This window comes from Streptomyces sp. CLCI03, from assembly GCF_053615355.1.
The window spans coordinates 2,044,980-2,160,322 of sequence record NZ_CM132132.1; the positions used below are offsets into that span (position 1 = coordinate 2,044,980).

Genomic DNA, 115,343 nt, shown 5'->3' on the forward strand with positions numbered 1-115,343 from the left:
GGTCGCGGCGGAGCGGGACGGGGCGACGCCGTACCCGGGAGCGCTGGAACTGCAGCGGCGGCTCGGCGCCGGGGCTTCACTGGTGACGGAGACGGGGGCCGGCTCCCACGGAGTGGTCGGCGGCCGCAACGGCTGCGTCGACCGTCACGTGGAGCGGTATCTGCTGACGGGCGCCACCCCCGGGTGGCGTGTCACGTGTGCGCCGCATCCGGAGCCCGCACCGGTGTCGCTGGACGACCGGGCAGCGAGCGCCCACAGGGCGCTGCTGCCGCCTGTCGTCTGAACTTCCGGGCGGGATCTCCGGCTGCGTCGTTTCGGGGGCAGGGGCCGTCTTCCGGACCAGCCTCCCGATCCACCGGAGGAACTCACCTGACGGTGTGGTCGTCCTCCGGTCCTTCCCCCCAGGGGAGGTCTCAGGCGAGCCCGGCCACCAGGTCGGCGACGGACTTGCGGCGCCCGGTGTAGAAGGGCACCTCTTCACGGACGTGCATGCGGGCCTCGGAGGCGCGCAGGTGACGCATGAGGTCGACGATGCGGTACAGCTCGTCCGCCTCGAAGGCCAGCAGCCACTCGTAGTCGCCCAGGGAGAAGGAGGCGACGGTGTTGGCGCGCACGTCCGGGTAGCCGCGGGCCATCTTGCCGTGGTCGGCGAGCATGCGGCGGCGGTCCTCGTCGGGCAGCAGGTACCAGTCGTAACTGCGCACGAAGGGGTACACGCTGACGTACTCGCGCGCGACCTCGTCGGCCAGGAAGGCCGGGATGTGCGACTTGTTGAACTCGGCCGGGCGGTGCAGGGCCATGTTCGACCACACCGGTTCCAGGGCGCGGCCCAGCTTGGTGCGGCGGAACAGGTTGTAGGCGGTCTGCAGCTCGTCCGCCGTCTCGGCGTGCCACCAGATCATGACGTCGGCGTCGGCGCGCAGGCCGGAGACGTCGTAGCTGCCGCGGACGGTGATGTCCTTGGCGGCAAGCTGGTCGAACAGCTCCTGGACCTCGTCGGCGTAGCCGGTGCGGTCCTCGGGAAGAACGTCCTTCAGCTTGAAGACGGACCACAGGGTGTAGCGGATGACCTCGTTGAGGTCCTTCGCCTTCTTCCCCGCGTTGGGAATCTTCTCTGGTGCAGTCATGTGCCTATTGTCCCGTGCGCTGATCAGTGGTCTGTGCCAGGGGTGCCGTACGCGGGCCGAGCGCGGCGATCACCGCGTCCACGGCCTTGCCGGCGCTCGCGACGCAGGCCGGGATGCCCACACCGTCGTAGACCGCGCCGCACACCGCGAGGCCCGGCAGGGCCGCGACGGCGGTGCGGATCCGGGCGACCCGGTCGAGGTGGCCGACCGGGTACTGGGGCAGTCCGCCCTCCCAGCGGGTGACGGTGGAGGCGATCGGCCGGGCCGCGAGGCCCACGGCCCCGCCGAGGTCGTCGAGGGACACGTCGACGAGCTCGCCGTCCTCGCGCGACAGGTCCTTCTCGTCGGCGTACCGGCCGACCGAGGTGCGCAGCAGGAAGAGGTCGGGATCCGTCCCGGCCCAGGCCCACTTGTTGCTGGAGAAGGTGGAGGCCTTGATGGTCCGGCCGTCGACGGGCGGTACGAGGAATCCGCTGGCGCCGCCGTCGGAGACGGCCTCCGGCAGGTCGGAGCGGCGGAACGCCATGGTGATGAGGGCCATCGAGGCGTACTCGACCCCCCGCAGTTCGGCGGCGGCGGCCGGGGCGAGCCCGTCCAGCAGCCGTGCGGCGGCCCCGGCCGGCGTGGCCAGGATCACGGCGTCGGCGTCGACGACCTCGGCGCCGGCCACCACCCGCCAGCCCTCGGTCGTACGGACGACCTCGCTGACGGGGGTGTCGGTGACGAGCCGGGCCCCCGCGGCGCGGCAGGCCTCGGCAACGGCGATCGGGAGCCGTCCGACACCGCCGTCGATGCCGGCGAAGACCGGGCCGGCCGCCTGGGGCGAGGCCTGCGCCCGGCGTTGCAACGCGCGGACGCCGTCGCCCAGGAGGGCGTGCGTACGGGCGACCTCGAAGAGCTGGGGCACGGCGGCCCGCATGGAGATGCGGTAGGCGTCGCCCGCGTAGACCCCGCCGAGCAGCGGTTCCACCAGCCGGTCGACGACCTCGCGGCCGAGGCGGGCCGCGACGTACTCGCCGACGGCGACGTCGTCGCCGATCTCGGTGGGCGGCAGCGTCCGCTCGGCCTCGATACGGGCCAGTCCCTCGGCGGAGAGCACCCCGGAGGCGGCGAGCGGTCCCAGGTCGCCGGGGACGCCCATCACATGGCCGCGCGGCATCGGCCGTAGCGCGCCGCGGGTCCACAGGTGGGCGGTGGCGGTGGCGGGCGGCTGCACGGCGTCGGCCAGGCCCACGGCCTCGGCGAGGGCCACGGCCTCGGGGCGGCGGGCGAGCATGGATTCGGCGCCGAGGTCCACGGGGGCGCCGGCGAGCTCACCGGAGTACAGCTTGCCGCCGAGCCGCGGTCCGGCTTCCAGCAGGGTGACGCGGACGCCTTCGGCGAGCAGCCGGTGGGCTGCCGCGAGGCCCGCGATACCGCCGCCGATGACGACGGCGTGGCCCGGGGAGCCGGCGGACCGGGGTGAGCCTCCCGGCCGATCCGTACGCATGTCCGCTTCGTGCATGGACACATCGTCTCAGACCGATCTCCGAGGCCGGACCGTGACCTCATCGGGATCACCCCGGGACCGTGGATTCGAAACCCGCGACGGGACTCTGGACGTCGAACCGGCAACACCAGCCGATCCTCGGGGGTTCACAGCGATGCGTAGCTTCGACAGACACCGTTCCGCGGCGGCCCTGGCCGCCCTCTCGCTGGTCGGGGCGCTCGCCCTCACCGGCTGCGGGGCGAGCGGCCAGGGCTCCGCGAACGACAAGGCCGCGGTGGCGCCCGCCGCCGACGGCAAGGCTCCGGAGGGCGCCGCGGCGGCCCCGGCGCCGGCGGGGTCCGCGGGCGCCGCGGGCTCCTCCAGCAACACCGGTAAGAACGACCGGCCGCCGGTCGCGGTCCGCCCGAACGTCATCCGGACGGCGACGCTCGGCATCGAGACGGCGGACGTCCAGAAGACGCTCGCCGCGGCCCGCACGGCCGCCGACGACGCGGGCGGCTACGTCGGCAACGAGTCCACCAAGCGCGGCGAGAACGGCCGGATGACCTCGACGCTGACCCTGCGGGTGCCGGGCGAGCGCTACGACGCCGTGCTCGGCGCCATGGAGGGCAGCGGGAAGCTCCTGCACCGCAAGGTCGACGCGCAGGACGTCACGGAGAAGGTCGCCGACATCGGCAGTCGCGTCGCCTCGCAGCAGGCCAGCGTGGCACGGGTGCGGGAGATGATGGGCAAGGCCTCGGCGCTGAGCGAGGTGGTGATGCTGGAGAGCGAGCTGTCGCGCCGCCAGTCCGACCTGGAGTCGCTGCTCGCGCAGCAGACGGCGTTGAAGGACCAAACCTCGCTGGGCACGATCACGCTGGAGGTCTCGGAGCCGGCCGCGAAGCCGGAGCCGGAGAAGAAGGAGAAGAAGAAGGAGCCCACCTTCCTGGGGGCTCTGGGCGGGGGCTGGGACGTCTTCACGAAGGTCGTGCGCTATCTGACGGTGGCGGTGGGCGCGGTGCTGCCGTTCGCGCTGACGGCCGCGGTGGTGCTGGTGCTGTTCCGGGTCTACCGGCGGTGGCGTCCGGCGGCTCCGAAGTCGGCCCCGGCGCCGTGGCGGCCGACGGTACCGGCGGCCCGGAAGGCTCCGGACGCGGAGGCGGACGTACAGGACTGAACGCGCGTTCGGCCGTAGCGTGTTCACCATCCGACGGTGGTGAAGGGGCGGTACGGACGATGGCGACGGAACGACTGGTGGTGGTGGGCGGTGACGCGGCGGGGATGTCCGCCGCGTCGCAGGCCCGCAGGCTGAAGGGCCCGGCGGAGCTGGAGATCGTGGCCTTCGAGCGCGGGCACTTCACCTCCTACTCGGCGTGCGGGATCCCGTACTGGGTCGGCGGTCAGGTCGCCGAACGCGACGACCTGATCGCCCGTACCCCCGAGGAGCACCGGGCCCGGGACATCGATCTGCGCATGCGCACGGAGGTCGTGGAGCTCGATCTTTCCGGGTCCCGGGTCCGCGCCCGCGATCTGGACACCGGGTCCGAATCCTGGACGGAGTACGACAAGCTGGTCCTGGCGACGGGCGCCCGCCCGGTCCGCCCCCGGCTCCCCGGCATCGGCGCGCACGGGGTCCACGGCATCCAGAGCCTGGACGACGGCCAACGACTGATGGAGACCCTGCGGCGCACGGAGGGCCGCCGGGCGGTCGTGGTCGGCGCGGGGTACATCGGCGTGGAGATGGCCGAGGCCCTGGTGGCGCGGGGGTACGAGGTCACCGTCCTGCACCGGGGCGAGCAGCCGATGGCCACGCTGGACCCGGACATGGGCGGCCTGGTGCACAGCGCGATGAACCGGATGGGGATCCGTACGGTCTCCCGCGCCGAGGTGACGAAGATCCTCACCGACGAGGAGGGTCGGGCCCGCGCGGTGGCCACGTCGGGGGGCGAGGAGTACGAGGCCGACGTGGTCGTGCTCGGCATCGGCGTGGAGCCCCGTACGGCGCTCGCCCGCGCGGCCGGACTTCCCCTCGGCCCTTCGGGGGGCCTGCTCACGGACCTCTCGATGCGGGTCCGCGGCCACGAGAACATCTGGGCGGGCGGCGACTGCGTGGAGGTCCTGGACCTGGTCGCGGGCCGCACCCGGCACATCCCGCTGGGCACGCACGCCAACAAGCACGGTCAGGTCATCGGCTCGGGCGTGGGCGGTGGCTACGCGACCTTCCCCGGGGTGGTCGGGACGGCGGTCAGCAAGGTCTGCGACCTGGAGATCGCCCGTACGGGGCTGCGCGAGCGGGACGCGCTGGAGGCGGGCCTGCGCTTCGTGACGGCCACCATCACCTCCACCAACACCGCGGGCTACTACCCGGGCGCGGCGGAGATGACGGTGAAGATGCTGGCGGAACGCCGCACGGGCCGCCTGCTCGGGGTCCAGATCGTCGGTGGCGCGGGATCCGCGAAGCGGGTGGACATCGCGGCGGTCGCCCTCACGGCGGGCATGACGGTCGACGCGATGGTGTCCCTGGACCTGGGCTACGCGCCGCCGTTCTCCCCGGTCTGGGACCCGATCCTGGTGGCGGCCCGCAAGGCCGTCGCAGCGGTCCGCGCCGCCGTCTAGACACTCCTAGAGGACGGCCGGCGGCGCGAACGGGCCGTCCGGGGCGAAGGCGAGGGCCGCGAAGCGTTCACCCATCCGGCGGTGTGTGGCCGCGTCCGGGTGGAGGGCGTCCGGCAGCGGGAGCTCGGCCGTGTCCCCCTCGCCGTAGAGGGCGCGGCCGTCGAGGAGGTGCAGGTTCGGGTCGTCGGCGGCGCGCAGGCGCACGATCCGGGCCAGCTCCTCGCGGATGACGCCCAGGGTCAGCTTGCCGAAGGCCCGTTCGGCGGGGTCACCGGCGGCCTCGAACCGCAGCCGCCCCTCGGCGAGCTCACCGAGGTCGGGCGCGCTGGGGCCGGGGGTGTCCTCGTGGATGGGGCACAGGATCGGCGAGAGGACCAGGAGCGGGGTGGTGGGGTGGCCCTCGCGCACGGTGTCGAGGAACCCGTGCACGGCGGGGCCGAAGGCCCGCAGCCGCATCAGGTCGCGGTTGACGAGGTTGATGCCGATCTTGACGCTGATCAGGTCCGCCGGGGTGTCGCGCAGGACCCGGGCGGTGAAGGGGTCGAGCAGCGCGTTGCCGCTCAGGCCCAGGTTGGTCAGTTCCACCCCGCCGAGGCCGGCGGCCAGCGCGGGCCAGGTGGTGCTGGGGCTCGCGGCGTCGGAGCCGTGGCTGATCGAACTTCCGTGGTGCAGCCACCGGCGGCGGCCCGTCTCCGGCGGCGTCTCCACGGGGGCGTCGGTGCGCAGGGCGACCAGCTGGGTGATCTCGTTGTGGGGCAGCCAGATCTCGACGTCCTTGGCACGGTCCGGGAGGCCGGAGAACCGTACGGTCCCGGGCGGGCCGGGCCGGGTCTCGGTGGCGCCGGTGGCCATGTCCACCTGGAGGACGTTGCCGCCGCCGACATGGCCCTGACCGGCCGGCAGGCCGTCGATCAGCAGGTCGTACAGGCCGTCGGGACGGGGCGGCGCTCAGTCGTAGGCCATCTTCGTGCGGAGCGTGTCCAGCTCGATGACGGTGGCCCGGGTGCGGAACGCCAGCCGCACCCCGGAGGGCTGGGCCTCGACCGTGGCCAGATCGCCGTCGGCGCATTGGGCGCGGGCCCGGGCGGGCAGCCGGTGCGGCAGCAGCCCGTGCTCGGTGCGCTCCAGGTCCAAGGCGCCGCGCAGCAGGTCCGGGATGATGGGCGTGGTGATCCGGGCGGATTCGTGACTCATGCACACACCCTGCCGACCGGCCCCCCGCGTCCGCCACATCATTACCGGACGGCGCGGTGCGCCCGGTCATGATGCGGCGGGGTGCGGGTCAGCGCGCGGTGCGGGTGTGGACGTAGTCCACCAGGCGGGTCAGCGCGTCGGGGTCGGTCGTCGGGAGGACGCCGTGGCCCAGGTTGAAGACGTGACCCTCCAGGCCGGCGGCGGCCGCGAGGACCTCGTCCGTCTTGGCCTCGACGGCCTCGGGGGTGGAGAAGAGCACGGCCGGGTCCAGGTTGCCCTGGAGCGCCTTGCCGGGGCCGACCCGGCGCACGGCCTCGTCGAGCGGGACGCGGTAGTCGACGCCCATGACGTCGGCGCCGGCCTCGCCCATGAGGCCGAGGAGCTCGCCCGTGCCCACGCCGAAGTGGATCCGCGGCACTCCGTAGGAGGCGACGGACTCCAGGACCTTGGTGGAGGCGGGCATCACCGAGCGGCGGTAGTCCGCCGGGGCGAGGGCGCCGACCCAGGAGTCGAAGAGCTGGATCGCGGAGGCGCCGGCCTCGATCTGGACCTTGAGGAAGGCGGAGGTGATCTCCGCGAGGCGGTCCAGGAGGTCGGCCCACAGCTGCGGGTCCCCGTACATGAGGGCCTTGGTGTGCTCGTGGTTCTTGGAGGGGCCGCCCTCGACCAGGTAGCTCGCGAGGGTGAAAGGCGCGCCCGCGAATCCGATCAACGGCGTGGCGCCCAGTTCACCCGTGAGCATGCCGATCGCCTCGGTGACGTACGAGACGTCCTCCGGGGTGAGGTCGCGCAGCTGTGCGAGGTCCTCGCGGCGGCGGATCGGCTGGGCGACGACCGGGCCGATGCCCGGCTTGATGTCCAGGTCGACGCCGATGGCCTTCAGCGGGACGACGATGTCGGAGAAGAAGATCGCCGCGTCCACGTTGTGGCGGCGCACCGGCTGCAGGGTGATCTCGGTGACCAGGTCGGGCCGCATGCAGGACTCCAGCATCTGCGTGCCCTCGCGCAGCTTGCGGTACTCCGGGAGTGAGCGTCCCGCCTGTCGCATGAACCACACCGGGGTGTGCGGCACCGGCTCCCGCCGGCACGCCTTCAGGAAGGCGGAATCGTACGTCTGACTCGGCTGGCCCGTGGGGCGGGTGTTGGCGCTCACGACCCAAATCTTCGCACGTATGAAGAAGTGTCCGACCCGGCGAGGGTGTCCCTGCGGCGCGCGGGCGCTCGTTCCGCCTAGTCTTCCCCGCATGGCTGCGGCTCAGGGACGATTTTCAGATGGCGCCGAGGGTATGGACAGCGCGAAGGAGAGCTCCGTCCCGCTCCCGTTCCGGCGGGCGGTCGACGGCTTGAAGAAGGCCCGGCTGCGTCCGGGGATCGAGATCGACCCCACGAAACCGCCCCAGAGACTGGCGCCGCACGCCTACGCCCTGGAGGCCGCGGTGGTGGACGGCGAGGAGGACCTGGCCGACGGTCGGCTCATCCTGCTGCACGATCCGTCCGGGCACGACGCCTGGCAGGGGACCTTCCGGCTGGTGACGCTGGTGCGCGCGGAGCTGGAGCCGGAGATGGCTGCGGACCCGCTGCTGCCCGAGGTGTGCTGGTCCTGGCTGACGGGGGCGCTGCAGGCGCGCGGGCTGGCGTACGGGGAGGCGAGCGGCACCGTGACGATGGCGGGCTCGCACTACTTCGGCGGGCTCGCGGAGCGGCGGCCGGCCACGCAGATCGAGATCCGGGCCTCGTGGACGCCGCGCGAGGGTGTGGGCGGGGTGCCGGACACCTCGGCGCACCTGTCGGCGTGGTGCGAACTGCTGTGCCAGGTCGCGGGGCTGCCGCCGGTGGGTCCCACGGACACGGCGACGGGTGTGGTCTCCCTGCCACAGCGTCGCGGTCCGCACCACCCGTAGCCACGGGGCCGGACGGCCGCCGGATGCGGCGCGCGACCCGGAACGACTGAGCGAAGAACAGGTCGGTCGGTCGAAAGACGGCGTCCCTTGCGGGCTTCTGATCAACCGATGATCGATCGTGCGTCCGAATTGCCCGAATTGTTACTCACCAAATCGTGATCATTCCCTAAAGCCGGGCGGGTGACGTGCCGAAGGAGTGGGTGACCATCCGCACGGTTCGCACCGGCTTCCTTCCCCGAGCCGGCCGTCCCGCCACTCCCCCAGGAGGCCTAGGTGTCCGTTCTTCTCGAGCAGCCCGCAAGCCTGGTCGCCTACCGCCCGAACAAGCCGACGGCCATGGTCGTCGTGGCCGACCCGCGCGTCCGCTCCACCGTGACCCGCCATCTGTGGGCCCTCGGAGTACGTGACGTGATCGAGGCGTCGTCCATCGCGGAGGCCCGCCCCCGCGTCGGCAGCCCGCGCGACATCTGCGTGGCCGACGTACACCTGCCCGACGGCTCCGGTCTCACCCTGCTCTCCGAGACCCGGGCCGCCGGCTGGCCCAACGGCCTGGCCCTGTCCGCCGCCGACGACATCGGCGCCGTGCGCAACGCCCTCGCGGGCGGCGTCAAGGGCTACGTCGTCACCGGTACGCGGACCAACATCGGGCTCCCCACCCGGCCCGGCGCCGCCCCCATCGGCGCTGCCGCCGCCCGTATGCACCGCCGCCCCCCGGGTGCCCCGAGCCACCCGGGCGGCTACCGAGAGCTCTCCGGCCGCGAGGTCGAGGTCCTGCGCCTCGTCGCGGAGGGCCAGTCCAACAAGGCCATCGGCGTCTCGATGGGCCTGTCCGCCCTGACCGTCAAGTCCCACCTCGCCCGCATCGCCCGCAAGCTGGGCACCGGTGACCGCGCCGGCATGGTCGCCGTGGCGCTGCGTACCGGGATCATCCACTGACCGCCGGCCGGAGCCCCCGGATATCCACCCCGGGAGCCGCCGCTCGGGAACCTGCCGGGAGACCCCCGGAATACCCCGGGAGAACGCCCCGCATACCGCCCGCGCCCGTCGACGGAACGTTCCGGCGACGGGCGCGTCGTATACACGGATACCCTTGACCGGTGACCGACGCCCAAGATCCCGCAGCAGACCTGCGCACCACCACCGGGGGCGGCCCCTCGGACGACGTCGTTGTTCCGCCCGGTGGGCTGCCGACTCCCTTGTTGGAGCCCCGTGAGGGGATTCCCCCGGTGGTCGCCGACGCGGACGCCCTCGCCGAAGTGGTCGCGGCGTTCGCCGCGGGCACCGGCCCCGTCGCCGTCGACGCCGAACGGGCCTCCGGGTACCGCTACGGCCAGCGCGCCTACCTGGTGCAGCTGCGCCGTGAGGGTGCGGGGTCCGCGTTGATCGACCCGGTGGGCTGCCCCGACCTGTCCGCACTGGGCGAAGCCCTGTCCGGCACCGAATGGATCCTGCACGCCGCCACCCAGGACCTGCCCTGCCTGCGCGAAATAGGCATGGTGCCCACCTCGCTGTTCGACACCGAGCTGGCCGGTCGCCTCGCCGGCTTCCCCCGGGTCGGACTCGGCGCGATGGTCGAGAGCGTGCTCGGCTACGCGCTGGAGAAGGGCCACTCCGCCGTCGACTGGTCCACCCGCCCGCTCCCCGAGCCGTGGCTGCGCTACGCCGCCCTGGACGTGGAGCTGCTCGTGGACCTGCGGGACGCGTTGGAGAAGGAGCTGGACCGCCAGGGCAAGCTGGAATGGGCCCGCCAGGAGTTCGACGCCATCGCCTCCGCCCCGCCCGCCCCGCCGCGCAAGGACCCGTGGCGCCGGACGTCCGGCATGCACAAGGTGCGCCGACGCCGGCAGATGGCGGTCGTACGGGAGCTGTGGGAGTCCCGCGACCGGATCGCCCAGCGGCGTGACGTCTCGCCGGGCAAGGTGCTGGGCGACGCCGCGATCGTCGAGGCCGCGCTCGCCCTGCCGACCAACGTGCACACCCTGTCCGCCCTGCCCGGCTACGGGCAGCGGATGGGCCGGCGGCAGCTGGACCAGTGGATGGCCGCCGTGGACCGGGCGAAGGCCCTGCCCGAGAACGAGCTGCCGCAGCCGGGGGCGACCCCGGCCGGTCCCCCGCCGCCGCGCTCCTGGGTGGACAAGGACCCGGCGGCCGCGGCCCGGCTCTCGGCGGCCCGTGCGGCCGTCTCGGCGCTGGCGGAGGGGCTGAACCTGCCGCAGGAGAACCTGATCACCCCGGACACCGTCCGCCGTTTGTGCTGGGAGCCGCCGCAGCGGCTGCACGCGGACGCGGTGGCGGAGGTCCTGGCCGGCTACGGTGCCCGACCCTGGCAGATCGAACTGGTGACCCCCGCCCTGGTCACGGCCCTGGCCGCGACCGCCTGAACCGGCGGACCGCGATCCGGTCCCACCCGTAGGAGCCCCCGGCCCGGTGCCGGGGGCTCTGGTTGTCGATCGAGGGAAGAGAGATGGGGCCTGTGCATTTAGGAGCCTTTCGTAACGGTGCCGTGGCAGCGCTCACGCTGCTCCTGGTCGCGGGAGCGGGGAGCGCGTCGGCCGCGGATCCGCCCCTGCAGGTGCCGAGCGATGCGGAGCTGTCGGTCAGGCCTGGGGAGCGGGTCGGTGTGACGACCGAGGCGCTGCGGTCCGGGGATGCGTTCAGCGGTGTCCGGATCACCTCCCCGGCTTTTGCCGCCGACGGCACGTTCCGGACGGACGACAGCCTCCTCAAGGCGGTGGCGACGATCTCCTGTACGACCGAACCCGGTTCCTACGAGGTGCGGTTCGGCTCGCCCACCGGGGACGAGAACACCTCGAAGATCGACCGGCTGTGGGGCGGCGTCCGTGTGGCGCCGGCCGATGCCGCCGAGCGTGCGGAGTGCGCGCGGCAGGTGGCCGCGCGGCCGCCGGAGTCCATGGAGGAGCGGTACCCCGTGGGCTGGGAGTGGCCGTCGGGGCCCTGGGACGTACGCTCCGTGGAGCCCGGTGGGGAGCTCGAGGCCAGGGACGGGCTGGCGATGGGCAACGACGGCAAGGTCGAGCTGACGTCCCCCGGGTTCGTGCAGCCGGTCGTGATGCACGGCGGCAAGCTGGTGAGCGCCACCGTCCGCATCCGGTGCGCCGCCGAGCCCGGCCTCTACGTCGTGCACTGGAACGAGAAGGGCAAGCCCGCCAGGGAGTGGGCCCGCTACCGGGTGACCCCGGCGGTGGGGGACCACTGCCAGGACCCGGAGGTCGCGCCGCAGGCGAGCGCGGTCCGGCAGGCGGCTCCCTGGCTGCTGGGCGCGGCCGGGGTGGCGGCCGCGGCGGGTGCCGTCGGCTACGTCGTCTTCCGTCGTATGCGCGCGGCCTGAGCGAGCACGCGTCGGGAGGCCCCCGCCCGCCGTCCGCAGCGGGGGCCTCCCGGGACGGCGTGGCTAGACGGTGTCCGAGTAGGCGCCGTCCTCGTCCACGTAGAAGCTGCCCTTCTCCAGGTCGTCGACCTTGCCGTGCTTCAGCCACTGCTTGGACAGCCGGTGCAGGACCTTGGACTGGCGTTCCCAGACCATGGAGTGACCGGCGCAGGACACCCGGAACATCAGCTTGCGCACGCCCGGGACCGCGTCGTAGAAGGCCGGGACCGAGAAGGTGGGCGAGTTCGCCGTCGCGTCGTGCTCGCCGTAGACGATCATCACCGGCACCTTGTCGCCGAGGACGCCGCCGATCGGGACGGTGTCCTGGTTCCAGCCCCACCAGTAGGAGTTGCGGAACCGCAGTACGCCCTCGGGCGCGCCCGCCGTCGGGCCTCCCCAGGCCTTTCCGACGGGATCGACGGCCATGAGCTCCTTCCACACGGCCTCCACCACGCCCGCCGCCCGCTGCTTCGGCGACCGCACCTCCTTGTCCCAGGCGCTCTCCAGCCCCGTCCGGCTCGACAGGTTCATCGGGAAGCCGAACAGGGAGGCCGGGGTGGACACGGGGAAGGACGGGACCGGTGCGCCGAAGCTCTTCGGCGGTACGCTCGCGCGGCCGGCCGGCGGGTAGATCGGCGCGAGGAGCAGCATCCTCTCGACCTTGCCCGGGTGCTGGATCGCGTACGGCCCGAACACGAAGGCGGCGGCGGACTGCCCGACGAGCGACACCTTGGCGACGCCCCGCTTCGCCTTGATGTACTCGACCACCGCGTCGACCTCGCCCCATTCGCTCGCGGAGTTGCCGAGCTCGTGCGGGTAGGGCGGGGTGCAGGTGTAGGTCAGCGGGTTCGGGTTCAGGATCTCCTGGTGCTGCGGGTTGGCGTTGCAGGCCTTGTCCATCTCGGGTCGCGGCGACAGGCCGGAGCCGGTGAGCTCCATGAGGAACACGTCGAAGCCGGCCTTGGCCAGGTACTGCGCCCAGCTGTACCTGCCGCCGTCGTGCTGGAGGTCGAAGGCCACGACCGAGGGAACGCTGCGGCCGTGCAGCATCAGGACGACCTTGCGCTGCGCGTTGGGGCCGGGTGGCGTGCCGTCGTACTCGCGCACGTACAGCTGGACGGTCTGACCTGCGTTGGCGGGCACCGCAGAGACGTGCGCGACCTGGTGGTTGATGGGTGGGGTGGTGGCCATTGCTCGCATCCTCCGTCGACCGGGCCGGAGGGGACGCTCCGGCCCGGTCAGGATCGGGACTGCCGGGGGGCGGCGCCACGATCACGGCCGGGAGGCGGGTGCACGTGACCTGAACGGGTCGGCCGGACGGGTCCGATCGGTCGGGGCGCGAGCGACCGGCACCCGGGAGGGAGTGTGACCTTCGCCGCTCCTCCGGGAGGGGGTGTGCACATTGGTTACCCGCAAGTAGCATGGTCGGGTGAGCGGGCGCTCAGCAACGTATGCCGAACGCGCCCCCGCGCAGCAGTGCCACCCCGCACCTGGAGGAGAGCCAACGTGCCTCGTACCGTCAGGGACGTCGTCTTCGTCGACGGCGTCCGCACCCCGTTCGGCAAGGCGGGCCCGAAGGGCATCTACCACGAGACCCGCGCCGACGACCTCGTCGTGAAGGCGATCCGGGAGCTGCTGCGCCGCAACCCGGACCTGGACCCCAAGAAGATCGACGAGGTCGCCATCGCCGCGACCACGCAGATCGGTGACCAGGGCCTGACGCTGGGCCGTACCGCCGGCATTCTCGCGGGCCTCCCGCAGTCCGTCCCGGGCTACTCCATCGACCGCATGTGCGCCGGCGCGCTGACCGCCGTGACCGCCGTCGCGGGCGGTGTGGCCTTCGGTGCCTACGACGTCGCCCTCGCCGGCGGTGTCGAGCACATGGGCCGTCACCCCATGGGTGAGGGCGTGGACCCGAACCCGCGCTTCGTCTCCGAGAAGCTGGTCGACGAGTCCGCCCTGTTCATGGGCATGACCGCCGAGAACCTGCACGACCGGTACCCGACGATCACCAAGCTCCGCGCCGACGAGTACGCCGTGCGCTCGCAGGAGAAGGCCGCCAAGGCGTACGCCGACGGCAAGATCCAGCAGGACCTGGTCCCGATCTCGGTGCGCAACACCAACGAGGCGGCCGGTGAGACGGGCTGGGGCCTGGTCACCACCGACGAGCCGATGCGCCCGGGCACCACGCTGGAGAACCTGGCCGGCCTGAAGACCCCGTTCCGTGTGCACGGCAACGTGACCGCGGGCAACGCCGCCGGTCTCAACGACGGCGCCACCGCCGCGATCATCGCGTCCGAGGACTTCGCCCGGGAGAACAACCTCCCGGTCAAGATGCGCCTGGTCTCGTACTCCTTCGCTGGTGTCGAGCCCGAGGTCATGGGCTACGGCCCGATCCCGGCCACCGAGAAGGCCCTGGCCCAGGCCGGCCTGACGATCGACGACATCGGTCTCTTCGAGGTCAACGAGGCCTTCGCGGTCCAGGTCCTCGCGTTCCTGGAGCACTACGGCATCGCCGATGACGACGCCCGCGTGAACCAGTACGGCGGCGCCATCGCCTTCGGTCACCCGCTCGCCTCCTCCGGCGTGCGCCTGATGACGCAGCTGGCCCGTCAGTTCGAGGAGCAGCCGCACGTCCGCTACGGCCTGACCACCATGTGCGTCGGCTTCGGCATGGGCGCGACCGTCATCTGGGAGAACCCGAACTTCAACGCCGAGGGAGACTCCAAGTGAGCACCACCGCTGAGCTCCTGAAGGGCGCGGCCGAGCTGTTCCCGGACGAGGTCGTCACGTCCGCGCACGTCCGCCACCTGGACCTGCCGTTCGGCGCCGGGCGCTTCGCGCTCATCACGCTGGACAACGGCTTCGACCACACCAAGCCGACCACCTTCGGCCCGCAGTCCCTCGCCAACCTGAACGCGGCGATCGACCAGGTCGAGCAGGAGGCCCTCGCGGGCTCCATCGTCGGCGCGGGCATCACCGGCAAGCCGTTCATCTTCGCGGTCGGCGCCGACCTCAAGGGCGTCGAGCTGCTGAAGAAGCACGACGAGGCGCTCGCCATCGGCAAGGGCGGCCACGACGTCTTCAAGCGCCTCTCGGCGCTGGCCGTCCCGACCTTCGCCTACTACAACGGCGCGGCCATGGGCGGCGGTGTCGAGGTCGGTCTGCACTGCACCTACCGCACCGTCTCGAAGGCCATCCCGGCCTTCTCGCTCCCCGAGGTCTTCCTCGGTCTGGTTCCCGGCTGGGGCGGCTGCGCCATCCTGCCGAACCTGATCGGCGCCGAGCGCGCGGTCTCGGTCATCATCGAGAACTCGCTCAACCAGAACAAGCAGCTGCGCGGCAAGCAGGTCTTCGACCTGGGCATCGCGGACGCGCTGTTCGAGGGCGCGGACTTCCTGGAGCAGTCGCTCCTGTGGACCGCGAACGTCCTGAACGGGACCACCGAGGTCGTCCGCGACGAGATCGACCGCGGCGAGGCCTGGGACGCGGCCGTCGCCAAGGGCCGCTTCATCGCGGACTCCAAGGTGCACGGCGCCGCTCCCGCCGCCTACCGCGCGCTGGACATCATCGCCGCCGCCAAGTCGGGCGACCTGCAGGCCGGCTTCGACGCCGAGGACACGGCCCTGGCCGACCTCATCATGGGCGGCGAGCTGCGCTCGGGCATCTACGCCTTCAACCTGGTGCAGAAGCGCGCCAAGCGCCCGGCCGGTGCCCCGGACAAGTCCCTGGCCCGTCCGGTCACCAAGGTCGGCGTCGTCGGCGCGGGCCTGATGGCCTCGCAGCTGGCGCTGCTGTTCCTGCGCCGCCTGGAGGTGCCGGTGGTCCTCACCGACATCGACCAGGAGCGCGTGGACAAGGGTGTGGGCTACGTCCACGCCGAGATCCAGAAGCTGCTCGGCAAGGGCCGCATCAACCAGGACAAGGCCAACCGCCTGACCGCCCTGGTGACCGGTGTCCTGGACAAGGCCGAGGGCTTCGCGGACGCGGACTTCATCATCGAGGCCGTGTTCGAGGAGATGTCCGTCAAGCAGAAGGTGTTCGCGGAGGTCGAGGCGGTCGCCCCGGCGCACGCGATCCTCGCCACCAACACCTCGTCGCTGTCGGTGTCGGAGATGGCCTCGAAGCTCCAGCACCCGGAGCGCGTGGTCGGCTTCCACTTCTTCAACCCGGTCGCGATCCTCCCCCTGCTGGAGATCGTCCGCGGTGAGCAGACCGACGACGCCTCGCTGGCCACGGCCTTCGGTGTCGCCAAGAAGCTGAAGAAGACCGCGGTCCTCACCAAGGACGCCCCGGCGTTCGTCGTGAACCGCATCCTGACCCGCTTCATGGGCGAGATCCAGAACGTCATCGACGAGGGCACCCCGGTCGTCACGGCGGAGAAGGCCATCGAGCCGCTCGGCCTGCCGATGTCCCCGCTGGTGCTCCTGGAGCTCGTGGGCCCGGCGATCGGTCTGCACGTCTCCGAGACCCTCAACCGCGCCTTCCCGGAGCGGTTCACCGTCTCCCCGAACCTCGCGGCGGTCGTCAAGGCCGGCAAGCGCGGCTTCTACGTCTACGATTCCGGCAAGCCGGAGCTGGACCCCGAGGTCGCCGCGCTCCTGGTCCAGGGCGACTCCGTCCTGACCGAGGAGCAGGTCCGCGACCGCGTCCTGGACGCGGTGGCGCAGGAGATCGGCCTGATGCTGGAGGAGGGTGTCGTGGCCGAGGCCCAGGACATCGACCTCTGCCTCATCACGGGCGCCGGCTGGCCCTTCCACCTGGGCGGCATCACGCCGTACCTGGACCGTGAAGGCGTCTCGGAGCGCGTGAACGGCAAGAAGTTCCTCGCCCCCGGCCTCGCGAGCATCCCGGCCTAGTCCGGGTCTCGGAGGGCTGTTCCACGGCTCGGCCCGCCCCTTCCGGGGGGCGGGCCACAGCCGTTCGAATACCTGTCTAAGATTCACCCCCATGACGGAAAAGCACGCGCGGCCCAAGCGCCGCCGCCGCGTTCTGCGGATCACCCTGCTGCTGGTCGCCGTGCTGATCCTGGGCACGGCCGGGGCAGGCTGGTGGGCCTACAGCCACCTGAACTCCAACATCGACAGCGTCGACCTCGACCAGGCGATCGGTGACAACCGGCCCAAGAAGGTCGTCGCGAACGCCCAGAACATCCTGGTGCTCGGCTCCGACTCGCGGGCCGGGGCCAACGCCGATCTCGACCACGGCGATGTCAGCGGTGCCCGCTCGGACACCGCGATGCTGGTCCACATACCCGAGGGCCGGGCCAAGGCGACCGCGGTGAGCATCCCCCGCGACACCCTGATCACCCGGCCCGAGTGCAAGGACGGCAAGGGCAAGACGCTGCCGTCCGCCAAGCGGGTCATGTTCAACTCGGTCTACTCGCTCGCCGGTCCGGCCTGTGTGGTCAACACCGTGGAGCAGATGTCCGGCGTCCGCGTGGACCACTTCGTCGAGGTCGACTTCGCCGGCTTCAAGGGTCTGGTGGACGCGCTGGGCGGGGTCACCGTCACCCTGGACAAGCCGATGAGCGGCGCCAAGGGCGGCCTGAAGCTGGACGCCGGCCCGCACCGACTCAACGGCACCGACTCGCTGAAGTTCGTCCGTACCCGCTACGGCTACGGCGACGGCAGCGACCTCGGCCGGATCGGCCTGCAGCAGCAGTTCATGATGGCCATGCTGTCCGAGATCAAGAAGCAGGACGCCCTCGGCAACCCGGCGCGGCTCTACAAGCTCGCCGACGCCGGGACCAGGTCGCTGACCACCGACTCCGACCTCGCCTCGCTCACCGCGCTGTCCGACTTCGCGCAGAGCATGAAGGGCGTCGACCCGGACACCATGGAGACGATCATGCTCCCGGTCGCCTACGACAAGGTGGACCCGAACCGCGTGATCGTGGCGGAGCCGCAGGCGACCCAGCTGTGGGAGGCCCTGCGCACCGACCAGAAGGTCCCCGCCTCGGCGAAGAACTCCCCCGCCAAGGGCTGAGCCCCCGGCGGACGTACGACGCGGCGGGCCCGCACGGGAATCACTCCCGTACGGGCCCGCCGCGTCATGTGCGGGGTACCCCCGCGCTCAGAACTCCGCGTTCTGGCCGACCTTGTGCAGCCGGCTGTTGCGGTAGCCGTAGGCGAAGTAGACGATGACGCCGATGACCATCCAGATGCCGAAGCGCAGCCAGGTCTCGGCCGGCAGGTTGAGCATCAGCCAGAGCGAGGCCGCGATCGACACGATCGGGACGAACGGCACCCACGGGGTGCGGAAGGACCGGTGCAGGTCGGGGCGGGTCTTGCGCAGGACGATCACGCCCAGCGCGACCACCACGAAGGCGAACAGCGTGCCGATGTTCACCAGTTCCGCGAGGGTCTCCAGGCTGGTGAAGCCCGCGACGATCGCGATGATGCCGCCGAGCAGCAGGGTCGCCCGGTAGGGGGTCCGGTACTTCGGGTGCGTCACGGAGAAGACCCGCGGCAGCAGTCCGTCGCGGCTCATCGCGAAGAACACACGGGTCTGGCCGAGCAGCAGGATCATGCACACGGTGATCAGGCCGACGGCCGCGCCGAGGCTGATGGCGCCCGAGAAGAACGGCTGGTTCACCGATTTGAACGCTTCGGCGAGTGGCGCGGTCGGGGACATCTCCGAGTACTTCTGCATGCCGGTGACCACCAGGGTCACGGCGACGTAGAGCACGGTGCAGATCAGCAGCGAGCCGAGGATGCCGCGCGGCATGTCCCGCTGGGGGTTCTTGGTCTCCTCGGCCGCCGTCGCCACCACGTCGAAACCGATGAAGGCGAAGAAGATGAGCGAGGCCGCCGTGAAGATGCCCATGACGCCGAAGTTCGTGGGCTCGTAGCCGAACATCAACTGGACCAGGGGCGAGTGCCAGCCGCTGACGCCCTCGGCCTGTGGCTGGGCCGGCGGGATGAACGGCGAGTAGTTGTCGGCCTTGATGAAGAACAGGCCCGCGACGATGACCAGCAGCACGACCGTCACCTTGATGGCGACGACGACCGCGGTGATGCGGGCCGAGAGCTTCGTCCCGACGACCAGGATCCACGTCAGCACCAGGACCAGCAGGAACGCGAGCAGGTCGAAGTGGCCGCCCGCATCGGGGCCGGACAGGGAGGTCGGCAGGGTCCAGCCGAGGTTGGTGTCCATGAGGTGGCGTACGTACCCGGACCAGCCGACCGCGACCACCGCCGTGCCGAGTGCGAATTCCAGCACCAGGTCCCAGCCGATGATCCAGGCGGGCAGCTCACCGATCGAGGCGTACGAGAACGTGTACGCCGATCCGGCCACCGGGACGGTGGACGCGAACTCGGCGTAGCAGAGCGCCGCGAGGGCGCAGACGATGCCCGCGGCCACGAAGGCCAGGGCGGTGGCGGGACCGGCGTTGTTCCGGGCGGCGATGCCCGTGAGGACGAAGATGCCGGTGCCGATGATGACGCCCACACCGAAGACCGTGAGGTCCCAGGCGGAAAGCGACTTCCGGAGCGCGTGTTCCGGCTCCTCCGTGTCGCGGATGGACTGCTCCACCGTCTTCGTACGGAATGGGCTGTTCAGATCCTTGCTCACCGACGCCTCCGAGAGGTGACGACGCACGAACGGGCCGGGAGGCCCACTCCTCAAGAGTGATCTCCCGGCCCGTGACGTGCAACCGCGCCTCGATCTACGAACGGCGCGCGTGGCGAGTTCCGGACTAGTCGACGGCGGCGGCCGGCTCGCTGTCGTAGCGGCCGTCCAGCTTGGCGACCAGGCCCGTGACCTGCCGGGCGATGTCCGGCGCGGTCAGGCCGATCTCGGCCATGATCTCCTTACGGAGGGCGTGGTCGAGGAAGCGCTGCGGGATACCGAAGTCTCGCAGCGGTACGTCGACACCCGCGTCCCGCAGGGCCTGCGAGACGGCGGCGCCCACACCGCCGGTACGGCCGTTGTCCTCGACGGTGACGACCACCCGGTGCCGGTCCGCGAGCGGGGCCAGGGCCTCGTCCACGGGCTTGACCCAGCGGGGGTCGACCACGGTCGTGGAGATGCCCTGCTTGTCCAGCAGGTCGGCGATCTCCAGGCACATCGGGGCGAGCGCACCGACCGAGACGAGCAGTACGTCCGGACGGGTGACCTCGGCGCCCGGGGCGCGCAGGACGTCCATGCCGCCGATCCTGCCGACGGCCGGGACGGCCGGGCCGACGACGCCCTTGGAGTAGCGCACGACGGTCGGGGCGTCCTTGACCTCGACGGCCTCGCGGAGCTGGGCGCGCAGCTGCTCGGCGTCGCGCGGCGCGGCGAGCCGCAGGCCGGGGACGACCTGGAGGATGGACATGTCCCACATGCCGTTGTGGGAGGCGCCGTCGTCGCCGGTGACACCGGCCCGGTCCAGGACGAAGGTGACCCCGCACTTGTGCAGGGCGACGTCCATCAGGACCTGGTCGAAGGCGCGGTTGAGGAAGGTCGCGTACACCGCGAAGACCGGGTGGACGCCACCGGTGGCCAGGCCCGCCGCGGAGGTGGCGCCGTGCTGCTCGGCGATGCCCACGTCGTAGATCCGGTCCGGGAAGGCCTCGGCGAACTTGTTGAGGCCGACCGGGTGGAGCATGGCGGCGGTGATGCCCACGATGTCGGAGCGCTCGTGGCCGATCTTGACCATCTCGTCGGCGAAGACGGAGGTCCAGCTGGCGGCGGCGGTCTTCACCGGCAGGCCGGTGTCCGGGTGGATCACGCCGACCGCGTGGAAGCGGTCCGCCTCGTGCTCCAGGGCCGGGGTGTAGCCGCGGCCCTTCTGGGTGAGGCAGTGCACGATGACCGGGCCGCTGAAGCGCTTGGCGCGCTGCAGGGCGGACTCCAGGGCCTCGATGTCGTGGCCGTCGATGGGCCCGATGTACTTGAGCCCGAGGTCCTCGAACATGCCCTGCGGGGCGATGAAGTCCTTGAGGCCCTTCTTGGCGCCGTGCAGGGTCTCGAAGAGCGGCTTGCCGACGACCGGGGTGCGCTCCAGGATCTCCTTGCCGCGGGCCAGGAAGCGCTCGTAACCGTCCGTGGTGCGCAGGGTCGCCAGGTGGTTGGCGAGGCCACCGATGGTGGGGCCGTAGGAGCGCTCGTTGTCGTTGACCACGATGACCAGCGGGCGGTCCTTGGCGGCGGCGATGTTGTTCAGCGCCTCCCAGGCCATGCCACCGGTCAGCGCGCCGTCGCCGATGACGGCGGCGACGTGGTGGTCCTCGCGGCCCAGCACCTCGTTGGCCTTGGCCAGGCCGTCGGCCCAGCCGAGCACGGTGGAGGCGTGCGAGTTCTCGATCACGTCGTGGTCGGACTCGGCGCGCGAGGGGTAGCCGGACAGACCGTTCTTGGTGCGCAGGCCGGCGAAGTCCTGGCGGCCCGTGAGCAGCTTGTGGACGTAGGCCTGGTGGCCGGTGTCGAAGAGGACCTTGTCCTTGGGCGAGTCGAAGACCCGGTGCAGGGCGATCGTCAGTTCGACCACCCCGAGGTTGGGGCCGAGGTGCCCGCCGGTCTTGGAGACGGCGTCGACGAGGAAGGACCTGATCTCGGCCGCGAGCTGGTCGAGCTCCTCCTGGCTGAGCCGGTCCAGATCGCGCGGTCCCTTGATGCGGGTCAGCAGCACCCGTGCCTCCTTGCAGTTGCTTGCTGGTCTGTCGAGTCTAATGTTCCGCCCCCGGCCGCGGTCATCGGGCCGTCCCGAGGGAGTCACACCTTTGTCATACATGTACGTACGGCCTGACGGCCACACATCACATACGGGCGTATACCCGTACATGAGTACCCCGTTCGTGCACGCACGGATGCCCGGCGCCACGAGAAGTGGCGCCGGGCACTGTGACCGGTCTTACCGCCGGACATCACTCCGGCGGGGAGTCGGACGCGCGATCAGGCGCGTCCGGCCGTCTTCTGGGTCTTGCGCGTCACCGAGTCGATCACCACGGTCGCCAGCAGCACCGCGCCGGTGATCATGTACTGGATCGGCGTGGCGATGCCTTCCAGGGCCAGACCGTACTGGATCGAGACGATGACCATGACGCCGAGGAGGGCGTTCCAGGTCCGGCCCCGGCCGCCGAAGAGGCTGGTGCCGCCGATGACGGCCGCCGCGATCACGTTCATCAGCAGGTCGCCGGCGCCGGCGCTCTGGTTGGCCGCCGCGATCTTGGAGGCCCAGAACAGGCCGCCGATGGCGGCGAAGGTGCTGGAGATCGCGAAGACCGTGATCCGGATGCGGGTGACGTTGATACCCGCACGACGGGAGGCCTCGACGCTGCCACCCAGTGCGAAAACGTTTCGCCCGAAGGTCGTGCGGCGCAGCAGGAAGTCCGTGACGACCAGGGCCAGCAGGAAGAGCACCACCGCGAGCGGCAGGCCCTTGTACTGGTTGAACAGCACGGCGGGGCCGAAGGTGCACAGCGCGAGCAGGCCGGTGCGCAGCAGGATCTCGGCGAGCGGTCGGGAGGGCATCCCGGCCGCCTCGCGGCGCCTCGCGTCCAGGAAGGCCGCGAGGAAGTAGCCAGCCACCGCGAGCGCGGCCAGCCCGTAGGCGACGGCCACGTCCGAGAAGAAGTACGTGGTCAGCTGTCCGACCACGCCGTCGGAGTCGATGTTGATCGTGCCGTTGCTGCCGAGGATCTGCAGCATCGCGCCGAGCCAGAAGAGCAGGCCCGACAGGGTGACGGCGAAGGCCGGGGCGCCGATCTTGGCGAAGAAGAAGCCGTGGATGGAGCCGATCAGGGCACCTCCCACGATGGCCGCCAGGATGGCCAGCCATTCGTTCACGCCGTGGGTGACGGCGAGGACGGCGACGATCGCGCCCGAGACACCGCTGACCGAGCCGACCGAGAGGTCGATCTCACCGAGCAGCAGCACGAAGATGATGCCGATGGCGATCATGCCGGTGCCGGTCATCGTGATCGCGATGTTGGTCAGGTTCTCCGGGGAGAGGAAGTTCGAGTTCAACCCCTGGAAGATCGACCAGATGACGATCAGGCCGATGACGACCGGGAGGGAACCCAGGTCGCCCGCCTTCAGCTTCCGCTTGAACTCGCCGACGTACCCGGAGAGGCCCTCCTCCCGGACGAGCAGGCGGGGGTCCACGGCCGGGATCGCGTCGTGCGCGGCCGCGGGGTTGACCGGGTCGATGTGCTCCTGCTGATCGACGGGGCCCTTGTCCAGTGGCCCGGTGGCAGGGTTCTGGGTGCTCACTTGCCGGCCTCCGAGGTGCGGGCCGCCCGGCGGGTCACGGCGTTGTCCGTGGCACCGGTGATGGCGGAGATGATCTCTTCCTGCGAGGTGTCGGCGACGTTGAAGACACCGTTGTTGCGGCCCAGCCGCAGGACCGCCACCTTGTCGGCGACGGCCTTCACATCGGCCATGTTGTGGCTGATGAGGATGACGGCGTGGCCGCGCTCGCGCAGCCGCTCCACCAGGTCGAGGACCTGTGCGGTCTGCTCGACACCGAGGGCGGCGGTGGGCTCGTCGAGGATGACGAGCTTGGGCTCGCCCAGCATGGAACGGGCGATCGCCACGGTCTGGCGCTGACCGCCGGAGAGCGAGGCGATCGGGATCCGGACACTGGGGATCCGGATGGACAGGGTGGTCAGGAGCTCGCGGGCGCGCCGCTCCATCTCCACCTCGTCGAGGATGCCGAAGCTCTTGAGCTCGCGGCCGAGGAAGAGGTTGCCGACGACATCGATGTTGTCGCACAGCGCCAGGTCCTGGTAGACCGTCGCGATGCCCAGGTTCTGGGCGTCGTGCGGCTTGCCGATGGCGACCGGGCGCCCCTCCCACTCGATGACACCTTCATCGATGGGGTGCACGCCGGCGATCGTCTTGACCAGCGTGGACTTTCCGGCACCGTTGTCGCCTACGAGGGCGACCACTTCACCGGAGTGGATCTCGAGTTCTACGTCGGTGAGGGCCTGAACGGCGCCGAACCGCTTCGAGACCCCTCGCAACGCCAGCACGGGCGCAGCGGACACATGAACCATCTCCTTCGCCGCCTGACCGGCGGGGATGTCGTGCAAAAGAGCAGGAGCGGGGACGAATGGGGGAGGAACGTTTCTGCCCGGCGCCCCGCCCGGTGGCGGGGATGGAGGGGAGGGGCGCCGGTCAGGCACGTGGGGTCGCCTCACGAGGAGGCGACGGGGGCCGCTACTTCAGGCCCGCGGCGGCGCAGGCGGCCGCGTACTTGTCGGTGCAGATCTCGTCGACCGAGTAGACGCCGTCCTTGACGACGGTGTCCTTGATGTTGGCCTTGGTCAGCGAGACGACCGGGATCAGCACGGACGGGACGCCCTTGGTGGTGGGGCTGTCGACCGTGGAGGTGGTGCCTTCGGGCTTCCCGCCCTTGGCGAGGGCGACGGCCATCTTCGCGGCGGCCTCGGCCTCGGGGGCGTACGGCTTGTAGACGCTCATGAACTGCTCACCCGCGACGATGCGCTGCACACCGGCGAGCTCGGCGTCCTGGCCGGTGACCGGCGGCAGGGGGGAGACGCCGGCGGCCTTGAGGGCGGTGATGATGCCGCCGGCCATGCCGTCGTTGGCGGAGTAGACGCCGATGACCTTGTCCTTGCCGAGCGCGGAGAGCGCGGCCGCCATGTTGGTGTTGGCGTTCTCCGGCTTCCACTCGACCGTGTCGTACTCCTTGCCGACGTTCACCTTGCCGTCGAGCTCGGAGTGGGCACCGGCCTTGAAGAGCTTGGCGTTCGGGTCGGTGACCGAACCGTTCATCATGACGATCTGGCCGTCCTTGGCCTTGTCGCCCAGCGCCTCCAGGAGCGCCTTGCCCTGGACCTTGCCGACCTCTTCGTTGTCGAAGGAGGTGTACGCGTCGATCGGGCCCTCGGCCAGGCGGTCGTAGGAGACGACCGGGATACCGGCCTCCTTGGCCTTCTTGACCGAGCCGGCGATGGCCTTGGAGTCCACCGCGTCGATGATCAGGACGTCCACCTTGTTGGTGATCATCGTGTCGACCTGGGAGTTCTGCGTGGTCGCGTCCTGCTTGGCGTTGGCGTAGACGACCTCGCCCTTGCCGCCGGTGAGCTCGGCGACCTTCTTCTCGATCAGCGGCTTGTCGAACTTCTCGTAGCGCGCGGTCTGGTTCTCCGGCAGGAGCAGACCGACCTTGATCGCATCGCCCTTGGCAGCGCCGGAGGACTCCTTCGTCGTGTCGCCGGCCTCCTTGGCACTGCCACAGGCAGCGAGCGAAACGGCCATGGCACCAGCGGCGACAGCTACGGCGGCTCTGCGCATACGCGTGTTCATTACTTGAACCTCCCTGACGAGGCCGCAGCGGCGCGGCCGAGGTGGATGTGAGTCAACCCCGGCCGCGTTTTGCCGTCAAGGAGTGAATTCTTAACGAGATGACAACGGTGCCATTCGTTATCTACCTGAAGACAAGACGGCTGGAGCTCGCACTCCACTTCCATGATCTGACAAAAGTGTCGAATCGCCCATCTCGCTGAGGACCAGGGCCAGTGCGCCCAGCACCTCGGCCCGCCCTCCCAGGTTCCCCGTCAGCACCGACAACTGCCGGGCCGCGCTGGGGATCGCGTACCTCCCCACCGATTCACGGATGGGGGCGAGGACGAGTTCACCGGCCTCCGCCAACGAGCCGCCCAGCACCACGCGGCTGGGGTTCAGGAGGTTGCACAGACTGGCCACGCCGCTGCCGATGTGCCGACCCACGTCCGTGATCACCCGGCGGCAGCCCGGGTCCCCCTCGCGGGCCAGTTCGACCACGCGCTCCATCGTCAACTCCGGGCCGTGCGTGCCCTGGAGCAGCGGGAGTACGTACCGGGCCGCCGTGAATGTCTCCAGGCAGCCCCGGTTGCCGCAGCGGCAGACCGGCCCCGATTCGTCCAGGGTGATGTGCCCGATCTCGCCCGCCGTGCCACCGGGTCCGCGGTAGATCTGGCCGTTGATCACCAGGCCCGCGCCGACGCCGCTGGCCACCTTGATGTAGGCCAGGTCCTTCACTCCCCGCCCACTCCCCCAAACGAGTTCACCGAGGGCGCCGAGGTTCGCGTCGTTGTCCACGTACACGGGCACCCCGAGGCGCTGCGAGAGCTCCTGGCGGGGATTGATGCCCGCCCAGCCCGGCAGGATCGCGGTGGAGCCCAGGGTCCCGGACTCCACGTCGATCGGGCCGGGCACGCCGAGCCCGACGCCGATGACCTTCTCCAGCCCCACGTCGATGTCCGCGATCAGGCGTCCGACCAGGGCTTCCGCCCGATCGAAGCCGTCCGCCCAGGACGCGTCGACGTCCAGCGGCTCGGACTCCTCCGCCAGCACCTGGTGGGCCAGGTTCCCCACCGCCACCCGCAGGTGGGTGTGGCCGAAGTCGACCCCGATGACGATGCCCGCGTCACCGCTGAGCGAGACGCTGCGCGCCCGGCGGCCGCCGGCCGAGGTGTCGGTGACCTCGACGGTCCCGCCGTCCTTCAGCTCCCGGACGATGTTGGAGACCGTGGCCGCCGACAGTCCGGTGGCGCGGGCGATCTCCGCCTGGGTCAGCGATCCCGCGAGCCGCACCGCCCGCACGACCCGTTCGAGATTCGCGCGATGCAGTGACGACTGCGATCCGGGAGTCTGCACGACTCATCCACTCCTGCCCATTAGCGACGGCCAGCCGTCGCCCCCCGGCCGGGGCACGTCACGGCTTCATGCTCCGAGACCCCGGCATCTCTCCAACTTGTGAACCTTAAGTCGAGCCTTTACCCCTCCACACGTCAAGAGGCTGACACGGCATGAAAGGGCCGGTACCGGACCAAAGAGGGAGAGAAGCGGCTGTTGGATCGTGCTACGGTCGCTGGGACGCCGGTCCTCTGCGGCCCTTTCGGCCGGACCTGGCGTCGTGCAATGACCGCGCTACGCAAGGAGGTGTTCGGGATGAGTCCCGATCGAAGTCCTCGCAGCGCTCTCGTTGCTCTCGTCGGCTGACCTTGTGACCGGCTGACCTCTCTCCGGGTACGCACGGCAGCGGTGGACCGCCTGCCCCGTGCGCGCTCGCGTTCCGTTCGCATCGCGTCGCGTTCCTTCGCGTTCCTTCGCGTTCACTCCTTCCACACTCCCTTCCTTCCGCATGCCCTGCCAACTCCGCCTGGCGTGCGTCATCCATGCCCACCGGCGTGCCGCGGGCCCATCGGGCCGTCGTGCGCCGACCCATGATCACTCCACGTGACCGCGCGGCTCCGCGCTGCCCGGACACCGTGGAGGGAGGTATTCGTCATGACCATGCTCACCCCCCGTACCCCGACCACCCTCGCACCGCCGGGCCGCTCCCGCCGCGAGCGCAAGGCCGCCGAGCTCCAGGCCCGTACCCGCCTCGTCGGCGAGCGGCTCGCCGGGATCAGCGCCCGCTCGGGCGTCGAGGTCCTTCAGGAGGTGGACACCTCCTCGGCCGGCCTCACCCACGCCGAGGCCGCGCTGCGCCTGGAGCGGCACGGCTCCAACACCGTCGCCCACGAGCGCGCCCCCCGCTGGTACCTCCAGCTGGCCAAGGCCTACGGGAACCCCTTCATCGCCGTACTGGTCCTCCTCGCGGCGGTCATGTACTGGCAGGACCCCGGTGACCCGGGCGTCGTCATCCTCTCCGTGATGGTGGGGATCAGCGGACTGCTGCGCTTCTGGCAGGAATTCCGCTCGGGCCGCGCCGCCGACGCGCTGAAGAAGCTCGTCACCACCACGTGCGCGGTGCAGCGCCGAGCCGGCAGCGGCTCCGCGCCCACCACGTTCGAGGTGCCCATGGACCAGGTGGTCCCGGGCGACGTGGTCAAGCTGGCGGCCGGCGACCTGATCCCGGCCGACCTGCGGATCGTCACCGCCAAGGACCTCAATGTCGGCCAGGCCGCGCTGTCCGGCGAGTCCCTGCCGGTGGCCAAGGCCGACACCCGCACTCCGGACCTCGGCGGGCAGGGGACCACGGACCCGGTGGAGGCCGACAACCTGGCCCTGATGGGTACCTCGGTCACCTCCGGCACCGCCACCGGGGTGGTCGTCGCCACCGGCGCCGACACCTACTTCGGTTCGATGGCCGGCTCGCTCGTCGGCGAGCGCCCGCAGACCAACTTCGACACCGGCGTGCGCAAGGTCAGCTTCCTGCTGATCCGCTTCATGCTGGTGATGGTCCCGGTCGTCTTCATGATCAACGGCTTCACCAAGGGCGACCGGGACGAGGCCCTCCTCTTCGGCATCGCCGTCGCCGTCGGACTGACCCCCGAGATGCTGCCGATGGTCGTCTCCGCCAACCTGGCGCGCGGCGCGGTGGCCATGTCCAGGCGGAAGGTGGTCGTCAAGCGACTGAACGCGATCCAGAACCTGGGCGCGATGGACGTGCTCTGCACGGACAAGACCGGCACCCTCACCGAGGACCGGATCGCCTTGGACCGCTACCTGGACGTGCACGGCCACGAGGACGGCGAGGTGCTGGAGTACGGCTACCTCAACTCGCGCTTCCAGACCGGCCTGAAGAACCTGATGGACCAAGCGGTCATCGACCGCGTCGACGAGGCCGAGGAGGTTGTCGTCGACGCACGGTTCTCGATGGTCGACGAGATCCCCTTCGACTTCGCCCGACGCCGGATGTCCGTGGTCCTCTCCCGCAACTCCCTGGTCGGCGACTTCGGACGGCGCGAGCACATCATGATCACCAAGGGTGCCGTCGAAGAGGTCCTGGACCTCTGCACGCACATGACGGACCGCGGGGAGACGGTCGAGCTGACCGAGCAGCTGCGGTGGCACGTCGCCCGGATCGCCGAGGACAACAACCGTCAGGGCCTGCGCGTCCTCGCCGTCGCCACCCGCACGATCGACAGCCCGCGCGAGACCTACACGGTCGCCGACGAGGAGGGGCTGACGCTGGTCGGCTTCCTCGCCTTCCTCGACCCGCCGAAGGCCGACGCGGCCCGAGCCCTCCAGGGCCTGGCCGACAAGGGCATCGCGGTGAAGGTGGTCACCGGCGACAACGACCTCGTCGCCGCCCGGGTCTGCGCCGATGTCGGCATCGACGTCGGCCAGGTGGTGCTCGGCCCCGAGACCGACGACCTGGACGACACCGAACTGCGCGCGCTGGCCGCCCGTACGACGGTCTTCGCCAAGGTCAACCCGGTCCAGAAGGCCCGGATCGTCCGGGCCCTGCAGGCCGGCGGCCACACCGTCGGATTCCTCGGCGACGGCATCAACGACGCGGCCGCGCTGCGCGACGCCGACGTCGGCATCTCGGTGGACACCGCCGTGGACATCGCCAAGGAGTCGGCCGACATCATCCTGCTGGAGAAGGACCTCACCGTCCTGGAGCAGGGCGTCCTCCAGGGCCGCACCACCTTCGGCAACACGATCAAGTACATCAAGATGACGGCGTCGTCGAACTTCGGCAACGTCTTCTCCGTCCTGGTCGCGAGCGCCTTCATCCCCTTCCAGCCGATGCTCGCGATCATGCTGCTGGTCCAGAACCTGGTCTACGACATCGCCCAGCTGGCCACCCCGTGGGACCGGATGGACGAGGAGTACGTGCGCAGGCCCCGCAACTGGGACGCCAAGGGCATCGGCCGCTTCATGGTCACGATCGGCCCGATCAGCTCGATCTTCGACATCGCGATGTTCCTGATCATGTGGCACGTGTTCGCGGCGAACAGCGAGGCGAGCCAGTCCCTCTTCCAGTCCGGCTGGTTCGTCGAGGGCCTGCTCTCGCAGACCCTGATCGTCCACATGATCCGCACCCGGAAGATCCCCTTCATCCAGTCCCGCGCCTCCTGGCCGGTGATGGTCATGACCGTCCTCGCGGTGCTGACCGGGCTCTGGCTGCCCTTCTCGCCGCTGGCGTCCTCGCTGGGCTTCGTGGCCCTGCCGGCGAGCTACTTCCCGTGGCTGATCGGCGTGCTGCTCGCGTACTGCACGCTCACCCAGCTCGTGAAGACCTGGTACATCCGCCGCTTCGGCACCTGGCTGTAGGAGAATGAATTGAACACGTTCAGTCCGGCCGGCACTATGACTGCAGGACGTCGCCGGCCGGGCGGACCGTGGGTTCGCCGTGCCACGAGGGGGGTTGATCGTGCATCAGAAACGGTCGTACGCAGTCGTGCTGGTGGTCTCGACGCTGGTGGGACTCCTGGAGGTCGCGCTCACGGTCGTGGTGGTCGTGCTGTACGTACACACGCAGCCGCCGCCGGACAGGGGCCCGGACTGGGTCGAGATCGGGGCGGACCTGGTCGCCACCGTGCCCCTCATCGGCTTCATCTCCTTCCTGCTGTCGCTGGTCTTCGTCCTGCCGGCGGTCGCGCTGGCCGACCTCCTCGGCCGATGGCTCGGCAGGCACGCGGCCTGGTGGTCGGCGCCGCTGATCGTGGCGGCCCTGCTGACGCCGCCCGTCTTCGGCTACGCGACGTACAACGACACGCAGGCGCGGGCCACGCTGCTCTTCTGGGTCTCGGCCACGGCCTCGCTCTCGGCGGGCGCGCTGATCGCCCTGCCCCGGGACGACCGGCTGCTGGGGCGGGTGGCGCGGTGGGGCACGGGTGTGGTGGTGGGGACGGGGCTGTTCGGCGCGCTCGGGCTGGCCGTCGGCCTGTTGCCCGCGTACGAGCCGCCGAGGATCGGGCCGCAGACCATGGTCGGCCTCTGGAACGACGGCATGGGCCACGACCTGGTCTTCACCTCGGACGGCCGGGTCACCGCCACCGGCGTCGGCAGGCGCTTCGCCTTCGACTACCCCTACGACCCGTACCCGGGCTGCTGGGGCTCCGGGACCTGGGTCTACGAGGGCGGCCCGGACGTCCGGGCGCAGAAGGTGCGCATCGACATCCCCGGGTGCACCTTGCCCGTGTGGGACGTCGGCGGCACCGCCGAGAACCCCCGGATCGTCCGGCAGATCGGCGATCCGGGTCCCGGATACCTCTACAGGCTGAACAAGGCTCCTGACGGGACCCGGCCCTGAGGCTCTACTTCAGGGTCGCCGAGGTGAGGCCCGACTGGATCTGGCGCTGGAAGGAGAGGTAGACCACCAGCATCGGAACCATGGCGATGGTGGCGCCGGCGAACAGCACCGGCAGGTCCGTCTCGTAGCCCATCTGGTACTGGAGCTGGATGAGCCCCTGGGTGAGCATGTACCGCTCGGGGTCGGCGCTGGTCTGCGGCTGCATCAGCACGGCGGGCAGGATGTACTGGTTCCACTGGCCCAGGATGTTGAAGATCCCGACGCTGATCAGACCGGGCTTGGCCATCGGCAGCATCACCTGGAAGAAGATCCGGGTGTCGGAGGCCCCGTCGATGACCGCCGCCTCGTGGATCGCCGTCGGCAGCGTCCGGAAGAAGGAGTGCATGAAGAAGACGGTGAAGGGCATCGAGTAGGCGACGTACACCAGGATCAGGCCCTGGTAGGTGTTCAGCATGTCGAAGCGCTTGACCATGAAGAAGAGCGGTACGAGCGCCAGGAAGACGGGGAACATCGCCCCGCTGACGAAGAAGTAGTAGATGAGCCGGTTACCCGTGAAGGGGTAGCGGGCCAGCACGTACGCGGCCATGGAGCCGAACAGCATGGTCAGCGGGACCGAGAACACCAGCACGATGAGGGTGTTGGCGAAATAGCCTCCGATGCCCTTCGTCCAGGCCCGCCCGAAGGCGTCGAAGTGCCAGTTGGAGGGCCAGCTCAGGGCCGAGCCGCCGATCTGCGCGTCGGTCTTGAAGGCACCGAGCGCCAGCCAGAGCAGGGGCAGCACGATCATGATCGCCCAGACGACCAGGAAGCCGTGCGAGAAGACGTTGAGGGCCATGCCCTCGGATCGGCGCCCCGCCCGCTTCCCCGGCCGTCCGGCGCCGCCGGCCCGCTCCGCGGCCTTCTCGCCGGGAGCCTTGATCACTGTGGACTGTGCAGTCATCGTGGAAACTCCGCTCAGAACTCGATGCGCTCGCGGCGGGTGGCGCGCAGCGTGATGACGGAGAGGATCATGGTCAGGGCGAGCATGACCACGCCCATGGCGCAGGCGTACCCACTCTTGCCGAAGTAGAGGAAGTTGCGCATCAGCACCGTCGACATGACCTCGCTGTGGTGGTCGGGTCCGCCACCGAACTGGCCCGAGGTCATGGTCGACACCAGCACGAACATGTCCATGGCGGCGATGCCCAGGTAGACCGCCGAGGTCTGCACCGAGTCCCACAGCAGGGGCAGCGTGACCTTGAAGAAGGTCTGGGCGCGCCCGGCGCCGTCGAGCAGCGCGGCCTCGTAGATGTCCTTGGGGACGGACTGCATGGCGGCGGAGAACAGCACGAGGTAGAAGCCGACGCCGTGCCAGACGACGACGAGGAGCAGGCACCACAGGACGAGGTTCGGCTCGTTGAGCCATTCGACCGGGTGGGCGGCGTCGATCACGCCGATCCTGGTCAGGAAGCCGTTGAGCAGGCCGCCCTCGTCGCTGCGGTAGATCGCGCCGAAGAGCACGGAGAGGATGGCGAGGGAGAGGACCTGGGGGAAGAAGTAGACGACCTTGTAGAAGCGCGATCCGCCGACTCCCTGCACTCCGCCGGCCCCGCCGCGCCCGCCCGCGTTCACCATGAAGGCGAAGAAGAGGGCGAGCAGGATGGTGACGAGCGGGACGAACACCAGGAGCAGCAGGTTGTGCCAGAGGGCGCCGCGGAAGACCTCGTCCGACAGCAACGTCGCGTAGTTGTCCATGCCGACGAAGTCGAACGTCGGGGACTGGCCGCTCCAGTTGGTGAAGGAGTACCCGAACGTCTGTACGTAGGGCCAGATGACGAAGGTCAGGTACAGCGCGAGGGGTGCGAAGAGGAAGCCGGTGATGAAACCGGCCCGCCCCTTCCTCCGGGCTACTTGGCTCATGGTGTCCGTCCCTGCGGGGTCAGGCGCGCTTGTTGTTCTTGGCGTTCGGGTCCTTGGCCGCCTTGTCCACCGCGGCCTGGGCCCGCTTGATCCACTCCTTCGGCTGAATCCGCTGCGCCATGAGCTCATTGGACGCGTTCTGGATCTCGGTGTCCATTTCGCTGTACCAGTCGGGGTAGCGGTAGCTGAAGGTGTTGCTGCCCGCGGCCTTGAGCGCCTCGACCGCCGACTGGGTGCCCGGCCGCAGCTTCACGCTCGGGTCCACCCCGTCCTTGACGACCGTGAGCGAGTTCGCCTGCTGGGCGAAGATCGTCGACCATTCGCGGGACAGCATCGAGCGGAGGAACTCGAAGCCCGCGGCCTTGTTGGCGGCCTTCTCCGGGACGATGAAGGGCTCGTCGACGCCGGCCCGGATGGCCTCGAAGGGCAGTTTGCTGTCGGCGAGCAGCGGCATCGGCAGGAACTTCATGTCGAAGTCCTCCGGGGTCTGCTTCAGCTGCTCGTTCTCCAGCCAGGAGCCGGAGGGGATGAAGGCGGCCTTGTACTGGTTCCAGGCGGTCTGTGACTCCGTGTGGGTGAGGCCGTTGGTGCCGGGCATCAGGAGGCCCTTCTCCACCACCTCGTAGACCGCCTCGACCGCGGCGAGGGCGGCCGGGTTGCCCTCGAAGGCGTTCGGCTCCAGGTTGTCGATCGCCTTCATGGCGTCCAGACCGCCCTTCTTGGCGATCAGGTCCATGATGACGACGTTGATGTAGTACGGGAACTTGCCCTGGTGGGCGAGGCCGCCGATGCCGGCTTCCTTGGCCTTGGCGCAGACGGCCAGGAACTCGTCCCAGGTCTTCGGCGGCGCCCAGCCCTTCTCCTTGAAGAGCTTGCCGGAGTACCAGAAGCCGAACACGGCGTAGACGTACTTCAGCACGACGAACTTGCCGCCCTGCAGGCCCTGTTCGTAGGCCCCTTCGACCAGGGTGTCGCGCACCTTCTTGGTCGGGTCGTCGAGCGAGGGCGAGTCGAGGACGGCGGTGAGGTCGGCGAGCTGGTCGCCCTTGGCGAGCACGTCCAGCTTGATCTGCTGGGCGCCGGAGTCGTCGACGACGTCCGGCGGGTTCCCGGCGTTGAAGCGGGGCTGGAGCTTGGCGGTGATCTCCTGGGTGCCCAGGTGGGAGCTGGTGGTGCCCCACTTCTTGTCGAAGGCGGCCTCCCAGGCCTTCGCGTAGTCGTCGCCGAACCCGCCCTTGAAGACGACGACGTCCAGCTTGCCGCCCTTGGCGACGCCGAAGGGGTTCTCCTTGGTCACCGGCGCCTTGGCCGGGCCCTTCGTGGAGTTCTCCTCGCCGCCGGAGGCACAGGCGGACAGGAAGCTCATCGTCGGCACCGTGATCAGTCCGAGTGCTGCGGAGCGCTTGATCAGGTCGCGGCGTCCGAGGCCCTCACCAGTGGATCCCATGCTCATGTCCTCGCCTTCGTCAGAAGTGTGAAGGAGGCCGGAGATTCACGGTGGTGACCGTGCATGCGGACATCACCACAGGTCCCCGCCCACCCCCCGGCCCGGAGCCGCTCGTCTCGCGGTGATCCGGACGGGCACAGGTATAGTCCACTCGCGCTCGTGTGAGCAAGATCATGCACATTTCTGGCCACCAGTTTTTCCGAGTTGAGACCTGTCCGTCACATGGACACGCCGCCGGACGAACGGAAGGGCCGTACCCCCTCGACGGGGATACGGCCCTTCGGCGCCTATGCGGTGGTTCAGCCGCGGATGAGGTTCCGGAGCACGAACTGCATGATGCCGCCGTTGCGGTAGTAGTCCGCCTCACCCGGCGTGTCGATGCGGACGACCGCGTCGAATTCCACGCCGGTGTCGGTGGTCACCTTGACCGTGCGCGGGGTGGTGCCGTTGTTCAGCTCCTCCACACCGGTGAAGGAGAAGGTCTCCTCGCCGGTCAGACCCAGGGAGGCCGCGGTGGCACCCTCCGGGAACTGCAGCGGGAGGACACCCATGCCGATCAGGTTCGAGCGGTGGATGCGCTCGTAGGACTCGGCGATGACGGCCTTGACGCCGAGCAGCGCGGTGCCCTTGGCGGCCCAGTCGCGGGACGAGCCGGAGCCGTACTCCTTGCCCGCCAGGATGACCAGCGGGATGCCGGCGGCCTGGTAGTTCTGCGAGGCGTCGTAGATGAAGGAGACCGGCGCGCCGTCGACGGTGAAGTCGCGGGTGAAGCCGCCCTCGGTGCCCGGCGCGATCTGGTTGCGCAGGCGGATGTTGGCGAAGGTGCCGCGGATCATGACCTCGTGGTTGCCACGGCGGGAACCGTACGAGTTGAAGTCGCGACGCTCGACACCGTGCTCGGTGAGGTACTTGCCGGCCGGGGTGTCGGCCTTGATCGCACCGGCCGGGGAGATGTGGTCGGTGGTGACCGAGTCGCCCAGCTTCGCCAGCACGCGCGCACCGGCGATGTCGGAGACCGGGGTGGTCTCCATCGTCATGCCCTCGAAGTAAGGGGGCTTGCGGACGTAGGTCGACTGCGGGTCCCACTCGAAGGTGTTGCCCGTCGGGATCGACAGCGCCTGCCACTGGGCGTCGCCCGCGAAGACGTCCTGGTAGGACTTGCTGAACATGTCCTCGCCGATGGCGTTCGCCACGACGTCGTTGACCTCGGCCTCGGAGGGCCAGATGTCCGCGAGGAAGACCGGCTTGCCGTCGGTGTCGGTGCCCAGGGCGTCCTTGGTGATGTCCACCTTCATGGAGCCCGCGATGGCGTACGCGACGACCAGCGGCGGGGAGGCCAGGTAGTTCATCTTGACGTCGGGGTTGATGCGACCCTCGAAGTTGCGGTTGCCCGAGAGCACCGAGGTGACGGCGAGGTCGGCCTCGTTGATCGCCTTCGAGATCTCCTCGTCCAGCGGACCGGAGTTGCCGATGCAGGTGGTGCAGCCGTACCCGACGAGGTTGAAGCCCATCTTGTCGAGGTACGGGGTCAGGCCGGCCTTGTCGAAGTAGTCGGTGACGACCTTCGAGCCCGGGGCCAGGGTGGTCTTGACCCACGGCTTGCGGGTCAGGCCCTTCTCGGACGCCTTCTTGGCCACGAGCGCCGCGGCGACCATGACGTAGGGGTTCGAGGTGTTGGTGCAGGAGGTGATCGCGGCGACGGTGACGGCGCCGTGGTCGATCTCGAAGGAGGTGCCGTCGGCCAGGGTCACCAGGGTGGGCTTGGTCGGCACACCGTTGGAGGACGCCGGGGCGTCGGACGCCGGGAAGGACTCCTTGCCGGCCTCCTCGTCGTCGCTGACGTAGTTGCGCACGTCCTGCGCGAACTGCTGGGAGGCGTTGGCCAGGACGATGCGGTCCTGCGGGCGCTTCGGACCGGCGATGGAGGGGACGACCGTGGAGAGGTCGAGCTCCAGCTTCTCGGAGAAGTCCGGCTCGGCGGCCGGGTCCAGCCACAGACCCTGCTCCTTGGCGTACGCCTCGACGAGCGCGACCTGCTGGGCGTCGCGGCCGGTCAGGCGCAGGTACTTCAGGGTCTCGTCGTCGATCGGGAAGATCGCGGCGGTGGAGCCGAACTCCGGCGACATGTTGCCGATGGTGGCGCGGTTCGCGAGGGAGGTGGCGGCGACGCCCTCACCGTAGAACTCGACGAACTTGCCGACGACGCCGTGCTTGCGGAGCATCTCGGTGATGGTCAGCACCAGGTCGGTGGCGGTGGTGCCGGTCGGCAGCTCGCCGGTCAGCTTGAAGCCCACGACGCGCGGGATCAGCATGGAGACCGGCTGGCCGAGCATCGCGGCCTCGGCCTCGATGCCGCCGACGCCCCAGCCCAGCACGCCCAGGCCGTTGACCATGGTGGTGTGCGAGTCGGTGCCGACGAGGGTGTCGGGGTACGCCTGGCCGTTACGCACCATGACCGTGCGGGCCAGGTGCTCGATGTTGACCTGGTGGACGATGCCGGTGCCCGGGGGGACGACCTTGAAGTCGTCGAAGGCGGTCTGGCCCCAGCGCAGGAACTGGTAGCGCTCCTTGTTGCGGCCGTACTCCAGCTCGACGTTCTGCGCGAAGGCGTCCTTCGTGCCGAACTTGTCGGCGATGACCGAGTGGTCGATGACCATCTCGGCGGGCGAGAGCGGGTTGATCTTCGCCGGGTCGCCGCCGAGGGCCTTGACGGCCTCACGCATGGTGGCGAGGTCCACGACGCAGGGGACGCCGGTGAAGTCCTGCATGATCACGCGGGCCGGCGTGAACTGGATCTCCTCGCTGGGCTGGGCCTGCGAGTCCCAGTTACCGAGCGACCGGATGTGGTCGGCGGTGATGTTCGCGCCGTCCTCGGTGCGAAGCAGGTTCTCCAGCAGGACCTTCAGGCTGTAGGGAAGGCGGGCGGAGCCCTCGACCTTGTCCAGCTTGAAGATCTCGTACGACTCGTCGCCCACCTGCAGCGTGCTGCGGGCGTCGAAGCTGTTCGCCGACACGACAGTCTCCTTCATGCATGAATTCGCGCGTATTACCGCAATCCTGCCGCCACGCCCCTTGGCCAATCCGCTAAGGTAGGGCTAAGTTAGGTAACCCTTACCAGCGGGGGCGGCTGCGGTACGCCTTCGGCAGATATCTCGATGTCGAGATAACTCTAGTACATGTCCGGGGGGAGGGACGAGGCGCGCACTCGCAGTCCTGCCGGGACCATCCGTTGACCAGGCGGTTCCGCATGCCCGGATTCGATCAGGTTGACCAGGACAGACACCGCCGAAGCGGCGATCCGCTCCGGATTCAGGGTGACGGTGGTCACGGCGGGTTCGGTCTCCGCGTACGCCGGATCCTCGCTCGCGCAGACCAGCAGCAGCCCCCTGTCGTGCCCCGGGGCGCCGGGCTCCTCGGGCGTGCCGGGGATGCCGGGCGTGCCGGGTATGCGGAGGCCGTGGCGCGCGGCGGCGGCCAGCACCTGGTGGCCCCCCGGGTCGTACACGCAGTACACGGCGTCGGGGCGGTCCGGCCCGGCGAAGGCGGGGTCGAAGGCGTGTCCCGCCGTGTCCTCGGGGTCGAAGGGGACCAGCAGCGGAGCCAGGCCGCGCTCCGCGCACCACTGTTCGTAGGTCGAGGTGACGGCCCCCGTGTAGAACTCGCGCCCGTAGCCCGAGTGCAGGGCGATCCGCCGGGCTCCGGAGGCGGCGAGGTGGTCGAGCACCTCGCGGGTGGTCGTGGTGTGGTCGTTGTCCACCCAGACGTCCGCCGGCCAGGGGTCGGGCGGCCGGCCGTCGAAGACCACCGGCAGACCCCGCGCCCGTAGGGCCCGCAGCACCGGGTCACCGGCCGGGCTGTCGAGCAGCAGCATCCCGTCCACGGCGAGCGTGTGCCACAGCGGCTCGGCGCCCCGGTCGGCGGGCAGGGTGGTCAGGGCGTACCCGTGCGCGTGCGCGGCCGAGGTCGCGGCGGTGAGCAGGCGGGAGAAGTAGGCGATCCCGACGAAGTCCCAGGCGTCCCCCGCGTACGTGGTCACCGCGACACCGAGGCTGCGGGTGCGCGGGCCGCGGCGGGCACCGTAGCCGAGCGCGCCCGCCACCTCGCGGACCCGGCGCCGGGTGGACTCGCCGAGGCGGCCGGTGCCGTTGAGCGCGTGGGAGACGGTCGCGGTGGACACCTCGGCGGCGCGCGCGATGTCGGCGAGGGTCGGTCCCGGCGCGGGTGGGTGCTCTGGCACGCGGCCATCGTACGGATTTCGTCGGTGGAGGCGGCTTCTGGTTAAGCGGTTAATCAAACAGTGTCCTGGCCACACCAACGTTTGGAGTGGGCATGACGTCTTCTTCGCACCTGTCCCGCCGGGGACTCCTCGCGGCCGCCGGCATCACCGGGGTCGCCGGGGCGGCCGGCCTGCTGGGGGCCTCCCCTGCCGCCGCCTCCCCCACACCCTCGGCCCCCTCCTCCACCCGGCGCGGTTCGGCGGCCCTGGTGGTCCACAACGCCTCGGTGTTCACCGGGACCGGCGGCCGGGCGCGCGTCGAGGCCGTCGCGGTCGGCCGGGACGGGAAGATCTGGGCCACCGGGACGAACGCGGCGCTGCGCCGCCACGTGGGCCGGGACACCGAGGTCGTCGACGCCCGTGGCAACACCGTCATGAGCGGTATCCACGACGGCCACGTCCACCCGCTCGGCGCGGGCGAGCGCTCGCTGTCCCCCTCGCTGGAGGGCGCCGAGACCACCTTGGCCGAGCTCCAGGAGATCCTGACCGGCTTCCTCGCCGACACGGGCGGCGCGGGCGCGGAACCCGACGCCTGGCTGGTGGTCGAGGACTGGAATCCGGTCGGGCTGCTCCCCACGGGCACCAACCCCCACCACTCGATGCTGGACGCGCTGGCGACCCGGCGGCCGATCGCCCTCGTCGGCGGCGACGGCCACAACCTGTGGGCCAACCAGCGGGCCCTGGACATCGCCGGGATCACGGCGGCCACCCCCGACCCGGTCGGCGGCAAGGTGGTCAAGGGCGCGGACGGGCGGCCGACGGGCGTCCTCAAGGACGACGCCCAGGGCCTGGTGCGGCGGCACATCCCGGAGCCCACCCGGGCCGACCTGGTCGCCGCCTGCGCCAAGGTGCTGGAGCTGGCGGCCGCCTCCGGGGTCACGACGATGATGGACGCCCTGGTGGGACGGCACGAACTGGAGCTGTACCAGGCGCTGTCGGCGGCCGGGAAGCTGCCGCAGCGGATCGTGCCCGCGATCCGGCTGGAGGCGGAGCAGACCAAGGACCCGGCGGGCTCGCTGGCGTACGCGCGGGGCCTGCGGCGGGAGTTCTCGGGCGTGCGGGGGCTGCGGTTCGGGATGGTCAAGGTGTTCCTGGACGGGGTCATCGAGTACCCGGCGCAGACCGCCGCGCTGCTGAAGCCCTATCTCGACGGGAAGGGCGGGCCGACCGACAACCGGGGCGAGCTGTACACCTCGGCGGCGGACTACGGGCGGCTCGCCGCCACCTTCAACCGGGCGGGCTGGCAGATGCACGCGCACGGGCTGGGCGACCGTGCGGTACGTACCGCTTTGGACGGGTACGCGTACGCCAAACGGGTGACGGGCCTTCGGGACGCCCGCAACGCCGTGGCGCACCTGCAGCTCGTGGACCCGGCGGACCTGCGGCGCTTCGCCCAACTGGGTGTCACGGCGTGCATGCAGCTCCAGTGGGCGGCGAAGGACACCTGGACGATGGAGGCACTGCTGCCCTACATCGGACCCGAGCGGCACCGGTGGATGTACCCGGCGCGGAGCTTGCAGAAGGCGGGGGCCCGACTGTCGGGCGGCTCCGACTGGCCGGTGGACGCCCTTCAGGTGTGGAACCAGCTGCGGACGGCGATCGACCGCCAGGGTGCTTTCGGGGCGGGCCCGCTGTACCGCGAACTGGAGGGTCTCGACCGGGAGGCGGTGCTACGGATGCACACCTCGGGGACGGCGTGGCAGCTGCGCCAGGAGGAGCTGACCGGCACGGTGGAGCCGGGCCGGGCGGCGGACCTGGTGGTGCTGGACCGGGACGTGACGCGTTGCCCGGTGGCCGACATCAGCGGGACGGGGGTACGGATGACCCTGGTCGGCGGGCGCGTGGTGCACGACGCGGATTCGGCGTCGGGGAAGGCGGCCTCGGCGCGGGTGGCGGGCGCCGCCTCGGGCCCGCGCCCGGCCTCGTACGCGACGGTGCACGCAGGGGGGCGCCACCACGCCTGCAAGCACTGAGCGGGGCGCCGCTCCCACCGGGGCCCGGCCGTCGCGGGTTCGGCCGCCGGGCTCAGCCGGCGGCCGCGAGGCCGTGGCGGGCGGCCCAGGAGTTGAGCGCGGCGGCGATCTCCTCGGGCCGGTCCTCGGGGCAGAGGTGGGCGGCCCGGCCGCAGTACTCGCTCTCCAGCGCCGAGACGTTCTCCTCGCACCAGGCGACCGTCTCCGGGCCGACCATCAGGGCCGGCGAGCCGTCGAAGGTGAGCAGCAGCTTGGGCACCTCCGGGCTGTCCGCCAGCCAGGCGTCGTACTTCTCGACGACGGCGTGCACATCGGCCGGATCCCCGTCGATGGGCAGCGAGCGGGCCCACCGCAGCATGGGCAGCCGACTTTCGCGGGTCGGGTAGGGGGCGGCGTAGACGGCGCGGTCCGCCTCGCCCATCGGGTTCAGCACCGTCTGCCGGATGCTGTCCTCGATGAAGACGTTCCGGTCCAGGACCATCTCCTCCCCCACGCCCGGGGTGCGGATCGCCTCGAACCGGGCCCGCGCGGCGGGCGGGTACTGCGCCCAGCTCAGCGGCCGCACGATCGTCTCCATGAAGGCGACGCCGCGGACCCGCCCGGGGTGGCGGGCGGCCCGGTCGAAGGCGAGCGCCCCGCCCCAGTCCTGCCCGACCAGCACCACCTCGTCGAGTCCGAGGGCGTCGAACCAGGCGTCCAGGTAGCGGGCGTGGTCCTCGAAGCGGTACTCCCCGCCCGGCTTTCCGGAGCGTCCCATCCCGATGAGGTCCGGGGCCAGGACGCGGACCCCGCCCGCGATCCGGGGCAGGACGCCCCGCCAGAGGTGGGAGGAGGTCGGGTTGCCGTGCAGGAACACGAAGGGCACGCCGCCGGGAAGCGCGCGGTCGCCGCCGTGGTCCTCGTAGTACATCGTCGAGTCGAGTACGTCGATCGTGGGCATGGGAGGCCCTTTCCAGTAATCGTTGGAGTGACTAACGTTTGCGGCACCAACGAAGTTATATCGTTAGTGCCACCAACGCAATGGATAACATCGCCCCATGACCCCGGAAGAGAACGCCCCTCACGTCCCCGCACGGCTGCGCGAACTGCCCAGCCGCCTGCTGGCGCAGGCCTCCACCCACGCGCAGCGGCTCGTGACCGAGGGGTTGAGCGGGGAGGACGCCCGTACGTGGCACTACGCGACGCTGGTCGCCCTGGAGGAGTCCGGCCCGGCGAGCCAGGCCACCCTCAGCGCCCGCACCGGCATCCACCGCAGCGACCTGGTCGCCGTCATCAACGAACTCGCCGCACGCGAACTGGTGGAGCGGACCCCGGACCCCGAGGACCGCCGGCGCAACGTCGTCACCCTCACCGCGCAGGGCCGGCGACACCTGCGCAAACTGGAACAGATCCTCACGGCGGTCCAGGAGGAACTGCTGGCCCCGCTGTCCACCCAGGAGCGGGAGCAGCTCACCCGACTGCTGGGGCGGATCGTCGACCATCACGCCCACGGGAGCCCCGTGATGGGACTTGATGGTCGGTAACAACCACTCAATTCACCCATTTGCCGCACCCAGCGCGGGAGTCATCTCATATCTGAGATAGCGTGCCCCTATGGCAGACGACTACCTCGTACGCATCGGCAAGCTCATCCGTGACGCCCGGCAGCATCGCGGCTGGACACAGAGTCAGCTCGCCGACGCCCTCGGCACCAGCCAGAGCGCGGTGAACCGGATCGAGCGCGGCAACCAGAACATCAGCCTTGAGATGATCGCGCGCATCGGTGAAGCGCTCGACAGCGAGATCGTCTCCCTGGGCTACGCCGGCCCGATGCACCTGCGCGTGGTGGGCGGCCGTCGCCTGTCCGGCGCCATCGACGTCAAGACCAGCAAGAACGCGTGTGTCGCCCTGCTCTGCGCCTCGTTGCTCAACAAGGGCCGTACGGTGCTGCGGCGGGTGGCCCGCATCGAAGAGGTCTACCGCCTCCTGGAGGTCCTGGGCTCGATCGGCGTCCGCACCCGCTGGATCAATGACGGCGTGGACCTGGAGCTGATCCCGCCGGCCCGCCTCGACATGGAGGCGATGGACGCGGACGCGGCCCGCCGGACCCGGAGCATCATCATGTTCCTGGGCCCGCTGCTGCACCGCATGGAGACCTTCCGCCTCCCGTACGCGGGCGGTTGCGACCTCGGCACCCGCACCATCGAGCCGCACATGATCGCCCTGCGCCGCTTCGGCCTGGACATCACCGCGACCGAGGGGATCTACCACGCGAAGGTCGTCCCCGGGATCTCCCCGGACCGCCCGATCGTGCTGACCGAGCGCGGGGACACCGTCACCGAGAACGCGCTGCTGGCCGCGGCCCGGCACGACGGCGTGACCGTCATCCGCAACGCCTCCTCCAACTACATGGTCCAGGACCTGTGCTTCTTCCTGGAGGCCCTGGGCGTCCGGGTCGACGGCGTCGGCACCACCACGCTCACCGTCCACGGCGTCCCGAGCATCGACGTGGACGTCGACTACTCCCCCTCCGAGGACCCGGTCGAGGCGATGAGCCTGCTCGCCGCCGCGGTCGTCACGGAGTCGGAACTCACCATCCGCCGGGTGCCGATCGAGTTCATGGAGATCGAGCTCGCGGTCCTGGAGGAGATGGGCCTGGACCACGACCGCTCGGCGGAGTACACGGCCGACAACGGCCGCACCCGCCTGGTCGACCTCACGGTCCGCCCCTCGAAGCTCGAAGCCCCGATCGACAAGATCCACCCGATGCCGTTCCCCGGGCTGAACATCGACAACGTCCCGTTCTTCGCGGCGATCGCCGCCGTGGCCCAGGGCCAGACCCTGATCCACGACTGGGTGTACGACAACCGGGCCATCTACCTGACGGACCTGAACCGCCTCGGCGGCCGCCTCCAACTCCTCGACCCCCACCGCGTCCTGGTCGAGGGCCCCACCCGCTGGCGCGCGGCGGAAATGATGTGCCCGCCGGCCCTGCGCCCGGCGGTGGTCGTGCTCCTCGCGATGATGGCGGCCGAGGGCACCTCGGTGCTGCGCAACGTCTACGTGATCAACCGCGGCTACGAGGAACTGGCCGAGCGCCTCAACTCGGTGGGTGCCCAGATCGAGACCTTCCGCGACATCTGAGCACGCCGCGGGTCAGGACGGGTTCCCGTCCCCCTGGGCCGCCTTCGGCGGCCCGGGCCCGCGGATCCGTGGGGTGATCAGCCGGCGGTGTCGGGCGAGAGCACCGTGGACGCGGCGGCGTGATCCCGGCAGGCGGCCCACCAGCTGTCGCCGGCGGCGGCGCCGACCCGCACGCTCCACGCCGCGGGGAGGGAGCACGGAGCTCCCCAGGTGCACTCACCCCGTGCGGAAGCCGTGCCGACCCTGTGGTGGGCGGCCGCCCACGGGTGCTTCTCGCGGAGTTCCATGGTGGCCATTGAAGCGGAGGCGCGTACGGCCTCGCCGCCGAACGAGCCGATTCACCCGGGCCGTCCGCAGGTGAAGACCTGCCCCTCCCCCCGCGTCGGAGAGCGGTAGGGTGCCCGCACCGTTCGACGGAGGCACTCGGATGAACCGCGAAGACGAACCGCTCGACCGCTGGGCCGCCCGCCGGGAAGGGCGACTGCGCAAGCCCGGCGAGCTCACGGCACTCACCCTCGGCACCGGACCGCAACGCGCCGCCCACCTCGACCCCGGGGCCCCGCGCCTCATCCTGGAGTGGGACGGGTTCCAGTGGGTGACCGTGACCGTGGTCGACGACTACGCGGCGGCCTGCCGCCTGCTCCACCCCGCGCCGCAGCCCCGACCCCGAACCGAGGAACAGCCGGCGTCGGGGAAGCGGGAGGGCAGGCACCGCAAGCCGCGGGCCTGACGTTCGGGGTCCGGGGCGGGGGCCGTCAGCGCGGGGCCGGGAGCCAGGTCGTGGGGTCGGACGCCACTTGCTCGCCCGTCGCCAGGTTCTTCACCTCGTGCGCCGCCCCCTCCTCGAACGGCGGGAACCAGACGAACGGGATGCCCTTCCGCGAGGCGTGGCGGATCTGCTTGGCCACCTTGTCGGCCTGGTGGTAGAGCTCGACATTCATCCCCCGCCCGCGAAGGCGCGCCGCCGTGGCCTCTGCCTCGTTGCGGCGGTCGTCCCGCGGAACGACCACGAGTACGTCGCTGGGGCACTTCGCGGGGGCGTCCAGCAGCCCCTCCGCCAGGAGTTTGGCGAAGATGCGCGTCAGTCCGATCGACATTCCCACACCCGGGAGCCGGCGCCGGATGAAGGAGCCGGCCAGGTTCTCGTAGCGCCCGCCCGAGCAAATGCTCCCGTAGTTCGGCCAGTCGACGAACTTTCCCTCATAGACCGTTCCCGTGTAGTAATCGAGCCCGCGGGCGATCGAGAGGTCGGCAACGACACCGCCGGCCGGCAGGTCGTCCAGGGAATCCAGTACGTGACTCAGCTCGGCGAGGCCTTCGGTGAGGAGGTCGGACGTCACGCCCAAGGCCTTGACGTCCTCCACGACGGCCGAGCCGGTGCCCCGCGTCCGGGCGAGCGCGAGGCAGGAATCCACGGTCCGCGCGGACAGTCCGACTTCGTCGGAAAGAATCTTCGCGACGCCCTCCGGGCCGACCTTGTCCAGCTTGTCGACGGCGCGGATCACCGCGGACGGATCGTCGATGCCGAGCCCTTCGTAAAACCCTTGGAGGACCTTCCGGTTGTTGATGCCGATCGTCCATGCGGGCAGATTCAGCCCGGTGAGGATCTCGTGGATCACGCGCGGCAGCTCGGCGTCGAAGTGCGCCGGCAGGTGGTCGACGTCGATCACGTCGATGTCACACTGCGTGAATTCGCGGAATCGCCCGTCCTGAGCCCGCTCGCCACGCCATACTCGCTGTATCTGATAGCGCTTGAACGGGAACACCAGCTCGTTGAAGTGCTGGGCCGTGTAGCGCGCGAACGGCACCGTCAGATCGAAGTGGAGCCCGATCCGGGAGTCACCGGTGTCGTCGGCGTCCTCCTGAAGCCTGCGCAGCGCATACACCTCGTTGGAGGTCTCGCCCTTGGCGGTGAGTACGGAAAGGGGCTCGACCGAAGGCGTCTCGATGGAGCAGAACCCATAGCTCTCGAAGCCCGACCGAACGAGATCGAGCCATTTCTGCTCGACCATCCGGATTTCAGGGAGCCATTCAGGAAACCCGCTGACGGGAACAGGTCGGACCGGTGGAGATGCGTTCATCGGTGGCACTCTCTCTTCGCTGTGAGCCGCTCGACGGCCCAGTCGCGGGCCCGCCCGAACGCCGGCGACCAGCGTCTTACACAATCCGGTGCGCCATCAACCGACTTGAAACGGCGCCACCTACGCCGAGCCGTCGAATCCGTCCTCCATCTCATCCCCGGTCAACACTGGTATCGAATTCAACCTTCTGGGTATCTTGAGCGCCGCTCAAGGAGCACTCACGACCCAGGAGTTACCGATGGACATCCCGCACCGCACCAGACCGAACGTGATGAAGAAGCGCTGCAGAGGCGCCCTCGTCGTCCTCGCCGCCGTTCTGTCGCTCGCCGCCTGCGACCCCGCCGCGCCGGCCGGCAACCCCGGAAGCAGCGCCACCGCCACCGCCACCGTCGGCGCGACCCCCAGCCCCAGCCCCTCCGTGGTGGCGGCCAGTCCGAGTCCGAGCGCCAGTGCCGCCGCGACCCCGAGCGCCGAACCCACCACGGCGGCACCGACCCTTCCGGCCCCGGTCGACGCGCCGCCCACCACCAAGGCGCCCGCGCCCACCAAGGCCGCCCCCGCCCCGCCGGCTCCCACCCGGACCCGCACCCAGGCGCCCGAGCCCACCGAGGCGACCGCCGACTGCTACCCCCGCTCCAACGCCGGCAACTGCTACAAGGCCGGTCAGATATGCCGGAAGGCCGATGTCGGCACGTCCGGGCGGGACGCCAACGGACGCACGATCCACTGCCGCGACGACGACAGCGTGGGCCAGCGCTGGGGCTACTGACCGCCCCCGGCCCTACGCGGCCTGTGGGGTGAAGGAGAGGAGTTCGTCGCCGCCGGGGCCGACGATGCCGTAGCTGCTCTCCGGGACCTTGTTCCAGGCTCCGGGGAGATCACCCAGGGGTTCCGACACGACCAGGCGGGTCTCGTCGGAGACCTCCTGGAGGAATTCCATGTCGGGGTGCAGCCTGCGCAGCGCCTCCACCCGGCTGCTGTAGAACAGGGACCTCGACTCGCCCTGGCTGGAGTAGCGGAAGGCCCAGAGGTGTTCGCCGTCACTGATGGCGAGCGTCATCTGGAGCGGGTACTGCACGCCGTGCTCGTGGCCGACGCGCTCCACCACGCCCGCCATCCTGGCCACCGCTCCCGGCGGGTCCGCCTCCAGGCCCAGGGTGAGCGCGAGATGGAACATCACCTCGGAGTCCGTCGTCCCCTCGACATCGGGGTACAGCGCGGGGTCGATGAGCAGGGTGAGGTCCCGGCGCATCCGGTGGAATTCGGCGATGGCCCCGTTGTGCATGAACATCCAGCGGCCGTGCCGGAAGGGGTGACAGTTCGTCTGTTGCACCGCCGTACCGGTCGACGCCCGGATGTGGGCGAAGAACAGCGGTGAGCGGACGTGGTCCGCGAGCTCCCGCAGGTTGCGGTTGTTCCAGGCGGGGCCGATGTCCCTGAAGGTCGCCGGGGTACCCGTGTCCTCCTCCGTGTACCACCCGACGCCGAAACCGTCACCGTTCGTCGTCTCCACACCCAGTCTGGAGTGGAGACTCTGGTCGATCAGCGAGTGGGCCGGTTTGTAGAGGATCGTTTCGAGCAGCTGGGGAGTTCCCGAATACGCGAGCCATCGGCACATGAGCGATCACCTCGGAGGACAACACGCACGGTAGCCCTATCCAGTGTGGCCACACCCCCCGGTGATCGCCATGCCAGCGGGACCGCGATCAGGCCACAGTGCGGCCTGATGAGCCCGTGTCCTCGCCAGGCAGGGCGCGGAGCGGCAGAATCGGGCTTCCGTAGGACGAAGGGGCGGGGGGCCATGACGGTGGACGCGAACGTGGACACGGGTGCGGATGCGGGTACGGGTACGGGTACGGGTACGGGTACGGAGGTTCCCGGACCGGCGGGGATGCCGCTGCTCGGCTCCCTCCTCGACCTGAGGTCCGACTCCCTCGGGACCTATCTGCGCGCCCAGCACCGGCACGGCGACCTGGTGCGGATCACGGCCGGTCCGCCCGGGATGCGCGCCGAGTTGTACTGCGTCTTCTCCCCCGCGGGCGCGCAGCAGGTGCTCGCCTCCGACGCGGCCCGCTTCCGCAAGGACAACCGCTTCTACCAGGAGGTCCGGGAGTCCTTCGGCAACGGGCTGCTGACCAGCCAGGACGAGGACTACCTGCGCCAGCGCCGGCTCGTGCAGCCGCTGTTCACCCGCCGTCGCGTGGACGGTTACGCCGAGGCGATCGCCGCCGAGACCCGATCCGTCGTCGACGCCTGGGGAGACGCCCTCGACGGCGTCATCGACGTCTCCGACGAGATGGCGCACCTCGCCCTGCGGGCCGTCGCGCGCATCCTCTTCGGCACCGATGTCGAGGCCACCGCCGATGTCGTGGCCGAATGTTTTCCGGTCATCACCGAGTACGTGCTGCGCCGCGGCTACTCCCCCGCCAACATCCCGCGCCACTGGCCCACCCCTGGCAACCGGCGGGCCGCCGCCGCGTTGGACGAGCTCTACGGCGTGTGTGACCGGATCATCGCGGAGCGGCGGCGCGACGGGGCCGGGGCCGCTACCGAGGACGGGGCCGGGGCCGCTACGGGGGCTCCCGGCGAGGACCTGCTGACGCTGCTCGCCGCCGCGAAGAGCTCGGACGACGGGGAGTTCGACGCCTCCGAGCTGCGCGACCAGGTGTTGATCTTCCTGCTCGCCGGGCACGAGACGACCGCCACCTCGCTCTGTTTCGCCCTGCACCTGCTGTCCCTCCACCCCGAGCAACAGGACCGGGCCCGCGCGGAGGTCTCCCGCGTGCTGGGCGACCGTACGCCCGAGGCCGCCGACCTGGAGCGGCTCCCGTACCTCACCCAGGTCCTCAAGGAGGCCATGCGGCTGTATCCGGCCGCGCCGGTCATCGGGCGCAAGGCCGTCGCCGCCACCCGGATCGGGGAGCACATCGTCCCCGCGGGCGCGGACGTGATCCTGGCGCCCTGGGTGACGCACCGCCATCCCGACCACTGGCCGGACCCGGACCGCTTCGACCCCGAGCGCTTCACGCCCGAGGCGGAGGCGGGGCGGCCGCGCTACGCCTGGTTCCCGTTCGGTGGGGGGCCGCGCGCCTGCATCGGGCAGCACTTCTCCATGCTGGAGTCGGTGATCGCGCTGGCGATGATCCTGCGGGCCTACGAGTTCGAGGCCGTGGACACCGAGATCCCGGTCGGCGCGGGGATCACCCTGCGGACGACCGGCCCGGCGCGCTGCCGGATCCGTCGCCCGGACACCCCTTAGGGGGTTTCTTGTCACGGAAATACGGGATGCGGGCAGGACAGGGCGGGTCGTAGGGTCGATGCCCGTGGAACCACTCACCGAGAAACAGATCCGCTCGTCCTTCGTGAACTGCACCAAGGGCGAGGCGACGCGGCTGCGCCTGCCGCTCGACTTCGCCGAACTGCCCTGGAAGGAACTGGACTTCCTGGGGTGGGTGGACCCGGGAGCGCCCCTACGGGCCCACCTCGTGCTGCCCCGGGCGGACGGGGCCGGTCCGCTGGGGATCTCGCTGCGCGTACCGGCCGTCGGCCGCACCAGCGTGGTGAAGTCCAGCCTGTGTCAGATCTGCCTGACGGGTCACGCCTCGTCCGGGGTCACCCTGCTCGCCGCGCCGCTGGCGGGCGCCCGCGGCCGTGAGGGCAACACGGTCGGCACGTACATCTGCGCGGACCTCGCCTGCCCCCTGTACGTACGCGGCAAGCGCCAGGCGAAGCTGCGCACCGGGCAGTACGAGGAGTCGCTGACGCTCGACGAGCGACTCGCCCGCATGTCCGACAACCTGGACGCCTTCGCCGCTCGGGTCACGGCGGTGTAGCGGCTCGCCCGATCCCCGCCTCTGTCCGAGCCCCCGCCCCCGGGCCCTCAGGTCCGGTCCGCCGCCGGTTTGTGGTTGCCCTGGAGGCGGGCGAGGTCCGAGGGGCGGACCTGGATGACGAACAGCGCGATCAGCGCTCCGACGAGGGTGAACAGGGACGCCACGATGAAGGCGGCGCTGATGCCCGAGGTGAGGACCTGGTCGCCCCACGGTTTCGGGAGTTGCCCGGTGCGCTGGAAGAGGGCCTTCTGCACCGGGCCGGCCGTGCTGAGGAACTCCGGTATCTGCTGCTTGGCCTCGTTGCGGCTCGCCGTGCCGTAGACGGTCACCAGGATCGACAGGCCCAGCGAGCCGCCCACCTGCTGCATCGTGTTCAGCAGGCCGGACGCCGCGCCCGACTCGCGGTCGGAGACGTTCGACAGGGCCATCAGCGTCAGCGAGACGAACTGCAGGCCCATGCCGAGGGCGAAGAGGAGCATCGGGCCCAGGATGCTGCCGAGGTACGTCGAGTCCACGTCGGTCTGCGTCAGCCAGGCGAGGCCTGCCGCCGAGGACAGCGCGCCCGTGACCATGAAGGGCTTGGGTCCGAACTTCGGCAGCAGTTTCGCGGTGATCGCGGCGCCGACCGCGATCACGGCGCTGACCGGCAGGAAGGCGAGGCCGGCCTGGATCGGGCTGAAGCCCAGCACGATCTGCACGAAGAGGGTCAGGAAGAAGAACATGCCGAAGATCGCGCAGGCGAGCATGAGCATGATGCCGTAGGTCCCGGCCCGGTTGCGGTCGGCGAACATGTGCAGCGGGGTGATCGGTTGCGGCGAGCGCCGTTCGTTGAGGATGAAGAGGGTCAGCAGGACCACGGCGGCGCCGAACGAGCCGAGGGTGACGGGGTCGCGCCAACCCTCCTGGGACGCCCGGATGAAGCCGTAGACCAGCGAGACCATGCCCAGGGTGGACAGCAGCGCGCCCGCGAGGTCGAAGTGTCCCGGGTGGCGTTCGGACTCGCGCAGGACCTTCGTGGCCAGCACCGCGATCACGATGGCGATGGGGACGTTGACGAAGAGCACCCAGCGCCAGTCGAGCCATTCGACGAGGATGCCGCCCGCGAGGAGGCCGATCGCACCGCCGGCGGCCGAGACTCCGGCGAACACGCCGAACGCCCGGTTGCGGGCCGGGCCTTCGCGGAAGGTGGTGGTGATCAGGGCGAGGGAGGTCGGCGAGGCGATGGCGCCGCCGACGCCTTGGAGGGCCCGTGCGGCCATCAGCTGGCCCTCGTTCTGGGCGAGTCCGCCGAGGAGCGAGGCGAGCCCGAAGAGCAGGACTCCGAAAATGAAGACGCGTTTGCGGCCGAGGATGTCGCCGATGCGGCCGCCGAGGAGCAGCAGGCCGCCGAACGCGAGGGTGTAGGCGTTGACGACCCAGGAAAGGCTCTCGGTCGAGAATCCGAGAGCGGTCTGGATGTGTGGCAGCGCGATGTTCACGATCGTGATGTCGAGAACCACCATGAGTTGGCAGGAGGCGATCACGAACAGGGCGAGTCCGCTGCCGCTTCCCCGGACCTTGCCTTCGGTCCCGCTGTTGCTCGGCGTTGGGGTCGGATCCACCTTTTCGACGCTAAGCCCGCGCCTCTGGGGCCACCACTCGAACAGCCTAGTAGTGGTGACATTTCACATGTCACACTACGATCATGGATGACTTCCTCAGGCTCTCCGCGAGCACGGCCCGCTTCACCTACGGCGCCCCGCGCGCCTTCTCCTTCGGGGACGACGGCCGACTGCTCTGGTTCCTCCGGTCGACGGGCCCCACCGACGCCTTCGACTCGCTCTGGGTACTGGACACCACCACCGGCGCCGAGACCCGGCTCGCCGATCCCCGCGAGCTGTGCCCCGAGCCCGGCCCCCTCCCCGTGGCCGAACGCCGGCTGCGCGAGCGGACCCGGCTCGTCGCCGCCGGCATCGGCTCGTACGCCCTGTCCGGCGACGGCCTGCACGCCGTCTTCGCACTGTACGGGCGGCTCTTCGAGGTCGCCGCGGGCCGCGCCGGCAACCCCAAGGAGATCCCGGCCGCCGGGCCCGCGCTGGACCCGCGACCCAACGCCGACGGCTCGCGCACCGCGTACGTCGCCGACGACGTCCTGTACGTCGCCCCGGGCGGCCGGATCAGCCCCGACGACGGGGCCCGCTGGGGCCTCGCCGAATTCGCCGCCGCCGAGGAGCTGGGCCGCACCCGGGGCCACTGGTGGTCCCCGGACGGGGTCACCCTGCTGGCCGCCCGCGTCGACGAATCCGCGCTCCAGCGACGCTGGTTCGCCGACCCGGCGCACCCGGAGCTGCCGGCCGAGGACTTCGCCTACCCCGAGGCGGGCGGGCCCAACGCCGACGTCCAGCTGTGGGTGCTCGGCGCCGGCGGCACCCGGATACGGCTCGACTGGGACGCCGACACCTATCCGTACGTCTCCGACGCGGGCTGGGAGTCCGCCACCGAGATCCTGCTGACCGTCCAGGACCGGCTCCAGCGATGCGTCCTGCTGCTCTCCGCCGATCCGGCCACCGGCCGCACCCGGGAACTGTCCCGCACCACGCATCCGCAGTGGGTGGACCCGCTGGTCCCCGGCACCCCGACCCGCCTCGCCGACGGGCGGATGCTGACCTCGGCCGACACCCCGAACGGCGCCGCCCGCGCCCTCGCGGTGGACGGCGCGCTCCTCACCGGGGACGGGATCCAGGTCCGCGCCGTGGCCGGGGTCCACGAGGGCCGACTGCTGATCGAGGCGGGCCTGCGCGACCCGTCCGAGCAGCAGGTGCTGCTGCTGGACCCGGACACCGGGGAACTGACCCCGGTCGCCGACGGGCCGGGTGTGCACACCGTGTCCGCGTCGGCCGGCACCCTGCTGCTGACCACCGCCGACGCCGACGGGGTACGGCGCACCGTACGCACCCCCGACGGGCGGGAGTCCACCCCCGCCGACCTGTCCGAGCCGCTGCCCTACCGGGTGGACGCCGTCCTGGAACGGGTCACCGAGCGCGGCATCCCCACCGCCCTCGTGCTGCCCCGCGACCACGTCCCCGGCCGGCGGCTGCCCGTCCTGGTCGACGGCTACGGCGGCCCCGGCATGCAGGACATCACCGCCGACCAGCGCCGCCGCCAGCACCGCCAGTGGTGGGCCGACCAGGGCTTCGCCGTGGTCACCATCGACAACCGCGGGACCCCGTACGTCTCCCCCGCCTACACGCACGCCATGTACCGGGGCTTCTCCGAGGTCACCCTCGACGACCAGGTCGCGGCGCTGCACGCGCTCGCCGCCCGCCACACCGACCTCGACCTCGGCCGGGTCGGGGTGCGCGGCTGGTCCTACGGGGGCTACCTCTCGGCCATGGCGGTGCTGCGCCGCCCGGACGTCTTCCACGCGGCGGCCGCCGGCGCCGCGCCGACCGACTTCCGGCACTACGACACGGCGTACACCGAGCGGTACCTGGGCCTCCCGCAGGAGCACCCGGACGTCTACGAGCGGGACTCCCTCATCCCCGACGCCCCGAAACTGACCCGCCCCTTGCTGCTGATCACGGGCCTGGCCGACGACAACGTCCACCCGTCCCACACCCTGCGGCTGTCGCAGGCGCTGACGGACGCGGGCCGCCCGCACCAGCTCCTGGCCCTCCCCGGGGTCACCCACATGACCCCGGGCGGCACCCGGGAGAAGCTGATGGCGCTGGAGCTGGAGTTCTTCCGCCGGGAACTGGCCTGAGCACGGGCCCTGCACGCCCCGCCGGCGCTCGCCGGCGGGGCGTGCCCGGTCGGCCGGTCAGGGCTGCGGGGCGAAGACCATCCGGCCCAGCGCGGTGAGCACCAGGGCCGTCACGGGCGCGTACCACCAACGGCTCAGGCGGCCCGTGTTCACGCAGGCCGCCGTGACCGCGACGGCCAACAGCTCCACCGCCAGGCCGAGCCCGGCCATCAGACGGGCGGTCTGCGTCACGGACCGGTCCCATGGCCCCTCGGACTCGGTGAGCAGCGCATTGAGAACGAAGAAGCCCGCCACGGCGTGCAGCAGCGACACGAGGACCGCCGACGCGACCGTCACCACCGTCCCGCGCCGGATGTTCCCCGATATCCCCTGGTCGGCCATGCGGCGCGCGCCTCGCTTCCTCGATGTCGTTCTCGGGAGCGTAGCCGAGCATCCTTGCGGGGGCGGATGGGGCGATAGCGGCGTACGGCGGTGCCCCGGGGACGCCTTTGTCCCCGGGGCACCGCCGCTTCCCTTGGGTCCCCGTCAGTCACCAGGGAAGTGGCAGGCCACCTCGCGGGAGGCGGCGGGGCGCAGGAGCGGGCGGTCGGTGCGGCAGATCTGCTGCGCCTTGGGGCAGCGCGGATGGAAGGTGCAGCCCGGAGGTGGAGCGGCCGGGCTCGGCGGGTCGCCGAGCAGCACGATCCGCTCCCGCCGCCGTTCCGCCGCCGGGTCGGGCAGCGGGACGGCGGACAGCAGCGCCCGGGTGTACGGGTGCTGCGGGTTCTCGTAGAGGGACTTCTTGTCCCCGATCTCGACGATCCTGCCGAGGTACATGACGGCGACCCGGTCGCTGACCCGCTTGACCACCGACAGGTCGTGCGCGATGAACACGTAGGCGAGGCCCAGTTCGGCCCGTAGCCGTTCCATCAGGTTGACGATCTGCGCCTGCACGGAGACGTCCAGCGCGGAGACCGGCTCGTCGGCGACGATCAGGCGGGGGCTGGTGGACAGCGAGCGGGCGATGCCGATGCGCTGGGCCTGGCCGCCGGAGAACTCGTGCGGGTAGCGGTCGATGTGCTCCGGGATCAGTCCGACGAGCTCCATCAGGTCGGCGGCCCGACGGCGGGCGTCCCCCGCGCTCCAGCCCTGCACCAGCAGCGGGTCGGAGATGATCCGGGCCACGGTCTGGCGCGGGTTGAGGGAGGAGTGCGGGTCCTGGAAGACCATCTGGATGTGCTTGCGCAGCGGGCGCATGGCGGACGGCGAGAGGCGGCTGATGTCCTTGCCGTCGAAGGCGACCCGGCCGGCGGTGGGCTCCAGCAGCCGTACCAGCATCCGGCCGGTGGTGGACTTCCCGCAGCCCGACTCCCCGACCAGGCCCAGGGTCTGCCCGGCCGCCAGGTCGAAGGAGACCCCGTCGACGGCGCGCACGGGCGCCCCCCGGCGCCCGGTCACGGATCGTCGACCGGGGAAGGTCATGGTGAGGTCCTGTACGGACAGCAGGGGCGTGGCGGTCTCGGTCATCGGGCCGCCTCCTGGGCGGTGCGGTCCCCGGCGAAGTGGCAGGCCACGGTCCGCTCGGGGCCGTCCCCGTACGCCGCCGGCTCCGGCCGTACGTCGACGCAGCGCGCGGCGGCCCGCGGACAGCGCGGGGCGAAGGCGCAGCCGGGGGCGGGTGCGAGCAGGGAGGGCGGGGAGCCGGGGATGAAGGGCAGGGGGACGTCGTCGGCGGTGTCGAGGCGGGGCAGCGAGTCGAGCAGGCCCCGGGTGTAGGGGTGGGCGGGGTCGGCGAACAGGTCGTCGGCCGGGGCCTGTTCGGCGGCGCGGCCGCCGTACATGACGAGCACCTCGTGGGCGACGCGGGCGACGACACCCAGGTCGTGGGTGATCATCACGACGCCGAGTCCGCGTTCCTGCTGGAGCCGGGCGATCAGTTCCAGGATCTGGGCCTGCACGGTGACGTCCAGGGCGGTGGTCGGCTCGTCGGCGATCAGCAGGTCGGGTTCGCAGGCCAGGGCCATGGCGATCATGGCGCGCTGGCGCATGCCGCCGGAGAACTGGTGCGGGTACTCCCCGGCGCGGCGGGCCGGTTCGGGGATGCCGACCTCGCCGAGCATGTCGACGGCGCGTTTGCGGGCGGCGGCCCGGCCGGCCTTGAAGTGCACCCGGAAGTGCTCGGCGATCTGCTCGCCGACCGTGTAGTAGGGGTGCAGGCTGGAGAGCGGGTCCTGGAAGATCATGGCCATCCTGCGGCCGCGGACCTTGGACAGTTCGCGTTCCGGTAGTCCGGTCAGCTCCCGTCCGGCCAGCGCCACGGAGCCGCTGACCTCGACGGGGCCGCGGTGCAGGCCCATGACGGCGAGCGAGGTGACGGACTTGCCGGAGCCGGACTCGCCGACGATGCCGAGGGTGCGGCCGGCCTCGACGGTGAAGCCGATCGAGTCGACGGCCCGTACGGTCCCCCGCCCGGTGGTGAAGGTGACGCGCAGATCGCGTACGGCGAGGAGCGGAGCGGCGGTGTCGGCTGCCATCAGTACCTCACTCTCGGGTCGATGACGGCGTACAGGAGGTCGACGAGGAGGTTGGCGACGACGATGAAGAAGGCGGCGAGCAGGGTGACGCCGAGGACCACGGGCTGGTCGGAGTTGACCAGGGCGCCGTAGAACAGCCGCCCGATGCCGGGGAGTCCGAAGATGGACTCGGTGATGACGGCGCCGGCGAGCAGTCCGCCGAGGTCCATGCCGAAGATCGTGAGGATCGGGGTCATGCCGGAGCGCAGCCCGTGTTTGACGACGACCGTGCGCTCGGGCATGCCCTTGGCGCGGGCGGTACGGATGTACGGCTCGGCCATCGCCTCGATCATCGAGCCGCGGCTCTGGCGGGCGTACATGGCGGCGTAGAGCAGGGCGAGGGCGATCCAGGGCAGGATCAGGTTGGTGGCCCAGGCGAGCGGGTCCTCGCCGAAGGCCTGGTAGGTGGGATAGGGCAGGAGGCCGGCGACGCGGATGACGCCGTAGATGAGCATCACGGAGGTGAAGTACACGGGCAGGGAGGCCGCGGCGACGGCGCCGACCATCAGGGCCTTGTCGGTGGCGGTGTCCTTGCGCAGGGCGGCGGTGACCCCGGCGCCGAGCCCGAGGAGCAGCCACAGCACGGCGGCGCCGACGGCGAGGGAGGCGGAGACCGGGAGTCGGTCCATCAGCAGGTCCCACACGGGCAGCGAGTTCTCGTAGCTGTAGCCCAGGCAGGGGAAGTCGCAGTCGACGGCGTACTGGCCGGTACCGAGGGTGCGGCCGGTGAAGATGCCGGTGAGGTAGTCGGTGAACTGCCGCCACAGGGGCTGGTCGAGGCCCAGGTACGTGCGTACGTCGGCCAGTCGCTCGGCGCTGCAGGTCTTGCCGCAGGCGGCCGCGGCCGGGTCGGACGGCAGCACGTAGAAGATGAGGAAGGTGACGGCGGCGATGGCGAGGAGCACGCCGCCGAGGGCGAGCAGCCGGCGGGCGAAGTAGAGGATCAACTGCGGCCGCCCCTCGGGTCGAGGATGTCGCGCAGGGCGTCGCCGAGCAGGGTGAAGGCGAGCACGGCGAGGAAGAGGAAGACGCTGGGGATGACGAAGTACATGGGGTCGGTCTCGTAGTAGGCCACGGACTCGGCGATCATCTGGCCCCAGGAGGGGGTGGGCGGGCGGACGCCGACGCCGAGGTAGCTGAGGGCGGCCTCGGTGCTGATCATTCCGGGGATCAGCAGGGTGGTGTAGGCGATGACCGGTCCGGAGACGCCCGGGAGGATGTCGCGGGTCAGGATCCGCCAGGGGCCGGAGCCGCCGACGCGGGCGGCGTCGACGTACTCGCGGTGTTTGAGGGAGAGGGTCTGGCCGCGGACCACGCGGGCGACGCCGGGCCAGCCGAAGACCCCGATGACGGTGGTCATGAGGACGATCCGGTTGACGTCCTTGGCCACGGACAGCATCGCGATCATGAAGATCAGCGAGGGGAAGGACATGGTCAGGTCCATGAGCCGGGACAGGATCGTGTCGGTGCGGCCGCCGAAGTAGCCGGCGGCGATCCCGGCGGCGGTACCGGCGACGACCACGATGGCGGTGGCGGCGAAGGCGATCAGGAGGGAGACCTGGGCGCCGTTGATCACGCGGGCGAACAGGTCGCGGCCGGTGACGGGTTCGACTCCGAGCCAGTGTTCGGGGCTGATCCCGCCGAGGGCGCCGAGCGGCTGGCCCCCGAGGTAGGGGTCGACGGCGGTCTTGTCGAACTCGTTCGGGGACCAGCCGCCGAGGGCGCCCAGCCAAGGGGCGGTGACGGCCATGAGGACGAAGAGGAGGACGACGCAGAGGCTGACGCGGACGGCGGGGCGGCGGCGGAGCTCCCGCCGGGCGAGCTGCCAGGGGCTGCTCCCCGGGGGGACCTCCTTCGCCTCCCGGCCGGCCGGGCCGGGCGCGGCGGAGGTGTCCGACGCGGCGGTGGACGGGGTGGTGGTCATGGCTGCGGGGATCTCTCGGGACCTCAGCCCTGGCTCTTCGCGGGGTCCTTGAGGCCGACGGTCCCGTAGTCGATGGTGCCGGTCCACACGGGGTGGCCGAAGGCGCCGGCGATGTTGGTGCCGACGAGGAGCGGCTTGCGCTCCAGGAGGAGCGGGACGTTCGGGGACTTGGCCATCAGGGCGGCGTCGAGGTCGATCCAGGCCTGGTTGGCCTCCTTGGCGTCGGCCATGGCGTTGATCTCGTCGATCCGCTTCATGGTCGCCTCGTCGCGGAACTGGCTGTAGTTGCCCTGGTTGCCCTTCTCCTTGATGGTGCGTCCGTCGAAGACGAACGGGATCCAGGTGGAGCCGGAGGGGTAGTCGGGGCACCAGCCGGTGAGGGTCATGTCGGGGGTGGTGGAGAGGTCGCCGATGACGTCGTAGTAGGCGCCCGGGTCGACGGTGTCGATGACGACCTCGATGCCGGCGCGGGACAGGCCCTGCTGGATGGCCTCCGCCTTGCCCTTGTCGCCGGTGGAGACCGAGAGGGACACCTTGAGGGTCTCCTTGCCGGCGACCTTGAGGAGTTCCTTGGCCTTGGCCGGGTCGCCGGCCGGGGCGATCTTCAGGACGTCGGCCTGCTTGCCGCCGGAGAGGGCCGGGGGAAGGTAGGCGGTGGCGATCTCGTTGAGGGCCGGGCCGCCGCCCGCGGTGATGACGGCTTCCTTGTCGACGGCGTACTGCATGGCCTCGCGGACCTTCGGGTCGTCGAAGGGGGCGCGGGAGTTGTTCAGGTGGAGCATCTCCGTGCAGCCCTGGGACTCGGCGAGCAGCCGGGCCTTGATCTCCGGCTTGGGCAGCACCTTGGGGGCGCTCTCGGGCCGCATGTCGGCGTACTGGACGGTGGAGGCGTCGGCGCCCTCGCCGGCGATGATCCGGTCGTCGATCTGGCCGCCCTTGAGGCCCATGACGACGACGAACTTGTCGGGGTAGGCCTTGCGGACGGTGTCGGTGCCCGGGTCCCAGTGCTCGTTGCGGACGAGGACCAGCTTCTTGTCGCGGTCGTACGACTCGATCTTGTACGGGCCGGAGGAGAACGGGCGGGCGTCGTACTGGGTGCCCTTCTCCTGGGCCTGGGGCACGGGGGCGAAGGTCGGCAGGGTGGCGGTCGCGGAGAACTCGGCGACCGGGCGCTTCAGTTCGAAGACGATCGTGCGGTCGTCGGGGGTCTTGACGGAGTCCAGGTGCTGTCCCTGGAGCGGACCCTTGTAGCCCTCGGTCCCGGCCAGGTACTGGGCGGCGTAGTCGGGGCCGCCGGTGAGGTCGGGGCTGAAGGAGCGCTCGACGTTGTACTTGATGTCCTGCGCCTTGACCGGGCTGCCGTCCTCGTACTTCACGCCCTCCTTGAGGGTGAAGGTCCAGGTGCGGCCGCCGTCGGAGGAGGTGCCGAGGTCGGTGGCGAGGTCGGGGACCAGCTCGCTGCCGGCCTTGCCGGGCTCGGCCTTGAAGGTGACGAGCGTGCGGTAGAGCAGCCGGGTGCCGAAGTCCATGGTCGGCATGGTCCAGTTGCGGGCGGGGTCGAGGTGCGCGAAGTCCTGGTTGGACAGGACGGTGAGCGTACCGCCCTTGACCGGGGTCCCGCCGAGGATCTTGCCGTCGTTGGCGGCGGCGGGGTTGGAACCGCCCGAGCCGGCGGAGCCCTTCTTGGTGTCGGAGCAGCCCGAGGCGCCGAGTGCGAGAGCTGCCACCAGGGCGGTGGCGAGGGCGAGTTGGGTGCGCTTGGTCATGGGTCACTCCAGTGAAGGGCCGCGCTCTAGGATGTGACCGGTAACATAGTAATGTGAAATTGCACTGACAAGGGGTGGGAGCCGCCGTTATCCAGCCGTGTCCAAAACGGCCGGGCGGCGCGTCGCCGCGACAGCCCACCCGGCGGGCGAGAACATGCCCGATGTGATCACCACGGCCAAGGCCACGCAGTGGAACAGGAGTTCGGGGCGGCGGGACACGGCGCGAGGGCAGCCGGGGCTGCGGGAGCCCGGACGGCGCGAGCCCGGACGGCGGGAGTTCCTCACCGCGGTGGGGGCCGTGGCGGCGACCTTCGCGCTCGGGGTCCCCGCACGGGCCACCGACGCCGCCCGGGACGCCGCCACGGCCGTCGAGTACGTCGATGTCCAGCTCCTCGACATCACCGACCTGCACGGCTTCCTGCAGGGCGCACCCGGCAGCAACTCCGTCATCGTCGGCAACGGCGGCATCGGCTACACCGTGGGCGGTGTCGCGTACATGGCCGCGCACCTCGAACGGCTCCGCGACGGGCGCGCCAACTCCCTCTTCTTCACCCCCGGAGACGCCTTCTCCGGCTGGGAGTTCGACGCCGCGGCCTTCGCCGACGAGCCGACGATCGAGGCCCTGAACCGCATGGGGCTCGACTTCGCGACGGCCGGCAACCACGAGTTCGACAAGTCGCCCGCCATGCTCCAGCGCCACATGGAGCAGGGCATCCCCTTCCCGGTCGAGGGCCGCGACACCTCCTTCACCGACTCCGCCGGCCTGCGCTTCCACGGCGCCGACTTCCGCTACTACAGCGCCAACCTCGTCCGCGGCCAGGACGGGCGGACGGTCCTGCCCGCCTACAACATCGAGTGGGTACGCACCGCCGACGGCCGGGAGCTGCCCATCGGGTTCATCCACCTCACCGCCGTGGGCAGCGAACGCTTCCCCGGCTCCTACCAGCCGGGCCTCGCCACCCTCGACGACGTCGCCACCGCCGACCACTACGCCGCGCTGCTCAAGAGCCAGGGGGTGAACGCGATCGTGCTCAGCCTGCACGACGGGGCGGTGGCGGGAGCCGACTTCAACAGCGGCGTCGACCCTTCGGGGCCGGCCCTCGACCTCGCGCTGCGGGTCTCCCCGGACATCGACGCGATCGTCACCGGGCACTGGCACACCCGGTTCAACATGATGATCCCCGACCCGAACGGCGTCCCCCGCCCGTTCGTCGAGGCCGGCTGCTACGGCCAGGTCATCAACGAGATCAACCTACGGCTCGACCCGCTCACCGGCCGGGTGATCCGGGAACTGACCGTCTCCACCAATCACCCCAACACCCGTGACATCGCACCTCACCCGGAGCTGCGGGAGGTCGTCACCTACTGGGCGGGGCAGGCGGCCGCGCGCGACCGGACCTCGATCGGACGGCAGACCGGCTCGTTCCTGCGCACCCGGAACACGGCCGGCGAGAGCACCATGGGCAACCTGGCCGCCGACTGGGCGCTGTGGGCGGGCAGCAGACCCACCGATCCCGAGAACGACGCCAACATCCACCCGAACGTCCCGGCCGAGCTCGCCGTGGTCGCCGCGGCGCCCCGGGTCGGTCAGGCGATCATCGCCGGTGACCTCGTCCTCGACCCGGCCTCGGGCGGCGCCGTCACCTTCGGCAGTGCCTGGCGGGCCGTCGGGTTCGGCGATCCGATCGTCAGCGCGTGGGTCGGCGGACAGCGGATCCACGACGCGTTGGAGGAGCAGTGGACGACGACGGAGGCCGGCGAACTGCGCTTCGCGCCGCTCGCCGTCTCCCGGAACGTGCGCTACAGCTTCGACGCCCGGGGCCCGGTCGGCGACCGGGTGGACCCCGCCGACGTCTTCGTCGACGGGGTCGCCCTGGACCTCGGCCGCCGCTACCGGCTCGCGGCACCCTCGTACACGCTCCTCGCGAGCGACGGCTATCCGGCCCTCTCCGAGTTCGAGGAGCCCTACCGCCACCAGCGGGACTTCGAGAGCTTCGTGGCGTACGTGCGGGAGACGGCGGTGCTCTCCCCGCAGCCCCGGGGGCGGGTCACGGCGGCGGCCGCGAGCAGCACCGCGGGCGAGGTGGGCACCGTGGTGGACCCGCCGGTGCTGCTCCTGCCCGACGGCACGCCGGTCCCGCGCCCGGAGGCGGCGATCATCTCGGCGGACCGCCCGCAGGCGAACCGCGACGCGGGCCGCGCGCCCTGCTGATCCGCGGCCGGGCGTACGGACGGAAGCGGCGTCCACCCAGGGGCCGGCGGGGTGTCGCGGCCAGGGCCTGATCCGAAAGACAGGCCCTAAAGGCCGGAGCCGAGGACCCCCGGGGTGCGGCCGACCGGTTCGTCGCGGCCCTGGGCCCAGAGGGAGCGCACGTGGCCGAGGTGGCGGAGCATGCACTCCTGCGCCGCCTCGGCGTCGCCGCTCAGCATCAGGTCGAGCAGCTCGATGTGTTCCTCCGCCGAGGAGACCAGCTTGCCGGCCTCGTCCAGGCCGGTCAGGCCGTAGAGCCGGGACCGCTTGCGCAGGTCACCGACCGTCTCCACCAGCCGGTCGTTGCCCGCGAGGGCCAACAGGGAGAGGTGGAAGCGGCGGTCGGCCTCCAGGTAGCCGATGAGGTTGTGCTCCCGCGCGCTGGTGACGATCTCCTCGGCGATGGGGCGCAGCGCCTCCAGCTGCTCGGCGGTGGCGATCTTCGTGATCCGGCCGATGGTCGGCACCTCGATCATCGTGCGCAGTTCGGTGAACTGGTCCAGGTCGCGCTCGCTGACCTCGGTGATCCGGAAGCCCTTGTTGCGGACCGGTTCGACCAGCCCTTCCCGGGCCAGGTCGAGCATGGCCTCGCGGACGGGGGTGGCCGAGACGCCGAGTTCGGCCGCGAGGCCCGGTGCGGAGTAGACGCTGCCGGGGCGCAGCTCACCCGCTATCAGCGCGGCCCGTAGGGCGTGGCCGACCTGGTCGCGGAGGCGTTCCTGGGCCTTGATGAGACTGTGCTGCTTCAGGTCACCCATTGCTTTTCCTCCGAGACCCCCGTACACCACCGACGAGGAGAGCAACAGCGTACAATGTCACGTTGCGCTGCTCACACTCCGGTGGCCTCGTACAGCGCGACCGCCACAGCGAGATCTTCCCAGGCCATGCCCACACTCTTGAAGAGCTGTGGACAACTCCGCGGCCCGCCCGCCGGGATCCGCCCGCCGACGAGGTCGGCGAGGGTGCCGCTGATGTGGCCGGGTCCGATGGCCCCCTCGGCCTCCGGGACCAGGAGGTCCCCCGCCTCGCGCAGGGCCGCCGCCCGGGACTCCACGTACACCGCCGCCCGTCGCACAAGGGCGGTGTCCGTCTCCCGGGCCGTCGGCTCGTGCGAGCCGACCGCGACGACGGTGGCGCCCGGCCCGACCAGACGCCCGTCGAAGAGCGGCTCCCGGGCCGTGGTGCAGCAGATCACCAGATCGGCGTCGGCCACCTCCTTCGGGGTGCCGGTCCGGGCGGCCGGGCCCAGGGTGCGGGCGTACCCGGCGAGCTCCCGCGCCCGCCCCTGGTCCCGGGCGACCACCACCACCTCGACCAGCTCCCGTACGGCCAGGGTCGCTTCCAGGTGCCCGTACGCCTGCGGCCCCGAGCCGAAGAGCACCAGGCGCAACGGGCGACCGGTCGGCGCCAGGTGACGCAGCGCCAACGCGGAGACCGCCGGGGTGCGCAGGGTGGTCAGCGCCGCGCCGTCGAGCAGGGCCAGCGGGCGCAGGGTGGGCCCGTCCAGCAGGAGGTAGGAGCCGGTGATCCGGGGCAGTCCGCGGGCCGGGTTGCCCGGCGCGACCCCGGCGATCTTCACCCCGGCGTACGTGCCGGACGCCGCCGGCATCAGCAGCAGTTCGCCCCCGCCGGGCACCTCGATCGCGGAACGCGGCGGGCAGCTCTCCGGGTCGAGGCCGCCGAGCAGGGCGGCGGCCACGGCGTCGGCGGCCGCCGCCGGACCGATCAGGCCGGCCATCCGGTCGGCGGCGAGCTGGGGGATGCCCGTCACAGCAGGAATCCGGTACCGAGCGCGTCGTGCGGGTCGACCACGAAGGCGTGTTCGCCGGTGCGGTGGGCGGTGCCGGTGACCTCGGTGACCCCGCCGGCCGCCATCCGCCCGGTGAACACCGTGCCGGTGACGGACTCGTGCAGCAGGTCCTCCCCCGGGCCGAGCCGCCCGTCCTGCGCCAGCAGCGCGAGCCGCGTCGAGGTTCCGGAGCCGCAGGGCGAGCGGTCGATCTGCCCGTCGGCGAACACGGTGACGTTGCGCTGGTGCGGTCCGAAGGGGGTGTCGGGCAGCTCCTCGTACAGAATCACCCCGTAGACGCCGGAGAGCAGCGGGCCGTCCGGGTGCCAGGTGGCGGGGTGGGTGGCCAGCGCCGCCCGGACCTCCTGTCCGGCCCGTACCAGGGCGGGCAGCGCCGCCCGGGACACGTCCAGGCCGAGGTCGCGCGCGCGGACGGAGGCGTAACAGGCCCCGGCGTACGCGATGTCCACCTCGGCGAGCCCGACGGAGGTCGCGACGGGCACCTTGCGCGCGCCCACCACCGCCGGGACGTTGCGGAAGGTGACCCCGGTGGTGCGGCCCCCGGCCCGGTGGACGGTGGCGGTGACCCGCCCGGACGGTACGTCGACGCGCACCGGGACGTCCCCGTCGTCCGGGGCGGCGACCCGGCCGGTGTCCACGGCCCAGGCCCCGAGCGCCATGGTGCCGTGGCCGCAGGCGGTGGAGTAGCCGTCCTTGTGCCAGAACAGCACGCCGAAGTGGGCGCCGTCGTCGTCGGCCGGGACCACGAACCCCCCGTACATCCCGGCGTGCCCGCGCGGCTCCTGCACGAGCAGGCGCCGTACGTCGTCCAGCGCGCCCCGGCGCGGAGCGGTTCCGGAGCCTCCCGGGCCGATGACCGTGGCGCAGCGCTCGGCGACGGTGTCCCCGGGGACCGGTGGCATGCCCGGCGCGGCGCTGTCGACGATCCGGAAGGGCTCGCCGGCGGTGTGGTAGTCCACCGTGCGGACGGTGATCACAGCAGGAACCCTCCGGGGAAGGGGTCGGTCGGGTCGAGGAAGTACTGGGCGGTTCCGGTGATCCAGGCCCGGCCCGTGACGGTGGGGATCACGGCCGGGAGCCCGCCGACGGTGGTCTCCGCGACCAGCCGGCCGGTGAACTCGGTGCCGATGAAGGACTCGTTGACGAAGTCCGTGTCGAGTTCCAGCAGGCCACGGGCGTGCAGCTGGGCCATCCTGGCGCTGGTCCCCGTACCGCAGGGCGAGCGGTCGAACCAGCCGGGGTGGATGGCCATGGCGTGCCGGGAGCGGTGGGCGTCGGAGCCGGGGGCGGCGAGGTAGACGTGCTTGACCCCGGCGATGGAGGGGTTCTCGGGATGGACGGGCCGGTCCGGGCCCGCGTTGATCGCGTCCATGACGGCCAGCCCGGCGGCGAGCAGGTCGTCCTTGCGGGCGCGGTCGAAGGGCAGTCCCAGGGCATCGAGTTCGACGAAGGCGTAGAAGTTGCCGCCGTAGGCCAGGTCGTAGGTGACCGTGCCGAGGCCGGGCACGTCGGCCTTGAGGTCGAGGCCGACGCCGAAGGAGGGCACGTTGGTGAGGGTGACGGCGGTGGCCGCCCCGTCCTCGACGCGGACGTCGACGCTCACGAGCCCGGCCGGGGTGTCGAGCCGGACGGTGGTGATCGGCTCGACGACCGGGACCATGCCGGTCTCGACGAGGACGGTGGCGACCCCGATGGTGCCGTGCCCGCACATGGGGAGCAGGCCCGACACCTCGATGTAGAGGACGCCGTAGTCGGCGTCCGGGCGGGTCGGGGGCTGCAGGATGGCGCCGCTCATCGCGGAGTGCCCGCGCGGCTCGTACATGAGCAGGGTCCGGACGTGGTCCATGTGCTCGATGAAGTGGAGCCGCCTCTCGGCCATGGTGGCGCCGGGGATCACCCCGACTCCCCCGGTGATGACCCGGGTCGGCATGCCCTCGGTGTGCGAGTCCACCGCGTGGTAGACGTGACGCGTGCGCATGTGCGGTCCCCCGGTGACTAGTTGAGGCCCTCGGCGAGGGCCTTCTCGGTGGCGGCGCGGACGGCGGCCTCGATCTCGCCGGCGAGCGGGAAGCGGGGCGGGCGGGTGGGGCCGCCGGGGCGCCCGGCGAGGTCCATCGAGAGCTTGATGGCTTGGACGAACTCGGTCTTGGAGTCCCAGCGCAGCAGCGAGTGCAGGGACTTGTAGAGCGGCAGGGCGGTCTCCAGGTCCCCGGCGACCGCGGCCCGGTAGAGCTGGGCGCAGGAGTTCGGGAGCGCGTTGGGGTAGCCGGCGATCCAGCCGACGGCGCCCGCGAGGGCGAGTTCGAGGAGGACGTCGTCGGCGCCGATGAGCAGGTCGAGGCCGGGGGCGAGCTCGGCGATCTCGTACGCGCGGCGCACGTCCCCGCTGAACTCCTTGACGGCGACGATCGAGCCGTCGGCGTACAGCCGGGCGAGCAGGTCCGGGGTCAGGTCCACCTTGGTGTCGATGGGGTTGTTGTACGCGACGACGGGCAGTCCGGCGCGGGCGACCTCGGCGTAGTGGGCGCGTACCGCGTCCTCGTCGGCCCGGAAGGCGTTGGGGGGCAGCAGCAGGACGGAGCCGGCGCCGGCCTCGGCGGCCTGGTCGGCCCAGCGGCGGGCCTCGGCGCTGCCGTAGGCGGCGACGCCGGGCATGACGCGGGCGCCGTCACCCGCGGCCTCGACGGCGGTGCGCACGACACGCGCCCGCTCCTCGTCGGTGAGGGTCTGGTACTCCCCGAGGGAGCCGTTGGGGACCACGCCGTCGCAGCCGCTCCGGATCAGCCAGGCCACGTGTTCGGCGTACGCGTCGTGGTCGACGCTGAGGTCCTCGCGCAGCGGGAGCGCGGTGGCGACCATGATTCCGTGCCAGGGGCGGGTGCGGGGCGCGGGGGTGTGCGCGTGGGTCATGTGAGAGCTCCCTAGTGTGGTGTGTGACATTTTACTAGCGGGTGTGGGGCGGCCACAAGGGCCCCGGCGCCCCGATCAGTGCGTGGCGGGCGGAAGTTCGGCGAGGTGGCGCAGCGGAACCGGACAGGACAGCGGCCGCCGGTCGGGCGCGGGCTCCTCCCCGGCCAGGGCCGCGACGGCCGGGCCGCACATCCGGCCCTGGCACCAGCCCATGCCGGCACGGGTGAGGAGTTTGACCGTACGGGCGTCCCGCGCGCCGAGGTCGTCGGCCGCCTCGCGGATCCGCCCGGCCGGGACCTCCTCGCAGCGGCAGACGACGGCGTCGTCCCGGAGCCACCCGGTCCACCCCTCGCCGGGGCGGTGGGCGGCGGCCATCGCGTCGGCGAAGGCCCGCAGCCGGGCCCGGCGGCGGACGAGACGCGCCCCGGGCGGTGCGCCCGCGACGGAGTGCGCGGCCAGTTCGCCCTCGACCATGGCCAGTTGGGCTCCGCCGATGCCACCGGTCTCGCCCGCCGACCAGATGCCGGGGACGGAGGTCCGCTGCTCGGCGTCGAGGACGAGGGCGACGGTGCCGTCGGAGGACGGCCGGGTCCCGCACCCGAGGCCGGTGGCCAACTCCAGTTGGGGCACCAGCCCGTGGCCGACGGCGAGGGCGTCGCAGGGGATCCGCCGGGCGGTGCCGGGCAGCGGCCGCCAGTCCCGGTCGAGCCGGGCCACGGTGACGGCCTCGACCCGGTCGGTGCCGTGCGCCTCGGTGACGGCGTGCCGGGTCAGCAGCCGGACGTGGTGGCGGGCCAGCGCGCCGCCGTAGCCGGCCCCCTCGACGAGCTTGCCGGGATTGCGCAGCAGGGCGGGGACCTGGCCGGCGTACGCGGTGTAGGCGGCGGCCTCCACCACGGCCGGCACGGTGGCTCCGGCGGCGGCGAGCGACCCGGCCACGGCGAGCAGCAGCGGCCCGCTCCCGGCGACGACGACCCGCCTGCCCGGCAGCACCAGCCCGCCCTTGAGCATGGCCTGCGCGCCGCCGGCCCCGACCACTCCCGGCAGGGTCCAGCCGGGGAAGGGCAGTTGCCGCTCGTAGGCGCCGGTGGCGATGAGCACCGCCCGGGCCGTGACCGCGGCGGCTTCCTCCTCGGGGGCGTGACCGGCGACGGCGTGCAGGATCCACTCCGTGGCCTGTCCCGCCTCCCCGGTGCGCGTCCCGGTCGGGGCGCTCGGTCCGCTCGGGTCCGCAGGGACGACGGCCCACACGTGATGGAGCGGGAGGTACGTGATCCGGCCGGCCGATGCGTGGGTCCGCAGGGCGGCTTCGAGGGTCGCGAACGCGGCCCAGCCGTGGTGCAGGGCCTCGGGGCGGGCCGCGCCCAGGCCCGGGGCGGGGTGGCGGTAGAACTGCCCGCCGGGGCGGTCGCCCGCGTCCAACAGGGCGACCCGGAGCCCGAGATGGGCGGCCGTGACGGCCGCGGCCAGGCCGGCCGGGCCGGCCCCGACGACGGCCAGGTCGACGAGCCCGCCGGCGGCGGGGGCGAGGGGTTCAGACGGCGAGGTCGGCACGGCCGGTTCCCTCCTGGGTGGTGACGGAGTCCCCCGGCCGGGCCGCAACCATGCAGGCGCGCTGGTTCGGGCGGCCGTTGACCGTGACGAGGCAGTCGTAGCAGCTGCCGATCCCGCAGAACGCGCCGCGCGGGGCGCCGCCCTCCCGGGTGGTCCGCCAGGCGAGGATGCCCGCTCCCCAGAGCACGGCGGCGATGCTCTGGCCGGGCAGGGCGGGCAGTTCCCGGCCGTCGAAGGTGATCTCGTGCGCGGCTGCCGGGCTGCCGCCGACCAGCGAGCGGGGGCTGCGCATCAGTGCTGCTCCTCGGGGGTGTCGGGATCGAGCGGCGCCGCCGCGAAGCGGTCCGGGCGGAACGGGTACGGGGAGAGCGGCGGTTCGGCCCCCGTCAGGGCGGCGGCGATCAGCGCTCCGCTGGCGGGCGCCAGGCCGATGCCCGCGCCCTCGTGGCCGCAGGCGTGCAGCAGTCCGGGGCGCCGCGGGTCCGGGCCGATCGCCGGGAGGTGGTCGGGCAGGTAGGGGCGGAAGCCGTGATAGGCGCGCATCACCCGGACGTCGGCCAACACCGGGAAGAGCGCGGCGGCCTGGCCGGCCAGGCGGCGCAGCGCCTCGGTCGAGAGGGTGCGGTCGAAACCGACCCGCTCCCGGGTGGCGCCGATCAGGACCGGGCCGGACGGGGTGCCCTCGACCACCGCCGAGGACTGCAGGGCGGCGGAGCCGCTGGCGACGTCCGCGATGTAGTCGGCGGCGTAGACCTTGTGGCGGACCACCCTCGGCAGGGGTTCGGTCACCAGGACGAAGCCGCGGCGCGGGAGGACGGGCAGGGTGACCCCGGCCAGGGAGGCGATGCGGCCGCCCCAGGTGCCGGCGGCGTTCACCACGGCCGGGGCCAGGAGTTCGCGGCGCGGGGTGCGCACCCCGCGCACGACGCCCCCCTCCAGCAGGATCTGCGTCACCTCCTCGCCGAGGTGCACCTGGGCACCTGAGGCGGCCAGCAGTCGGGCCGCCGCCTGGGCGGGCTGGACCTGGGCGTCCTGCGGGTAGTGGAAACCGCCCGCCAGGCCGGGCGCCAGGTGGGGTTCCAGGTCACGCAGGGCGTCCGCCGCCACCTCGACCGCGTCGACGCCGGCCGCGCGTTGGCCCTCGGCGAAGGTCCGCAGGGCCTTCACGGTCCTCTCGTCGGGGGCGACGACGAGCCCGCCCTTGGGCTCGTACTCCATCTCCCGCGGGAGGACCGCGGCGAGTTCGGTCCACAGCCGGGTGGACAGCAGGGCGAGGTCGAGTTCGGGTCCGGCCTCCTTGTCGGAGACCAGCAGGTTGCCTTCGCCGGCACCGGTGGTGCCGCCCGCCACGGGGCCCCGGTCGACCACGGCGACGGAGAGTCCGGCGCGGGCCGCATAGTAGGCGCAGGCCGCCCCGACGACGCCGGCGCCGATGATCACGGCGTCCAGGGAGTGTCTCTTGAGCACGGCAGTAATATGTCACATTCTTTAGGGCCTGCCCAGACGCCCGGACCGGTCCCGCACCCCCCTCGGATGCGGGACCGGTCCGGGGCCGGGCCGGCGTGGGCCCGGCGGTGGCGCCGGGCCGGGTGCCGGTCAGCCGCGGAGGGGGCCCTCACAGCTGTAACTGGAGGTGCCCGCGACCTTGTTGGTCCAGATCTCCACCGGACCGAAGGAGCAGTTCATGTCGGCGAGGTTGTTGGAGGCCGCGCCCGCCCGGTCGAGGATGAAGTAGTCGACCGTCTCCGACATGTCCTTGAAGACCTGGTCGCCGTTGCGCCAGTTCTTCAGGTTCGCGGTGATCCGACCGGTACAGGTGAAGCGGCGCTTGGCGGCGTCGCCGTTCTCCGTGCAGTCCGGGGTGTTCTGCGTGGCCGTGGCGAAGGAGGACTTCACCGAGGCGAGCGCGGCGTCGCGCAGTCGGTCGTTCGGGGTGAAGGAGGTGTTCGGCACGTAGAGCTGGTCGACCTTGGCGATCTGCGCGTCCAGGAAGCGGTCGTAGTCGCGCTGGAGGTAGGTGTCCGCGCCCATCCGGTGGCGCCAGGCGTCGTACGCCGCCACGTCGTCGTTCCGCAGGTGCGTGTACATCTCGCGCAGCAGCGTGGGCTTCTCGGTCCACAGGAACTCGAAGAAGGTGCCCGCGTAGCTGTAGAAGCGGAAGCCGTCGCCGTCGTAGGTGGCGTTCAGCAGCTGCTCGACGCTCATGCGCGGGCCGCCGCCGGCCGTGTCGCTGATGATGCTCTTGACCAGGGACTTGCGGACGGCGATGCCGTTGTCGCGGGTGGCGCCGTCGAAGAACTCGGCGGTGCCCTCGTCCATGGCGGTCGTCCGGTCGCTCTCGTACCACTCGCCCTGGCCGAAGAAGCCGGGCACGGCGAAGCGGCCGTTGAGGTAGTGCGTGTACTCGTGCCGGAAGAGCTCCTCCAGGGTGAGGGAGGAGTCCTGCGGGACGCGGCGCTGGTAGGTGTAGAAGGTGGCGCCGTTCTCGATGTAGATGCCGCCGTTGTTGGTGTCGTAGCCGGTCAGGATCGGGTGGTAGTTCACGTAGTCGGCGCGGGAGGCGTAGAGCACGATGTTCAGCGTGGTGTTGGGGTCGCCCGCGAGCGGCTGGTCGGTGCCGAGCACCCGGTGGTACTGGGCCTTCACCTGCTTGCTCGCGTAGTAGAGCTGGTCGACCGTGGCCCGGTCCAGGGCGGTGCGGACCTTGATGGCGCCGTTGTCGTAGGAGTAGGTGGAGGGGAAGAGCTGCTTCTCGATGTCCTCCTTGCACACCCCGTACGGCTTGCAGGCCTCGTAGACGTTGAGCCAGGAGACGATCTTGGCCCACGGCTCGCTGCCGTCGCCGAAGGCGGCCCGGACCGGGCCGAGCATCGCGCCGAGGTCGGCGACGACCCGGTCCCGCAGGCCCTCGACCTGGCCGAACCGGGCGTACTCGCTCAGCGCGTCGCGCACCACCCAGGCGTTGCCGGTGCCCTTGAGGTGGGTGTAGCCGGCGAAGGCCTTGAAGGCGTCGCGGTAGGCGGGGTCCGCGGCCACGGCGGAGTGGAAGGCCGCGTCCTGGTTGCCCGGGTAGACGCCCAGGTAGGAGACGGACAGCGCGGCCAGCGCGGCGCCACCCCAGCCGGCGTCGAGGTGGGTGGCCGGGTGGGCCGGGTCCATGGTGGCCAGGACCTTCTTGATGAGGCCGAGCTGGTGCTGACGCAGGCCGGGCGCGCTGCCGGCGTAGAGGGCCTCGCGCAGGGTGCGGGCGTTGGAGGGCGTCGCGTCGAAGGTGTGGGCGGCGGCGCCGAAGTCGGCGATGGCGCGGCGCATGGCGTCGACGGTGGGGGCGTCGGTGACGTCGATCTCGGGGCGCGAGTAGTCGTGGTAGGCGACGGCGTGCAGGTACGTGAACATCTCCTCCAGGTGGGAGGGGTTACGGCCGTCGTGGGCGGCGGCCAGGGCGGATATCCGGCGGGAGACGGCCTGCACGTGCGCGTCCGACATGACCGGGGTCAGGCGGGCGTCCCAGGTCCAGATGAGGCCGCGCAGACAGCCGTCGGCGAGCACGGCCTGGTCCGCGAGGAAGTCGGCGAACTGCTCGGGGGTGAGTCCGGTGATCCCGTCGAGGGTGCAAGGGACGCCCGCGGCGACGCTCTTCGCGGTGGGGGCCGCCTTGGCCGTCCTCCCGCGCTTCTGCAGGTCGTCGACGGGCGCGGCGGCGGTCGCGGCGCCCGGAACCTGCCCGGTGATGTTCTGCCCGCCCGGGGCCGGAGCCGGCGCCGGGGTGTTGTCCTTCGGGTCGGCCAGGCGGTCGACCTCGTCGAAGGGGTTCCCCGTGGGGCCGGGGGCGGCCGGGGCGGCCTGTGCGCCGGTGAAGGATGCCGGGGCCGCGAACTCGGCGGCCTGCGTGGTGGCCTGACCCGCGGTGGCGAGGAGGGTCACGGCCACGGCGGAGGCGAGAAGGGAAGAGCGCACAGCTCTGTGCTTGAGCACCGAGAACTCCTGATTGGAGAGGGTGAGGTGGGGGGTGGTGCGTGAACTGCCCTGCGTCACACGGCGTTTGACGGGGGTTAACGTGCCGCGATGTGAGCTGTAACATAGTAATGTGAAATTGCACTGACAAGACCTGTGCGCACACCAGTTCACAACTTCTTGAGGGAGTCCTCGTGACCGAAGCCCCCGCCGACGCCTCCTCCCACGCTCCCGCCCCCCTCAACACGGGCAGCCACGACCGTCCGGTGTCACCGGAGTTGTCCCGGTTCATGGCGGGGAACTGGGCGGCGAGCCCGCTGCCCGACTCCGCCCGCGTGCCCGGGCACGACGTCACCCCGGCCCGCCGGGCGCGGCTCTCGGCCCGCTTCCCGGGCGAGCGGCTGATCGTCCCGGCCGGGGAGCTGAAGGTCCGCTCCAACGACTGCGACCACCGCTTCCGGCCGCACAGCGCGTACGCCTGGCTGACCGGCCTCACCGGCGAGGACCAGGCGGGCCACGTCCTGGTCATGGAGCCGTCGGGTCCGCACGGCCACGAGGCCGTGCTGTACCTGCGGCCGCGCTCGCCGCGGGCGGGCGAGGACGGGGAGTTCTACCGGGACCGCCGGTACGGGGAGTTCTGGGTGGGCCGGCGGCCCGACCTCGCGGAGGCCGAACGCCTCACCGGCATCCGCTGCGCGCACCGGGACCGGCTCGGTCGACCGACGGGCCGCGACGCGGCCTCCGACCCCGAACTCGCTTCCGCGCTGTCGGAGTTGCGGCTGGTGAAGGACGCCTGGGAGGTGGCGCAGCTCCAGCTGGCCGTCGATCACACGACGGCGGGCTTCGAGGACGTCGTACGGGCCCTGCCGCGCGCGCTGGCGCATCCGCGCGGGGAGCGCTGGATCGAGGGGGTCTTCGGTCTGCGCGCCCGGGCGGAGGGCAACGGCACCGGCTACGAGACGATCGCGGCGTCCGGCGCCCACGCCTGCACCCTGCACTGGATCCGCAACGACGGCCGACTGAACGGCGAGGAACTGCTGCTCCTGGACGCGGGCGTGGAGACGGACACCCTCTACACGGCGGACATCACCCGCACCCTCCCGCTGTCGGGCCGCTTCTCCCCCGTCCAGCGCCAGGTGTACGAACTGGTCCTGGCCGCCCAGGACGCGGGCATCGCGGCCCTGCGCCCGGGAGCGAGCTTCGGGGACTTCCACCGGGCCGGGATGCGGGTGATCGCGGAGGGCCTGGCGGACCGGGGCGTCCTGAAGGACGCGGAGGGCGACCTGCACCGGCGGTACACGCTGTGCAGCAGCGGCCACATGTTGGGGCTGGACGTGCACGACTGCGCGAAGGCGCGGGCCGAGACGTATCTGGACGGCGTCCTGGAGGAGGGGCAGGTCCTGACGGTGGAGCCGGGCCTCTATCTCCAGCCCGACGACGAGACCCTCCCGGCGGAGCTGCGGGGCATCGGCGTCCGCATCGAGGACGACCTGGTCATCACGGCGGACGGCGCCCGCCTGATGTCGGGCGCGCTCCCGCGCACGGTGGCCGGGATCGAGGAATGGATGGGCCGCCTCCTGGACGCCCCCTAAACGCTGTGCGGGGTGGTGAGCCGGGCGGTCAACTCCTCGACGAACGCCTCCAGATGCGGCGGGCGCGGTCCGGTGCGGGTGGCACAGAACCAGGTGCGGGTCAGGGGCTGCGCGCCGATGGCGACGAGGGCGAGACCGTGCGAGGCCACGTAGGGTGCGGCCACCCAGTTGGGCAGCACGGTCACGCCCTGGCCGCCGGCCACCATCTCGATGACCAGATCGGTCACCACCGGCATGGTGGTGATCCGGGCCGGCCGGGCCCCGACGGGGATCGGCAGCGGCATCGACGGGATCCGCTTCTGGTCGTAGAAGTCGTAGAGGACGAGGTCGGCGCCGTCGAAGTCACGGGCGGTCAGGTGCGCGCGCGAGGCCCACGGGTGGCCGGCGGGCACCACCGCCACCATCTCGTCCTCGAACAGCCTGGTCAGCGACACCCGGTCCATCTGCAGGTCCGGCTTGGTGACCAGCGCGACGTCGACGAGGTCGGCGAGGAGGGCCGGGATCGGCGCGTCGTCGGCGACGGTCTCGATGCGCACGTCGATGTCCGGCGCCCGCTCGCGGAAGGCGCGGAGCACGGGCGGCAGCCACGGGAAGGTCGTACTGCACTGCGCGGTGAAGCGGACCCGCCGGTCGCGCCCGTCACGGATCTCGCGCAGGTCCCGGGCCGCCGAGTCCAGTTCGCCGAGGACCTGGCGGGCCGCGACCAGCAGTCGGCGGCCCGCGGCGTTGGGGACCAGGCGGCGGCCCTTGCGGTCGAAGAGGGCCATGCCGAGGCGGGCCTCCAGCCGGGTGAGCCGCTGGCTGAGGGCGGGTTGGCTCACGTAGAGCCGCTCGGCGGCGGCGGTCAGCGAGCCGGCCTCGGCGGTGGCGGCCAGGAGTTCCAGGTCACGCAGATCCACATCCATAACCCGGGATTATCACACGATCCAAAGTTCGTCGTGGTGTTATGAGTTGGGCGCTCCTAGGTTCGTGGTGTCAGCCGGTCGGAACCCCGACGGACGACACCGACGAGAGGCACAGCGCCATGACCGACACGCACACGGACATCGACGACACCACGACCACGACCGCCCTGGTCACCGGTTCCTCCAGCGGCATCGGCCTGGACATCGCCCGCGCCTTCCTCGCGAGCGGCGCCAATGTCGTCCTGAACGGCCGGGACGCCGACCGCCTCGCCAAGGCCGCGGCCACCCTCGGCCACCCCGGGCGGATCGCGTGGATCGCGGGCGCCATCGCCGAGCCGACGACGGGCGAGGCCCTCGTCCGCACCGCCCTCGACCGCTTCGGCCGCATCGACGTCCTGGTCAACAACGCGGGCACCTTCGCCCCCAAGCCCTTCACCGAGGTCACCGAGGAAGAGCTCGACGGCTTCCTGACCGGCAACCTCAAGGGCACCTACCTCACCACCCAGGCCGTGGTACGGGCGCTGCGCGCGCAGGGCCGGGGCGGCAGCATCGTCAACATCGGCACCGTCCTGGTGGACCACGCGCTGGCAGGCTTCCCGTCCTCCGCGCCGGTGGTCAGCAAGGCGGGGGTGCACGCGCTGACGACCAGCCTGGCAGCCGAACTCGCCGCCGACGGCATCCGCGTGAACCTCGTGTCCCCCGGCATCATCCGCACCCCGCTGCACGCGGGCTCGGACGTGGACGCCTTCGGCGGACTCGCCCTGCTGAACCGGGTCGGCGAGGTCCCGGAGATCTCCGAGGCGGTGCTCTACCTCGCGGGCGCCACCTTCGTCACCGGCCACGCCCTGCGCGTGGACGGCGGCCACGTCACCGGCCGCGCCTGAGCCGACACCTCTCCCCTCCCCACCGGAAGGACATCCTCACCATGCCGTACGTCAATGTCAGGATCACCCGTGAAGGCGCCACCGCCGCCCAGAAGGCCGAGATCATCGCGGGTGTGACCGACCTGCTGGTCCGGGTCCTCGACAAGGATCCGGCAACCACCTTCGTCCTCATCGACGAGGTGGAGCTGGAGAACTGGGGCGTGGGCGGCGTCCGGACGGACGAGTACCGCCGTCTGCGCGCACGGAACCAGGCAGTCGCACCACCCAGCCCCGCCGGCGCTTGAGGCGCGGGTCCGGGCAGCGCCCGGCGGGGCCCGGGGCAGCGCCCCGGCACCGACGACCCGCCGGGCCGACCCACCGGAGCCCTAGGGGGTGTCTTGCCGATCAGGGCGGGCTCGCGGCGCCCGGCACCGCGCCCTGTTCCGCCCCGATCGACAAGACACCCCCTAGGCGAGCACCGCCACCCCGTCCAGTTCGACCAAGGCCTGGTCGTCCCAGAGTCGGACCACGCCGATGACGGCCATCGCCGGGTAGTCGCGACCCGCCGACCGCCGCCAGATGCGGCCCAGTTCGGCCGCGTGGGTCCGGTACGCCGCCACGTCCACCGTGTACACCGTCACCCGGGCCAGGTCCGCCGGGGTGCCGCCGGCGGCGGCGAGGGCCGTCAGGAGGTTGGTGAGGGCGATCTCGAACTGCTCCGGCAGGCCCTCGCCCACCACCTTGCCCGCACCGTCCAGAGCGGTCTGGCCCGCCAGGAACACCAGCCGGGTGCCGGTCGCCGCGACCGCGTGCGAGAAGCCCGTCGCGGGCGACAGCTCTCCCGGATTGATCCGCTCCAGGCTCATCGCGTCACCACCCCCGCGTACAGCTCCTTCGCGATGATCGTGCGCTGCACCTCGCTCGCCCCCTCGTAGATCCGCGGTGCCCGCACCTCCCGGTAGAGGTGTTCGAGCAGGTGGCCGCGTCGGAGGGCGACCGCGCCGTGGAGTTGGACCGCGTGGTCGACCACGTACTGGGCCGTCTCCGTGGCCAGCAGCTTCGCCATCGCCGCCCGGCGCGGGACGTCCCCCGCGCCGCGGTCGTAGGCCCCGGCCGCCGCGTACACCAACAGCCGGGCCGCCTCCGTGCGGGTGGCCATCTCGGCCACCCGGTGCGCCACCGCCTGGAGGTCGCTGAGCGTTCCGCCGAAGGCGGTCCGGTCCGCCGTGTAGGTGAGTGTCGCGTCCAGCGCGGCCCGTGCCATACCCACCGCGAACGCGCCGACGCTCGGCCGGAAGAGGTTGAGGGTGTCCATCGCGACGCGGAACCCCCGCCCGGGTTCGCCGAGCAGGTCCCGCGGGCCGACCGGCACCCCGTCGAAGGTGAGGGAGCCGATGGGGTGCGGCGAGAGCATGTCCAGGGGTGCGCCGGAGAGTCCGGGGCGGTCGGCCGGGACCAGGAAGGCCGAGACCCCCTTCGCCCCCGGCCCCTCGCCCGTTCGGGCGAACACGGTGTAGAAATCCGCTTCGGGGGCGTTGGAGATCCAACACTTCTCACCGCTGAGCCGCCAGCCGCCACCGGCGGCCGGGTCGACGGCCGGATCGGCCGTCGCCGCCAAGGCCAACGCCGCCGCGTCCGAGCCCGCCCCCGGCTCGCTCAGCGCGAAGGCCGCCACCGCCCGCCCTGCGCGTACCCCCGGCAGCCAGCGCTCCCGCTGTTCCTCGCTGCCCGCCCGCAGGACCGGGTACGCCCCGAGTCCCTGCAGGGCGAGCGCCGTCTCGGCCTCCGTGCAACCGTAGGCGAGGGACTCCCGCAGCAGGCACAGTTCGAGCGCGCCCGAGGCGAACACCCGCTCCAGCAGGCCCAGCTCGCCCAACGCCGCCAGCAGCGGGCGGTTGACCCGCCCCGGTTCCCCCTTCTCGGCCAGTGGCCGCAGCCGCTCCGCCGCCAGTGCGCGCAGCTGCCCGCACCACTCCTCCTGGTCCACCCCGAGCGCGAATCCGGTCATCCGAACATCCCCGCATCTATCGCGTCCTGTTGACTGCCGTCACCATCACGATACGCTCCTGGAAGGACCTTCCGGCCGCGGCCGGGGGAACCACCGCACGGCCGGCTCCACCCCACCCCGGACCGCCGCAAGGGGGGCGACCCGCCTTGGACCTCAAGCCTTCCGCTCACACCGACACCTTCGCCCGTGACCATCTGCCACCCGCGGACACCTGGCCGGAGCTCGTCTTCGAGCTGCCCGAACTGGCCTACCCGGACCGCCTGAACTGCGGGGTCGAGCTGCTGGACGCCACCATCGCCCGATTCGGTCCGGCGGGCGCCGACCGCCCGGCCTTCCGCAGCTCCACGGGCGAGGTGTGGACGTACGGCGGCCTGCGCGAGCGGGTGGACCGCCTGGCCCACACCCTCACCACCGACCTCGGCGTGGTCCCCGGCAACCGGGTGCTCCTGCGCGGGCCCACCGGCCCCTGGCTCGCCGCCTGCTGGCTCGCGGTGATGAAGGTGGGCGCGGTGGCCGTCACCGTCCTGCCCCAGCAGCGCGCGCAGGAGCTGGCCACGGTGTGCGCGATGGCTCGGGTGGGGCACGCCCTGTGCCACGCGGACGTGCTGGACGACCTGGTCAAGGCGGAGGTGCCGGGGCTGCGGATCACCGTGTACGGGGGCACCGCCCCGGACGATCTGCTCCGGCTGGCCGAGAGACACCCCGACCCGTTCCCGGCCGCCCCGACCTCGGCCGACGACGTCGCCCTGATCGCCTTCACCTCCGGGACCACCGGGCGACCCAAAGGCTGTATGCACTTCCACCGCGACCTGCTCGCGGTCGCCGACACCTTCTCCCGCACCGTGCTGCGGCCCCGCCCCGACGATGTCTTCGCGGGCAGCCCGCCGCTCGGCTTCACCTTCGGCCTCGGCGGGCTGGTCGTCTTCCCGCTGCGCGCCGGGGCCTCGGCGCTGCTGCTGGAGGAGGCGGTACCGCGCCGGCTGCTGCCCGCCCTCGCCGAACACCGGGTGACGGTGCTGTTCACCGCGCCCACCGCCTACCGGACGATGCTGGACGCGCTGGGCCCGTACGACGTGGGCATGTACGACCTGTCGGCGCTGCGCCGCTGCGTCTCGGCCGGGGAGAACCTGCCCGCCGCCACCTGGCAGGCCTGGTACGAGCGCACCGGCCTGCGCATCATCAACGGCATCGGGGCGACCGAGCTGCTGCACATCTTCATCTCCGCCGCCGACGAGGACATCCGGCCCGGTACGACGGGCCGGGTGGTCCCCGGCTGGGAGGCCCGGGTGGTGGACCGGGCCGGTCGGCCGGTCCCGGACGACGAGCCGGGACTGCTGGCCGTGCGCGGCCCGGTGGGCTGCCGCTACCTGGCCGATCCACGGCAGGGCGAGTACGTCCGGGACGGGTGGAATCTGACCGGCGACACCTACGTCCGTGATCCCGACGGCTACTTCCGCTACGTCGCCCGCGCCGACGACATGATCGTCTCCGCGGGCTACAACATCGCGGGCCCCGAGGTGGAGGAGGCCCTGCTGCGCCACCCGGACGTGGTCGAGGCGGCCGTGGTGGGCCTCCCCGACGAGCGCCGCGGGCAGATCGTGGTGGCGTACACCGTCGCACGCGACGGCGCGGTGCTGACGGAGGAGGTCCTGCGCACCTTCATGCGGGCGGAACTGGCCCCGCACAAGTGCCCCCGCTCCTTCGTCTTCCTCCCCGCCCTCCCCCGCACCGCCACGGGCAAACTGCAGCGCTTCCGGCTGCGCGAACCCGACGCCCGACCCGACCCGCCCCGCAGGATCTAGAGTGAACCCGTGGTCGAGCAGCACACCCCGCGATCCCTGATCGTCACGTTCTACGGAGCCTACGGGCGGGCCTTCGAGGGCCCGGTCCCGGTGGCCGCGCTGATCCGCCTGCTGGGCGCGGCCGGCGTGGACGCCCCGTCCGTCCGCTCGTCGGTGTCCCGGCTGAAGCGGCGCGGCTTCCTGCTGCCCGAGCGCACGGCGGACGGCTCGGCGGCGTACGGGCTCTCCGAGGAGGCCCGACAGCTGCTGGACGACGGCGACCGCCGGATCTACGGCAGCCCGCAGCTGTCGGACGAGTGGCTGGTGGCGGTGTTCTCGGTCCCGGAGCAGGAGCGGAACAAGCGGCACCTGCTGCGCTCGCGGCTGGCCCGGCTCGGTTTCGGCGCGGTGGCGCCGGGCGTGTGGATCGCTCCGGCCCGGTTCGCCGAGGAGACCGCGCACACCCTGGAGCGGCTGCACCTGACCCCGTACGTGGAACTGTTCCGCGGCGCCCACCTGGGATTCGCCCCGACCGCCGAGGCGGTGGCCCGCTGGTGGGACCTGGCGGCCCTGGCCAAACAGCACGAGGAATTCCTGGACCTGCACGAGCCCGTTCTGCGCGCCCTGCGGTCGGGCCCGGAGCCGACCCCGGAAGAGGCCTACCGGGGCTACCTCCTGGCGCTGGACACCTGGCGCCGGCTGCCGTACGCCGACCCGGGCCTGCCGCGGGACCTACTCCCGGCGGACTGGCCGGGTGACCGGGCGGCGGCCGTCTTCGCCGAGCTGCACGAACGGCTGCGCGCCGACGGGGAGCGCTTCGCGCGCCCCTGACCGGCCGGCTTCGGCTCCCCGGGCCGCCGGCTCGCGGACCGGGGCGGAAATCCGGGTGCGGGCCGACCGCGGGCCGCGCCACGATGGGCCATGAACTGGACCTTCACCACGGATCTGGCGGCCTTCGTCCGCGCGGCGGGCCCGGCCCTGGCCGCGCGGCCCGTGCCCAACACCGTCCTGCTGAGCGTGACCGACGCCCTGGCCCGGCGCGGCACCGGTGCCTACGGCCGCGACACCCCCTTCTTCGGCTGGTGGACCGGGGCCGACGGGGCCGTCGCCGGTGGTCTGCTGTGCACCCCGCCGTTCCCGCTGCACCTCGGCGTGGTGCCCGAGGAGGCGGTCCGCGCGCTGGGGGCGGAGCTGGCCGGCGAACCGCTGCTCGCCGGGGTCCGCACGCTCAACGCCCGCCGCGCGGACGCCCGGGTGCTGGCCGAGGCCTGGGGGCGGCCCACCCGGACCTCCGAGGAGCAGCGCCTGTACCGGCTGGCCGCCCTGGCCGTTCCGGACCCCGCCCCGGCCGGGCGGGCCCGGCCCGCCACCGAGGCCGACCTCCCGCTGCTGCTGGAGTGGGTCACGGCCTTCAAGGCCGAAGCGGGTGTGCCGGGCAGCGCCTCCGAGCCCGTGCTGCGCGACCGGATCTCCTACGGCGGGGCGGTGCTGTGGGAGCGGGCCGGGGACCCCGTCTCGCTGGCCGGTTTCTCCCGCGTGCTCGGCTCGGCCTCCCGTATCGGCCCGGTCTACACGCCGCCGGAGCACCGCGGCCGTGGTTACGCCGCCGGGGTCACGCACGCGGCGAGCGAAGCGGCGTACGCGACCGGAGCCGCCGAGGTCCTCCTCTTCACGGACCTGGCCAACGCCACCAGCAACGGCGTGTACCTGCGTCTGGGCTACACCCCGGTCGAGGACCGCACCGAGATCGTCGCGGTCTGACGGGCCGGTCCCCACCGTGATCGGGTGAACCTCGGCCCGACCGCCGGTCCGTGACGGCCTGGGAGAACCTCGCCCACGAGATCGGCCACAACTTCGGCATGAAGCACGACCGTCTGACGGTCACCCGCCAGGGCGGCGCCACCCCGGCGGGCACGTTCAACTACGGCTGGGTCACGCCCAACGGCCAGCACCGCACGCTCATGGCCTACTCCAACGCCTGCCCCCAGGCCTGCAACGTGGTCAACTCGTACTCGACCCCGGAGCGCACCTGGAACGGTCAGATCCTGGGCAACGCGCAGAACAACAACGCCGCCGTCGCCTTCCAGAACGCGGACACCCTGGCCGGTCACCGGGCCTCCCTCGTCACCAACCGCACCTCCCTCACCCTGCTGCACGACCCCGTGGGCGCGGGCACGGTCCGGGTCAGCGAGTACGGTCCGTACGACCCTGGCACGCAGGTCACCGTCACCACCGTCCCCAACGCCGGTTTCCGCTTCGACGCCTGGGCCGTGGACGGTGTCGAGCTGGAGGGGAACAACCCGAACTACCAGCTCACCATGAACGTGAACCGGACCGTCAACGCCCTGTTCGTCCCGATCGAGCAGCCGTAGGCTCCGGCCCCGCGCCCCTGGCGTCTCCTCTGCCGGACCCGGCGATCCCCCGGGTCCGGCAGGACCGCCGAGACGGTACGGCCGGCTAGCCCCGGCCCGTCGGCGGGGTGCGGCTGCCCGCCCGGTACGGGGCCGGCCAGGGCGCGCCCGGGCCTTCGTAGGACTGCTCGGCGGCCGCGTGCAGGGTCCAGTGGGGGTCGTAGAGGTGGGGGCGGCCGAGGGCGCAGAGGTCGGCGCGGCCGGCCAGCAGCAGGGAGTTCACGTCGTCCCAGGAGGAGATGGCACCGACCGCGATGACGGGGACGCCGAGCGCTCCCCGGATCCGGTCGGCGTACGGGGTCTGGTACGAGCGCCCGTACTCGGGGGCCTCGTCCGCGACCACCTGGCCGGTCGAGACGTCGATGGCGTCCGCGCCGCGGGCGGCGAAGGCGGCCGCGATCCGCACCGACTCCTCGGGTGAGGTGCCCCCGGGGGCCCAGTCGGTGGCCGAGAGGCGGACGGTCATGGGGCGGTCCTCGGGCCACACCGCGCGGACGGCGTCGAAGACCTCCAGCGGGAAGCGGAGCCGGTTCTCCAGGGAGCCGCCGTACTCGTCGTCACGGTGGTTGGTCAGCGGGGACAGGAACCCGGAGAGCAGATAGCCGTGGGCGCAGTGCAGTTCGAGCAGGTCGAACCCGGCGTCGGCGGCGCGGACGGCGGCGGCCGCGAACTCGGAGCGCAGCGCGACCATGTCGTCCTGCCCGAGGGCGCGCGGGAGCGCCGAGACGCCGGGCCGGTAGGGCAGCGCCGAGGCGGCCACCAGGGGCCAGTTGCCCTCGGGCAGGGGGTCGTCCATGCCCTCCCACATCACCCGGGTCGAGCCCTTGCGGCCCGCGTGGCCGAGTTGGACGCCGAGGGCGGTGCCGGGCGCCGAGGTGTGGACGAAGTCGGCGATCCGCTTCCAGGCGAGCGTCTGCTCCTGGGTGTAGAGGCCGGTGCAGCCGGGGGTGATCCGGCCTTCGGCGGACACGCAGACCATCTCCGTCATCACCAGGCCGGGGCCGCCGAGGGCGCGTGCCCCCAGGTGCACGAGGTGGAAGTCGCCGGGCACGCCTTCCTGGGCCGCGTACATGTCCATGGGCGAGACGACGACCCGGTTGCGCAGGGTCAGGCCCCGCAGGGTGAAGGGGGTGAACATCGCCGGGGTGCCGTCCGGGCAGCCGAAGTCCTTCTCCACCGCTCGGGTGAAGCGTGCGTCGCGCAGCCGGAGGTTGTCGTGGGTGACCCGGCGGCTGCGGGTGAGGAGGTTGAAGGCGAACTGCCGGGCGGGCTGGTCGACGTATCCGGCGATCTCCTCGAACCACTGTCGGCTTGCGGCCGCCGCCCGCTGGGTGCTGGCGACCGCCGGGCGGCGGGCCGTCTCGTACGCGGCGAGGGCGGCCGGGACGTCGTCCGGTGCGGCGCCCACCGCTTCGGCGAGGGCGAGCGCGTCCTCCACGGCGAGTTTGGTGCCGGAGCCGATGGAGAAGTGGGCGGTGTGCGCCGCGTCGCCGAGCAGGACGACGTTGTCGTGCGACCAGCGCGTGTTGACGACGGTACGGAACCGTGTCCAGGTGGAGCGGTTGCCGTGCAGCGGGCGCCCGCGCAGGGCCTCGCTGAAGATCTTGGCGCAGCGGGCCGCCGACTCGTCCTCGTCGCACAGGTCGAAGCCGGCCGCCCGCCACACCTCGTCGCGCATCTCCACGATCACCGTGGAGGCTCCGAATTGATTCCGCGGCCCGGAGGGCCCCGATGAGGGGTGGTGGTCGGGCGACGGGCGGGCGTAGGGGTAGGCGTGCAGTTGCATGACCCCGTGCTCGGTCTCCGCGATCTCGAAGCGGAAGGCGTCGAAGGCGAAGTCGGCGGCGAGCCAGATGTAGCGGCAGCGTCCGGCGGTCAGCGTCGGCCCGTAGTGCGCGGCGCCGGCCTCCCGGATCGCGCTGTGCACCCCGTCGGCCGCGACCACCAGGTCGTGGGAGGCGGCGAGTTCGGCCACGGCCGGGGCCTCGGAGCGGAAGCGGAGGCGGACGCCGAGGCCGGCGCAGCGTTCGTGCAGGATCTCCAGCAGCCTGCGCCGCCCGATGGCCGCGAAGCCGTGGCCGCCGGAGGTCAGCAGCCGGCCGCGGTGCACGATGTCCACGTCGTCCCAGCGCACGAACTCCGCGCTCAGGGCCGTGTGGACGACCGTGTCGGCCCGCTCGATGCCGCCGAGGGTCTCGTCGGAGAGCACCACGCCGAAGCCGAAGGTGTCGTCCGGGGCATTGCGTTCCCAGACCTCCACCGTGTGGCCCTGGCGGGCCAGGAGCGCGGCGGCGTAGAGCCCTCCCGGTCCCCCGCCGACGACGGCGACCCGCATGGCACCAGGAGTCATGTGGCTACCTGCCCTTCCACTCCGGCGGCCGCTTCCCGGTGAAGGCGGCGTGGAACTCCGCGTAGTCCTGGCCGTGCATCAGCAGGGCCTGGGTGTTGGCGTCCAGTTCCACGGACGCCGCCAGGGGCATGTCGAGCTCGGCGGTGAGCAGCGCCTTGGTCTGGGCGTGGGCGAGGGCGGGGCCGGCGGCCAGGCGTGCGGCGAGTTCGGCGGCCCGTACGTGGGCCTTGCCCTCCTCGGTGAGCTCGCTGAGCAGGCCGATCCGCTCGGCCTCGGCCGCGTGCACGGGCTCTCCGAGCATCAGCAGGCGGGTGGCGTGGCCGAGGCCGACGACCCGGGGCAGCAGGTAGGCCGCGCCCATGTCGCCGCCGGAGAGGCCGACGCGGGTGAAGAGGAAGGCGAAGCGGGCGGTGGGGTCGGCGATCCGGAAGTCGGCGGCGAGGGCGAGGACGGCTCCGGCTCCGGCGGCCACTCCGTGCACGGCGGCGATCACCGGGAAGGGGCATTCGCGGAGGGCGCGGACCACCTGGCCGGTCATCCGGTTGAAGTCGAGGAGTTGGGCGGTGTCCATGGCGAGGGTGGCGCCGATGATCTCGTCCACGTCCCCGCCGGAGCAGAAGCCGCGCCCCTCGCCGCCGAGCACGAGGGCGCGCACGGAGCGCTCACGGGACAGTTCGCCGAGCAGATCGCGCAGGTCGGCGTAGGCGCCGAAGGTGAGCGCGTTCAGCTTTTCGGGGCGGTCGAAGGTGACGGTGGCGACGCCGTCCTGCCGGGTGACCCGGAGGTGGTGCCACCGTTCGGTCGCTGGTGTGGAACCGATGAAGGGGCTCACCCCACCGACGGTATCACCAGATCGTGACTGCCGTCACAGAAGCGCGACATCTTGGCGGTCGGGGGTCGGATCCGGGATCCAGGGGGCGCCTGCGGAATGAGAATTCGACTTCGTATCGTTGAAAGTGGGATGTCTACTTTCCCTCCCCGGATCCGAGCCCGAAGCCGACCCCCCGACCCCGGAACGGATGACCTTTCCTTGTCCGACGCCTCCGCCTGGCGGATCGCCCTGCCCCACACGGCGGCGGCCGTACCCCTCGCCCGCGCCCTCGTCCGCACCGCACTGGCCGACACCGACGCGCCCGCGGACCGGGACACCGCGGAACTCCTGACGGCGGAGCTGGTCGCCAACGCCGTGGAGCACACCAGCTCCGGCGCCCCGATCGAGCTGGTCGTACAACTGCTGGCGGAGGGCTGCCAGGTCGAGGTCCACGACGGCGATCCCTGCCCGCCCGAGGACCTGTCGGCCCGTCCGGACGCCGACCGGCCCGACCCCTGGCAGGAGCACGGCCGCGGCCTGCTGCTGATCCGGAGCCTGAGCTCCGACTGCGGACACCGACCCACCCCGCACGGCAAGGCCGTGTGGTTCACCCTGCCCGCGCGGCGGACCGGCCCCACCGGCGCATGACTATGCGTCACCTCGGCCGGGCCGGCCGAGCGTGGCGACGAGCACGGCCTTGATGGTGTGCAGCCGGTTCTCCGCCTCGTCGAAGACGACGGAGTGCTCCGACTCGAACACCTCGTCCGTCACCTCCAGGGAGTCGAGCCCGTGCCGCTCGTGGATCTCCCGGGCCACCTTGGTACCGAGGTCGTGGAAGGCCGGCAGGCAGTGCATGAACTTCACGTCCGGGTTGCCGGTGGCGCGCAGCACGTCCATGGTCACCGCGTACGGGGACAGGGCCGCGATCCGCTCGTCCCAGACCTCCTTGGGCTCCCCCATGGACACCCAGATGTCGGTCACGACGAAGTCCGCGCCGGCGACCCCCTCGGCGACCTCCTCGGTCAGGGTGAGCCGGGCGCCGCTCTCCGCCGCGAGCTCCCGCGCCGCGGCCACCACCGGCTCGGCGGGCCAGTAGGCCCGGGGCGCGACGATCCGTACGTCCATGCCCAGCAGCGCGCCGGTCACGAGGTAGGAGTTGCCCATGTTGAAGCGGGCGTCGCCGAGGTAGGCGAAGGCGATCCGGTCCAGCGGCTTGGCGGTGTGCTCGGTCATGGTGAGCAGGTCGGCCAGCATCTGGGTCGGGTGCCAGTCGTCGGTGAGGCCGTTGAAGACGGGGACGCCGGAGTGGGCGGCGAGTTCCTCGACGGCCTGCTGGCTGTCACCCCGGTACTCGATCGCGTCGAACATCCGGCCGAGCACCCGGGCGGTGTCCTTGACCGACTCCTTGTGTCCCATCTGGGAGCCGGCCGGATCCAGGTAGGTGGTGTGCGCGCCCTGGTCCGCGGCGGCGACCTCGAAGGCGCAGCGGGTCCGCGTCGAGGTCTTCTCGAAGATCAGCGCGATGTTCCTGCCCTGGAGGAGGCGCTGCTCGACCCCGGCCTTCTTGGCGGCCTTCAGGTCGGCGGCCAGCTCGATCAGACCGCGGAACTCGGCGGCCGTGAAATCCAGCTCCTTGAGAAAACTACGGCCGGCGAGGTCGGTGGCCATGGGGTCGCTCCAGCGTCACGGTGACAGGGGATGTTGGAAGTCTATACGATCCTCTGTATTGATATACAGACCGGGCCCGGGGTCTTCCCCAGGCCCGGGACTCCTCCCCCAGGTCCGGCCGCCTCAGACCGCGTCCCGCTCGACCGGACAGCTCATGCAGCGCGGTCCGCCCCGGCCCCGGCCCAGCTCGCTGCCCGGGATCTCGATCACCTCGATGCCCATCTTGCGCAGGTGCGTGTTGGTCGTCACGTTCCGCTCGTAGGCGACCACCACGCCCGGCTCCACGGCGAGCACGTTGCACCCGTCGTCCCACTGCTCGCGCTCCGCCGAGTGCACGTCCTGCGTCGCGGTCAGCACCCGGATCGAGTCCAGACCGAGCGCCGCCGCGATGGCCCGGTGCATGTGGTCCTCCGGGTGGTCGGTCACCTTCAGCTCGTGCGGACCGCCGCCCGGCTCGATCGTGTAGGAGGGGAGCATGCCGAGTCCGGCGTACTGAGTGAACGTATCTCCGTCGACCATCGTCATCACCGTGTCCAGGTGCATGAAGGCCCGGGACTTCGGCATGTCGAGGGCCACGATGGTCTTCGCCGAACCGGCCGCGAACAGACCGCGCGCCAGCATCTCCACAGCCTGCGGGGTGGTCCGCTCGCTCATCCCGATCAGCACCGCCCCGTTGCCGATGACCAGGACGTCCCCGCCCTCGATGGTCGACGGGTAGTCCTGCTGCCCCTGCGACCAGTAGTGGAAGGCACCGGAGGTGGTGAAGAGCGGGTGGTGCTTGTAGATCGCCTCGAAGTGGACCGTCTCGCGCTGCCGGGCGGGCCAGCGCATCGCGTTGATCGACACCCCGTCGTAGATCCAGGCGGAGGTGTCCCGGGTGAAGAGGTGGTTGGGCAGCGGGCCCAGCAGGAAACCGTCCAGGTCCAGCGCGTGGAAGCGCACCGACACCGGCTCGGCGTGCCGCTCCAGGAACTCCCGCTTGGTCATCCCGCCGACCAGCGCCTCCGCGAGGTCCGCGGAGGTCAGCCCGTCGAAGACCGAGCGCAGGTGGTCGGTGGCGAGCGGCCCGTACTCCTTCTCGTCGAAGACCCGGTCCAGTACGAGGTGTCTCGCCTCCGGGATGTCGAGGGCCTCGCACAGGAGGTCACCGAAGAGGTGGACCTCCACGCCCCGGTCCCGCAGCACGTCCGCGAAGCCGTCGTGCTCCTGGCGGGCCCGGCGCACCCACAGCACGTCGTCGAAGAGGAGCGCGTCCTTGTTGCTCGGTGTGAGCCGCTTCAGCTCCAGGTCGGGCCGGTGGAGGATGACGCGGCGGAGCCGCCCGGTCTCGGAGTCGACATGGAATCCCATGCCGTACACATTCCCAGACCGAACGGCTTTTTGACGTGGCGTCCGCTCAGCGAGGGGTCGCGAGGCCGAGAAGCGCCGAGGGAGCGCCCGTGAGCTCCGGGGTGGTCAGGCCCAGTTCGGGCATGGTCAGGTTCGGCACCCCCGAGTTGGAGGCGTCCGGCATCGTCAGCAGACCGCCGGCGACCAGACCCGGGGTCCGGGCGAGCAGGTCGGTGGCCGGCGCCTCGACGGAACCCTCGCCGTCCGTCTCCGGCTTGCCCAGCAGGTTCGGCACCGGCGAGGTGACGAGGGTGCTGCCGAGCTCGGTGCCGACCGGGACCGACGGGAGCAGTGGGGTCGGGAGCATGTTCCCCTTGTGGAAGCGGGGCGACTCGGGCGCTCCCACGACCGGCATCGGCACGCCCGTGCCCACGCGCGGGGTGTCCACGCCCAGCGTGGTCTTCAGGGCGTCGAGCGGGAGATCGACCGGCACCGATTGGGCCATGGCCGGGGTGGCCGCTCCGGCCGCAGCCATACAGGTCATGAGTGCCGCAATGCTTCCGCGCGCGGTCATCTTCATAAGTGACGTTCCGTCCTTCCAGGGTCGCGGACATTCCGCTGCCCTGGATGAACGATCCCGCCGGTGGTTTTCCCGGAGTTCTCCGCGAAAGTTCCCCCATACGACCTAATTCGAGGCCGTACGGGGGCCACCCCTTTACGGGCCGTGCTGACGCGGCCCGCTCCCGCGAAGGTGCCGGCTCACAGCCGGGGGTCGACCGGCTCCGACTCCAGCGCGAGCACCGCGAAGACGGCCTCGTGGACCCGCCACAGCGGCTCGTCGGCCGCCAGCCGGTCCAGCGCCTCCAGCCCGAGCGCGTACTCGCGCAGGGCGAGCGAGCGCTTGTGCCCGAGGAACCGCTCGCGCAGCCGCTCCAGCTGCTGCGGACGGGTGTACTCCGGGCCGTAGATGATCCGCAGGTACTCGCGTCCGCGGACCTTGACCCCGGGCTGGACCAGTCGGCCCTTGCCGTCCCTGGCGTACGCCTGGAGCGGCTTGACGACCATGCCCTCGCCGCCGGCCGCCGTCAGTTCCAGCCACCAGTCGGTACCGGCCCGCACCGATTCCTCGTCCGCGGTGTCCACCAGGATCCGGCCGGTGCGGCGGAGCAGTCCGGTTCCGGCCGCCTCGTCCGCGGCGACCAGCCGGTCCAGCCAGAACAGCTGCTCGTCGTGGGGCACCGCGGCCAGCGACCGCCCGGCCACCGCCAGCAGCTGGAACGGCGCGAACCGGACGCCCTCCAGCCCGTCGGTGGTCCAGCAGTAGCGCCGGTAGGAGTCGGTGAAGGCGGCCGCGTCGGCGGCCCGCCCGCGCTGGCGCTCCAGCAGTTCGCCGGTGTCGACGCCCCGGGCGGTGGCCGCCTCCAGGGCGGCGACCGCGCTCGGGAAGACGGCGCCGGAGGCCGCGCCCACGGCGGCGTACTGGTTGCGCAGCAGACCGGTGGACTTCAGGGACCAGGGCAGCAGTTCCCCGTCGAGCAGCAGCCAGTCGGTGTCGAGCTCCTCCCAGAGGCCGGCGTCGGTGACCGCCGAGCGCAGCCGGGTGAGGACCTCCTCCGTGACCTCCGGGTCCTTGAAGAAGGGCCGCCCGGTGCGGGTGTAGACCGAGCCCGTGGGGCCGTCGACGCCGAAGCGGGTCCGGGCCGCGTCGGCGTCCTTGCAGACGAGGACCGTGGCGCGGGAGCCCATGTGCTTCTCCTCGCACACCACCTGGGCGATGCCGTCCGCCCGGTACTGGGCGAAGGCCTCGGCCGGGTGCTCCAGGTAGCCCTCCTCGCGGGAGGTGGCCGTGGGCGCCATGGTCGGCGGCAGGTACGGCACGAGACGGGGATCGACGGCGAAGCGGCTCATGACCTCCAGGGCCGCCGCCGCGTTCTCCTCGCGCACGTTGACGTTGCCCAGGTGCCGGGTCTCCACGACCCGGCGGCCGTGCACGTCGGCCAGGTCGAGCGGGCGGCCGTCGTGCCCGCCCGGCGCCTCGGCGACGAGCGGCTTGACCGGCTCGTACCAGACCTTCTCGGCCGGTACGTCGACCAGTTCGCGCTCGGGCCAGCGCAGGGCGGTCATCCGGCCGCCGAAGACGGCGCCGGTGTCGAGGCAGATCGTGTTGTTGATCCAGGTGGTGTCGGGCACCGGGGTGTGTCCGTAGACCACGACGGCCTTGCCCCGGTAGTCCTCGGCCCACGGGTAGCGCACGGGCAGGCCGAACTCGTCGGTCTCGCCGGTGGTCTCCCCGTAGAGGGCGTGCGAGCGGACCCGGCCGGAGGTACGGCCGTGGTACTTCTCGGGCAGCCCGGCGTGGCAGACCACCAGCTTGCCGCCGTCGAGGACGTAGTGGCTGACGAGGCCGCGGATGAACTCCCTCACCTCCTGGACGAACTCCTCCGGCTCCCCCTCCAACTGCTCGATGGTCTCGGCGAGGCCGTGGGTCCGCTGGACCTTGGAACCCTTCAGGTACCGGCCGAGCTTGTTCTCGTGGTTGCCGGGCACGCACAGGGCGTTGCCGGACTTCACCATGCCCATGACGCGGCGCAGCACGCCGGGGCTGTCGGGACCGCGGTCGACGAGGTCACCGACGAAGACGGCGGTGCGGCCCTCGGGGTGGACCCCGTCCTCGTAGCCGAGCTTGGTGAGCAGGGTCTCCAGCTCGGAGGAACAGCCGTGGATGTCGCCGACGATGTCGAAGGGGCCGGTGAGGTGGGTGAGGTCGTTGAACCGCTTCTCCAGGACCACCTCGGCGGTCTCGGCCTCCTCGACGGAGCGCAGCACGTGCACCTTGCGGAAGCCCTCGCGCTCCAGGCCGCGCAGCGAGCGCCGCAGGTCGCGGCGGTGCCGCTGGATGACCGCGCGGGGCAGGCCGGCCCGGTCGGGGCGGGCCGCGTTGCGTTCGGCGCAGACCTGCTCGGGCATGTCCAGGACGATGGCGATGGGCAGGACGTCGTGCTCGCGGGCGAGCTGGACCAGCTGCCGGCGGGCGTCGGCCTGGACGCTGGTGGCGTCGACGACGGTGAGGCGGCCGGCGGCGAGGCGCTTGCCCGCGATGTAGTGCAGGACGTCGAAGGCGTCGCGGCTGGCGCTCTGGTCGTTCTCGTCGTCGCTGACCAGGCCCCGGCAGTAGTCGGAGGAGATGACCTCGGTGGCCTTGAAGTGCTTGCGGGCGAAGGTGGACTTGCCCGATCCGGTGGCCCCGATCAGGACGACGAGGGCCAGGTCGGTGACGGGAAGTGTGCGCGTACGGGGGGTCTCGGTCTCGGTGCCGGTCATGCTGCCTCGCCCTCCTTCGGGGTGTCAGTGGTGTGGGTGGTGTGGGTGGGGTCCGTGGTGTCGGTGGTGTCGTGCTGGGTGAAGACGGCCATCTGGGTCGGCGGACCGACCTCGGGGTCGTCGTCGCCGACGGGCACGTACCGGACCCCGTAGCCGTGGCGTCGCGCGACGTCGTCGGCCCAGGCCCGGAACTCCGCGCGGGTCCACTCGAAGCGGTGGTCGCCGTGGCGGACGTGCCCGGCGGGCAGGGTCTCCCAGCGCACGTTGTACTCGACGTTCGGGGTGGTGACGAGGACCGTGCGGGGGCGGGCGGAGCCGAAGACCGCGTACTCCAGGGCGGGCAGCCGCTCCGGGTCCAGGTGCTCGATGACCTCGCTGAGCACGGCCGCGTCGTAGCCGGCCAGCCGCTTGTCGGTGTACGCGAGCGAGCCCTGCAGGAGCTTCAGGCGCGCGCTCTGCCGCTCGCCCATCCGGTCCAGCCGCAGCCGCCGGGCCGCGATCTGCAGGGCCCGTACGGACACGTCCATGCCGACGATCTCGGAGTACGCCGGGTCGCCGAGCAGCGCCTGGAGCAACTGGCCCTGGCCGCAGCCGAGGTCCAGCACCCGCTGGGCACCGGCGCCCCGCAGGGCGGCGAGGATCGCCTCGCGCCGCCGCACGGCGAGCGGCACGGGCCGCTCCTCGGTGTCGCGGGTCTCGTCCACCGCGTTGTCGATCTCCTCGACCTCGCTGCCGTCGGCCTCGGCGAGGCGGACCAGTTCCAGGCGCTCGACGGCGTCCTGGGTCAGGCGCTTGTGCCGGGCCAGGTAGCGGGAGGAGATCAGGCCGTTCTCGGGGTGGGCGGCGAGCCAGCCGTCTCCGGCGCGCAGCAGCTTGTCGACCTCGTCCGCGGAGATCCAGTAGTGCTTGGCGTCGTCGAGGACCGGCAGCAGCACGTAGAGCTGCCGCAACGCGTCGGCGAGGCGCAGCTCGCCCTCCAGGACGAGCCGTACGTAGCGGGAGTCGCCCCACTCGGGGAACTGATCGTCGAGCGGTACGGGATCGGCCTGTACGAGGTCCCAGCCGAGCGGCTCGAACAGCCGGTGCACGAGCGCGGCGCCGCCGCGGGCGGGCAGCACCGGGATCTCGACGCGCAGCGGCCGGGTCTGCTCCGGCAGCTCGGGGCGCAGGGCGCACTGCCCCTTGAGCGCGGTGCGGAACACTCCGCTGAGCGCGACGGCGAGCAGCGAGGACGCGGCGTACGGCCGGTCGTTCACGTACTGCGCGAGCGCGGCGTCCGGCGCTCCGCCCCGGCCCTTGCCCCGGCCGCGCCGGACGAGCGCGACGGGGTCCACCTCCAGCAGCAGGGCCGCCGTGCACCGCTGGGCCGAGGCCTCGGGGTAGAACACGTGGGCGGTGCCGTGGGAGGTGGAGAACGCCTGCGTCTTCCCGGGATGCTTGTGCAGCAGGTAGCCCAGGTCGGTGGCGGGTCGTTCGGGGGAGCCGGTGGTGGAGATCGTCAGGAACACACGACCGATTGTTGCTGGTCACCCGCCCCGTCTGCCTCTGGTTTTTCGACCGGGCGGTTCCTACGGCCGCCGCTCCGCCGGCAGCGGGCCGAGGGCGGCGATCCGGTCCGGGCCGATGCGGCAGCACCCGCCGATCAGGCGGGCGCCGGCGGCGTGCCAGGCCCGGGTGGGCCAGGGGACGGGGTCGTCGGGGGTGTGCCAGGTGCGGGTGGTGGCGTTCCAGACCGAGCCGTCGTTGGGGTAGGCCAGCAGCGGTTTCGTGGTCACGGCGGCGGCCGCTTCGAGGGCGGGCAGGACATCGGCCGGATCGCAGCAGTTGACGCCGACCGCGATGACCTGCGGGGAGGCGGCGGCGAGGGCGAAGGCCTCGTCGAGGGGTTGCCCGGCCCGGGTGCGGCCGGCGGCGACGGTGTAGGAGAGCCAGGCGGGGGCGCCGGTCTCCGCGAGGACGGTGAGCAGTGCCTCGGCCTCGTCGGTGTCCGGGATCGTCTCCACGGCCACGACGTCGGGGCCGGCGGCGAGCAGGGCCTCGACGCGGGGGCGGTGGAAGGCGGCGAGCGCGCGCCCGCTCAGCCCGTACCGGCCGCGGTACTCGGAGCCGTCCGCGAGTACCGCTCCGTACGGGCCCACGGAGGCGGCCACCCACACCTCGTGGTCGGCGGCCTCGGCCGTCCGGGCGGCCAGCAGCACGCTGCGCCGCAGCAGGGCGGTGGTCTCGGCGCGGTCGTGGCCGTGGGCGGCGAAGGCCTCGTAGCCGACCTGGTAACTGGCGGTGATCAGTACCTCGGCGCCGGCCCGGACGTACGCCGTGTGGGCGGCCGCCACCTGGTCCGGGTGCTCGGCGAGCACCCGGCCCGACCAGAGGTCGCCGGACAGGTCGCAGCCCTGGGCGGCGAGCTGGTTGCTGAGCCCGCCGTCCAGGAGTACGGCCCGGTGGGCCAGGGCTTCGGCGAGCGGGCCGGACGCGCGTGGCACGGTGGTCCCCTTCGCTATCGGACCTGGGAGAGCACCTGGGCGGAGATCAGCTCCAGGTGGTCCAGGTCGTGGAGGTCGAGCAGTTGGAGGTAGACGCGGGAGGCGCCGACGGCGCCGTACGCGCCGATCTTCTCCACGACCTCGTCCGGGGTACCGGCCAGGCCGTTGGCCTTGAGTTCGTCGACGTCCCGCCCGATGGCGGCGGCCCGGCGGGCCACCTCGGCGTCGTCCTTGCCCACGCAGACGACGAGGGCGTTGGAGTAGCGGAGGTCGTCGGGTCCCCGCCCGGCCTCCTCGGCCGCCTCCCGGACCCGGGCGAACTGGCGCGCGCTGTCCGCGACGGACGCGAAGGGCATGTTGAACTCGTCCGCGTACCGGGCGGCGAGCCGCGGGGTGCGCCTGGCGCCGTGGCCGCCGACGAGGACGGGAACCTTGGCCTGGGCGGGCTTGGGCAGCGCGGGCGAGTTCTCCACCCGGTAGTGCGTGCCGGCGTGGTCGAAGGTGGCGCCGGGCTCGGTGGCCCACAGGCCGGTGACGACGGCCAGCTGCTCCTCCAGCCGGGACATCCGGTCCGCCGGGAAGGGGATGCCGTACGCCTTGTGTTCCTCCTCGAACCAGCCCGCGCCGAGACCCAGTTCGACGCGGCCACCGGACATCTGGTCGACCTGGGCCACCTGGATGGCGAGGACTCCGGGCAGCCGGAAGGTTCCTGCCGTCATCAGGGTGCCGAGGCGGATCCGCTCGGTCTCCCGGGCCAGGCCCGCGAGGGTGATCCAGGCGTCGGTGGGGCCGGGAAGGCCGTCGGCGGATCCCATCCGTAGGTAATGGTCGGAGCGGAAGAACGCGTCGAAGCCCAGGTCCTCGGTGGCCTTGGCGACGGACAGGAGGGTGTCGTAGCTCGCGCCCTGCTGGGGCTCGGTGAAAACGCGAAGATCCATACCCCCATCCTGCACTTCCGCCCCGGCAGGGTGAATCTTCGTCAACCGGACGGTCCACGCCCCGGCGCGCCAGTGACCGGCCCGGACGGTGATCGTTGGCTCGGACGGAGCCGGACCGCCCGGCCCACGCGCCGGCGGCGTCCCGCAGGCGCGTCCACCGCCCCCTTCCGCCCTGGAAGGGCCAGGGCCGAGGAGGCCGCCATGTCCCACGAGGCCGTGCCGGATACCCACCGACACACCGGACCGACCGGACGGGCAGCGCACGCAGCACACGAGCGAGCGGGGCAGGAGCCGGCGGCACCCGCCCAGGGGGACGGCGCGCCGAAGGGCCTGCTGCAGCAGATGGAAGACCTGATGGCGGCGTTGAACGCCGACCTGTCCCGGCTCGACGCCGATCTCCAGGCCTCCACGGACCGCGCCCCCGAGGGCGAGCGCCGGACCTTCCGGTCGTCCTGACCACGCGGGTCCCGCCGAGCACGGCGGGACCCCCTCCGTGTAACCCTCAGGCCACGCCCGAGGCGGAGCCTCGCTCACGGACCGTCATGCGGCGCAGGATCGCCCGCACCCGGTCGCTCGACTCGTCGGCCGCGTCGATCGACTCTATGCACTGCCAGTACAGGGCCTCGTCGTCCGTCCCGCAGGCCACTCCGACCAGGGCTATGCCCACTTCACCCAGCAGCGCCTGAAGTCCGAGCATCGTCTGCCGGACGTCCGACACCTCGCTCAACTGCGCGGCTCTCGGCGGATACTCGGGCGCGCTGCCCTCTCCGCGCAGGGCCGCCCGGTCGAGCACCCCGCAGCCTCTTCCTCCCGCTTCCCCCAGTCCTCGTGCCTCCGGTCTCAGTTCCGGCGGCCCGGTGACCGCCAGATAGCTCCCTACGCCCTGCGCGAGCGCCTGGGCCTGCCAGGCCTCGCCCACGATGTCCCACGCGACCCCACTCTGTGCCAGCGCGTGCCGGCCGGCCGCGATGAGCCGTACCGCATCCATATGCCGTCCCCCGTCCGCACGACATCCCGCCGTCCTCACCACTACCCAGAGTGAGGGCAACGAGCCGGTAAAGCCAGGGGTATTCGGAAAATGTGGACACAAATGTGATTGTGGATGAGTCCATCACTCCGAAGAGTGACGATTCGGTGTCGATGTACCCGGCACGGGAAAGCGGATTTCGTTCCTCTCGATCTTCGCGGCGAGCGCATCCAGCACATCCACCCCGAGAACCTCACAGAACTGCAGCAGATACGCGAGCACGTCGGCCACCTCGTCGGCCACGCGGTGGGCCGTGTCCGGCTTCTCCATGACCTTCGCCGACTGCTCCGGCGTCAACCACTGGAAGATCTCGACCAGTTCGGACGCCTCCACACTGAGCGCCACCGCCAGGTTCTTGGGCGTGTGGTACGGCTCCCAGCCGCGCGCGGCCGCGAACCGCGCGAGCCGGCGCTGCAGCAGGTCCAGCCGCTCGTCGGGGCGGTCGCCGGGACGGTCCCCGATCCGCCCGCCGGGCCGCCCCTCCGATGGCTCCGGCCGTCGCTCGGGCTGTTCCTGGTTCTCCACCGCCGGCGTCTCGTTCATGCCCCCAGGTCTACCATCGCGACACCCGGGAGGTCGCGGGCGGCCGCGGCCGTCCCCTCCCCCACCGCCGCCACGAGCCGGATGTGGCCGCGGCCGCAGGACAGCAGGGCCAGGCGCAGCAGCTCGGCGCTCTGACGCCCGTCGAGGCCGCGGTCGAAGTCGTCGGCCAGCACCGTCAGGGCCTGCCGCGCGGACAGCAGTTCGGCCGCCGGGTCCATGGCCAGCACCCCGGGCCCGGTGAGCAGGACCAGCGCCAGCGCGAGGAAGCGCAGTTCGCCCGCGCCCAGTCGGGCCAGCTCGGTCGCGGGCCGGCCCGGGCCGCGGTCCAGCACCGCCTCGACGGGGCCGCCGCCCGCGGGAGCTCGTACGTCCAGCCCCGCCACGGACCCGGCGCAGCCCGTACGGGCCGCCTCCGCCAGCAGCGCGTGGCGGGTGCCGCATTCGCTACGGGTCCGCCGCAGCACATCGGCCAGGTTGGCGCAGTCGCCCAGCAGCCGGCCCTCTCCCGGCGCGACGGCGGCGCGCATCCGGTCCGGACGGGGGTCGCACGGGAACACCGCGCGCAGGGCCACGACCACCTGCTCGGCGGCGGCCAGCACCTGACGCTGACCCGCGGTGGAACCGGCGACGCGGAGCGGGAGCAGTGCCGTGCCGAGACGGTCGTCGGGCAGCGGGGCCCGGGTGACACCGACGGCGCCACCGGTCAGCCAGGCGGCCTGGACCGAGCGCCGGCCGGGGTCACGCAGAGCGGTGGCGAGCAGGATCTGCCCGCCCTGGGAGAGTCGTTCGCCGACGATCCGCAGCGTGGGCTCGGCCTGGACGGCGAGGTCGAGCCGGACCGGGCCCGCGGGTCCGTCCACTGTGCAGCCGAGGCGGAACCCGCGCCGGCGCTGCGCGTCGGGGACGGCCCGGTCGGGGATGCGGGCGCGCGGGTCCGGGAAGGCCTCCTCCAGCGTGGCCCCGGAACCCAGCCCGGCCAGGGCCTCGTAGGCGGCCAGGGCCTGGGACTTGCCGCTGCCGCTCGGCCCGGCGAAGAGGGTGAGGGGGCCGAGCGGGTGGACCGCCGAGCGGTGCGGCCCGAAGGCGGAGAGCCGCAGCTCGGTGACCACGGGCCGCGGGTACCGCCGGCCGGGCTCTGCGGGACGGCCGGGGCCGGTGGGGCGGGTCTGCGCGGGCACGACGGGCGCATCGCCCTCCTCCGACCCGATGGCGGAAGGCGCGGGCGGGGCTCCGGGCGGCACGGCGGCATCGACGTCGGCCCTGGTCTCGACCTCGGCCGCCGGAGCGGCGGCGGGAGGGGCCGCCGGAGGGGCGACGAGACGGGCGGCGGGAACGGGACCGGCGGGGGTGTCGGCTAACGCGACGGTGGCGGGCGCGCCCACCGCCGCCGCGTCCGAAATGGCGTCCATGCGCGGGACGGTACGGCCCGCCGGACCCCCCGTGGCTCCGGCGAACCGTTCCCTCGCGGGGACCTTCCTACGATCGGGGGACGGCCGCGGCCGCGATCCCCTCGACCTCGGTCCCCACCGGCGCGAGCAGGAAGACGTTCCGGTCCACCCGGTGCATCCCGCTGCCCAGGCCGAAGACCACGCCGCTGCTGAAGTCCAGGATCCGCTTGGCCACTTCGCTGTCCGCCCCGGTGAGGTCGAGCAGGACCGGGATCTGCGCGATCAGGTACTCCGCCACCTCCCGCGCGTCCGCGAAGATCTGAACTCTGATCACCACGAAGCGCCGCTGCTCCGCCGCCGACGCCCCGGGCGCAGTGGGAATCGTGCGGTGGTCCACCCGGGAGGGCCATTCGTTGCGACTGCGCAGGGGAACCACCTGCGCGAGCCCCTCCCACTGTTCGTCGGTGACGTCGTACCTGCTCACCGGGCCGCCTCGGCCGTGCGCTTCATGTGCATCCCCCCATCCTCTCGCGTTTCACCCGTTCAGCCCAACAACGACACGAGCGTCCCGGGTACTCTCGGAGAGCCAGATAGGTTAGGTTAGGCATACCTAAGTCACTCGGACGAGGAGAGATCCGCATGCGCCTGTTCGGTGCCCCCGCCACCCCGGCCGACCGGCCCACCGATGCCGAGCGCATCCGGTCGATCCTGACCGCCGCCCACTCCATGACCGTGGTCACCGACGGACTGCGCTCCGAGGTCCGCCACCTCGACGGCAGCGACCCCATGGGCCGACTGCACCTGCACCCCGCGGAGCCCGGCGGCGAGTGCGAGTACCGGCCCTCGATCCGGCTGGAGTTCACTGACATCGCCCCCACCCCCGTACGGGACCGGGTACGCGCCCGCGTCACCGTGCTGGGCCGCCTGCTGACCCCCTACTCCGATCTGGCCGAAGGCTCCGGCGCCGACTCCACCTGCATGGAATTCGACCGGGCCGTCCTGGAGACCCCGGAGGGCCGCTCGCACGTCGGCCTCGACGAGCTGGACGCGGCCTGCCCCGACCCGCTGTCCCCGTACGAGGCGGGCATGCTCACGCACCTCCTCGACGACCACCACGACCTCGTCACCCTGCTGCTGCGGCTGGTCCGGCCGCTGCCCACCGCCACCGTGCTCCGCGCGCTACCGGTCGCCATGGACCGCTACGGGATCACCCTGCGGCTGGAGGAACGTCGCGGCCACCGCGACGTGCGGCTGCCCTTCCCCTCCCCCCTCGACGACGTCGAGCAGGCCGGTACGCAGATCCAGGCGCTCTTCAGCGCGGCCCGACGGAGCTCGCACCGCAACACCCTGCCGGCCTGACGGTCCGGAATACCCGGCCGCGGACCCGCGTTGGGGCCGATCATGAAGGCCATCGCATACAACGCCTACGGAACTCCCGCCCCCCTTCAGCTCGTCGACCTGCCTCGGCCCAAGGTGGGACCGGGCGAGGTGCTCGTGCGCGTCAAGGCCGCCGGGGTCAACCCGGTGGACTGGAAGCTCGCCGCCGGATACCTCGAACCGATCCTCGAAGTCCGCTACCCGGTCATACCCGGCTGGGACGTGGCCGGAGTCGTCGAGGCGGTCGGCGAGGACACCTTCGACCACGCCGTCGGCGACGAGGTCTACGGCTACGTCCGCAAGGAATGGGTCGAGCTCGGCACCTACGCGGAACTGGTGTCCGCCCCCGTCCGCACCCTCGCCCGCAAGCCCCGTGAGCTGAGCTTCGAACAGGCCGCGGGCCTCCCGCTGGCCGGTCTCACCGCCTACCAGTCGCTCACCCGCGTCGGCCTCCGGGCCGGCGAGACCGTCGTCATCCACTCCGCGGCCGGCGGCACCGGATCCTTCGGCGTGCAGATCGCGGTCGCGCTCGGCCTGCGCGTCATCGGCACGGCGGGCGCACACAACCACGACTACCTGCGCTCCCTCGGCGCGGAGCCCGTGCTGTACGGCGACGGGATGGCGGACCGGATCCGCGCGCTCGCGCCCGAAGGCGTCGACGCGGCCCTGGACTTCTACGGCGACGACGTCATCGCGACGCTGCAGTCCCTGGTCAAGGAACGCCACCGGGTGGTCTCCATCGCGGACTACGACGCGGCCGCCCAGGGCGCCCACCAGCTGTGGGTGCGCCCGGACACCGCCGACCTGACCTTCCTGGCGGAACTGGCCGACGCGGGCAAGCTCACGGTCAACGTGGAACACGCGCTGCCGCTCGCCGAGGCCGCCAAGGCCTGGGAGCTGAGCGCCGCGGGCCGCACCCGCGGCAAGATCGTCCTGACCGTCTGACCGGCCCGCCACGCACGTACGAGCGCCGCCGGAGCGCAGGGCTCCGGCGGCGCTCGCGCTCAGGACGTGATCGGCGGCGCGGACCGGCCCAGCGGCGGCCCGATCGCCCGCAGCGCCCCGGGCGTCCGCCCTTCCCCCCAGCCGATCTCCCGCCGGTAGCTGCCGAGCAGCCCACGGCTCACCAACCCCGCTTCGTCCCGGACGGCGGGGTCCTCCGGCAGGGGCCGGGTCAGCGGGGCCACGAACAGCGCGTCCACCGGGCAGTTCGCCTCGCACAGGAAGCAGGTCTGGCAGTCCTCCTGCCGTACGAGCAGCGGAATCCCCTCGGGGCCCCGTTCGAAGACATCGGTCGGGCACACCTCCACACATTTGTCGCAGGCGATGCAGCGCTCTGCCGAGACCAGTTCGATCATGCGGCCACCCCCGCCCTCGCGGCGGGCCTGGTCCACACCCGGTCCAGTCCCCCGACCAGGATCCGGTGGTGCTGGGCGGGGTCCTGGTCCGGGTGGTCGAGGCGCTTGGCCATGCCCCGGGACTCGGACCGGGCGAGGGCGGCGGCGTACATCCACCGCGCGTGCGCCGTCATCGCCGCCGCCTGCCGGGCCCTGACCAGGTCGGCCCCCTCGCCGTGCAGACCCGCGCGCAGCTGTGACCAGGCCGCGTCGAGGGTGCGCAGGGAGGCCGCGAGGACCTCGCCGTGCCGGAGGTAGTTCTTGTCGTACGGGAGCACCTCCCGCTGTACGAGCGCCACGGCCTCGCGGTGGTCCGGCGCGCCGGCCGCGCTCCCCGTCGGGCGCAGGCCCGCCCCGCCGGCGCCCGTGACGGGACGGCTCGCCGTCCGGGCGGAACCGAGGGAGCGGGCGTACCGGGCGGCGCCCCGGCCGGCCCAGCTGCCCGAGGAGATGGCCCAGGCGGCGTTGTGGCTGCCGCCTCCGGTGAAGCCCCCGCAGATCTCCTCGCGGGTGGCCGCGTCCCCGGCGGCGTACAGCCCGGGGACCCCGGTGGCGCAGTCGTCGTCGGTGATGCGGATGCCGCCGGTGCCGCGGACCGTGCCCTCGGCGAGCAGGGTGACGGCGAAACGGTCGGTGAAGGGATCGATGCCGAGCCGGTCGAAGGTGAGGAAGAAGTTGGGCTGCGCGAGGCGCATCGCGGCCCGGGCGGGCTCGTCGGCGCGGTCCAGCCGGGCGTACACCCGGGCGCCGGTGAGGAGTTCGCGGGCGATCACCGAGCGGCCGCCCTGGCTCGCCGCGCCCTCCAGGACCCTGCCGTCCTCCTGGTAGAAGGTGGCGAAGGAGTAGAAGGCGGTCTTGGTGACGGAGGTGCCCTCGGGGGCGATGCCGTAGGCGTTGGAGAACTCCATCCCGGAGAGGTCCGCCCCGACCTCGGCGGCGAACAGCGCCCCGTCGCCGGTGTCGGTGTTCGTGCCGAGGGCTCCGCTGAGGAAGGCGCAGCCTCCGGTGGCGAGGACCACGGCGCCGGCCCGGACCCGGTAGGACTCGCGCAGCTGGCGGCGGTAGCCGGCGGCTCCCGCGACGGTGCCGTCCGCGTCGGTGAGCAGCTCGGTGACCGGGCTGTGGTCCAGGACGCGGACCCCGGCCCGGCGGATCCGGATGCGCATCCGCCGCATGTACTCGGGGCCTTGCAGGCCGCCCCGGAGCGGCTGCCCGTCGGGGCCGGTCGGGAAGGGGTAGCGGCCGTGCGTTGCCAGCTCGTTCATCCGGTCGTAGGTCTCGTCGAGGACCCGGGCCATCCAGCGGCGGTCGGCGAGGTACCCGCCGAGGCCCTCCCGGGAGGCCATGGCCGCCTCCCGGGAGGCGGGCTCCGGCGGGACGTACCAGACGCCGGTGCCGCCCGCGGCCGTCGCGCCGCTGGTCCCGCAGTAGCCCTTGTCCGCGAGGACGACGCGGGCGCCCGCCTCGGCGGCCCCCAGCGCCGCCCAGGTGGCGGCCGGGCCACCGCCGACCACGAGGACGTCGCCGGCGTAGTCGGTCATACGCTCTCCTTGGTGTGCCGGTTGACCGGCCGGGCGAGGCCGTAGTTCTCGCGGAGGGTGGCGCCGGTGTACTCGGTGCGGAACAGCCCGCGCCGCTGGAGGATCGGCACGACGTGGTCGACGAAGGCCGTGAGCCCCGTGGGCAGGACCGGCGCCATGATGTTGAAGCCGTCGGCGGCTCCCTGGGTGAACCACTCCTGGAGCTGGTCGGCGATCTGCTCGGGGGTACCGGCGAAGACGCGGTGACCGCGGCCGGCGCCGAGGCGGGCGATCAGCTCGCGCAGGGTCAGGCCGTCGCGCCGGGCGAGTTCGGCGACGAGGGTGAAGCGGCTCTTGTTGCCGTTGACGTCCCGTTCCTCGGGCAGGTCCGGGAGCGGACCGTCCAGCGGCAGGCCGGTGAGGTCCACGTTCAGCATGCCGGAGAGCTGGGCGAGGCCGTACTCGGGCACCTGGAGGTCGGTGAGCTGCTGTTCCAGGGCCTTCGCCTCGGCCTCGGTGGAGCCGATGACGGGGGCGATGCCGGGCAGGACGAGGAGGTCGCTCTCGGCGCGGCCGTACTTGGCGAGGCGGGACTTGAGGTCCTTGTAGAAGGTCTGGCCGTCGGCGAGGGTCTGCTGGGCGGTGAAGACCGCCTCGGCGTATTGAGCCGCGAACTCCTTGCCGTCCTCGGACGATCCGGCCTGCACGAGCAGCGGGTGGCCCTGGGGGGAGCGCGGGACGTTGAGCGGCCCTGCCACACCGAAGTGCTCGCCGCGGTGGGCGGCCGGGTGCAGCTTGTCGGTGTCGGCGTAGATGCCGCGTTCCTTGTCGAGGACGATCGCGTCGTCCTCCCAGCTGTCCCAGAGCTTGGTGGCGACGTCGAGGAACTCGCGGGCGCGTTCGTAGCGGAGGTGGTGCTCCAGGTGCTCGTCGCGGTTGAAGTTGCGGGCCTCGTCGACGGTGCCGGAGGTGACGATGTTCCAGCCGGCCCGGCCGCCGCTGATGTGGTCGAGGGAGGCGAACTTGCGGGCCAGGTTGTAGGGCTCGTTGAAGGTCGTGGAGACGGTGGCGATGAGCCCGATGTGCTCGGTGACGGCGGCGATGGCGGAGAGCAGGGTGAGCGGCTCGAAGCCGCCGAGGGCGTTGTGGCGGGCCTTGCCCCAGAGGGCGACGCCGTCGGCGAAGAAGATGGAGTCGAGCAGTCCGCGCTCGGCGGTGCGGGCCAGGTCCTGGAAGTACCGCAGGTCGGTGATGAGTTCGGGCCGGCTGTCGGGGTGGCGCCAGGCGGCGTCGTGGTGACCGGCGTTCATCAGGAAGGCGTTGAGGTGGAGGGTGCGGTTCGCGGTCATGGCTGTTCCCTGTGTTCGGTGGCGTTGCGTGCGGTGGCGGGCCCGGACGGCGCGGGCGTCAGACGGGGACGCGCCAGGTGCTCAGGCGGCGTTCGATCGTGACCAGCAGCTGGTTGAAGGCCACGCCGACGGCGGAGATGGTGATGATGCCCGCGTACATCTGCGGGATCGCGAAGTTGTACTGCGAGGCGTTGATCAGGTAGCCGAGGCCCGCCTTGGCGCCGATCATCTCGGCGGCCACCAGGACCAGGATGGAGACCGCGCCGGCCAGCCGGATGCCGGTGAAGATGGCCGGGACGGACGACGGCAGGATCACCTTCTGGAAGAGCCTGGGGGTGGACAGGTCCATCGAGCGGGCCAGTCGCACGAGAGTGGGATCGGCGTTGCCCACCGCGCTGATGGTGTTCAGCAGGACCGGCCAGAGGCAGGCGTAGACGACGATCGAGACCTTCGAGGTCTCGCCGATGCCGAGCAGCAGCACGAAGACCGGGAGCAGGGCCAGTGCGGCGGTGTTGCGGAACACCTCCAGCAGCGGGCCGAGGAACGCGGCCACCGGCCGGTACCAGCCGATGAGCAGGCCGAGCGGGACCGCGACGACGACGGCGATGGCGAAGCCGCCGAAGGAGCGGGCGAGGCTGGCCCGGGTGTGTTGGCCGAGCTGGCCGTTGCCCAGGAGGTCCCACCAGGCCGTGGCGACCTCGCTGACCGGCGGGAGGAAGGTGGCGTCGACCAGGCCGAGGCGGGGGGCGGTCTCCCAGAGGACGAGCAGGGCGACGAGGGCCGCCGAGCGCAGGGCGGTGGCGCGCAGCCACCGGCCGAGTGCCCCGGCGGCCTTCCGGACGGGGGACGGGGCGGGCCGGCCGTGGGCGGTGCCCCGACCGGCGCCCGGGGCGGCGGGGCCCTTCGGCGCGGGCGCGGCGTCCGGCCCGGTGGCGGGTGCCTCCGGGGGCGCGGAGGTCACCGGGGCCGTGGATGCCTCCGGGGTCGCCGGGGCCGTCGGGGTCCGCTCTGGGGCGGGTGCCGTGGCCGCCCGGCCGGCGCCGCGCAGTCGGCGTACCAGCAGCGACGGGAGACCGGACCGCGGCCCGCGGGACTCCCGGTCGGCGGCCGCGGGAGCCGCGGGCGCCGTGTCCTCCCGTACCGCCTCGCGTACCGCCTGTCGGTCGGCCGGGGCCTCGGCGGGGGTGGTGATGTCGGTGGTCATACGGTGGCCTCCTCCTTCTCCAGTTGCTGGGCACGGGCCACCTCGTCGTGGAGCAGGGTCCAGATCTCGTGGCGGTAGCGGGCGAACTCGGGGCTGGAGCGCAGGTCCTCGCCCTGGAAGCCGTCGCCGCGGGCACCGAAGGAGACCGGGACGATCTCCTTGACGCGTCCGGGGCGGGAGGTCATGACGGCCACCTTCTGACCGAGGTAGACCGCCTCCTCGATGCCGTGCGTGATGAAGACGACGGTCTTCCCGGTGCGCTGCCAGATGCGGCGCAGCTCGTCCTGGAGGGACTCGCGGGTCTGCGCGTCGAGGGCGGCGAACGGCTCGTCCATCAGCAGGACGTCCGGGTCGTACGCCAGCGAGCGGGCGATGGCCACGCGCTGGCGCATGCCGCCGGACAGTTCGTGCGGGTGCCGGTCCTCGAAGCCGGTGAGGCCGACGAGGTCCAGGAACTCCCGGGCCCTCTGCTTGCGTTCACGGCGCGGGACGCCGGTCGCCTCCAGGCCGAACTCCACGTTGCCGAGCGCCGTGCGCCACGGCAGCAGGGCGTACTGCTGGAAGACGATGCCGCGGTCCAGGCCCGGCCCGGTGACGGGCTCGCCGTCCAGCAGTATCCGGCCGGACGAGGGCCGGGTCAGCCCGCCGAGCAGGTCCAGGAGGGTGGACTTGCCGCAGCCGCTGGGGCCGACGACCACCACGAACTCCCCCGCCTCGATCTCCAGGTCGATGCCGTCGAGTGCGGTGAACTGCTCCTTGCTCTTCTTGTCCTTGGTCGGGAAGGTCTTGGTCACTTCCTCGAACACGATCTTCGCCATGGCGGATCAGCCCTTCCCGAAGCCGTTGAACTCGTTCGTGTAGAGGTCGGCGGGCCGCAGCTGTCCCTGCTTGATGTCGCCGCGCTCGCCGAGCCAGTCCAGCCAGAGCTGGAACTCCTTGTCCTCGATGCGGCCGCCCGTCTCGGCGACCCCGTACGAACGCCAGTACTGGAGGGTGGCGGTGTCCTCGTTGCGGCCGCGCTTCGTGACGATCTCGGTCTGCCGGGCGATGACCTCCTCGCGCGGGGTGGTGCGGGCCCATTCGATGGCCTTGGCCACACCGGTCACGAAGGTCCGCGCGGTGTCCGGGTTCTGCTTGATGAAGCGCTCGGTCATGATGTAGGAGCCGGCGCTGAACTTGCCGAGCAGGTCGAAGTCGCTGAAGAGCGGTCTGATCCCGCCGGCGGCCACGGCCTTGTCGCGCAGGATCCCGCCCAGCACGCCCACGTCGATCTGCTTCTGGCGCAGCACCTGGTCGGTGTTGACGGGCGGCACGACGAGCGACTCGACCTTGGAGGAGTCTGCCTTGGCGAGACCGTTGCGGCTCAGGTAGATGTCGAGGACGGCCTGGGAGTGCGCGCCCAGGGTGTTCATGCCGACCTTCTTGCCGAGCAGGTCGCGGGCGGAGCGGATCGGGCTGTCCTCCAGGACGTAGTAGCCGCTGTACGAGTGCTGGTCGACGCCGTAGTAGGAGATGACGGCCTTGATGGGGGCCTTGCTGGAGGCGAGTTTGACGATCGCGCCGTTGAAGGCTCCGCCGAAGTGGGTCTGGCCGGTGGCGGCGGACTGGATGTCCTGCGGACCGCTGATGGTGTTGCCGACCCACTCCAGCTTGAGGTCCTCCAGGTAGCCGAGGTCGGCGGCGAGTTCGGGGAGCGTGACGGCGCCGACCGAGCCCTGGTACTTCAGGGTCTTGATCTGCGCGCCGGAACCGCCGCTGCCCGCGGTGGCCGTGCCGCAGCTCACCGCGGCCGCCGAGATGCCGAGCAGGGCGAGGAACTGGCGTCGGGAGGTGGTGGTCGAGGTGAACGCTGCGGGCATGACGGTTCCTTGTCGGTGCGGGTCGCGTGGTGGCGGCGGTGCTACGGGGTGGTGGTGAGGGCGGCGGCTGCGGTGACGGCGGCGGCGGGCGCCGCGCGCAGTGCCGCGGCGAACTCGTCGACGGCCTGGTAGAGGTCCAGTTCGGCCTCGGGCCGCAGCCGGTCGGGGCCGGATCCGCGCTCGACGGAGGAGTCCAGGACGAACCGGCCGGCGGTGACGTGTCGGGCGCCGAGGGCGGCGAGCACGGGGCGCAGGGCGTAATCGATGGTCAGGACGTGGGCGAGGCTGCCGCCGGTGGCCAGCGGCAGGACGGTCTTGCCGTCGAGGCCGTCCTGCGGGAGCAGGTCGAGGAAGGCCTTGAGCAGTCCGGTGTACGAGGCCTTGTAGACCGGGGTCGCGATGACCAGGCCGTCGGCCTCGGCGACGGCTTCGAGTGCCCGGCGGATCTCGGGTTCGCCGCGTCGGGCGGCGAGGAGGTCGGCGGCGGGGAGGTCGCGCACGGACAGGTGCGCGGTGTCGAAGCCGGAGTGGGACAGCCGGCGCACCACGTGGTCGGCGACGACGGCGGTACGGGAGTGGGCGGAGGGGCTGCCGGTGATGGCGAGCAGATGGGGCACGGGGGCTCCTTGGGAGTCGTACGGGGAGCGGCTGGATCAGGCGGTGGTGGAGGCGCCCGAGGGGATGCCGAAGGCCGGGTCCGGGACGGCCTCCGGGCTGATCAGGCGGGACGGCTCGCCGTCGGGGCCGACCGGGACGTCGCCGTCGACGGTGACCCGGCGCAGGGTGCGCTCGTGGTCGTCGGAGTCGTCCACTCCGTAGTGCTGGGTGGCGCGGTTGTCCCAGATCGCGACGTCGCCGGCCCGCCACTGCCAGCGGACGGTGTTCTCGGGGCTCTCGATGTGCGACTGGAAGAGGTCCTGGAGGGCGCGGGAGTCCCGGCCGGTCAGGCCGTTGATCCGCTGGACGAAGTTGCCGAGGAGCAGGGTGCGCTCGCCCGTCTCGGGGTGGACGCGGACCACCGGGTGCTCGGTGAGGAACTTGGTGGAGGTGAACACCTCGCGGTACTGGGCCAGGGCCTCGGGCAGGGCGTCGGGCTTGAGGGCGGCGTAGTCGTACTCGTTGGAGTGGACGGCGCGCAGGCTGTCGGCGAGGGTGCGCAGCGGTGCGGGGAGGTTGCTGTAGGCGGTGGCGGTGTTGGCCCAGAGGGTGTTGCCGCCGTACGGGGGGATGGTGACGGCGCGGAGGATGGAGAAGGCGGGGTAGGCGGGGACGAAGGTGACGTCGGTGTGCCACTGGTTGGCGCGGGCGCCGTGGTGGGAGTCGATCCCGAGGGCGTAACGACCGTCCGCGGAGGGGACGGTGGGGTGCGCGACGGGGGCGCCGAGCAGCTGGGCGAAGGCCTCGTGACCGGCCTCGTCGAGGTGGTCCTGGCCGCGGAAGAAGACGACCTTGTGGGCGAGGAGGGCCGCCCGGATCTCGGCGACGGTGCCGTCGGGCAGGTCGCCGCCGAGGTGTACGCCGCCGATCTCGGCTCCGATGCGGCCGCCGATCCTGGTGACGGTGGTGGCGGTGGTGGCGGTGGTGGCAGTGGCCATGGGAACTCCCTGGGTCGGTGCCGCGGGATTATTTCCGCAGCGGAAGAAATAGGGTGACGGGGCAGTCGGGCGCTGCGCTGCGCCGAGCGGTACGGGTGCGGGGGTGCGGGTGACGCCTACGGTGCGGTGACGAGTGCGGGTGCACGGTGCTGCGGGTGCGAGCTGGTGCGGAGCCGGCCGCCCGGGGCCGCGGAGGCCCCTCGGGCGACCCCGGCCGGTCCCCGGCACGGGGCGTCCCGGTGGTGCACCACCCCTGGAGGTGCACCACCGGACGGGAGCGGGGTCGGGCGGGCGCGGCCGGAGGGACCCTACGGGGCGGCCCCACAGGGGGCGCCGACGCGGGCCGGGACCGGGCGGGCCGGTCGGGCGGGCCGCCGGCTCGGCGGCGTCAGGCCCGGCGGAGGGCCGGACAGCGGCCCGGACACGCGCCCGGCTCGATACAGAGGCCGGTGGTGTGGAGCCGCGGGGCGAGGAGTGCGTTCGCGGACATGTCCCGGAGCGTGTCAGTGGCCCCCGGCGGGGGTCAACCCCCGACCGTGGCCGCCGAACGCACTTCCGGACCGCCCCCACGCCCACCCCGCGCACCACCTACGACCTGCGCTTTCCCCCACCCCTCGACCTGTCTGCGGACCTCCCTCGGCGGCCGAAAACCGTGGCCGGAATTCATGGCCCCGCAATGCGGCCGCCACGCTTTCGCCGGGATCCGCGCCCGCTCACCGCTCACGTGGCCCGGGCCGGGACGTGCCCGATGGTCCCGACCGTCGGCGGGTCGGCTCGGCCCGGGCCGGCACTTTCGGCTGTTGTCGGAGGAGCCCGGCGCCACCAGGCCCCGTCAGGCTCCGGACGCGTCCGGGGCCTGACGGGGCGCACCGCTTCGGACGGGCCCCGGCTCCTCCGGCAGGACCTGGACGAAGCGCTCGGGCTTCGCCGGCACGCCCCAGGAGCCGCATCACCCCGCCGAGCCCCCCGCAGGAGACCCGGCATGATCGGGGGACACACCCCAGGGGGCGATCCGCGAGCCCGGCCCGATCGGCCGGACGCCCCCTCACCCACCGAGGAGACCGCGTGACGCGTATGGCCGGTGACAGCCGGGCCGCCGCCAATGCCACCACCGTGCTGCGGACGGTGCTCGACCACGGGCCGGTCGCGCGCAGCGCGATCGCCCCGCTGAGCGGGCTCAGTCCCGCCGCCGTGTCCCGGCAGACCACCGGGCTGCTGCGCGGCGGGCTGCTGCGCGAGCTGCCCGGGCCCGGTGGCGGGGTGGGGCGACCGCGGATCCCGCTGGACCTGCACACCGGGGCCGTCGGCGGGCCGGTCGCCGCCGGGCTGCACATCGGCGTGCCGCATTCGACCTTCAGCCTCGTCGACCTGCGCGGACAGCTGCTCGCCCGCCGGGCCTTCCCGCACCAGGGGCGCCCGACGCAGGGGCTGTCCGCCGACATCGCCGCCGAACTGGGCCGCTTCCTCGACGCCCACGACTCCGGGCGGCCGCTCCTCGGGGTCGGCGTGGCCCTGGGCGGTTGGGTCGACCCCGACCGGGGGACCGTCGTACGCCACCCCGCGTTGGAATGGAGCCGCAAGCCGCTCGCCGCCGAGCTGTCCGCCGCGCTCGGGCTGCCCGTGGGGGTCGACAACCACGCCCGGGCCGTCGCCCGGGCCGAGATCCTCTTCGGCCGGCCCGAAGCCCGCCGGAGCCTGGTGCACCTGTTCATCGGCCGGGTCGTCGACGCCGCCTTCGGGATCGAGGGGACCGTGCACCAGGGGCCGGGCGCGGCGGCCGGTGACGTGGCCCATCTGCCCGTGCCGCGCTCGCAGGCCCCGTGCGCGTGCGGACGCACCGGCTGCCTGGAGGCGACCGCGTCCGACACCGCGCTCGGCGCCGAGGCCGTGCGCCGGGGCATCGTTCCGGACCCTTCGGTGAACCTGCTGGTGGACGCGGCCGCCACCGGTGATCCGCGTGCCGATCGGCTGCTGCGCGAGCGTGCCCGCGCGGTGGGCCGCGCGGCGGCTCTTCTGTTGGATGTCTTCAATCCGGCGGTCATGGTCGTGACCGAGCTGGCGAGCGTCCTCGACGAGGCATATCTGGAGGAGATCCGGGACGCCGCGATGGAGCTCTCGCACGTCTGTGACGATCCCGGGCGCATCGTGGTACCGCACGCGGGACCTGCCGTACTTCCGGAGGCGGCCGCAACCGTGCTGCTCAGCCGGGTGTTCCAGGACCCCTTCGGCATGGCCCGAGAGGGCGAGATCACACCCGCCGGTATGGTGCCACCTGAGCACGCTCCCCTACATTCGAGCCATGACGGTCCTGCCTGACGACGGGCTCTCCCTGGCCGCCGAGTTCCCTGACGCGACGCATGAGCAGTGGCAGCGCCTTGTAGAAGGCGTACTGCGCAAGTCGGGCAAGGAAGTCTCCGGCGAGGCCGCAGAAGACGCGTTGTCCACCCCAATCGAGGACGGGCTCACCACGCGCCCGCTGTACACCGCGCCGCCCGACGGGGCGGTCATCGACACCGGTTTCCCCGGCTTCGCCCCGTTCGTCCGCGGAGGCAAACCGGAAGGCACCACCACGAACGGCTGGGACGTACGCCAGCGCCTCGCGGGCACCGATCCGGTACGCGTGAACGAGGCGGCCCTCGCCGATCTGGAGAACGGGGTCACCTCCCTCTGGCTCACCGTGGGCCACCACGGTCTCCCGATCGAGGGCCTCGCCCGGGCACTGGACGGGGTCTACCTGGACCTCGCCCCCATCACCCTGGACGCCGGAGCCCAATACGCCGAGGCCGCCCGCGCGTTGCTGCGCCTGTTCACCGAGAGCGCGGTGGCCCCCGAGGCCGCTCGGGCCTCCCTGGGCGCCGACCCCCTGGGCCACGAGGCCCGCACGGGTGAGGTGTTGGACACGGCCGACGCCGTCGAGCTGGCCGTGGAGGCCGCCGCCGGCTGGCCCGGCGTGCGCGCCCTGACCGTGGACGCGCTGCCCTACCACGAGGCCGGTGGCAGCGCCGCCGAGGAGCTGGGCCTGTCCCTGGCCACCGGCGTCGCCTACCTGCGCGCCCTCACCGAGGCCGGACTGAGCACGGAAGCCGCCCTCGGACAGCTGGAGTTCCGCTACGCCGCCACCGCCGACCAGTTCCTCACCATCGCCAAGCTGCGCGCCGCGCGCCGGCTGTGGGCCCGTATCGCCGAGGCCTCGGGGGCCCCGGAGGCGGGTGCCCAGCTCCAGCACGCGGTGACCTCGCCGGTGATGATGACCCGCCGCGACCCCTGGGTGAACATGCTGCGCACCACCGTGGCCTGCATGGCCGCGGGTGTGGGCGGTGCGGACGCGGTGACCGTGCTCCCCTTCGACAACGAGCTCGGCCTGCCGGACGCCTTCGCGCGCCGGATCTCCCGCAACACCTCCACCATCCTGCTGGAGGAGTCGCACCTGGCCCGGGTGATCGACCCGGCCGGCGGCTCCTACTACGTGGAGCGCCTCACCGACGAACTGGCCCACGCCGCCTGGGGGTTCTTCCAGACCCTGGAGAAGGCCGGCGGTCAGTCCGCCGCCCTGCGCTCCGGACTGGTCGCCGAGCGGCTCGCCGCCACCTGGGCCGCGCGCTCCGAGAAGCTGGCGAAGCGGCGCGAGCCGATCACGGGCGTCAGCGAGTTCCCGCTGCTCTCGGAGAAGCCGGTCGTCCGCGAGCCCGCGCCCGCCGTACCCACCGGCGGACTGCCGCGCGTACGGCGCGACGAGGCCTACGAAGCCCTGCGGGCCCGTAGCGACGCCCACCTGGCGGCGACCGGCGCCCGGCCGAGGATCTTCCTCGCCGCGCTCGGCCCGGCGGCCGCGCACACCGCGCGCGCCACCTTCGCCTCGAACCTGTTCCAGGCGGGCGGCATCGAACCGGTACACGTTCCGGTGTCGGTGGATCCGACGACGGCCGCCGAGGCCTATGCCGCGAGCGGGGCGGACGGCATGGCCGTGCTCTGCTCCAGCGACGCGCTGTACGAGGAGCAGGCCGCGGCCGTGTCCGAGGCGCTGCGCGCGGCCGGCGCCACGACCGTCTTCCTCGCCGGCCGGCCGGGCACCGCCGAGACTTCCGTGGACGAGTACGTCTTCGCCGGCTGTGACGCCGTCGCCGTGCTGTCCTCCGTACTCGACCGGATGGGAGTGCCGTCTTGAGCATCCCCGATTTCTCCGAGCTGGCGCTCGACCCCTCCTCCTCCGCCGGGGTGACCGAGGAGCAGTGGCGCGCCTCGGTGAAGGAGTCCACCGGCACCGCGGCCGCCGACCTGCTGTGGGAGACGCCCGAGGGCATCGGCGTCAAGCCGCTCTACACCGGGCGGGACGTGGAGGGCCTGGACTTCCTGCGGACGTACCCGGGTGTGGCCCCGTACCTGCGCGGCCCGTACCCGACGATGTACGTCAACCAGCCCTGGACGATCCGGCAGTACGCCGGTTTCTCCACGGCCGAGGAGTCGAACGCCTTCTACCGGCGCAATCTGGCGTCCGGTCAGAAGGGCCTGTCGGTGGCCTTCGACCTGCCGACGCACCGCGGCTACGACAGCGACCACCCGCGCGTGACCGGCGACGTCGGCATGGCGGGCGTGGCGATCGACTCGATCTACGACATGCGGCAGCTGTTCGACGGGATCCCGCTGGACAAGATGTCGGTGTCGATGACGATGAACGGCGCGGTGCTGCCCGTCCTCGCGCTCTACATCGTGGCGGCGGAGGAGCAGGGCGTCTCCCCCGACAAGCTCGCCGGGACCATCCAGAACGACATCCTCAAGGAGTTCATGGTCCGCAACACCTACATCTACCCGCCCAAGCCCTCGATGCGGATCATCTCCGACATCTTCGCGTTCACCTCGCAGAAGATGCCCCGGTACAACTCGATCTCCATCTCCGGCTACCACATCCAGGAGGCCGGGGCCACGGCCGACCTGGAGCTGGCGTACACCCTCGCCGACGGCGTGGAGTACCTACGCGCCGGGCAGGCGGTCGGCCTGGACGTGGACGCGTTCGCGCCGCGCCTGTCGTTCTTCTGGGCGATCGGCATGAACTTCTTCATGGAGGTCGCGAAGCTGCGCGCGGCCCGCCTGCTGTGGGCGCGCCTGGTCAAGCAGTTCGACCCGAAGAACGCCAAGTCGCTGTCGCTGCGCACGCATTCGCAGACCTCCGGCTGGTCGCTGACCGCGCAGGACGTCTTCAACAACGTGACGCGCACGTGCATCGAGGCGATGGCGGCGACCCAGGGCCACACCCAGTCGCTGCACACCAACGCCCTCGACGAGGCGCTCGCGCTGCCGACGGACTTCTCGGCGCGCATCGCCCGCAACACCCAGCTGCTGCTGCAGCAGGAGTCGGGAACCTGCCGGTCGATCGACCCGTGGGGCGGCAGCGCTTACGTCGAGAAGCTGACGTACGACCTGGCGCGGCGGGCCTGGCAGCACATCGAGGAGGTCGAGGCGGCCGGCGGCATGGCGCAGGCCATCGACGCGGGCATCCCGAAGCTGCGCGTGGAGGAGGCCGCCGCCCGTACGCAGGCGCGCATCGACTCGGGCCGGCAGCCGGTGATCGGCGTCAACAAGTACCGGGTGGAGAACGACGAGGCGATCGACGTCCTCAAGGTCGACAACTCCTCTGTGCGCTCCCAGCAGATCGCCAAGCTGCGGCGGCTGCGCGAGGAGCGCGACGAGGCCGTCACCCAGGACACGCTGCGGGCGCTGACGAACGCCGCCGAGCGCGGCGACGGCAACCTCCTCGCGCTGGCGGTGGACGCGGCACGCGCCAAGGCGACCGTGGGTGAGATCTCGGACGCACTGGAGAAGGTGTACGGGCGGCACGCGAGCCAGATCCGTACGATCTCGGGTGTGTACCGCACCGAGGCAGGCGAGTCCCCGTCCGTGGAGCGCACCCGTGCGCTCGTCGACCGGTTCGAGGAGGCGGAGGGCCGCCGTCCGCGCATCCTGGTCGCCAAGATGGGCCAGGACGGGCACGACCGCGGCCAGAAGGTGATCGCGACCGCCTTCGCCGACCTGGGCTTCGACGTGGACGTCGGCCCGCTGTTCCAGACCCCGGCGGAGGTGGCCCGTCAGGCCGTCGAGGCGGACGTCCACGTGGTGGGCGTCTCGTCGCTGGCGGCCGGTCACCTGACCCTCGTACCGGCGCTGCGCGAGCAGCTGGCGGAGGAGGGCCGCGAGGACATCATGATCGTCGTGGGTGGGGTGATCCCGCCCGCCGATGTCCCGACGCTGCTGGAGATGGGCGCCACCGCGGTGTTCCCGCCCGGCACGGTGATCCCGGACGCGGCCCACGACCTGGTGACGCGGCTGGCCGCGGACCTGGGCCACGAGCTGTAGGCGGGCGCCGGTGCCGAAGATCGACATCGAGGCGTACGCGAAGGGGGTGCTCGACGGGAAGCGCGCGTTCATCGCGCGCGCGATCACCCTCGTCGAGTCCACCCTGCCCGCTCACCGGGCGCTCGCGCAGGGCCTGTTGACGGAGCTGCTGCCGCACGCCGGCCGGGCCCGCCGGATCGGTATCAGCGGGGTGCCGGGGGTGGGCAAGTCCACCTTCATCGACGCGTTCGGCACGATGCTGACGGGGCTCGGCCACCGGGTGGCGGTACTCGCGGTGGACCCGTCGTCGACGCGTACGGGCGGCTCCATCCTGGGCGACAAGACCCGGATGGAGCGGCTGTCGGTGGACCCGGCGGCGTTCGTGCGCCCCTCGCCCTCGGCGGGCACGCTGGGCGGGGTCGCCAAGGCCACCCGCGAGTCGATGATCGTGATGGAGGCGGCGGGCTACGACGTGGTCCTCGTCGAGACGGTCGGCGTGGGCCAGTCGGAGACCACGGTGGCGGGGATGGTGGACTCCTTCCTGCTGCTCTCCCTGGCCCGTACGGGCGACCAGCTGCAGGGCATCAAGAAGGGCGTCCTGGAGCTGGCCGACGTCCTGGCGGTGAACAAGGCGGACGGCCCGCACGAGCGGGACGCGAAGGCCGCGGCCCGGGAACTGTCGGGCGCGCTGCGCCTGATGCACCCGGTGGACGCGGCCTGGACCCCGCCGGTGCTGACGTGCAGCGCGCGGGAGTCGACCGGGCTGGACGAGGTGTGGAGCCGGCTGGAGCAGCACCGGACCCTGCTGGACGCGGGCGGCCGGCTGACGGCGAAGCGGGCGGCGCAGCAGGTGGAGTGGACCTGGTCGATGGTCCGCGACGAACTGCTGGAACGCCTCCGGGCGGACCCGGCGGTACGGAACCTCGCGCCGGACCTGGAGTCCGCGGTCCGGGCGGGCACGGTGACCCCGACGTCGGCGGCGGACCGCATCCTGGCGGCGTTCGGGAACGCGGGGAGCTGAGGACGGACGGGGCCGCGCCCGGTGGGCGCCGCCCCGTCACGTCCAGGTCGGATCCCGATCGTCCCGGGCTCCATGCAACCCCCCGCAGCGTAGCGACCGTTGGCCCGGAGCCTCACGGTCGCCGACGCCGCAGCGGAGGGTTATGCCCCGACGAGTACCGAGTCTCCCGCGCCCAGTGCCTCGCGCAGGATCCGGGCCTGCTCGACCTTGTTGTCCGTGGCGAGCAGCGCGGAGAGGACCGCGATACGGGCCTGTCCGGCGCGCAGGGTTCCGGTCGGGACGGCTCCGGCGGCCACCAGGTCCACGGCGCCGCCGTGGGTGTAGATCTCGGTGACCGGTCCGGCCATGACCCGGGTGGTCAGCGCGACGAGGACCCCGCGGCCGACGGCGGCCCGGACCGCATCCACGATCTCCGGGGTGGCGTTGCCCGCACCGGTCCCGACGAGAACGATGCCGCGTGCGCCCGCCTCGACGGCGGCGTTCAGCAGGACCGGGTCGCCGTCGGCGTGGTGCACCACGATGTCCACGCGCGGCGGGAGTTCGGGCATCGAGGGCAGCG

At 72.0% G+C, this 115,343-nt stretch carries 96 protein-coding genes and 1 pseudogene (2 of these 97 cut by a window edge); 36 read left to right on the top strand and 61 right to left on the bottom strand.

The window, feature by feature from the left end; genetic code table 11:
* Positions 1 to 283, top strand: the end of a protein-coding gene (locus tag ACWG52_RS09310) for an alpha/beta hydrolase (RefSeq protein ID WP_390168486.1). The gene continues 1,382 nt to the left of window position 1, outside the view; only the last 283 of its 1,665 coding nucleotides appear in the window; the start codon falls outside the window, past its left edge; the stop codon is at positions 281 to 283.
* A gap of 130 nt (positions 284 to 413) precedes the next feature.
* On the opposite strand, the gene hemQ is transcribed toward ACWG52_RS09310, so the two are convergent.
* Complete coding sequence (gene hemQ / locus ACWG52_RS09315; RefSeq protein ID WP_030719802.1) at positions 414 to 1,127, bottom strand: hydrogen peroxide-dependent heme synthase; 714 nt, start codon at positions 1,125 to 1,127, stop codon at positions 414 to 416.
* 4 nt (positions 1,128 to 1,131) lie between these two features.
* On the bottom strand, positions 1,132 to 2,616 hold the full coding sequence (gene hemG, locus ACWG52_RS09320; protein WP_453129055.1) for a protoporphyrinogen oxidase: 1,485 nt from the start codon (positions 2,614 to 2,616) through the stop codon (positions 1,132 to 1,134).
* Positions 2,617 to 2,770: 154 nt separating this feature from the next.
* On the opposite strand from hemG, the gene ACWG52_RS09325 reads away from it, so the two are divergent.
* A complete protein-coding gene (locus tag ACWG52_RS09325) occupies positions 2,771 to 3,772 on the top strand; it encodes a DUF4349 domain-containing protein (RefSeq protein WP_389809325.1) in 1,002 nt (333 codons plus the stop codon).
* 59 nt (positions 3,773 to 3,831) lie between these two features.
* Complete coding sequence (locus ACWG52_RS09330; protein ID WP_389809328.1) at positions 3,832 to 5,211, top strand: FAD-dependent oxidoreductase; 1,380 nt, start codon at positions 3,832 to 3,834, stop codon at positions 5,209 to 5,211.
* A 6-nt stretch (positions 5,212 to 5,217) separates the two neighbouring features.
* On the opposite strand, the pseudogene ACWG52_RS09335 reads toward ACWG52_RS09330, so the two are convergent.
* Positions 5,218 to 6,405, bottom strand: a pseudogene (locus tag ACWG52_RS09335) (GDSL-type esterase/lipase family protein).
* Positions 6,406 to 6,493: 88 nt separating this feature from the next.
* Positions 6,494 to 7,558 (bottom strand): uroporphyrinogen decarboxylase, encoded by a 1,065-nt coding sequence (gene hemE / locus ACWG52_RS09340; protein WP_389809334.1) that lies wholly within the window; start codon positions 7,556 to 7,558, stop codon positions 6,494 to 6,496.
* Positions 7,559 to 7,649: 91 nt separating this feature from the next.
* Here hemE and ACWG52_RS09345 point away from each other — a divergent pair, with 91 nt between their 5' ends.
* The 4 genes from ACWG52_RS09345 (at position 7,650) to ACWG52_RS09360 (ending at position 11,655) form a co-directional block, all read left to right on the top strand.
* Positions 7,650 to 8,306 (top strand): DUF3000 domain-containing protein, encoded by a 657-nt coding sequence (locus ACWG52_RS09345; protein ID WP_033217695.1) that lies wholly within the window; start codon positions 7,650 to 7,652, stop codon positions 8,304 to 8,306.
* Positions 8,307 to 8,579: 273 nt separating this feature from the next.
* Positions 8,580 to 9,242 carry a helix-turn-helix transcriptional regulator gene (locus tag ACWG52_RS09350; RefSeq protein WP_007267191.1) on the top strand — a complete coding sequence of 221 codons (663 nt, stop codon included), beginning with the start codon at positions 8,580 to 8,582 and terminating at the stop codon, positions 9,240 to 9,242.
* A gap of 161 nt (positions 9,243 to 9,403) precedes the next feature.
* Positions 9,404 to 10,687, top strand: coding sequence for an HRDC domain-containing protein (locus ACWG52_RS09355; protein ID WP_389809339.1), 1,284 nt, complete (start codon positions 9,404 to 9,406; stop codon positions 10,685 to 10,687).
* 122 nt (positions 10,688 to 10,809) lie between these two features.
* Positions 10,810 to 11,655 carry a hypothetical protein gene (locus ACWG52_RS09360; RefSeq protein ID WP_389809342.1) on the top strand — a complete coding sequence of 282 codons (846 nt, stop codon included), beginning with the start codon at positions 10,810 to 10,812 and terminating at the stop codon, positions 11,653 to 11,655.
* Positions 11,656 to 11,718: 63 nt separating this feature from the next.
* Here ACWG52_RS09360 and ACWG52_RS09365 read toward each other — a convergent pair whose 3' ends face one another.
* On the bottom strand, positions 11,719 to 12,885 hold the full coding sequence (locus ACWG52_RS09365; protein ID WP_389809344.1) for an alpha/beta hydrolase: 1,167 nt from the start codon (positions 12,883 to 12,885) through the stop codon (positions 11,719 to 11,721).
* 315 nt (positions 12,886 to 13,200) lie between these two features.
* On the opposite strand from ACWG52_RS09365, the gene ACWG52_RS09370 reads away from it, so the two are divergent.
* From ACWG52_RS09370 to ACWG52_RS09380, 3 genes are all read left to right on the top strand, one after another.
* Entirely contained in the window at positions 13,201 to 14,427 is a 1,227-nt protein-coding gene (locus ACWG52_RS09370; protein ID WP_030719775.1) for a thiolase family protein, read from the top strand.
* Complete coding sequence (locus ACWG52_RS09375; protein WP_389809347.1) at positions 14,424 to 16,553, top strand: 3-hydroxyacyl-CoA dehydrogenase NAD-binding domain-containing protein; 2,130 nt, start codon at positions 14,424 to 14,426, stop codon at positions 16,551 to 16,553. Before ACWG52_RS09370 ends, ACWG52_RS09375 begins: the two co-directional genes overlap by 4 nt.
* A gap of 91 nt (positions 16,554 to 16,644) precedes the next feature.
* A complete protein-coding gene (locus tag ACWG52_RS09380; protein WP_389809350.1) occupies positions 16,645 to 17,682 on the top strand; it encodes an LCP family protein in 1,038 nt (345 codons plus the stop codon).
* A gap of 87 nt (positions 17,683 to 17,769) precedes the next feature.
* Here the strand turns inward: ACWG52_RS09380 and ACWG52_RS09385 are convergent, their stop codons facing one another.
* The 6 genes from ACWG52_RS09385 to ACWG52_RS09410 all read right to left on the bottom strand — a co-directional run bounded on the left by ACWG52_RS09385 (position 17,770) and on the right by ACWG52_RS09410 (position 26,286).
* Positions 17,770 to 19,269 (bottom strand): amino acid permease, encoded by a 1,500-nt coding sequence (locus ACWG52_RS09385; RefSeq protein ID WP_389809353.1) that lies wholly within the window; start codon positions 19,267 to 19,269, stop codon positions 17,770 to 17,772.
* 124 nt (positions 19,270 to 19,393) lie between these two features.
* Positions 19,394 to 21,310, bottom strand: coding sequence for a 1-deoxy-D-xylulose-5-phosphate synthase (gene dxs, locus ACWG52_RS09390; RefSeq protein WP_389809356.1), 1,917 nt, complete (start codon positions 21,308 to 21,310; stop codon positions 19,394 to 19,396).
* Positions 21,311 to 21,573: 263 nt separating this feature from the next.
* Entirely contained in the window at positions 21,574 to 22,863 is a 1,290-nt protein-coding gene (locus tag ACWG52_RS09395) for a sugar ABC transporter permease (protein ID WP_389809930.1), read from the bottom strand.
* A 26-nt stretch (positions 22,864 to 22,889) separates the two neighbouring features.
* Positions 22,890 to 23,678, bottom strand: a complete 789-nt coding sequence (locus tag ACWG52_RS09400; RefSeq protein WP_030760712.1) for an ATP-binding cassette domain-containing protein — start codon at positions 23,676 to 23,678, stop codon at positions 22,890 to 22,892.
* Between the two features lie 163 nt (positions 23,679 to 23,841).
* Positions 23,842 to 24,954 (bottom strand): sugar ABC transporter substrate-binding protein, encoded by a 1,113-nt coding sequence (locus tag ACWG52_RS09405; RefSeq protein WP_375938860.1) that lies wholly within the window; start codon positions 24,952 to 24,954, stop codon positions 23,842 to 23,844.
* Positions 24,955 to 25,071: 117 nt separating this feature from the next.
* A complete protein-coding gene (locus ACWG52_RS09410) occupies positions 25,072 to 26,286 on the bottom strand; it encodes an ROK family transcriptional regulator (protein ID WP_390140324.1) in 1,215 nt (404 codons plus the stop codon).
* 633 nt (positions 26,287 to 26,919) lie between these two features.
* Between ACWG52_RS09410 and mgtA the strand changes: the two genes are divergently transcribed.
* Positions 26,920 to 29,640: a magnesium-translocating P-type ATPase gene (mgtA, locus tag ACWG52_RS09415; protein ID WP_389809365.1), complete on the top strand. Its 2,721-nt coding sequence runs from the start codon at positions 26,920 to 26,922 to the stop codon at positions 29,638 to 29,640.
* Positions 29,641 to 29,740: 100 nt separating this feature from the next.
* Positions 29,741 to 30,622 (top strand): hypothetical protein, encoded by an 882-nt coding sequence (locus ACWG52_RS09420; RefSeq protein ID WP_389809368.1) that lies wholly within the window; start codon positions 29,741 to 29,743, stop codon positions 30,620 to 30,622.
* A 4-nt stretch (positions 30,623 to 30,626) separates the two neighbouring features.
* On the opposite strand, the gene ACWG52_RS09425 is transcribed toward ACWG52_RS09420, so the two are convergent.
* From ACWG52_RS09425 to ACWG52_RS09445, 5 genes are all read right to left on the bottom strand, one after another.
* Entirely contained in the window at positions 30,627 to 31,562 is a 936-nt protein-coding gene (locus ACWG52_RS09425; protein ID WP_389809370.1) for a carbohydrate ABC transporter permease, read from the bottom strand.
* A gap of 14 nt (positions 31,563 to 31,576) precedes the next feature.
* Positions 31,577 to 32,521: a carbohydrate ABC transporter permease gene (locus ACWG52_RS09430; protein ID WP_375938851.1), complete on the bottom strand. Its 945-nt coding sequence runs from the start codon at positions 32,519 to 32,521 to the stop codon at positions 31,577 to 31,579.
* A 19-nt stretch (positions 32,522 to 32,540) separates the two neighbouring features.
* The gene (ngcE, locus tag ACWG52_RS09435) at positions 32,541 to 33,968 is read right to left on the bottom strand and encodes an N-acetylglucosamine/diacetylchitobiose ABC transporter substrate-binding protein (protein ID WP_033217902.1); all 1,428 of its coding nucleotides are present in this window, start codon (positions 33,966 to 33,968) and stop codon (positions 32,541 to 32,543) included.
* A 299-nt stretch (positions 33,969 to 34,267) separates the two neighbouring features.
* Positions 34,268 to 36,982 (bottom strand): aconitate hydratase AcnA, encoded by a 2,715-nt coding sequence (acnA, locus tag ACWG52_RS09440; RefSeq protein ID WP_389809375.1) that lies wholly within the window; start codon positions 36,980 to 36,982, stop codon positions 34,268 to 34,270.
* A gap of 155 nt (positions 36,983 to 37,137) precedes the next feature.
* Positions 37,138 to 38,205, bottom strand: coding sequence for a LacI family DNA-binding transcriptional regulator (locus ACWG52_RS09445; RefSeq protein WP_453128431.1), 1,068 nt, complete (start codon positions 38,203 to 38,205; stop codon positions 37,138 to 37,140).
* A 92-nt stretch (positions 38,206 to 38,297) separates the two neighbouring features.
* Here ACWG52_RS09445 and ACWG52_RS09450 point away from each other — a divergent pair, with 92 nt between their 5' ends.
* Positions 38,298 to 40,217 carry an amidohydrolase family protein gene (locus tag ACWG52_RS09450; RefSeq protein ID WP_453128433.1) on the top strand — a complete coding sequence of 640 codons (1,920 nt, stop codon included), beginning with the start codon at positions 38,298 to 38,300 and terminating at the stop codon, positions 40,215 to 40,217.
* 52 nt (positions 40,218 to 40,269) lie between these two features.
* Here the strand turns inward: ACWG52_RS09450 and ACWG52_RS09455 are convergent, their stop codons facing one another.
* Positions 40,270 to 41,157 (bottom strand): haloalkane dehalogenase, encoded by an 888-nt coding sequence (locus tag ACWG52_RS09455; protein ID WP_390167565.1) that lies wholly within the window; start codon positions 41,155 to 41,157, stop codon positions 40,270 to 40,272.
* Between the two features lie 97 nt (positions 41,158 to 41,254).
* On the opposite strand from ACWG52_RS09455, the gene ACWG52_RS09460 reads away from it, so the two are divergent.
* Complete coding sequence (locus ACWG52_RS09460) at positions 41,255 to 41,740, top strand: MarR family winged helix-turn-helix transcriptional regulator (RefSeq protein ID WP_453128435.1); 486 nt, start codon at positions 41,255 to 41,257, stop codon at positions 41,738 to 41,740.
* A 70-nt stretch (positions 41,741 to 41,810) separates the two neighbouring features.
* On the top strand, positions 41,811 to 43,340 hold the full coding sequence (locus ACWG52_RS09465; RefSeq protein ID WP_161291952.1) for a helix-turn-helix domain-containing protein: 1,530 nt from the start codon (positions 41,811 to 41,813) through the stop codon (positions 43,338 to 43,340).
* A 77-nt stretch (positions 43,341 to 43,417) separates the two neighbouring features.
* Here the strand turns inward: ACWG52_RS09465 and ACWG52_RS09470 are convergent, their stop codons facing one another.
* Positions 43,418 to 43,627 carry a hypothetical protein gene (locus ACWG52_RS09470; RefSeq protein WP_389809392.1) on the bottom strand — a complete coding sequence of 70 codons (210 nt, stop codon included), beginning with the start codon at positions 43,625 to 43,627 and terminating at the stop codon, positions 43,418 to 43,420.
* 140 nt (positions 43,628 to 43,767) lie between these two features.
* Between ACWG52_RS09470 and ACWG52_RS09475 the strand changes: the two genes are divergently transcribed.
* The gene (locus ACWG52_RS09475) at positions 43,768 to 44,070 is read left to right on the top strand and encodes a DUF6087 family protein (RefSeq protein ID WP_389809395.1); all 303 of its coding nucleotides are present in this window, start codon (positions 43,768 to 43,770) and stop codon (positions 44,068 to 44,070) included.
* A gap of 25 nt (positions 44,071 to 44,095) precedes the next feature.
* On the opposite strand, the gene hisS is transcribed toward ACWG52_RS09475, so the two are convergent.
* Complete coding sequence (gene hisS, locus ACWG52_RS09480) at positions 44,096 to 45,421, bottom strand: histidine--tRNA ligase (protein WP_390167563.1); 1,326 nt, start codon at positions 45,419 to 45,421, stop codon at positions 44,096 to 44,098.
* Between the two features lie 238 nt (positions 45,422 to 45,659).
* On the opposite strand from hisS, the gene ACWG52_RS09485 reads away from it, so the two are divergent.
* The gene (locus ACWG52_RS09485; RefSeq protein ID WP_390140335.1) at positions 45,660 to 46,190 is read left to right on the top strand and encodes a hypothetical protein; all 531 of its coding nucleotides are present in this window, start codon (positions 45,660 to 45,662) and stop codon (positions 46,188 to 46,190) included.
* Positions 46,191 to 46,202: 12 nt separating this feature from the next.
* Here the strand turns inward: ACWG52_RS09485 and ACWG52_RS09490 are convergent, their stop codons facing one another.
* On the bottom strand, positions 46,203 to 47,039 hold the full coding sequence (locus ACWG52_RS09490) for a class II glutamine amidotransferase (RefSeq protein WP_389809403.1): 837 nt from the start codon (positions 47,037 to 47,039) through the stop codon (positions 46,203 to 46,205).
* A 183-nt stretch (positions 47,040 to 47,222) separates the two neighbouring features.
* On the opposite strand from ACWG52_RS09490, the gene ACWG52_RS09495 reads away from it, so the two are divergent.
* Complete coding sequence (locus ACWG52_RS09495; RefSeq protein WP_453128438.1) at positions 47,223 to 48,680, top strand: cytochrome P450; 1,458 nt, start codon at positions 47,223 to 47,225, stop codon at positions 48,678 to 48,680.
* Between the two features lie 64 nt (positions 48,681 to 48,744).
* A complete protein-coding gene (locus ACWG52_RS09500; protein ID WP_453128439.1) occupies positions 48,745 to 49,254 on the top strand; it encodes an FBP domain-containing protein in 510 nt (169 codons plus the stop codon).
* A 47-nt stretch (positions 49,255 to 49,301) separates the two neighbouring features.
* On the opposite strand, the gene ACWG52_RS09505 is transcribed toward ACWG52_RS09500, so the two are convergent.
* Entirely contained in the window at positions 49,302 to 50,855 is a 1,554-nt protein-coding gene (locus tag ACWG52_RS09505) for an MFS transporter (RefSeq protein WP_453128441.1), read from the bottom strand.
* Positions 50,856 to 50,938: 83 nt separating this feature from the next.
* On the opposite strand from ACWG52_RS09505, the gene ACWG52_RS09510 reads away from it, so the two are divergent.
* Positions 50,939 to 52,996 (top strand): S9 family peptidase, encoded by a 2,058-nt coding sequence (locus tag ACWG52_RS09510; protein ID WP_389809414.1) that lies wholly within the window; start codon positions 50,939 to 50,941, stop codon positions 52,994 to 52,996.
* Between the two features lie 57 nt (positions 52,997 to 53,053).
* Here the strand turns inward: ACWG52_RS09510 and ACWG52_RS09515 are convergent, their stop codons facing one another.
* The 6 genes from ACWG52_RS09515 to ACWG52_RS09540 all read right to left on the bottom strand — a co-directional run bounded on the left by ACWG52_RS09515 (position 53,054) and on the right by ACWG52_RS09540 (position 59,238).
* Positions 53,054 to 53,377, bottom strand: a complete 324-nt coding sequence (locus tag ACWG52_RS09515) for a hypothetical protein (protein WP_389809415.1) — start codon at positions 53,375 to 53,377, stop codon at positions 53,054 to 53,056.
* A 144-nt stretch (positions 53,378 to 53,521) separates the two neighbouring features.
* Entirely contained in the window at positions 53,522 to 54,502 is a 981-nt protein-coding gene (locus ACWG52_RS09520; RefSeq protein ID WP_390167559.1) for an ABC transporter ATP-binding protein, read from the bottom strand.
* Positions 54,499 to 55,509, bottom strand: a complete 1,011-nt coding sequence (locus ACWG52_RS09525) for an ABC transporter ATP-binding protein (protein ID WP_375938815.1) — start codon at positions 55,507 to 55,509, stop codon at positions 54,499 to 54,501. The genes ACWG52_RS09520 and ACWG52_RS09525 overlap by 4 nt, the downstream gene beginning before the upstream one ends.
* Positions 55,509 to 56,495 (bottom strand): ABC transporter permease, encoded by a 987-nt coding sequence (locus ACWG52_RS09530; protein ID WP_453128445.1) that lies wholly within the window; start codon positions 56,493 to 56,495, stop codon positions 55,509 to 55,511. Before ACWG52_RS09530 ends, ACWG52_RS09525 begins: the two co-directional genes overlap by 1 nt.
* Positions 56,492 to 57,472, bottom strand: a complete 981-nt coding sequence (locus ACWG52_RS09535) for an ABC transporter permease (RefSeq protein WP_389809423.1) — start codon at positions 57,470 to 57,472, stop codon at positions 56,492 to 56,494. Before ACWG52_RS09535 ends, ACWG52_RS09530 begins: the two co-directional genes overlap by 4 nt.
* 23 nt (positions 57,473 to 57,495) lie before the next feature.
* On the bottom strand, positions 57,496 to 59,238 hold the full coding sequence (locus tag ACWG52_RS09540) for an ABC transporter substrate-binding protein (RefSeq protein ID WP_453128447.1): 1,743 nt from the start codon (positions 59,236 to 59,238) through the stop codon (positions 57,496 to 57,498).
* Positions 59,239 to 59,335: 97 nt separating this feature from the next.
* On the opposite strand from ACWG52_RS09540, the gene ACWG52_RS09545 reads away from it, so the two are divergent.
* Entirely contained in the window at positions 59,336 to 61,450 is a 2,115-nt protein-coding gene (locus ACWG52_RS09545) for a bifunctional metallophosphatase/5'-nucleotidase (protein WP_389809429.1), read from the top strand.
* Between the two features lie 86 nt (positions 61,451 to 61,536).
* Here ACWG52_RS09545 and ACWG52_RS09550 read toward each other — a convergent pair whose 3' ends face one another.
* The 9 genes from ACWG52_RS09550 to ACWG52_RS09590 all read right to left on the bottom strand — a co-directional run bounded on the left by ACWG52_RS09550 (position 61,537) and on the right by ACWG52_RS09590 (position 71,738).
* A complete protein-coding gene (locus ACWG52_RS09550; RefSeq protein ID WP_375938807.1) occupies positions 61,537 to 62,247 on the bottom strand; it encodes a GntR family transcriptional regulator in 711 nt (236 codons plus the stop codon).
* 71 nt (positions 62,248 to 62,318) lie between these two features.
* Positions 62,319 to 63,227: an ornithine cyclodeaminase family protein gene (locus tag ACWG52_RS09555; RefSeq protein ID WP_390167585.1), complete on the bottom strand. Its 909-nt coding sequence runs from the start codon at positions 63,225 to 63,227 to the stop codon at positions 62,319 to 62,321.
* A gap of 29 nt (positions 63,228 to 63,256) precedes the next feature.
* A complete protein-coding gene (locus ACWG52_RS09560) occupies positions 63,257 to 64,276 on the bottom strand; it encodes a proline racemase family protein (RefSeq protein ID WP_389809433.1) in 1,020 nt (339 codons plus the stop codon).
* Positions 64,273 to 65,277, bottom strand: coding sequence for a proline racemase family protein (locus tag ACWG52_RS09565; RefSeq protein ID WP_390167555.1), 1,005 nt, complete (start codon positions 65,275 to 65,277; stop codon positions 64,273 to 64,275). The genes ACWG52_RS09560 and ACWG52_RS09565 overlap by 4 nt, the downstream gene beginning before the upstream one ends.
* A 17-nt stretch (positions 65,278 to 65,294) precedes the next feature.
* A complete protein-coding gene (locus tag ACWG52_RS09570; protein ID WP_389809438.1) occupies positions 65,295 to 66,209 on the bottom strand; it encodes a dihydrodipicolinate synthase family protein in 915 nt (304 codons plus the stop codon).
* A gap of 75 nt (positions 66,210 to 66,284) precedes the next feature.
* A complete protein-coding gene (locus ACWG52_RS09575; RefSeq protein WP_389809441.1) occupies positions 66,285 to 67,763 on the bottom strand; it encodes an FAD-dependent oxidoreductase in 1,479 nt (492 codons plus the stop codon).
* On the bottom strand, positions 67,744 to 68,055 hold the full coding sequence (locus tag ACWG52_RS09580) for a (2Fe-2S)-binding protein (RefSeq protein WP_389809443.1): 312 nt from the start codon (positions 68,053 to 68,055) through the stop codon (positions 67,744 to 67,746). The genes ACWG52_RS09575 and ACWG52_RS09580 overlap by 20 nt, the downstream gene beginning before the upstream one ends.
* Positions 68,055 to 69,230: an NAD(P)/FAD-dependent oxidoreductase gene (locus tag ACWG52_RS09585; protein WP_390167553.1), complete on the bottom strand. Its 1,176-nt coding sequence runs from the start codon at positions 69,228 to 69,230 to the stop codon at positions 68,055 to 68,057. The genes ACWG52_RS09580 and ACWG52_RS09585 overlap by 1 nt, the downstream gene beginning before the upstream one ends.
* Positions 69,231 to 69,359: 129 nt before the next feature.
* Positions 69,360 to 71,738: a collagenase gene (locus ACWG52_RS09590; RefSeq protein WP_453128453.1), complete on the bottom strand. Its 2,379-nt coding sequence runs from the start codon at positions 71,736 to 71,738 to the stop codon at positions 69,360 to 69,362.
* A 173-nt stretch (positions 71,739 to 71,911) separates the two neighbouring features.
* Here ACWG52_RS09590 and ACWG52_RS09595 point away from each other — a divergent pair, with 173 nt between their 5' ends.
* Positions 71,912 to 73,309, top strand: coding sequence for an aminopeptidase P family protein (locus ACWG52_RS09595; protein WP_453128455.1), 1,398 nt, complete (start codon positions 71,912 to 71,914; stop codon positions 73,307 to 73,309).
* Here the strand turns inward: ACWG52_RS09595 and ACWG52_RS09600 are convergent.
* Positions 73,306 to 74,214, bottom strand: coding sequence for a LysR family transcriptional regulator (locus tag ACWG52_RS09600; RefSeq protein WP_033217632.1), 909 nt, complete (start codon positions 74,212 to 74,214; stop codon positions 73,306 to 73,308). The two genes, ACWG52_RS09595 and ACWG52_RS09600, sit on opposite strands and share 4 nt — an antisense overlap.
* A gap of 119 nt (positions 74,215 to 74,333) precedes the next feature.
* Between ACWG52_RS09600 and ACWG52_RS09605 the strand changes: the two genes are divergently transcribed.
* Both ACWG52_RS09605 and ACWG52_RS09610 read left to right on the top strand, forming a co-directional pair.
* Positions 74,334 to 75,098, top strand: coding sequence for an SDR family NAD(P)-dependent oxidoreductase (locus ACWG52_RS09605; RefSeq protein ID WP_389809454.1), 765 nt, complete (start codon positions 74,334 to 74,336; stop codon positions 75,096 to 75,098).
* 41 nt (positions 75,099 to 75,139) lie between these two features.
* On the top strand, positions 75,140 to 75,382 hold the full coding sequence (locus ACWG52_RS09610) for a tautomerase family protein (protein ID WP_033217630.1): 243 nt from the start codon (positions 75,140 to 75,142) through the stop codon (positions 75,380 to 75,382).
* 162 nt (positions 75,383 to 75,544) lie between these two features.
* On the opposite strand, the gene ACWG52_RS09615 is transcribed toward ACWG52_RS09610, so the two are convergent.
* A complete protein-coding gene (locus ACWG52_RS09615; protein WP_033217628.1) occupies positions 75,545 to 75,943 on the bottom strand; it encodes a RidA family protein in 399 nt (132 codons plus the stop codon).
* A complete protein-coding gene (locus ACWG52_RS09620; RefSeq protein WP_453128458.1) occupies positions 75,940 to 77,085 on the bottom strand; it encodes an acyl-CoA dehydrogenase family protein in 1,146 nt (381 codons plus the stop codon). The genes ACWG52_RS09615 and ACWG52_RS09620 overlap by 4 nt, the downstream gene beginning before the upstream one ends.
* Positions 77,086 to 77,231: 146 nt before the next feature.
* Here ACWG52_RS09620 and ACWG52_RS09625 point away from each other — a divergent pair, with 146 nt between their 5' ends.
* From ACWG52_RS09625 to ACWG52_RS09640, 4 genes are all read left to right on the top strand, one after another.
* On the top strand, positions 77,232 to 78,887 hold the full coding sequence (locus ACWG52_RS09625; protein ID WP_453128460.1) for an AMP-binding protein: 1,656 nt from the start codon (positions 77,232 to 77,234) through the stop codon (positions 78,885 to 78,887).
* A 9-nt stretch (positions 78,888 to 78,896) separates the two neighbouring features.
* Positions 78,897 to 79,697: a PaaX family transcriptional regulator gene (locus ACWG52_RS09630; RefSeq protein WP_389809462.1), complete on the top strand. Its 801-nt coding sequence runs from the start codon at positions 78,897 to 78,899 to the stop codon at positions 79,695 to 79,697.
* Between the two features lie 90 nt (positions 79,698 to 79,787).
* The gene (locus ACWG52_RS09635; protein ID WP_389809465.1) at positions 79,788 to 80,627 is read left to right on the top strand and encodes a GNAT family N-acetyltransferase; all 840 of its coding nucleotides are present in this window, start codon (positions 79,788 to 79,790) and stop codon (positions 80,625 to 80,627) included.
* A gap of 50 nt (positions 80,628 to 80,677) precedes the next feature.
* Positions 80,678 to 81,238, top strand: coding sequence for an InlB B-repeat-containing protein (locus ACWG52_RS09640; protein WP_453128463.1), 561 nt, complete (start codon positions 80,678 to 80,680; stop codon positions 81,236 to 81,238).
* Between the two features lie 85 nt (positions 81,239 to 81,323).
* On the opposite strand, the gene ACWG52_RS09645 is transcribed toward ACWG52_RS09640, so the two are convergent.
* Entirely contained in the window at positions 81,324 to 83,627 is a 2,304-nt protein-coding gene (locus tag ACWG52_RS09645; RefSeq protein WP_389809470.1) for a bifunctional salicylyl-CoA 5-hydroxylase/oxidoreductase, read from the bottom strand.
* 4 nt (positions 83,628 to 83,631) lie between these two features.
* Positions 83,632 to 84,459: an enoyl-CoA hydratase family protein gene (locus ACWG52_RS09650; RefSeq protein ID WP_030712961.1), complete on the bottom strand. Its 828-nt coding sequence runs from the start codon at positions 84,457 to 84,459 to the stop codon at positions 83,632 to 83,634.
* A 198-nt stretch (positions 84,460 to 84,657) separates the two neighbouring features.
* Here ACWG52_RS09650 and ACWG52_RS09655 point away from each other — a divergent pair, with 198 nt between their 5' ends.
* Entirely contained in the window at positions 84,658 to 85,086 is a 429-nt protein-coding gene (locus tag ACWG52_RS09655; RefSeq protein ID WP_390139831.1) for an ATP-binding protein, read from the top strand.
* On the opposite strand, the gene argF is transcribed toward ACWG52_RS09655, so the two are convergent.
* The 7 genes from argF to ACWG52_RS09690 all read right to left on the bottom strand — a co-directional run bounded on the left by argF (position 85,087) and on the right by ACWG52_RS09690 (position 94,177).
* A complete protein-coding gene (argF, locus tag ACWG52_RS09660) occupies positions 85,087 to 86,106 on the bottom strand; it encodes an ornithine carbamoyltransferase (protein ID WP_161296107.1) in 1,020 nt (339 codons plus the stop codon).
* Between the two features lie 123 nt (positions 86,107 to 86,229).
* On the bottom strand, positions 86,230 to 87,456 hold the full coding sequence (locus tag ACWG52_RS09665) for an arginine deiminase (protein ID WP_389809477.1): 1,227 nt from the start codon (positions 87,454 to 87,456) through the stop codon (positions 86,230 to 86,232).
* A 46-nt stretch (positions 87,457 to 87,502) separates the two neighbouring features.
* On the bottom strand, positions 87,503 to 87,979 hold the full coding sequence (locus ACWG52_RS09670) for a hypothetical protein (protein WP_237545910.1): 477 nt from the start codon (positions 87,977 to 87,979) through the stop codon (positions 87,503 to 87,505).
* A gap of 215 nt (positions 87,980 to 88,194) precedes the next feature.
* On the bottom strand, positions 88,195 to 90,756 hold the full coding sequence (locus ACWG52_RS09675) for a polynucleotide kinase-phosphatase (protein WP_390139828.1): 2,562 nt from the start codon (positions 90,754 to 90,756) through the stop codon (positions 88,195 to 88,197).
* Positions 90,753 to 92,264: a 3' terminal RNA ribose 2'-O-methyltransferase Hen1 gene (locus tag ACWG52_RS09680; RefSeq protein ID WP_389809483.1), complete on the bottom strand. Its 1,512-nt coding sequence runs from the start codon at positions 92,262 to 92,264 to the stop codon at positions 90,753 to 90,755. The genes ACWG52_RS09675 and ACWG52_RS09680 overlap by 4 nt, the downstream gene beginning before the upstream one ends.
* A 60-nt stretch (positions 92,265 to 92,324) precedes the next feature.
* Positions 92,325 to 93,239 carry a homocysteine S-methyltransferase gene (gene mmuM, locus ACWG52_RS09685; protein ID WP_389809486.1) on the bottom strand — a complete coding sequence of 305 codons (915 nt, stop codon included), beginning with the start codon at positions 93,237 to 93,239 and terminating at the stop codon, positions 92,325 to 92,327.
* A gap of 14 nt (positions 93,240 to 93,253) precedes the next feature.
* Positions 93,254 to 94,177, bottom strand: coding sequence for an LLM class F420-dependent oxidoreductase (locus ACWG52_RS09690; protein WP_453128467.1), 924 nt, complete (start codon positions 94,175 to 94,177; stop codon positions 93,254 to 93,256).
* A gap of 201 nt (positions 94,178 to 94,378) precedes the next feature.
* Here ACWG52_RS09690 and ACWG52_RS09695 point away from each other — a divergent pair, with 201 nt between their 5' ends.
* On the top strand, positions 94,379 to 94,633 hold the full coding sequence (locus ACWG52_RS09695; protein WP_389809493.1) for a hypothetical protein: 255 nt from the start codon (positions 94,379 to 94,381) through the stop codon (positions 94,631 to 94,633).
* 46 nt (positions 94,634 to 94,679) lie between these two features.
* Here the strand turns inward: ACWG52_RS09695 and ACWG52_RS09700 are convergent, their stop codons facing one another.
* The 4 genes from ACWG52_RS09700 to ACWG52_RS09715 all read right to left on the bottom strand — a co-directional run bounded on the left by ACWG52_RS09700 (position 94,680) and on the right by ACWG52_RS09715 (position 97,619).
* A complete protein-coding gene (locus tag ACWG52_RS09700) occupies positions 94,680 to 95,165 on the bottom strand; it encodes a DUF6099 family protein (protein WP_389809496.1) in 486 nt (161 codons plus the stop codon).
* Between the two features lie 123 nt (positions 95,166 to 95,288).
* Positions 95,289 to 95,630: a nucleotide pyrophosphohydrolase gene (locus ACWG52_RS09705; protein WP_390167583.1), complete on the bottom strand. Its 342-nt coding sequence runs from the start codon at positions 95,628 to 95,630 to the stop codon at positions 95,289 to 95,291.
* A gap of 113 nt (positions 95,631 to 95,743) precedes the next feature.
* A complete protein-coding gene (locus ACWG52_RS09710; RefSeq protein ID WP_453128470.1) occupies positions 95,744 to 97,156 on the bottom strand; it encodes an ATP-binding protein in 1,413 nt (470 codons plus the stop codon).
* Positions 97,157 to 97,223: 67 nt separating this feature from the next.
* Positions 97,224 to 97,619, bottom strand: coding sequence for a cell division protein SepF (locus ACWG52_RS09715; protein WP_030012729.1), 396 nt, complete (start codon positions 97,617 to 97,619; stop codon positions 97,224 to 97,226).
* Between the two features lie 155 nt (positions 97,620 to 97,774).
* Here ACWG52_RS09715 and ACWG52_RS09720 point away from each other — a divergent pair, with 155 nt between their 5' ends.
* Both ACWG52_RS09720 and ACWG52_RS09725 read left to right on the top strand, forming a co-directional pair.
* Positions 97,775 to 98,494, top strand: coding sequence for a DUF2470 domain-containing protein (locus ACWG52_RS09720; RefSeq protein WP_389809503.1), 720 nt, complete (start codon positions 97,775 to 97,777; stop codon positions 98,492 to 98,494).
* Positions 98,495 to 98,536: 42 nt separating this feature from the next.
* Complete coding sequence (locus ACWG52_RS09725) at positions 98,537 to 99,457, top strand: NADP-dependent oxidoreductase (protein WP_389809506.1); 921 nt, start codon at positions 98,537 to 98,539, stop codon at positions 99,455 to 99,457.
* A gap of 59 nt (positions 99,458 to 99,516) precedes the next feature.
* Here ACWG52_RS09725 and ACWG52_RS09730 read toward each other — a convergent pair whose 3' ends face one another.
* The 8 genes from ACWG52_RS09730 to ACWG52_RS09765 form a co-directional block, all read right to left on the bottom strand.
* On the bottom strand, positions 99,517 to 99,870 hold the full coding sequence (locus ACWG52_RS09730; protein ID WP_266353651.1) for a 4Fe-4S dicluster domain-containing protein: 354 nt from the start codon (positions 99,868 to 99,870) through the stop codon (positions 99,517 to 99,519).
* Positions 99,867 to 101,450 (bottom strand): FAD-binding protein, encoded by a 1,584-nt coding sequence (locus ACWG52_RS09735; protein ID WP_389809510.1) that lies wholly within the window; start codon positions 101,448 to 101,450, stop codon positions 99,867 to 99,869. Before ACWG52_RS09735 ends, ACWG52_RS09730 begins: the two co-directional genes overlap by 4 nt.
* On the bottom strand, positions 101,447 to 102,778 hold the full coding sequence (locus ACWG52_RS09740; RefSeq protein WP_389809513.1) for an LLM class flavin-dependent oxidoreductase: 1,332 nt from the start codon (positions 102,776 to 102,778) through the stop codon (positions 101,447 to 101,449). The genes ACWG52_RS09735 and ACWG52_RS09740 overlap by 4 nt, the downstream gene beginning before the upstream one ends.
* Positions 102,779 to 102,836: 58 nt before the next feature.
* Positions 102,837 to 103,586 (bottom strand): ABC transporter permease, encoded by a 750-nt coding sequence (locus ACWG52_RS09745; RefSeq protein ID WP_051763037.1) that lies wholly within the window; start codon positions 103,584 to 103,586, stop codon positions 102,837 to 102,839.
* A 392-nt stretch (positions 103,587 to 103,978) separates the two neighbouring features.
* Positions 103,979 to 104,800, bottom strand: coding sequence for an ABC transporter ATP-binding protein (locus ACWG52_RS09750; protein ID WP_390167537.1), 822 nt, complete (start codon positions 104,798 to 104,800; stop codon positions 103,979 to 103,981).
* Between the two features lie 6 nt (positions 104,801 to 104,806).
* Positions 104,807 to 105,841 carry an ABC transporter substrate-binding protein gene (locus tag ACWG52_RS09755; RefSeq protein ID WP_389809516.1) on the bottom strand — a complete coding sequence of 345 codons (1,035 nt, stop codon included), beginning with the start codon at positions 105,839 to 105,841 and terminating at the stop codon, positions 104,807 to 104,809.
* A 41-nt stretch (positions 105,842 to 105,882) separates the two neighbouring features.
* Entirely contained in the window at positions 105,883 to 106,458 is a 576-nt protein-coding gene (ssuE, locus tag ACWG52_RS09760) for an NADPH-dependent FMN reductase (RefSeq protein ID WP_389809519.1), read from the bottom strand.
* Between the two features lie 36 nt (positions 106,459 to 106,494).
* Complete coding sequence (locus tag ACWG52_RS09765; protein ID WP_390139816.1) at positions 106,495 to 107,436, bottom strand: TauD/TfdA dioxygenase family protein; 942 nt, start codon at positions 107,434 to 107,436, stop codon at positions 106,495 to 106,497.
* A 1,074-nt stretch (positions 107,437 to 108,510) separates the two neighbouring features.
* Here ACWG52_RS09765 and ACWG52_RS09770 point away from each other — a divergent pair.
* The 4 genes from ACWG52_RS09770 to meaB are packed head-to-tail and all read left to right on the top strand — an operon-like array spanning position 108,511 to position 114,784.
* A complete protein-coding gene (locus ACWG52_RS09770; protein ID WP_453129056.1) occupies positions 108,511 to 109,752 on the top strand; it encodes an ROK family protein in 1,242 nt (413 codons plus the stop codon).
* Complete coding sequence (locus ACWG52_RS09775) at positions 109,736 to 111,601, top strand: methylmalonyl-CoA mutase family protein (protein ID WP_390139813.1); 1,866 nt, start codon at positions 109,736 to 109,738, stop codon at positions 111,599 to 111,601. Before ACWG52_RS09770 ends, ACWG52_RS09775 begins: the two co-directional genes overlap by 17 nt.
* Positions 111,598 to 113,784: a methylmalonyl-CoA mutase gene (scpA, locus tag ACWG52_RS09780; protein ID WP_389809528.1), complete on the top strand. Its 2,187-nt coding sequence runs from the start codon at positions 111,598 to 111,600 to the stop codon at positions 113,782 to 113,784. The genes ACWG52_RS09775 and scpA overlap by 4 nt, the downstream gene beginning before the upstream one ends.
* Positions 113,785 to 113,794: 10 nt before the next feature.
* The gene (gene meaB, locus ACWG52_RS09785; protein ID WP_033217571.1) at positions 113,795 to 114,784 is read left to right on the top strand and encodes a methylmalonyl Co-A mutase-associated GTPase MeaB; all 990 of its coding nucleotides are present in this window, start codon (positions 113,795 to 113,797) and stop codon (positions 114,782 to 114,784) included.
* Between the two features lie 140 nt (positions 114,785 to 114,924).
* On the opposite strand, the gene ACWG52_RS09790 is transcribed toward meaB, so the two are convergent.
* A protein-coding gene (locus ACWG52_RS09790; RefSeq protein WP_389809532.1) for an asparaginase crosses the window boundary here: on the bottom strand, positions 114,925 to 115,343 show its end. Its footprint extends 583 nt past the window's final position; only the last 419 of its 1,002 coding nucleotides appear in the window; the start codon falls outside the window, past its right edge; the stop codon is at positions 114,925 to 114,927.

Excerpts from the sequence above, each read along its gene's own strand:
- hemQ (WP_030719802.1), bottom strand. The coding sequence starts at position 1,127 with ATGACTGCACCAGAGAAGATTCCCAACGCGGGGAAGAAGGCGAAGGAC.
- hemG (WP_453129055.1), bottom strand. The coding sequence starts at position 2,616 with ATGCGTACGGATCGGCCGGGAGGCTCACCCCGGTCCGCCGGCTCCCCG.
- ACWG52_RS09325 (WP_389809325.1), top strand. The coding sequence starts at position 2,771 with ATGCGTAGCTTCGACAGACACCGTTCCGCGGCGGCCCTGGCCGCCCTC.
- ACWG52_RS09330 (WP_389809328.1), top strand. The coding sequence starts at position 3,832 with ATGGCGACGGAACGACTGGTGGTGGTGGGCGGTGACGCGGCGGGGATG.
- ACWG52_RS09345 (WP_033217695.1), top strand. The coding sequence starts at position 7,650 with ATGGCTGCGGCTCAGGGACGATTTTCAGATGGCGCCGAGGGTATGGAC.
- ACWG52_RS09365 (WP_389809344.1), bottom strand. The coding sequence starts at position 12,885 with ATGGCCACCACCCCACCCATCAACCACCAGGTCGCGCACGTCTCTGCG.
- ACWG52_RS09380 (WP_389809350.1), top strand. The coding sequence starts at position 16,645 with ATGACGGAAAAGCACGCGCGGCCCAAGCGCCGCCGCCGCGTTCTGCGG.
- ACWG52_RS09400 (WP_030760712.1), bottom strand. The coding sequence starts at position 23,678 with ATGGTTCATGTGTCCGCTGCGCCCGTGCTGGCGTTGCGAGGGGTCTCG.
- ACWG52_RS09405 (WP_375938860.1), bottom strand. The coding sequence starts at position 24,954 with ATGAACACGCGTATGCGCAGAGCCGCCGTAGCTGTCGCCGCTGGTGCC.
- mgtA (WP_389809365.1), top strand. The coding sequence starts at position 26,920 with ATGACCATGCTCACCCCCCGTACCCCGACCACCCTCGCACCGCCGGGC.
- ACWG52_RS09425 (WP_389809370.1), bottom strand. The coding sequence starts at position 31,562 with ATGACTGCACAGTCCACAGTGATCAAGGCTCCCGGCGAGAAGGCCGCG.
- ACWG52_RS09430 (WP_375938851.1), bottom strand. The coding sequence starts at position 32,521 with ATGAGCCAAGTAGCCCGGAGGAAGGGGCGGGCCGGTTTCATCACCGGC.
- ngcE (WP_033217902.1), bottom strand. The coding sequence starts at position 33,968 with ATGGGATCCACTGGTGAGGGCCTCGGACGCCGCGACCTGATCAAGCGC.
- ACWG52_RS09450 (WP_453128433.1), top strand. The coding sequence starts at position 38,298 with ATGACGTCTTCTTCGCACCTGTCCCGCCGGGGACTCCTCGCGGCCGCC.
- ACWG52_RS09455 (WP_390167565.1), bottom strand. The coding sequence starts at position 41,157 with ATGCCCACGATCGACGTACTCGACTCGACGATGTACTACGAGGACCAC.
- ACWG52_RS09460 (WP_453128435.1), top strand. The coding sequence starts at position 41,255 with ATGACCCCGGAAGAGAACGCCCCTCACGTCCCCGCACGGCTGCGCGAA.
- ACWG52_RS09465 (WP_161291952.1), top strand. The coding sequence starts at position 41,811 with ATGGCAGACGACTACCTCGTACGCATCGGCAAGCTCATCCGTGACGCC.
- ACWG52_RS09470 (WP_389809392.1), bottom strand. The coding sequence starts at position 43,627 with ATGGAACTCCGCGAGAAGCACCCGTGGGCGGCCGCCCACCACAGGGTC.
- ACWG52_RS09475 (WP_389809395.1), top strand. The coding sequence starts at position 43,768 with ATGAACCGCGAAGACGAACCGCTCGACCGCTGGGCCGCCCGCCGGGAA.
- hisS (WP_390167563.1), bottom strand. The coding sequence starts at position 45,421 with ATGAACGCATCTCCACCGGTCCGACCTGTTCCCGTCAGCGGGTTTCCT.
- ACWG52_RS09485 (WP_390140335.1), top strand. The coding sequence starts at position 45,660 with ATGGACATCCCGCACCGCACCAGACCGAACGTGATGAAGAAGCGCTGC.
- ACWG52_RS09490 (WP_389809403.1), bottom strand. The coding sequence starts at position 47,039 with ATGTGCCGATGGCTCGCGTATTCGGGAACTCCCCAGCTGCTCGAAACG.
- ACWG52_RS09495 (WP_453128438.1), top strand. The coding sequence starts at position 47,223 with ATGACGGTGGACGCGAACGTGGACACGGGTGCGGATGCGGGTACGGGT.
- ACWG52_RS09510 (WP_389809414.1), top strand. The coding sequence starts at position 50,939 with ATGGATGACTTCCTCAGGCTCTCCGCGAGCACGGCCCGCTTCACCTAC.
- ACWG52_RS09515 (WP_389809415.1), bottom strand. The coding sequence starts at position 53,377 with ATGGCCGACCAGGGGATATCGGGGAACATCCGGCGCGGGACGGTGGTG.
- ACWG52_RS09520 (WP_390167559.1), bottom strand. The coding sequence starts at position 54,502 with ATGACCGAGACCGCCACGCCCCTGCTGTCCGTACAGGACCTCACCATG.
- ACWG52_RS09525 (WP_375938815.1), bottom strand. The coding sequence starts at position 55,509 with ATGGCAGCCGACACCGCCGCTCCGCTCCTCGCCGTACGCGATCTGCGC.
- ACWG52_RS09535 (WP_389809423.1), bottom strand. The coding sequence starts at position 57,472 with ATGACCACCACCCCGTCCACCGCCGCGTCGGACACCTCCGCCGCGCCC.
- ACWG52_RS09540 (WP_453128447.1), bottom strand. The coding sequence starts at position 59,238 with ATGACCAAGCGCACCCAACTCGCCCTCGCCACCGCCCTGGTGGCAGCT.
- ACWG52_RS09550 (WP_375938807.1), bottom strand. The coding sequence starts at position 62,247 with ATGGGTGACCTGAAGCAGCACAGTCTCATCAAGGCCCAGGAACGCCTC.
- ACWG52_RS09555 (WP_390167585.1), bottom strand. The coding sequence starts at position 63,227 with ATGGCCGGCCTGATCGGTCCGGCGGCGGCCGCCGACGCCGTGGCCGCC.
- ACWG52_RS09565 (WP_390167555.1), bottom strand. The coding sequence starts at position 65,277 with ATGCGCACGCGTCACGTCTACCACGCGGTGGACTCGCACACCGAGGGC.
- ACWG52_RS09570 (WP_389809438.1), bottom strand. The coding sequence starts at position 66,209 with ATGACCCACGCGCACACCCCCGCGCCCCGCACCCGCCCCTGGCACGGA.
- ACWG52_RS09580 (WP_389809443.1), bottom strand. The coding sequence starts at position 68,055 with ATGCGCAGCCCCCGCTCGCTGGTCGGCGGCAGCCCGGCAGCCGCGCAC.
- ACWG52_RS09600 (WP_033217632.1), bottom strand. The coding sequence starts at position 74,214 with ATGGATGTGGATCTGCGTGACCTGGAACTCCTGGCCGCCACCGCCGAG.
- ACWG52_RS09605 (WP_389809454.1), top strand. The coding sequence starts at position 74,334 with ATGACCGACACGCACACGGACATCGACGACACCACGACCACGACCGCC.
- ACWG52_RS09610 (WP_033217630.1), top strand. The coding sequence starts at position 75,140 with ATGCCGTACGTCAATGTCAGGATCACCCGTGAAGGCGCCACCGCCGCC.
- ACWG52_RS09615 (WP_033217628.1), bottom strand. The coding sequence starts at position 75,943 with ATGAGCCTGGAGCGGATCAATCCGGGAGAGCTGTCGCCCGCGACGGGC.
- ACWG52_RS09620 (WP_453128458.1), bottom strand. The coding sequence starts at position 77,085 with ATGACCGGATTCGCGCTCGGGGTGGACCAGGAGGAGTGGTGCGGGCAG.
- ACWG52_RS09635 (WP_389809465.1), top strand. The coding sequence starts at position 79,788 with ATGAACTGGACCTTCACCACGGATCTGGCGGCCTTCGTCCGCGCGGCG.
- ACWG52_RS09645 (WP_389809470.1), bottom strand. The coding sequence starts at position 83,627 with ATGACTCCTGGTGCCATGCGGGTCGCCGTCGTCGGCGGGGGACCGGGA.
- argF (WP_161296107.1), bottom strand. The coding sequence starts at position 86,106 with ATGGCCACCGACCTCGCCGGCCGTAGTTTTCTCAAGGAGCTGGATTTC.
- ACWG52_RS09665 (WP_389809477.1), bottom strand. The coding sequence starts at position 87,456 with ATGGGATTCCATGTCGACTCCGAGACCGGGCGGCTCCGCCGCGTCATC.
- ACWG52_RS09670 (WP_237545910.1), bottom strand. The coding sequence starts at position 87,979 with ATGACCTGTATGGCTGCGGCCGGAGCGGCCACCCCGGCCATGGCCCAA.
- ACWG52_RS09675 (WP_390139828.1), bottom strand. The coding sequence starts at position 90,756 with ATGACCGGCACCGAGACCGAGACCCCCCGTACGCGCACACTTCCCGTC.
- ACWG52_RS09690 (WP_453128467.1), bottom strand. The coding sequence starts at position 94,177 with ATGGATCTTCGCGTTTTCACCGAGCCCCAGCAGGGCGCGAGCTACGAC.
- ACWG52_RS09695 (WP_389809493.1), top strand. The coding sequence starts at position 94,379 with ATGTCCCACGAGGCCGTGCCGGATACCCACCGACACACCGGACCGACC.
- ACWG52_RS09700 (WP_389809496.1), bottom strand. The coding sequence starts at position 95,165 with ATGGATGCGGTACGGCTCATCGCGGCCGGCCGGCACGCGCTGGCACAG.
- ACWG52_RS09710 (WP_453128470.1), bottom strand. The coding sequence starts at position 97,156 with ATGGACGCCATTTCGGACGCGGCGGCGGTGGGCGCGCCCGCCACCGTC.
- ACWG52_RS09720 (WP_389809503.1), top strand. The coding sequence starts at position 97,775 with ATGCGCCTGTTCGGTGCCCCCGCCACCCCGGCCGACCGGCCCACCGAT.
- ACWG52_RS09725 (WP_389809506.1), top strand. The coding sequence starts at position 98,537 with ATGAAGGCCATCGCATACAACGCCTACGGAACTCCCGCCCCCCTTCAG.
- ACWG52_RS09730 (WP_266353651.1), bottom strand. The coding sequence starts at position 99,870 with ATGATCGAACTGGTCTCGGCAGAGCGCTGCATCGCCTGCGACAAATGT.
- ACWG52_RS09735 (WP_389809510.1), bottom strand. The coding sequence starts at position 101,450 with ATGACCGACTACGCCGGCGACGTCCTCGTGGTCGGCGGTGGCCCGGCC.
- ACWG52_RS09740 (WP_389809513.1), bottom strand. The coding sequence starts at position 102,778 with ATGACCGCGAACCGCACCCTCCACCTCAACGCCTTCCTGATGAACGCC.
- ACWG52_RS09750 (WP_390167537.1), bottom strand. The coding sequence starts at position 104,800 with ATGGCGAAGATCGTGTTCGAGGAAGTGACCAAGACCTTCCCGACCAAG.
- ACWG52_RS09755 (WP_389809516.1), bottom strand. The coding sequence starts at position 105,841 with ATGCCCGCAGCGTTCACCTCGACCACCACCTCCCGACGCCAGTTCCTC.
- ACWG52_RS09765 (WP_390139816.1), bottom strand. The coding sequence starts at position 107,436 with ATGGCCACTGCCACCACCGCCACCACCGCCACCACCGTCACCAGGATC.
- ACWG52_RS09770 (WP_453129056.1), top strand. The coding sequence starts at position 108,511 with ATGGCCGGTGACAGCCGGGCCGCCGCCAATGCCACCACCGTGCTGCGG.
- ACWG52_RS09775 (WP_390139813.1), top strand. The coding sequence starts at position 109,736 with ATGACGGTCCTGCCTGACGACGGGCTCTCCCTGGCCGCCGAGTTCCCT.